General features: G+C 41.3%; 93 protein-coding genes, 2 rRNA genes, 1 pseudogene and 4 other annotated features (1 of these 100 only partly in view). Of the genes and pseudogenes, 10 read left to right on the top strand and 86 right to left on the bottom strand.

Going from position 1 to position 87,500, the window contains the following annotated elements; translation table 11 throughout:
- Together BN1765_RS02390 and BN1765_RS02385 are read right to left on the bottom strand one after the other, a co-directional pair.
- Positions 1 to 710 (bottom strand): 16S ribosomal RNA (locus tag BN1765_RS02390) (it extends 840 nt beyond the left edge of the window).
- A gap of 341 nt (positions 711 to 1,051) precedes the next feature.
- Positions 1,052 to 1,270 (bottom strand): hypothetical protein, encoded by a 219-nt coding sequence (locus BN1765_RS02385; protein ID WP_050613683.1) that lies wholly within the window; start codon positions 1,268 to 1,270, stop codon positions 1,052 to 1,054.
- A 136-nt stretch (positions 1,271 to 1,406) separates the two neighbouring features.
- Between BN1765_RS02385 and pdaB (BN1765_RS02380) the strand changes: the two genes are divergently transcribed.
- Complete coding sequence (pdaB, locus tag BN1765_RS02380) at positions 1,407 to 2,159, top strand: polysaccharide deacetylase family sporulation protein PdaB (protein WP_050613681.1); 753 nt, start codon at positions 1,407 to 1,409, stop codon at positions 2,157 to 2,159.
- Positions 2,160 to 2,189: 30 nt separating this feature from the next.
- Here pdaB (BN1765_RS02380) and BN1765_RS02375 read toward each other — a convergent pair whose 3' ends face one another.
- Positions 2,190 to 2,846: a KinB-signaling pathway activation protein gene (locus BN1765_RS02375; RefSeq protein ID WP_050613680.1), complete on the bottom strand. Its 657-nt coding sequence runs from the start codon at positions 2,844 to 2,846 to the stop codon at positions 2,190 to 2,192.
- A 137-nt stretch (positions 2,847 to 2,983) separates the two neighbouring features.
- On the opposite strand from BN1765_RS02375, the gene gerD (BN1765_RS02370) reads away from it, so the two are divergent.
- Both gerD (BN1765_RS02370) and pdaB (BN1765_RS02365) read left to right on the top strand, forming a co-directional pair.
- Complete coding sequence (gerD, locus tag BN1765_RS02370; protein ID WP_452082108.1) at positions 2,984 to 3,643, top strand: spore germination lipoprotein GerD; 660 nt, start codon at positions 2,984 to 2,986, stop codon at positions 3,641 to 3,643.
- Between the two features lie 58 nt (positions 3,644 to 3,701).
- Positions 3,702 to 4,454, top strand: coding sequence for a polysaccharide deacetylase family sporulation protein PdaB (pdaB, locus tag BN1765_RS02365; protein WP_050613681.1), 753 nt, complete (start codon positions 3,702 to 3,704; stop codon positions 4,452 to 4,454).
- A 30-nt stretch (positions 4,455 to 4,484) separates the two neighbouring features.
- Here the strand turns inward: pdaB (BN1765_RS02365) and BN1765_RS02360 are convergent, their stop codons facing one another.
- On the bottom strand, positions 4,485 to 5,141 hold the full coding sequence (locus tag BN1765_RS02360) for a KinB-signaling pathway activation protein (protein ID WP_050613680.1): 657 nt from the start codon (positions 5,139 to 5,141) through the stop codon (positions 4,485 to 4,487).
- A gap of 143 nt (positions 5,142 to 5,284) precedes the next feature.
- Between BN1765_RS02360 and gerD (BN1765_RS02355) the strand changes: the two genes are divergently transcribed.
- A complete protein-coding gene (gene gerD / locus BN1765_RS02355; protein WP_050613679.1) occupies positions 5,285 to 5,920 on the top strand; it encodes a spore germination lipoprotein GerD in 636 nt (211 codons plus the stop codon).
- Between the two features lie 1,706 nt (positions 5,921 to 7,626).
- Here the strand turns inward: gerD (BN1765_RS02355) and BN1765_RS02350 are convergent.
- From BN1765_RS02350 to BN1765_RS02300, 11 genes and pseudogenes are all read right to left on the bottom strand, one after another.
- The gene (locus BN1765_RS02350; protein ID WP_050613678.1) at positions 7,627 to 8,682 is read right to left on the bottom strand and encodes an Mrp/NBP35 family ATP-binding protein; all 1,056 of its coding nucleotides are present in this window, start codon (positions 8,680 to 8,682) and stop codon (positions 7,627 to 7,629) included.
- Positions 8,683 to 8,780: 98 nt separating this feature from the next.
- The gene (gene cwlD / locus BN1765_RS02345) at positions 8,781 to 9,494 is read right to left on the bottom strand and encodes an N-acetylmuramoyl-L-alanine amidase CwlD (RefSeq protein WP_050613677.1); all 714 of its coding nucleotides are present in this window, start codon (positions 9,492 to 9,494) and stop codon (positions 8,781 to 8,783) included.
- A 62-nt stretch (positions 9,495 to 9,556) separates the two neighbouring features.
- A complete protein-coding gene (locus BN1765_RS02340) occupies positions 9,557 to 10,003 on the bottom strand; it encodes a DUF2521 family protein (RefSeq protein WP_050613676.1) in 447 nt (148 codons plus the stop codon).
- A gap of 230 nt (positions 10,004 to 10,233) precedes the next feature.
- Positions 10,234 to 10,311 (bottom strand): annotated as a pseudogene (rpsI, locus tag BN1765_RS19420) (30S ribosomal protein S9); the annotation flags it as partial.
- A gap of 313 nt (positions 10,312 to 10,624) precedes the next feature.
- A complete protein-coding gene (locus BN1765_RS02335; protein WP_050613675.1) occupies positions 10,625 to 12,604 on the bottom strand; it encodes an AAA-like domain-containing protein in 1,980 nt (659 codons plus the stop codon).
- Positions 12,605 to 12,834: 230 nt separating this feature from the next.
- Positions 12,835 to 13,958, bottom strand: a protein-coding gene (locus BN1765_RS02330; protein ID WP_147554130.1) for an IS3 family transposase whose coding sequence is annotated in 2 segments (ribosomal slippage) — positions 12,835 to 13,712 and positions 13,712 to 13,958 — 1,125 coding nt in all. Because the reading frame shifts where the segments join, the coding sequence is not laid out codon by codon here.
- Positions 13,959 to 14,354: 396 nt separating this feature from the next.
- Positions 14,355 to 15,446 carry an AAA family ATPase gene (locus tag BN1765_RS02320; protein ID WP_050613674.1) on the bottom strand — a complete coding sequence of 364 codons (1,092 nt, stop codon included), beginning with the start codon at positions 15,444 to 15,446 and terminating at the stop codon, positions 14,355 to 14,357.
- Entirely contained in the window at positions 15,447 to 16,235 is a 789-nt protein-coding gene (locus tag BN1765_RS02315; protein ID WP_050613673.1) for a DUF6414 family protein, read from the bottom strand.
- A 10-nt stretch (positions 16,236 to 16,245) separates the two neighbouring features.
- On the bottom strand, positions 16,246 to 16,782 hold the full coding sequence (locus BN1765_RS02310; RefSeq protein WP_452082110.1) for an ATP-binding protein: 537 nt from the start codon (positions 16,780 to 16,782) through the stop codon (positions 16,246 to 16,248).
- Between the two features lie 275 nt (positions 16,783 to 17,057).
- On the bottom strand, positions 17,058 to 17,921 hold the full coding sequence (locus BN1765_RS20345; RefSeq protein WP_222705389.1) for a hypothetical protein: 864 nt from the start codon (positions 17,919 to 17,921) through the stop codon (positions 17,058 to 17,060).
- Between the two features lie 66 nt (positions 17,922 to 17,987).
- Positions 17,988 to 18,173, bottom strand: a complete 186-nt coding sequence (locus tag BN1765_RS02300) for a helix-turn-helix domain-containing protein (RefSeq protein WP_050613375.1) — start codon at positions 18,171 to 18,173, stop codon at positions 17,988 to 17,990.
- A gap of 396 nt (positions 18,174 to 18,569) precedes the next feature.
- Between BN1765_RS02300 and istA (BN1765_RS02295) the strand changes: the two genes are divergently transcribed.
- From istA (BN1765_RS02295) to istB, 4 genes are all read left to right on the top strand, one after another.
- Complete coding sequence (istA, locus tag BN1765_RS02295; protein ID WP_050613671.1) at positions 18,570 to 19,997, top strand: IS21 family transposase; 1,428 nt, start codon at positions 18,570 to 18,572, stop codon at positions 19,995 to 19,997.
- A gap of 178 nt (positions 19,998 to 20,175) precedes the next feature.
- On the top strand, positions 20,176 to 20,520 hold the full coding sequence (locus tag BN1765_RS19900) for an ATP-binding protein (protein WP_452082109.1): 345 nt from the start codon (positions 20,176 to 20,178) through the stop codon (positions 20,518 to 20,520).
- Between the two features lie 31 nt (positions 20,521 to 20,551).
- On the top strand, positions 20,552 to 21,610 hold the full coding sequence (gene istA / locus BN1765_RS02285; RefSeq protein ID WP_050613669.1) for an IS21 family transposase: 1,059 nt from the start codon (positions 20,552 to 20,554) through the stop codon (positions 21,608 to 21,610).
- On the top strand, positions 21,607 to 22,332 hold the full coding sequence (istB, locus tag BN1765_RS02280; RefSeq protein ID WP_147554134.1) for an IS21-like element helper ATPase IstB: 726 nt from the start codon (positions 21,607 to 21,609) through the stop codon (positions 22,330 to 22,332). The genes istA (BN1765_RS02285) and istB overlap by 4 nt, the downstream gene beginning before the upstream one ends.
- 3,385 nt (positions 22,333 to 25,717) lie before the next feature.
- Here the strand turns inward: istB and BN1765_RS02265 are convergent.
- Genes BN1765_RS02265 through BN1765_RS02255 form a run of 3 tightly spaced genes read right to left on the bottom strand, consistent with a single transcriptional unit; the run spans position 25,718 to position 29,176 of the window.
- Complete coding sequence (locus BN1765_RS02265; protein WP_050613666.1) at positions 25,718 to 27,025, bottom strand: MFS transporter; 1,308 nt, start codon at positions 27,023 to 27,025, stop codon at positions 25,718 to 25,720.
- Positions 27,022 to 28,053, bottom strand: a complete 1,032-nt coding sequence (locus tag BN1765_RS02260; RefSeq protein ID WP_050613665.1) for a hypothetical protein — start codon at positions 28,051 to 28,053, stop codon at positions 27,022 to 27,024. The genes BN1765_RS02265 and BN1765_RS02260 overlap by 4 nt, the downstream gene beginning before the upstream one ends.
- The gene (locus BN1765_RS02255) at positions 28,031 to 29,176 is read right to left on the bottom strand and encodes a HesA/MoeB/ThiF family protein (RefSeq protein WP_050613664.1); all 1,146 of its coding nucleotides are present in this window, start codon (positions 29,174 to 29,176) and stop codon (positions 28,031 to 28,033) included. The genes BN1765_RS02260 and BN1765_RS02255 overlap by 23 nt, the downstream gene beginning before the upstream one ends.
- Positions 29,177 to 30,753: 1,577 nt before the next feature.
- Here BN1765_RS02255 and BN1765_RS20340 point away from each other — a divergent pair.
- Entirely contained in the window at positions 30,754 to 30,999 is a 246-nt protein-coding gene (locus tag BN1765_RS20340; RefSeq protein WP_230199492.1) for a tyrosine-type recombinase/integrase, read from the top strand.
- 100 nt (positions 31,000 to 31,099) lie between these two features.
- On the opposite strand, the gene rpsI (BN1765_RS02245) is transcribed toward BN1765_RS20340, so the two are convergent.
- The 67 genes from rpsI (BN1765_RS02245) to BN1765_RS01915 all read right to left on the bottom strand — a co-directional run bounded on the left by rpsI (BN1765_RS02245) (position 31,100) and on the right by BN1765_RS01915 (position 85,345).
- Positions 31,100 to 31,492, bottom strand: a complete 393-nt coding sequence (rpsI, locus tag BN1765_RS02245) for a 30S ribosomal protein S9 (protein ID WP_050613663.1) — start codon at positions 31,490 to 31,492, stop codon at positions 31,100 to 31,102.
- Positions 31,493 to 31,513: 21 nt separating this feature from the next.
- Positions 31,514 to 31,951: a 50S ribosomal protein L13 gene (rplM, locus tag BN1765_RS02240; protein WP_050613662.1), complete on the bottom strand. Its 438-nt coding sequence runs from the start codon at positions 31,949 to 31,951 to the stop codon at positions 31,514 to 31,516.
- A 192-nt stretch (positions 31,952 to 32,143) separates the two neighbouring features.
- A complete protein-coding gene (gene truA, locus BN1765_RS02235; protein WP_050613661.1) occupies positions 32,144 to 32,878 on the bottom strand; it encodes a tRNA pseudouridine(38-40) synthase TruA in 735 nt (244 codons plus the stop codon).
- 12 nt (positions 32,879 to 32,890) lie between these two features.
- Entirely contained in the window at positions 32,891 to 33,688 is a 798-nt protein-coding gene (locus BN1765_RS02230) for an energy-coupling factor transporter transmembrane component T family protein (RefSeq protein WP_050613660.1), read from the bottom strand.
- Positions 33,685 to 34,554, bottom strand: coding sequence for an energy-coupling factor ABC transporter ATP-binding protein (locus BN1765_RS02225; protein WP_050613659.1), 870 nt, complete (start codon positions 34,552 to 34,554; stop codon positions 33,685 to 33,687). Before BN1765_RS02225 ends, BN1765_RS02230 begins: the two co-directional genes overlap by 4 nt.
- Positions 34,530 to 35,369 (bottom strand): energy-coupling factor ABC transporter ATP-binding protein, encoded by an 840-nt coding sequence (locus BN1765_RS02220; RefSeq protein WP_050613658.1) that lies wholly within the window; start codon positions 35,367 to 35,369, stop codon positions 34,530 to 34,532. The genes BN1765_RS02225 and BN1765_RS02220 overlap by 25 nt, the downstream gene beginning before the upstream one ends.
- A 388-nt stretch (positions 35,370 to 35,757) precedes the next feature.
- Positions 35,758 to 36,123 carry a 50S ribosomal protein L17 gene (gene rplQ, locus BN1765_RS02215; protein WP_050613657.1) on the bottom strand — a complete coding sequence of 122 codons (366 nt, stop codon included), beginning with the start codon at positions 36,121 to 36,123 and terminating at the stop codon, positions 35,758 to 35,760.
- Between the two features lie 60 nt (positions 36,124 to 36,183).
- Positions 36,184 to 37,128: a DNA-directed RNA polymerase subunit alpha gene (locus BN1765_RS02210; RefSeq protein WP_050613656.1), complete on the bottom strand. Its 945-nt coding sequence runs from the start codon at positions 37,126 to 37,128 to the stop codon at positions 36,184 to 36,186.
- Between the two features lie 182 nt (positions 37,129 to 37,310).
- The gene (rpsK, locus tag BN1765_RS02205) at positions 37,311 to 37,700 is read right to left on the bottom strand and encodes a 30S ribosomal protein S11 (RefSeq protein ID WP_050613655.1); all 390 of its coding nucleotides are present in this window, start codon (positions 37,698 to 37,700) and stop codon (positions 37,311 to 37,313) included.
- Positions 37,701 to 37,726: 26 nt separating this feature from the next.
- A complete protein-coding gene (gene rpsM / locus BN1765_RS02200) occupies positions 37,727 to 38,092 on the bottom strand; it encodes a 30S ribosomal protein S13 (RefSeq protein ID WP_050613654.1) in 366 nt (121 codons plus the stop codon).
- Between the two features lie 22 nt (positions 38,093 to 38,114).
- Positions 38,115 to 38,228, bottom strand: a complete 114-nt coding sequence (gene rpmJ, locus BN1765_RS02195) for a 50S ribosomal protein L36 (protein WP_003156543.1) — start codon at positions 38,226 to 38,228, stop codon at positions 38,115 to 38,117.
- 41 nt (positions 38,229 to 38,269) lie between these two features.
- Positions 38,270 to 38,488: a translation initiation factor IF-1 gene (gene infA, locus BN1765_RS02190; RefSeq protein WP_050613653.1), complete on the bottom strand. Its 219-nt coding sequence runs from the start codon at positions 38,486 to 38,488 to the stop codon at positions 38,270 to 38,272.
- A gap of 81 nt (positions 38,489 to 38,569) precedes the next feature.
- Positions 38,570 to 39,316 (bottom strand): type I methionyl aminopeptidase, encoded by a 747-nt coding sequence (map, locus tag BN1765_RS02185; RefSeq protein ID WP_050613652.1) that lies wholly within the window; start codon positions 39,314 to 39,316, stop codon positions 38,570 to 38,572.
- A 3-nt stretch (positions 39,317 to 39,319) separates the two neighbouring features.
- Complete coding sequence (locus BN1765_RS02180) at positions 39,320 to 39,967, bottom strand: adenylate kinase (RefSeq protein ID WP_050613651.1); 648 nt, start codon at positions 39,965 to 39,967, stop codon at positions 39,320 to 39,322.
- Positions 39,968 to 40,025: 58 nt separating this feature from the next.
- Positions 40,026 to 41,318, bottom strand: a complete 1,293-nt coding sequence (secY, locus tag BN1765_RS02175; protein ID WP_050613650.1) for a preprotein translocase subunit SecY — start codon at positions 41,316 to 41,318, stop codon at positions 40,026 to 40,028.
- Positions 41,318 to 41,758, bottom strand: a complete 441-nt coding sequence (gene rplO, locus BN1765_RS02170) for a 50S ribosomal protein L15 (protein WP_050613649.1) — start codon at positions 41,756 to 41,758, stop codon at positions 41,318 to 41,320. Before rplO ends, secY begins: the two co-directional genes overlap by 1 nt.
- Before the next feature lie 31 nt (positions 41,759 to 41,789).
- Entirely contained in the window at positions 41,790 to 41,972 is a 183-nt protein-coding gene (gene rpmD / locus BN1765_RS02165; protein ID WP_050613648.1) for a 50S ribosomal protein L30, read from the bottom strand.
- Positions 41,973 to 41,985: 13 nt separating this feature from the next.
- Positions 41,986 to 42,486, bottom strand: a complete 501-nt coding sequence (gene rpsE, locus BN1765_RS02160; RefSeq protein WP_050613647.1) for a 30S ribosomal protein S5 — start codon at positions 42,484 to 42,486, stop codon at positions 41,986 to 41,988.
- Between the two features lie 24 nt (positions 42,487 to 42,510).
- Entirely contained in the window at positions 42,511 to 42,873 is a 363-nt protein-coding gene (rplR, locus tag BN1765_RS02155) for a 50S ribosomal protein L18 (protein ID WP_050613646.1), read from the bottom strand.
- 32 nt (positions 42,874 to 42,905) lie between these two features.
- Positions 42,906 to 43,445, bottom strand: a complete 540-nt coding sequence (rplF, locus tag BN1765_RS02150; RefSeq protein ID WP_050613645.1) for a 50S ribosomal protein L6 — start codon at positions 43,443 to 43,445, stop codon at positions 42,906 to 42,908.
- A gap of 30 nt (positions 43,446 to 43,475) precedes the next feature.
- Entirely contained in the window at positions 43,476 to 43,874 is a 399-nt protein-coding gene (rpsH, locus tag BN1765_RS02145; protein ID WP_050613644.1) for a 30S ribosomal protein S8, read from the bottom strand.
- Between the two features lie 30 nt (positions 43,875 to 43,904).
- Positions 43,905 to 44,090 (bottom strand): type Z 30S ribosomal protein S14, encoded by a 186-nt coding sequence (locus BN1765_RS02140; protein WP_050613643.1) that lies wholly within the window; start codon positions 44,088 to 44,090, stop codon positions 43,905 to 43,907.
- Positions 44,091 to 44,115: 25 nt separating this feature from the next.
- Entirely contained in the window at positions 44,116 to 44,655 is a 540-nt protein-coding gene (rplE, locus tag BN1765_RS02135) for a 50S ribosomal protein L5 (RefSeq protein ID WP_050613642.1), read from the bottom strand.
- A gap of 26 nt (positions 44,656 to 44,681) precedes the next feature.
- Positions 44,682 to 44,993 carry a 50S ribosomal protein L24 gene (gene rplX / locus BN1765_RS02130; protein WP_050613641.1) on the bottom strand — a complete coding sequence of 104 codons (312 nt, stop codon included), beginning with the start codon at positions 44,991 to 44,993 and terminating at the stop codon, positions 44,682 to 44,684.
- 39 nt (positions 44,994 to 45,032) lie between these two features.
- The gene (gene rplN / locus BN1765_RS02125; protein ID WP_050613640.1) at positions 45,033 to 45,401 is read right to left on the bottom strand and encodes a 50S ribosomal protein L14; all 369 of its coding nucleotides are present in this window, start codon (positions 45,399 to 45,401) and stop codon (positions 45,033 to 45,035) included.
- A 46-nt stretch (positions 45,402 to 45,447) separates the two neighbouring features.
- The gene (gene rpsQ, locus BN1765_RS02120) at positions 45,448 to 45,711 is read right to left on the bottom strand and encodes a 30S ribosomal protein S17 (protein WP_050613639.1); all 264 of its coding nucleotides are present in this window, start codon (positions 45,709 to 45,711) and stop codon (positions 45,448 to 45,450) included.
- A 23-nt stretch (positions 45,712 to 45,734) separates the two neighbouring features.
- A complete protein-coding gene (rpmC, locus tag BN1765_RS02115; RefSeq protein WP_042353171.1) occupies positions 45,735 to 45,935 on the bottom strand; it encodes a 50S ribosomal protein L29 in 201 nt (66 codons plus the stop codon).
- A complete protein-coding gene (rplP, locus tag BN1765_RS02110) occupies positions 45,925 to 46,359 on the bottom strand; it encodes a 50S ribosomal protein L16 (protein WP_050613638.1) in 435 nt (144 codons plus the stop codon). The genes rpmC and rplP overlap by 11 nt, the downstream gene beginning before the upstream one ends.
- Before the next feature lie 2 nt (positions 46,360 to 46,361).
- Positions 46,362 to 47,021 (bottom strand): 30S ribosomal protein S3, encoded by a 660-nt coding sequence (gene rpsC / locus BN1765_RS02105; protein ID WP_050613637.1) that lies wholly within the window; start codon positions 47,019 to 47,021, stop codon positions 46,362 to 46,364.
- 3 nt (positions 47,022 to 47,024) lie between these two features.
- Positions 47,025 to 47,366 carry a 50S ribosomal protein L22 gene (gene rplV, locus BN1765_RS02100; protein ID WP_050613636.1) on the bottom strand — a complete coding sequence of 114 codons (342 nt, stop codon included), beginning with the start codon at positions 47,364 to 47,366 and terminating at the stop codon, positions 47,025 to 47,027.
- 17 nt (positions 47,367 to 47,383) lie between these two features.
- Positions 47,384 to 47,662 (bottom strand): 30S ribosomal protein S19, encoded by a 279-nt coding sequence (gene rpsS, locus BN1765_RS02095; RefSeq protein WP_050613635.1) that lies wholly within the window; start codon positions 47,660 to 47,662, stop codon positions 47,384 to 47,386.
- Positions 47,663 to 47,722: 60 nt separating this feature from the next.
- Positions 47,723 to 48,553 carry a 50S ribosomal protein L2 gene (rplB, locus tag BN1765_RS02090; RefSeq protein WP_050613634.1) on the bottom strand — a complete coding sequence of 277 codons (831 nt, stop codon included), beginning with the start codon at positions 48,551 to 48,553 and terminating at the stop codon, positions 47,723 to 47,725.
- A 32-nt stretch (positions 48,554 to 48,585) separates the two neighbouring features.
- Positions 48,586 to 48,873, bottom strand: a complete 288-nt coding sequence (rplW, locus tag BN1765_RS02085; RefSeq protein WP_187119473.1) for a 50S ribosomal protein L23 — start codon at positions 48,871 to 48,873, stop codon at positions 48,586 to 48,588.
- The gene (gene rplD, locus BN1765_RS02080) at positions 48,870 to 49,493 is read right to left on the bottom strand and encodes a 50S ribosomal protein L4 (protein WP_050613632.1); all 624 of its coding nucleotides are present in this window, start codon (positions 49,491 to 49,493) and stop codon (positions 48,870 to 48,872) included. Before rplD ends, rplW begins: the two co-directional genes overlap by 4 nt.
- Before the next feature lie 29 nt (positions 49,494 to 49,522).
- Positions 49,523 to 50,152: a 50S ribosomal protein L3 gene (gene rplC, locus BN1765_RS02075; RefSeq protein WP_050613631.1), complete on the bottom strand. Its 630-nt coding sequence runs from the start codon at positions 50,150 to 50,152 to the stop codon at positions 49,523 to 49,525.
- A gap of 33 nt (positions 50,153 to 50,185) precedes the next feature.
- Positions 50,186 to 50,494, bottom strand: coding sequence for a 30S ribosomal protein S10 (gene rpsJ, locus BN1765_RS02070; RefSeq protein WP_019244375.1), 309 nt, complete (start codon positions 50,492 to 50,494; stop codon positions 50,186 to 50,188).
- A 432-nt stretch (positions 50,495 to 50,926) separates the two neighbouring features.
- Complete coding sequence (gene tuf / locus BN1765_RS02065; protein WP_050613630.1) at positions 50,927 to 52,114, bottom strand: elongation factor Tu; 1,188 nt, start codon at positions 52,112 to 52,114, stop codon at positions 50,927 to 50,929.
- A 125-nt stretch (positions 52,115 to 52,239) separates the two neighbouring features.
- Positions 52,240 to 54,318: an elongation factor G gene (gene fusA / locus BN1765_RS02060; protein ID WP_050613629.1), complete on the bottom strand. Its 2,079-nt coding sequence runs from the start codon at positions 54,316 to 54,318 to the stop codon at positions 52,240 to 52,242.
- 50 nt (positions 54,319 to 54,368) lie between these two features.
- A complete protein-coding gene (gene rpsG, locus BN1765_RS02055) occupies positions 54,369 to 54,839 on the bottom strand; it encodes a 30S ribosomal protein S7 (protein ID WP_050613628.1) in 471 nt (156 codons plus the stop codon).
- A 46-nt stretch (positions 54,840 to 54,885) separates the two neighbouring features.
- A complete protein-coding gene (gene rpsL / locus BN1765_RS02050) occupies positions 54,886 to 55,308 on the bottom strand; it encodes a 30S ribosomal protein S12 (RefSeq protein ID WP_050613627.1) in 423 nt (140 codons plus the stop codon).
- Positions 55,309 to 55,692: 384 nt separating this feature from the next.
- On the bottom strand, positions 55,693 to 59,292 hold the full coding sequence (gene rpoC / locus BN1765_RS02045; protein WP_050613626.1) for a DNA-directed RNA polymerase subunit beta': 3,600 nt from the start codon (positions 59,290 to 59,292) through the stop codon (positions 55,693 to 55,695).
- Between the two features lie 64 nt (positions 59,293 to 59,356).
- On the bottom strand, positions 59,357 to 62,926 hold the full coding sequence (gene rpoB, locus BN1765_RS02040; protein WP_050613625.1) for a DNA-directed RNA polymerase subunit beta: 3,570 nt from the start codon (positions 62,924 to 62,926) through the stop codon (positions 59,357 to 59,359).
- A gap of 235 nt (positions 62,927 to 63,161) precedes the next feature.
- Positions 63,162 to 63,764, bottom strand: coding sequence for a class I SAM-dependent methyltransferase (locus tag BN1765_RS02035; RefSeq protein ID WP_050613624.1), 603 nt, complete (start codon positions 63,762 to 63,764; stop codon positions 63,162 to 63,164).
- 148 nt (positions 63,765 to 63,912) lie between these two features.
- Positions 63,913 to 64,278, bottom strand: a complete 366-nt coding sequence (gene rplL / locus BN1765_RS02030; protein WP_050613623.1) for a 50S ribosomal protein L7/L12 — start codon at positions 64,276 to 64,278, stop codon at positions 63,913 to 63,915.
- Positions 64,279 to 64,344: 66 nt separating this feature from the next.
- Entirely contained in the window at positions 64,345 to 64,845 is a 501-nt protein-coding gene (gene rplJ / locus BN1765_RS02025) for a 50S ribosomal protein L10 (protein WP_050613622.1), read from the bottom strand.
- 41 nt (positions 64,846 to 64,886) lie between these two features.
- Positions 64,887 to 65,033, bottom strand: a sequence feature (ribosomal protein L10 leader region).
- A 55-nt stretch (positions 65,034 to 65,088) separates the two neighbouring features.
- Complete coding sequence (rplA, locus tag BN1765_RS02020) at positions 65,089 to 65,793, bottom strand: 50S ribosomal protein L1 (RefSeq protein WP_050613621.1); 705 nt, start codon at positions 65,791 to 65,793, stop codon at positions 65,089 to 65,091.
- A gap of 115 nt (positions 65,794 to 65,908) precedes the next feature.
- On the bottom strand, positions 65,909 to 66,334 hold the full coding sequence (rplK, locus tag BN1765_RS02015; RefSeq protein ID WP_050613620.1) for a 50S ribosomal protein L11: 426 nt from the start codon (positions 66,332 to 66,334) through the stop codon (positions 65,909 to 65,911).
- Between the two features lie 177 nt (positions 66,335 to 66,511).
- Positions 66,512 to 67,045: a transcription termination/antitermination protein NusG gene (nusG, locus tag BN1765_RS02010; protein ID WP_050613619.1), complete on the bottom strand. Its 534-nt coding sequence runs from the start codon at positions 67,043 to 67,045 to the stop codon at positions 66,512 to 66,514.
- Between the two features lie 257 nt (positions 67,046 to 67,302).
- Positions 67,303 to 67,485: a preprotein translocase subunit SecE gene (gene secE, locus BN1765_RS02005; RefSeq protein ID WP_050613618.1), complete on the bottom strand. Its 183-nt coding sequence runs from the start codon at positions 67,483 to 67,485 to the stop codon at positions 67,303 to 67,305.
- Between the two features lie 40 nt (positions 67,486 to 67,525).
- Positions 67,526 to 67,675 carry a 50S ribosomal protein L33 gene (gene rpmG, locus BN1765_RS02000; protein WP_050613617.1) on the bottom strand — a complete coding sequence of 50 codons (150 nt, stop codon included), beginning with the start codon at positions 67,673 to 67,675 and terminating at the stop codon, positions 67,526 to 67,528.
- 129 nt (positions 67,676 to 67,804) lie between these two features.
- Positions 67,805 to 68,455 (bottom strand): RNA polymerase sporulation sigma factor SigH, encoded by a 651-nt coding sequence (sigH, locus tag BN1765_RS01995; protein WP_050613616.1) that lies wholly within the window; start codon positions 68,453 to 68,455, stop codon positions 67,805 to 67,807.
- Between the two features lie 68 nt (positions 68,456 to 68,523).
- A complete protein-coding gene (locus tag BN1765_RS01990; protein ID WP_050613615.1) occupies positions 68,524 to 69,036 on the bottom strand; it encodes an NYN domain-containing protein in 513 nt (170 codons plus the stop codon).
- A 3-nt stretch (positions 69,037 to 69,039) separates the two neighbouring features.
- Positions 69,040 to 69,783 (bottom strand): 23S rRNA (guanosine(2251)-2'-O)-methyltransferase RlmB, encoded by a 744-nt coding sequence (gene rlmB, locus BN1765_RS01985; protein WP_050613614.1) that lies wholly within the window; start codon positions 69,781 to 69,783, stop codon positions 69,040 to 69,042.
- Between the two features lie 9 nt (positions 69,784 to 69,792).
- The gene (locus BN1765_RS01980; RefSeq protein ID WP_050613613.1) at positions 69,793 to 70,206 is read right to left on the bottom strand and encodes a Mini-ribonuclease 3; all 414 of its coding nucleotides are present in this window, start codon (positions 70,204 to 70,206) and stop codon (positions 69,793 to 69,795) included.
- Between the two features lie 2 nt (positions 70,207 to 70,208).
- Positions 70,209 to 71,609 carry a cysteine--tRNA ligase gene (cysS, locus tag BN1765_RS01975; protein ID WP_050613612.1) on the bottom strand — a complete coding sequence of 467 codons (1,401 nt, stop codon included), beginning with the start codon at positions 71,607 to 71,609 and terminating at the stop codon, positions 70,209 to 70,211.
- Positions 71,590 to 72,258, bottom strand: coding sequence for a serine O-acetyltransferase (gene cysE / locus BN1765_RS01970; protein ID WP_050613611.1), 669 nt, complete (start codon positions 72,256 to 72,258; stop codon positions 71,590 to 71,592). The genes cysS and cysE overlap by 20 nt, the downstream gene beginning before the upstream one ends.
- Positions 72,259 to 72,399: 141 nt before the next feature.
- Positions 72,400 to 72,633, bottom strand: a binding site (T-box leader).
- Between the two features lie 40 nt (positions 72,634 to 72,673).
- On the bottom strand, positions 72,674 to 74,131 hold the full coding sequence (gene gltX, locus BN1765_RS01965) for a glutamate--tRNA ligase (protein WP_050613610.1): 1,458 nt from the start codon (positions 74,129 to 74,131) through the stop codon (positions 72,674 to 72,676).
- Positions 74,132 to 74,239: 108 nt separating this feature from the next.
- Positions 74,240 to 74,716, bottom strand: a complete 477-nt coding sequence (ispF, locus tag BN1765_RS01960; protein WP_050613609.1) for a 2-C-methyl-D-erythritol 2,4-cyclodiphosphate synthase — start codon at positions 74,714 to 74,716, stop codon at positions 74,240 to 74,242.
- The gene (gene ispD, locus BN1765_RS01955; RefSeq protein ID WP_261797547.1) at positions 74,716 to 75,435 is read right to left on the bottom strand and encodes a 2-C-methyl-D-erythritol 4-phosphate cytidylyltransferase; all 720 of its coding nucleotides are present in this window, start codon (positions 75,433 to 75,435) and stop codon (positions 74,716 to 74,718) included. The genes ispF and ispD overlap by 1 nt, the downstream gene beginning before the upstream one ends.
- A gap of 106 nt (positions 75,436 to 75,541) precedes the next feature.
- A complete protein-coding gene (locus BN1765_RS01950; RefSeq protein ID WP_050613608.1) occupies positions 75,542 to 76,639 on the bottom strand; it encodes a PIN/TRAM domain-containing protein in 1,098 nt (365 codons plus the stop codon).
- A gap of 108 nt (positions 76,640 to 76,747) precedes the next feature.
- Positions 76,748 to 77,821, bottom strand: coding sequence for a DNA integrity scanning diadenylate cyclase DisA (gene disA / locus BN1765_RS01945; RefSeq protein ID WP_050613607.1), 1,074 nt, complete (start codon positions 77,819 to 77,821; stop codon positions 76,748 to 76,750).
- Positions 77,822 to 77,823: 2 nt separating this feature from the next.
- Positions 77,824 to 79,209, bottom strand: coding sequence for a DNA repair protein RadA (gene radA / locus BN1765_RS01940; RefSeq protein ID WP_050613606.1), 1,386 nt, complete (start codon positions 79,207 to 79,209; stop codon positions 77,824 to 77,826).
- A 223-nt stretch (positions 79,210 to 79,432) separates the two neighbouring features.
- Positions 79,433 to 81,880 (bottom strand): ATP-dependent protease ATP-binding subunit ClpC, encoded by a 2,448-nt coding sequence (clpC, locus tag BN1765_RS01935; RefSeq protein ID WP_050613605.1) that lies wholly within the window; start codon positions 81,878 to 81,880, stop codon positions 79,433 to 79,435.
- 13 nt (positions 81,881 to 81,893) lie between these two features.
- A complete protein-coding gene (locus BN1765_RS01930) occupies positions 81,894 to 82,961 on the bottom strand; it encodes a protein-arginine kinase McsB (RefSeq protein ID WP_050613604.1) in 1,068 nt (355 codons plus the stop codon).
- Entirely contained in the window at positions 82,958 to 83,515 is a 558-nt protein-coding gene (locus BN1765_RS01925) for a protein-arginine kinase activator protein McsA (RefSeq protein ID WP_050613603.1), read from the bottom strand. The genes BN1765_RS01930 and BN1765_RS01925 overlap by 4 nt, the downstream gene beginning before the upstream one ends.
- Positions 83,516 to 83,537: 22 nt before the next feature.
- Complete coding sequence (locus BN1765_RS01920) at positions 83,538 to 83,999, bottom strand: CtsR family transcriptional regulator (protein WP_050613602.1); 462 nt, start codon at positions 83,997 to 83,999, stop codon at positions 83,538 to 83,540.
- Positions 84,000 to 84,223: 224 nt separating this feature from the next.
- Positions 84,224 to 85,345 carry an aminotransferase class I/II-fold pyridoxal phosphate-dependent enzyme gene (locus tag BN1765_RS01915; RefSeq protein WP_050613601.1) on the bottom strand — a complete coding sequence of 374 codons (1,122 nt, stop codon included), beginning with the start codon at positions 85,343 to 85,345 and terminating at the stop codon, positions 84,224 to 84,226.
- 177 nt (positions 85,346 to 85,522) lie between these two features.
- Here BN1765_RS01915 and BN1765_RS01910 point away from each other — a divergent pair, with 177 nt between their 5' ends.
- Positions 85,523 to 85,720: a sigma factor G inhibitor Gin gene (locus tag BN1765_RS01910; RefSeq protein WP_315969822.1), complete on the top strand. Its 198-nt coding sequence runs from the start codon at positions 85,523 to 85,525 to the stop codon at positions 85,718 to 85,720.
- A 109-nt stretch (positions 85,721 to 85,829) separates the two neighbouring features.
- Here the strand turns inward: BN1765_RS01910 and rrf are convergent.
- Positions 85,830 to 85,945: ribosomal RNA gene (rrf, locus tag BN1765_RS01905) — 5S ribosomal RNA — on the bottom strand.
- A gap of 207 nt (positions 85,946 to 86,152) precedes the next feature.
- Positions 86,153 to 87,023: a sequence feature (23S ribosomal RNA rRNA prediction is too short), on the bottom strand.
- A 9-nt stretch (positions 87,024 to 87,032) separates the two neighbouring features.
- Positions 87,033 to 87,378, bottom strand: a sequence feature (23S ribosomal RNA rRNA prediction is too short).
- Positions 87,379 to 87,500: the final 122 nt, after the last annotated feature.

The following is an 87,500-nucleotide window of genomic DNA, read 5'->3' as shown; positions in this document are numbered from 1 at the left end:
TCTACGCATTTCACCGCTACACTTGGAATTCCACTTTCCTCTTCTGCACTCAAGTCCCCCAGTTTCCAATGACCCTCCACGGTTGAGCCGTGGGCTTTCACATCAGACTTAAAGGACCACCTGCGCGCGCTTTACGCCCAATAATTCCGGACAACGCTTGCCACCTACGTATTACCGCGGCTGCTGGCACGTAGTTAGCCGTGGCTTTCTGGTTAGGTACCGTCAAGGTACCAGCAGTTACTCTGGTACTTGTTCTTCCCTAACAACAGAACTTTACGACCCGAAGGCCTTCTTCGTTCACGCGGCGTTGCTCCGTCAGACTTTCGTCCATTGCGGAAGATTCCCTACTGCTGCCTCCCGTAGGAGTCTGGGCCGTGTCTCAGTCCCAGTGTGGCCGATCACCCTCTCAGGTCGGCTATGCATCGTTGCCTTGGTAAGCCGTTACCTTACCAACTAGCTAATGCACCGCGGGCCCATCTATAAGTGATAGCCGAAACCATCTTTCCTTCTTCCTCCATGTGGAGGAAGAACCTATCCGGTATTAGCCCCGGTTTCCCGGAGTTATCCCAGTCTTATAGGCAGGTTGCCCACGTGTTACTCACCCGTCCGCCGCTGACTTCCGGGAGCAAGCTCCCTTCTGTCCGCTCGACTTGCATGTATTAGGCACGCCGCCAGCGTTCGTCCTGAGCCAGGATCAAACTCTCCAATAAGTGTTTGACTTGCTCATAAAATAAAACTTGTGTGTTCCAACTCTGTTGAAACGTTTAGTTAGAATTAACGTTGACGTGTTGTCTTGTTTAGTTTTCAAAGAACATTTTCGCTCACAAGAAGCTTTTTTATTTTATCATATCTTCTTTAGCGAGTCAACAACTTTTTTCGAAAGTTGTTTTTCATTCGCTTAGCAGCGACTTGATTAATATATCATCTTATCAAGTTGGCTGTCAACAACTTTTTTTCAACTCTCTAAAAGTCTTTCGCAGTTGTTTCAGCGACGCTTATAAATATACCAAGTTAATATCGTGAAGTCAACTACTTTTTTAAAAAAAGTTTACTAGTCCTTACTGGGCCGTCTGATATATTTCATGCAAATAGGAGGAGGCGTAATCTTAGAGAATAGGATGAATAAAATCTGATACCTTTCTTCAATTGCCCGTTTTACGATGCCATCAATTTGCTCATCCTTGATTTCGTATAGCATTTCATCCAGTTCCCTTTTCAAAAGATATTCCAATTCTTCTCTTTCTTTCTGGCTGATCAAAAGACCCATCATAATCTCTCTGCCCCTTTGCTTACCACATTTTTTTCTAATCTGCCCACCTAAAGGCCGAAATATGTATTACTAGGATAGTCATATAGGGTAGGTACAAGCATACTCTGTTACAAAGAGTTTTTTTGGGGGGATGAGGTTGAATTTCTTTATAACACTTCAGGCTAAAAAGGTGAAAAAGTATGTATTCATACTCACACTTGCCTTTGTAACCGCTTGGTTCCTTTTTGTCCAATACGGGCCCGGTAATCCTGTCTTCTCTACTAGCAACGGTCCAAAAGCAGTGTATAAAGGCGAAAAGAATGTTGCACTTACCTTCAACATTGGTTGGGGTGATGAAAAAGCGCCGCTCATTCTGGATGAATTAGAAAATAGCCACGTCAAGAATGCCACCTTTTTCCTTTCCGGCTCTTGGGCTGAAAGACATCCACACATCGTGAAAAGAATCCAGGACCAAGGGTATGAGATCGGAATGCTGGGATATAATTATCTGGATTATTCACAAGCCGAAGACCAGGAAGTAACAAAAGATATGCTGAAGGGGAAAGAATCGTTCCGGAAGCTGGGGATTGTAGATATTGAATATGTACGGGCCCCTACCGGCCACTTCGATAAGCGGTTTCTTTCTATCGCAGAAAAATTCGGCTATACGGTCGTTCATTGGAGTGTAGACTCAAAAGATTGGACGAACCCGGGCGTTACTCGGATACTCAAAAATATAAACGATACAAAACAAGGCGATATTCTTCTATTCCATGCCTCCGATTCCGCTAAACAGACAGCGAAAGCATTGCCTGCTGTTTTGTCCGTCATTCAAGAGAAAGGCCTAAAAATGGTTACAGTATCCGAAATGATTTCCAATTCATCCGTTAAAACGAAAGAAATCAAATAAAAGAGACAGCGGCGGCTGTCTCTTTTGGTATTATGCTTTTTGTACTTTCCCCTTAATTGTGTTCTTGTTATTCTTCCTCTTTTCCTCCAACTCTTTTTCGGATCGCTGGTTGATTTTATGCAAAGCCAACATTTGATACGCATTGCAAATCACTAAAGGAATGGACATAAAGAACAACCAATCGTCCTCTTTCACCCGCAAAACGGGAACCATTTCAATAACAGTAACCACAGTCATAAAGAATAATGCCGGGATGAACGCATGCCTATTTGTCTGCTTCATTTTTATATAAGCCACTATTAATCCTGCTATAAATAAGAGGATCCCCAACACCACATATGGCGCTACACTATTGTTTTTGCCAAAAGAAAGAAAACGGAAATAAATTAAATCAAATAGGACGAGCAGTATTAAAATCACTTGGACAGGACTCCACAAGCTCCTGAACATACCAAGCCCAAAACGATGGACAGTGAGATAGGCAAAAAAACCCATTTGGCTAATCACACTGAATATCATACCCACGCCAATAAACCAGATAAAAGCGGCTATTATCTCAGGGATTTTTCCAGATACAAATATATCGTGGTATTCCCCCCACTTAACAATGAAACCAACAACTCCAGTAGACAGCCCACCCAGCAACAAAGTCGATAAAAATAAACGTACTAGATTACGACTACTCACTCTAGAATCCCCCAATATTTTGCTATATTGAATAATTGTACCAATTAGCTTTTTAAAATGCTACAACTTCCCGCTTTTGTGCATAATTTTCTACCGATATCTCAATATTATCAGTAGAAATTTGTTATAAGGAGCCTATGATCATGACCTATAAAGCAGCATTTATCCCATTCTTCCTATTGGCGCTACTCCTAACGGGATGCTCTAAGAACAGTGCAGACTACGAAAAGGTGGATTACGAGGAAACCAAAAAAATGGTCGTCGATATCTTGAAGACAGACGATGGAAAAAAAGCCATCCAAGAAGTTTTGTCTAGTGATCAAGTAAAGAACGAAATGGTTATGGACCAAAAAACAGTCAAAGATGCAATCGAGCAAAATCTGACCAGCGACAAGGCAAAACAATTTTGGGAAAAACTATTCAAAGATCCGAAGTTCGTAAGCAAGTATGCCAAGAGCCTAGAAACAGAGCACAAAAAAGTATTAAAAGACCTAATGAAAGACCCCGATTACCAAAAGTTAATTTTGCAAGCCTTAAAGGATCCCGAGATGCAAAAAGAAATATTAAATCAGTTAAAAAGCAAATCAATGCGGGAAGAAATAAAGAAAGTCCTGCTCGAGACCATGGACAGCCCCTTAGTAAAAGTAAAATTGGAAGAACTGCTCATCAAAGCAGCAGAAGAACTTCCTGCTGAAAAGAAGAAAAAAGAAGGAACAACAAGCGGAAATAAATCCCAGAGCCAAAACAGCACCCAAAAACAAACAGGAGGCGGGNCGAAATATGTATTACTAGGATAGTCATATAGGGTAGGTACAAGCATACTCTGTTACAAAGAGTTTTTTTGGGGGGATGAGGTTGAATTTCTTTATAACACTTCAGGCTAAAAAGGTGAAAAAGTATGTATTCATACTCACACTTGCCTTTGTAACCGCTTGGTTCCTTTTTGTCCAATACGGGCCCGGTAATCCTGTCTTCTCTACTAGCAACGGTCCAAAAGCAGTGTATAAAGGCGAAAAGAATGTTGCACTTACCTTCAACATTGGTTGGGGTGATGAAAAAGCGCCGCTCATTCTGGATGAATTAGAAAATAGCCACGTCAAGAATGCCACCTTTTTCCTTTCCGGCTCTTGGGCTGAAAGACATCCACACATCGTGAAAAGAATCCAGGACCAAGGGTATGAGATCGGAATGCTGGGATATAATTATCTGGATTATTCACAAGCCGAAGACCAGGAAGTAACAAAAGATATGCTGAAGGGGAAAGAATCGTTCCGGAAGCTGGGGATTGTAGATATTGAATATGTACGGGCCCCTACCGGCCACTTCGATAAGCGGTTTCTTTCTATCGCAGAAAAATTCGGCTATACGGTCGTTCATTGGAGTGTAGACTCAAAAGATTGGACGAACCCGGGCGTTACTCGGATACTCAAAAATATAAACGATACAAAACAAGGCGATATTCTTCTATTCCATGCCTCCGATTCCGCTAAACAGACAGCGAAAGCATTGCCTGCTGTTTTGTCCGTCATTCAAGAGAAAGGCCTAAAAATGGTTACAGTATCCGAAATGATTTCCAATTCATCCGTTAAAACGAAAGAAATCAAATAAAAGAGACAGCGGCGGCTGTCTCTTTTGGTATTATGCTTTTTGTACTTTCCCCTTAATTGTGTTCTTGTTATTCTTCCTCTTTTCCTCCAACTCTTTTTCGGATCGCTGGTTGATTTTATGCAAAGCCAACATTTGATACGCATTGCAAATCACTAAAGGAATGGACATAAAGAACAACCAATCGTCCTCTTTCACCCGCAAAACGGGAACCATTTCAATAACAGTAACCACAGTCATAAAGAATAATGCCGGGATGAACGCATGCCTATTTGTCTGCTTCATTTTTATATAAGCCACTATTAATCCTGCTATAAATAAGAGGATCCCCAACACCACATATGGCGCTACACTATTGTTTTTGCCAAAAGAAAGAAAACGGAAATAAATTAAATCAAATAGGACGAGCAGTATTAAAATCACTTGGACAGGACTCCACAAGCTCCTGAACATACCAAGCCCAAAACGATGGACAGTGAGATAGGCAAAAAAACCCATTTGGCTAATCACACTGAATATCATACCCACGCCAATAAACCAGATAAAAGCGGCTATTATCTCAGGGATTTTTCCAGATACAAATATATCGTGGTATTCCCCCCACTTAACAATGAAACCAACAACTCCAGTAGACAGCCCACCCAGCAACAAAGTCGATAAAAATAAACGTACTAGATTACGACTACTCACTCTAGAATCCCCCAATATTTTGCTATATTGAATAATTGTACCAATTAGCTTTTTAAAATGCTACAACTTCCCGCTTTTGTGCATAATTTTCTACCGATATCTCAATATTATCAGTAGAAATTTGTTATAAGGAGCCTATGATCATGACCTATAAAGCAGCATTTATCCCATTCTTCCTATTGGCGCTACTCCTAACGGGATGCTCTAAGAACAGTGCAGACTACGAAAAGGTGGATTACGAGGAAACCAAAAAAATGGTCGTCGATATCTTGAAGACAGACGATGGAAAAAAAGCCATCCAAGAAGTTTTGTCTAGTGATCAAGTAAAGAACGAAATGGTTATGGACCAAAAAACAGTCAAAGATGCAATCGAGCAAAATCTGACCAGCGACAAGGCAAAACAATTTTGGGAAAAACTATTCAAAGATCCGAAGTTCGTAAGCAAGTATGCCAAGAGCCTAGAAACAGAGCACAAAAAAGTATTAAAAGACCTAATGAAAGACCCCGATTACCAAAAGTTAATTTTGCAAGCCTTAAAGGATCCCGAGATGCAAAAAGAAATATTAAATCAGTTAAAAAGCAAATCAATGCGGGAAGAAATAAAGAAAGTCCTGCTCGAGACCATGGACAGCCCCTTAGTAAAAGTAAAATTGGAAGAACTGCTCATCAAAGCAGCAGAAGAACTTCCTGCTGAAAAGAAGAAAAAAGAAGGAACAACAAGCGGAAATAAATCCCAGAGCCAAAACAGCACCCAAAAACAAACAGGAGGCGGGCAATAAGAAAAGCGGAAGACCTCCGTTTAGCTCCGTACAAACTGGAGTACCTTTCTTTGAGATAAAGGAAACACAGCGAACGTAGGGAGCTGATGTTGACTTATCGTAGAAGAAATGTGCGAAGTTTGCTAGGAGCTGGAGGTCTGCAGCTAGACACAGAGAAAAGCGGAAGCGACCGTTTAGGGACGTACAAACTGGAGGGATTTTCTTGAGATAAAGGAATCACAGAGAGCAAAGCGAGCTGATGATGACTTATCGTAGAGAAAAGCCCGAAGTTTGCTAGTCCCTGGTCGCTGCAGCTGGATCAAGAAAAGCGGAGAACACCCGTTTAGAGGCGTATGGACTGGAGCATTTTTCTTGAGATAAAGGAATCACAGAGAGCAAAGCGAGCTGATGATGACTTATCGTAGAGAAAAATGTGAAGTCCACTAGCCTCTGGGTGTTCGGAGCTAGACAATAAGAAAAGCGGAAGACCTCCGTTTAGCTCCGTACAAACTGGAGTACCTTTCTTTGAGATAAAGGAAACACAGCGAACGTAGGGAGCTGATGTTGACTTATCGTAGAAGAAATGTGCGAAGTTTGCTAGGAGCTGGAGGTCTGCAGCTAGACACAGAGAAAAGCGGAAGCGACCGTTTAGGGACGTACAAACTGGAGGGATTTTCTTGAGATAAAGGAATCACAGAGAGCAAAGCGAGCTGATGATGACTTATCGTAGAGAAAAGCCCGAAGTTTGCTAGTCCCTGGTCGCTGCAGCTGGATCAAGAAAAGCGGAGAACACCCGTTTAGAGGCGTATGGACTGGAGCATTTTTCTTGAGATAAAGGAATCACAGAGAGCAAAGCGAGCTGATGATGACTTATCGTAGAGAAAAATGTGAAGTCCACTAGCCTCTGGGTGTTCGGAGCTAGACAATAAGAAAAGCGGAAGACCTCCGTTTAGCTCCGTACAAACTGGAGTACCTTTCTTTGAGATAAAGGAAACACAGCGAACGTAGGGAGCTGATGTTGACTTATCGTAGAAGAAATGTGCGAAGTTTGCTAGGAGCTGGAGGTCTGCAGCTAGACACAGAGAAAAGCGGAAGCGACCGTTTAGGGACGTACAAACTGGAGGGATTTTCTTGAGATAAAGGAATCACAGAGAGCAAAGCGAGCTGATGATGACTTATCGTAGAGAAAAGCCCGAAGTTTGCTAGTCCCTGGTCGCTGCAGCTGGATCAAGAAAAGCGGAGAACACCCGTTTAGAGGCGTATGGACTGGAGCATTTTTCTTGAGATAAAGGAATCACAGAGAGCAAAGCGAGCTGATGATGACTTATCGTAGAGAAAAATGTGAAGTCCACTAGCCTCTGGGTGTTCGGAGCTAGACAATAAGAAAAGCGGAAGACCTCCGTTTAGCTCCGTACAAACTGGAGTACCTTTCTTTGAGATAAAGGAAACACAGCGAACGTAGGGAGCTGATGTTGACTTATCGTAGAAGAAATGTGCGAAGTTTGCTAGGAGCTGGAGGTCTGCAGCTAGACACAGAGAAAAGCGGAAGCGACCGTTTAGGGTCATACAAACTGGAGGGATTTTCTTGAGATAAAGGAATCACAGAGAGCAAAGCGAGCTGATGATGACTTATCGTAGAGAAAAACGGCTGGAACAAGGTAAAGCAGCAGACCTCCGTTCAGCCACAAAAAAGCACTTCGCCAAATGCGAAGTGCTTCTCTTATATATTATTTATCAAGAATAGAGATCACTTTTTCAGCGATATCCATGTACACGCGCCCTACTTTGTGGTCGGGCTCATAGATGGACGGCGCAAAGTCTTCTTCATTCCAATCCGGCTGCTGTAAAGGCAGCTTGCCTAATACTTCCGTGCGAAGTTCATCTGCCAGCTTTTCGCCGCCGCCTGTGCCGAATACATATTCTTTTTCTTTTGTCACTTTACTTTCAAAGTATGACATATTCTCGATGACGCCGATTACTTCGTGGTCTGTCTGGATCGCCATGGCACCGGCACGCGCAGCAACAAACGCTGCAGTAGGATGTGGAGTTGTCACAATGATTTCTTTGCAAGACGGCAGTTTACTGTGAACATCCAAAGCCACGTCGCCTGTGCCCGGAGGAAGATCCAGCAGCAAGTAATCCAGGTCGCCCCACTCAACTTCCGTAAAGAAGCTTGTCAGCATCTTGCCAAGCATCGGCCCTCTCCAGATAATTGGCGCATTGTCTTCGACGAAGAAGCCCATGGAAATGACTTTGACACCCATGCGTTCTACCGGGATGATTTTTTCGGAGCGGACTACCGGGCGTTTAATTATGCCCATCATATCCGGCACACTGAAACCATAGATATCGGCATCGATTAATCCGACTTTCTTTCCAAGGCGCGCTAATGACACAGCAAGATTCACGGATACTGTCGATTTCCCTACTCCGCCTTTCCCGCTTGCGATAGCAAGGAACTTCGTTTTGCAATTGGGGGAAAGAAGACCAAGCCCGTCATCATTCGGGTTTACTCTGTGTTTTCGCAGTTCTTCTTCCGAAAGTTCTCCAAAACGGATGCCGACTGACTCAGCCCCTGCTTCCTTCAACATGTTGACAACCTGCATTTGCAACTGCAACTGCTCAGGCGTTCCTGTCTTTGCAAGCAACAGTTTAACGCTTACATGGTTCTTCTCTTCTTTGATCTTAACTTCATCAATACCATTGCTTTCCGCTAAGCTTATATGTAGAATAGGATCTTTCAATTTCCCTACTAATTCTCTCACTTGTTGTTCAGTAACCATTCTCGCACCCCTTTTATGATTTCGTTTTCATCAACAGTATACCACAATTGTTTTCGGTAACTATAAACGGGGTCCTGCCATTTTAACACCATTCATTCCTATTCTGCTTTCTCCATTGGTTCTTCGGTAAAATAGCGGAGAATTCCCTTATAAATAGAGGCAGCGACCATATCCTGATAGGAGGATTGCGTCAGTCTTTCTCTCTCTTTATCATTCGAGAGAAATCCGACTTCCACTAAGGCTCCAGGTTTTAAGGCATGTTTCATAACATATACATGGTCGATTGCTTTCGCTTCGCGGTTGGTATTTTCCAAATTCGTTTTCAATTCTGATTGGATAAAGTCAGCTGCATATTTATTTTCTTTGTAACGCATCGTATAAAACGTTTGGGCGCCGCTGTATTTGCTTGAAGGAAAAGCATTCAGGTGGATACTGAGGTACAGATCAGCTTCCGAATCATTAATGAGCTTCACACGCTGTTTTAAGTCTTCTCTTTTCCTGGCCCTGTATCCGCTCGTGTCTCCCGCCAGATCAGTGTCATTCTCTCTGGTCATGATGACAAGTGCACCTTGTTCCTGCAAATAATCCCTAACCATTTTTGTGATTGGCAAAGAAATATCCTTTTCAACCACTCCTTTTACCGCAGCTCCTCCATCCGGCCCTCCATGCCCCGCATCAAGAACGATAACCTTTCCCGACAAAGGAAGATTCCATGAATTCCACGAATATTCACCAACGAATTGAAAAGTCACCAATAAAAACACCATTACGATGGTAATTGCTAAACCTGTATATTTTAGTCGGCTCCACATGTTTGTATCCCTCCCGCTCATCCTCCATATACGATATGGGACGAGCAAGAGATTTAGAACTGTCAATGAAGGCGCAGGCGATATCGTTTAGCGCCTTTTTGGAAGCCTTCCGCCCACCATGAATTGACGTACTGCTCACATTCATAATAGAGGGACTCATTATAGAGATCATAGTCACTGACCTTTCCCCAATAAAGGATAAAATTAAAGAGTGTATCCGTCAGATGCTTTTCTTCCTCCTGGCATCGTTCCTTTACTTCTTCATATGACTCGCCAAAGAAGCCAAATTTACTATAGTTGGCGCCTAGCAGAAAAGCTTCAATCGCTACATCATAACAGCCTTCCTCCAAGACCTGAGAGAGGACAAGTCCCAATCCCTTTTGGGCGTTCACAAACGCCTGAAATCGCTCTTTCAGCATTTTAGGTGTAATCTCTTTTAACACCTTTCTTTCATATCCTAGCTGTCTTTCCTTGCGTTTTTCAGTAAACGAATGAATTACAGTTCCCACTTAAAGTCACCTCTGATATTGCTGCAGGCTATTGCACCTACAATCTTCAATATACGCGATACTGACGGCCGCGTCTTATCTCCTATTGTTTGATGACGCCGCTCAATCAATCCTGCCTTTTTATGTGAGTACTGTAATCAATAATTGTGTATGGGAATCGTTATAATAAGCATAGAATACAAAAAAACCTTGATCCGAAAAAGGACCAAGGTTGGTTTTGAAAACGAAAATTAACGTTTTGAGAACTGAGGCGCACGACGAGCACCTTTAAGACCGTATTTCTTACGCTCTTTCAGAGAAGAGTTTCTTCCTTATTATAAGGAAGTTCACAAACCGCTTTAAATCAACGGTTTTCCCTTTCAGTGTTTCGTATGATTTCAACCGTTTTTTCGCAAAGGGTATTCAAGGGGTATTCAAGAGGCTATTTAAAATAAATACGCTGGCAGGCTATATACAGGGAACCTATTTAATTTCTCATATTTGACGGCTGAAAACCAGTTATCGGTTCATGCATTCAAAACATTGATTTTATAGAGTTTTGCAAATTCCCACATAAACTTTAAAGGAAAATACACATCATGATACATAATACGATTCACCATAACCAATATAAGCGTGGTTTTAAAATATACATTTTTCAATCCAATTTAAAGCCATATGAGTCATTAAATATTCTTCTTCTGTAATACTTTTTGCATGAGCATCAACTCTATATGCATTAATTATATCCATATTGATTTTAAATTTAGACTTATCTTCAAAAGCTTTATTGAAATCGTCCCAATTCTTATTAACTAAAACTTTTAGTTCTGGGAAATAATATTCCTCTTCCATTAATTCATTGGTTGGTATTCCGTCAAATTTTTTCCTTTCTTCTGTCTTTTTAGCTGTTAAAATTTTTTCCCTTGCTTCGGCTCTACCATATTTAGTAATGAAAACCGTATAGATCATTTCCCTTAATTTTAATTCCACCTTATTTCGCCTTTTACTAATTGCTGTTCTTTTTGCTTCCAAAGAATCATCAATTAATAAATTACTATTATTTTTTAAATAAATTGATAGAGCTTCTATGGTGATAAAATGAGTATCTTTATATTTTTTCAAGACACCATAACCAATTAAATGTTGTATTGTTGAAAAATCACCCTTTCCTAATTTAGAAAGGAATGCTTCATTTCCTTGAACAGCTAAAGTTTCTAATAAGTTATATTCATTAGGATATGAAATTTTCAGTACTTGTATTATCTGTTCAATATATTTTGAAATAGCTATATCATAATTTTGCTTTTCTCTGCTATAGTCAAACTTATTAACCTTAATCGGTCTCGCTAACGATACTGACCTATTTATTAAGCTACAGATATGTCTAATTAAAAATGGATGTCCACCATAATCATCTACTAACTTTGTATATATTTCTTCATCGAAATCTAACCCCATGTATCTACCAATACTGCTTACCATGTTTTTAACATCTTCAATACCAAACAGTTCCAAATAAACAGGATTAATCATAGAAAATATAGGATTATCAATTTTTTGAATAGATGCAACTTCCACACAATGAGGATTCACCCCAGCAACTAAAAAGCATATTTCATTTTGATGTTCTTGATAAAACGCTCTAATTGTTTGCCAAAAATGAACAAAGTCTAAATCATTTCTCCAGTGTTCAGCACTAGCAGTATCTATAGAAATCATTTCAATTTCATCAAAAATTAATAAAATCCTTTTTTTGTTTAATTTCCGATAAATTTGTATCATTAATTTTTCAAAGCTTGCAGCAGCATATTTTTCATCAAAAGTATAATCATTAACATCTAATTGAATATCATATTTTTCTATTAGTTTATTTATTAAGCTTTGTAATAATTCAAACCATCTTAATGCATGCACAGATGGATTTTGACAATCCACAAATATATATACACCATCTTTTGAATCTATAGTTCTCATTAAAGCATATAATACCGAGGTCTTACCTATTTTCCTTAACCCGAATAATCCTCCCTGTTCACCACTTATATACTTGGAATAAAACTCTTGTACTATTTTCTTTCTACCAAAAAAGTAACTATCATTTCTAATAGGAGATTCTATTGCAAATAAATCTCGACTATAAAAGTACTCCCTTAACTTGTTTTCTACATTCTCTTTAGTAATCTTACTTTTTATAAATTCATCATATGTAAATGGCACAATTAACTTTGAATCTTTATTTTCGTTATTCAATGCAGCGATTTTGTGTGTAATATTTAAATCCTTACTTACAAGGAAGATACAAACCTTGTCTAATCGATTATCATAATCTGACAATGTTTTATCCACAAAATCTAGAGCTCTTCTATCAAAATCTTGGAAAGGAGAAAATAATAACAGAAACTCATTATACATATTAAATTTTTCCCTATATTCATCACCCGGTTGTAAAAAACTAAAAGTATAATCAGTATTTTTAAATTTCTCAATTCTCGAAAAGGTTACTCCGAAAAATTCCGATAAATTTTTTACTATTTTTCTCTCAATTTCATTTCCCTTTATATTTAATCTATATTTAACTCCTTTTATAACGCGACCATTTGCCACTACGGACTTTACCATTATACCCCTCCTCAGGAATATTATATCACATGGGCAAAGAAACCTAATTACACCCATGGTACGATTCACTGTGGTTATTTAAGGAACAAAAGAGACGAGGATTGAATTCCCAATTCTCGCCTATAAATTCCTTTTATAGAATAGTCCTCGAGCCAATTTGAATCATACTTATGAGTATTCATCTAAATCACAATAAATAATTTCATCTGCTGTGGAATGGTAACACTAAACTAGACACTTTTTTTAAGGTGTGTTTCTTTAAATTGAACGGGACTTAAATATCCCAATGTTTCGTGAATTCTGAAATGGTTAAACCAATGGACATAATCATATAGTTCAGAACGTAACTGTTCGAGTGTTTCAAATGTTCGTCCTCTCACAAACTCTGTTTTTAAGATTTTGTAAGTCGCTTCTGCCACTGCGTTATCATAGGGACATCCTTTCATACTTAATGACCGCTTAATTTCAAAAGTTTCAAGCGTTTCATCCAAATGCTTATTTTTAAATTCGCTGCCTCGGTCTGTATGAAATAAGGTGATCAATCGCAGATCATGTTGCACAGTAGACAGTGCTTTACTCACCAGTTTGGCATCTTTTTTCGGTCCTACACTGTGTCCAATCAACTCACGGTTATATAAATCAATCAATAAGCAGATATAGTTCCAGGAATCCTTGACACGTACATACGTCAGGTCACTGACAACGACAGCCAGCTCTTCTTGTTGGTGAAAGCTCCGATCTAACTCGTTACCCACTTTTTCTTCGTTACATTGGGCTTTATGGGGTTTGAACTGGGCTAATGTATAAGACGATATCAATCCTTCTTCCTTCATAATCCGTCCGATTCGGCGGCGGGACACACGATGGTCTTGCTTTTTCAATTCAATCTTAATCTTGCGCGCTCCATAGTTCTGGCGGCTTTTCTGAAAGATTTCAATGATCAGTGACCGAATACGCTCTTCCTGCTGATTATCCTGTATTTTCGCTTCATAATAATAAGAAGAACGGGAAATGTTGAGGACGATGCACATTGCTGATACCGAGTATTTGTGACGGTTATTTCGAATCACTTTTACTTTCGTCCCATGATCAGCGCGGCTTGCTTTAAAATGTCATTTTCCATTTGTAGCTGTTTCAGTTCTTTGCGTATCTTCATTAATTCAGTTTGTTCAGGTGTACGATTGTCTGCTTCCTTAAAGGAACCAGCCGTTCTGCTTTGCTTCACCCACTTATCTAGGGCAGACGGGGTCAGCTCATATTCAGCGATAATCTCTTTTCGTGGTTTTCCATTCTCATATAGTAATACAATTTGTTTCTTGAAATCTTCGGTAAATGTTCGTCTCGATCTGGTCATATACAACGCTCCTTAACTGAATAGGTAATGGCAGACTTGTTAAATAGAGTGTTCACACCGTCACTTGACATGGAGCCTCTACTGGCATGGCTGAAAAGCCAGACTGCCAGTTTATCAAACTGGCAAGCCACGTCAGGCTACCATGCCAGAACCTCCATATAAAGTGACTAGTACAGCTTTTTCCATCTTATAAGGAAGCTATACTCAAAATGAGGATTTTGTCCGCCACACCTTAATTTTTTTGTCCAGTTAAGTGTTGCCTATCCAGCTGTTCCATAATATATGGATGATGGTAATCGAACTATCCTTTTGGCAGGACACCTAGAATTATACTTGACCATTTTCAGATCAAAGCTATAGCCACAAAAAGATAGATTGTATACACTTTTGTTCAACCTATTTTTTTAACTTTCGCAAAACTTCATCTGCAACAGCTTCTTCTATTATCCCCTTTATATGTCTCATATTTGTTAATCCTTTTACATTATAAATAAGAAAACACTGTAGTTTCTCCCAATCAACCATGGAAGCATATTTCTCTGATATTGTTTTTTTAATTCCATTAATAGACAGTTTTATAATCAGTTCCTTTTCATCATCATTAAAGTCTTCATACTTTATTAATGCATCAAACCGGCTTAGTAAAGCATTATCTATATTTTTTTTCATGTCGTCTTCGGTCAAGAAATTAGAGGTACAAATGATAACGGACTTTCTTATATCTACGCTATAGTTATTATCTTCATATACTCCTTCATCAAACATCTGAAGAAAACTATCTTGTATATATGATGGTGAACGGGCAAATTCATCTAACAAAATTATATTAGAAGTTCTATTTAGCAACTTTTTTGAAAATGAATGTTCTGAGTGATGTGTAGACTTAAAGTATTTTAAACTTTCTTCACCATGTACCATAGACATTTGCTCTCTAACTATCTCCCCCTCATTTAACTGTTTAGCTAAAAACTTTGCCGTCTCAGTTTTTCCAATTCCAGGATTTCCATATAACATAAGTACAAGTGGTTTATTATTTGTTCTTATTAATAATTTTAAAAGGTTTCTTATAATTTTTTTCTTTGCAGTGATTTGACCTATTAAGAAATCATCAAATTCACTTTCAATCTTAACTAATTTTTCTTCAGATACACTGTGTAATATATAGGGTTCACTTATTTCTAATTTAAAGGTACTTTTTAATGTTTTTAGCGTTGTTTTTGTTGGATTATTAATATAAATGTGCCTAAAACTATAAATAACCTGAATACGCTCAATCAATCTACCTATATTTTCCATGACATGATTGTTAACTCCAGACAATTCATTGGAACTTATAACAAATAATTCATAATGATCTTCAAGATTAATAGTATCTATTTGATCCTTATCATTAGCCCTTATATAGTCCCCAAAATATAGAACATTCTTAAAGCTATTTAATCTCTCTATAAACACATTTTCAGGTTCAAAAAACACTGTTATTTCCACTTATATCCCCGCCACTATAACATCTATGATTTTATATCTTTTTTCCTTAGAATCTAGGTCTGGTAACTTATTATTATCATATGAGTTTTGTCTTTGCATCTCTTCATAGCTTAATTCTTTTTGTTCGTTTCTTTCCTCTTGTAACATTTCATTCATCTCATTAATAAAATCCAAGTCTATACTCTTTGCTTCGCCTACTTCAATACCGTATATACTTAAATTCATTTTAGTTAAATCATACAAACTATAATTATTCCTCATACCATTAATATTGAAACGTATTATTACTGTTTCAGATTCTTTATCATCGGATACTATCTCCCCTAAATATTCGTAATACCCTCTAGCATCGTCAAAGATAGCGTCCAACTCTTGGTGATTGAGCCCCTTTAGATCTTCTGCATTTTCAAATTCTCCTGTGTCGTCAATCATCTTGATAAACGGCATAAGATTTCTAAAATAAGTTGCTGAATTCTTTACGATTTTAAGGTTTATATGTTTATACTTTTTTATTTCTTTTGCCTTTTTACTAAGTTCAATAAATTTATTATAAATAGTTCTTGTTACTTGCGTTTCAACTATGCTATTGTTTTTTTTGTTCATATTTCCTGATAAACCAAATTTCAAAAAACTAAAAAAACCCTTTCCAGCTTCCCCGCTAAAACCCATTTCCTTATTTTTCTCTGTTACTACTTTCATTATTTCTGAAGAGCTTCCTGATTCCTTTATTTCAAGAAAATCGACTGCTGCTTGCTCATCAAAATATGCTAATTTTAAAATATCCTTCATATCTTTGCCCTCACAATTTTTGTAATTCAAGATTTATGAAAATAAATATTATCCAGAAACCTCGATGTGTAATGCAAAATAAAAGTGCAGACTTGTGCAACGTTTTTGTACAGAGTCTAGCACNAGAGACTGACCAACTGATTTCATTCGTGGTCTTCACCGTCTCAACTCCCACGTCATCTATAACCAAAACATCTAATGCTCTCATATCTTCAAAAAGCCTTTTTTCTATTCCTGGCGTATTAAATGATTCTTTAATTTTGTTGAATAATTCCGCCGCTGAAATAAAGCCAACAACCATCCCTTTTTCATCTAGAGTCCTAGCAATAGCAGTAGCCAGATGAGATTTCCCTGTGCCTGTCGACCCCATACAGAGTAAAGAAATCTTCTCTCCAGCTAATATTTTTTTTGTATAATCTTTTGCTACCTGCAAGGATTTTCTTGTACAATCGTTATATGCATTGAAATTTTTGAATCCTGCTGAAATATGTGTAGGATGGGGGAGATACCAGTTCGCCCTGATATTTTCCCTTCTTTTTTGACTCATTTCTAAAGTGATTTCTCGAGAAAAGATTTTATCTCTACATCTGCTACAATACTGATCACATAATTCTTCTCTGGGCTCATCCTCGTCCTTAAGGTAGTAAACCCAACAAAACATAGTATCTTCTCCGCACTTTCCGCATTTGCATCTTTCTATGCTTACCTCACGCGTCTTATCAATTAAGTCTGGTCTTATTTTAAATAAGTGATCCTTTGCCTTATCCAATCCGATTAGCTCAACAAATCCTCTATTCCTTTTAGAATTTCTGGCTGAATTGATCAAAATGGAAATTCCTCCAATTCATTTAAAGTTTCTTGCCATTTTTCGTCCGTAACCGTTGCAGCAGATGCCGCCTGTCTCCGCTTGCTTTCCTCAGATTGAGTAAAGAGGGAATCTTTTTTTCTGAAAGGTGTAACATTGCTGTACTGGTTTGCATTAAGCTTGCTTGCAGCTTCTTCCGCTGAAGTATTGCGAATGATTCCTAGAGTGTAATTTTCCTTTTTACTGTGCAGTGCCGGGTTTTCAGCATGTGTTTTCAACCCGTATTCAACACATATTGCAGGATGTTTATCCCATGTCTCATACATCTTCAAGATAACCGAATCAGATATTTTCCCGCTGGTCCTTGTATGAACGATAATGGCCAAGTAATCATCAATAACCTTTAATTGATTTTCAGAGTACCTAACACGCAGATTTTCAATCTGTGAAGGTATATGTTCTTTATTTATTTCATTCTTACTTTCTTGCTTTCTTTCTTTCTTGTTAGGTGTTAGTTCCTTGTTAATTGCTTGTTGATTGCTTGTTAACTGCTTGGTGGGTTGCTTGTTAGCTTCTGCATCCAATGATTGATAAATTCCCCAGTTAACAATGGTTATTAGCCTGCTTTTGTTTGTTGATTGATTTGTTAGAAAGCCGTATTTCTCGAATCTTTTTAAAGCTGTTCTTACGTTCTGAATCGTGATGCCTTTCCCGCAATTTTTCACAATTGAATCTAAGCTAGTGATGAATTGCCCTGGATCAGCAGTATATTTTTCCCCTTGCCACTCCCACTCCTTCCCCTGATGATTGGCCATCATGAGAAGTGTGATAAAAATCGTTTTTTGTTCAGGTGTAGATTCAAACCAAATCGGCTTATCCATAAGGCATCTATGCAACTTAATCCATCCGTTCATTCAACCACCTCTCCGCTCCTACCCTTTGCATGATTAAGCATGTAACAATTGATTCTTTTTGCATTCTTCAATCGCAGCAGCAATCTTTTCCTTTTGATTAGAAGAAAGATTAGATCTCAACCAACGATATAAAGTCGACTCACTTACCCCTAAATAAGCAGCGATTTCATGGTTATATAAACGAGAATTACGAATTTCGTTTTTTAGTGCCTGGTTCATACAGTTCCCTCCCTTTTTTTGATAACATATTCTTCTATCACTTACATCTAAAAAGAAAACATATGTTCGGTCAAGAAGACAAACATATCCTATGAAACAACCCTCATGGCTTGCATCACCTACCTAGTTTATCCAATTGGAAAATTTCTGAAGCTATTGAAAAAGCTTATACTTATATTATAACAATAAACATCTGCTGGTATTGCGGTCTGTCTAAAAGGTGTCTTCATAAAAGGCACCACTTTGACTGTGTAATGCAAAATAAAAGTGCAGACTTGTGCAACGTTTTTGTACAGAGTCTAGCACTTTTTTTAGTGCCATAAAAAAAAGACTTGCCAGTCACCCCAAGTCCCTCTACTGTATAGGTGTCTAATCAAACAGTGGAGGTAAGAAAGGATGCTAGCAATGTCTGAGGTTCATTGTATCAAATTAATGAGAAATCAAAAAGGGTTATCTATTTCCAAAATCGCAAAAACCATGAATATCAATTGGCGGACCGCAAAAAAATATGCGGATAAAGATCAGGTACCCACTTCTAAAATTCAATCTAAAAAAGGAATGATGTATGAAGAACGTTGGGGAGAGATGGTATGTGATTGGTTGGAAGAAGATGCTCGCTTAAAAAAGAAACTTCGTAGAACAAATAAACAACTTTTTCAAGAATTATTGAAGTATGGCTTTCCCGGTTCTTATCGAACCGTTTGCCAATTTATTTCGGATTGGAGGGCGACTGAAGAGAGTCAAAAGGATAAAGGATATGAGCGATTGAATCATCCAATTGGAGAAGCTCAGGTTGATTTTGGAATCATGGAGGCTGTGCTGGAGGGGGAAATAGTCGATATACATGCATTAATTATGTCTTTCCCCTATAGTAATGTGGCTTTCTCTGTCCCACTTCCTTCAGAAAATCAAGAATGCTTTTTAAGTGGATTAAAGCAATTGTTTGAACAAGCAGGTGGCGTACCAAAAAGTATACGAATTGATAATCTAACGCCAGCTGTCAAAAAAGTAAGGGATTCAAATGGAGAAGCTCAATTAACAGATGAATTGATGGCTTTTCAAAACCATTATGGATTTGACGTACAAGTATGTAATCCCCGAAGTGGACATGAAAAAGGAAGCGTGGAAAGAAAGGTTGGTTATATACGATACAACTTTTTTAGCGTCCCTCCAGTAATAAAGGATTTTGATGACTTGACTGAACAATTAAAAGAAGTATTACAGAAAGATCGACAAAGAGAACATTATAAGAAACAAGAATCAATAGAGTATCTGTGGGAAGAAGAACAAAAGAAGTTATATAAGCTGCCAGAAGAAGATTATCCTGTGTTTAAGGAAACATTGATTAAAGTAAATAAATACAATGAATTCAAATTGGATCAACATCTTATTCATATTCCTAAAGCCAAAAATTATTATCCTTTATACTGTATTCTATATTGGGATCAATATCGGATTGTGACCGGTAATGGAGAAATATTACTAACGGACTTCCGTCCGTACATGAAGAAGAGAAGATTAATCCCATGGAGTGACATATTGAAAGATTGGATGCATAAACCGCGTGTTATTGGACATTCACGATATAAGGAATACTTACCGGCTAGGATTCGTGAGTATCTTTTGGTTCCCTCATTAGCTATTCGTAAACAACGAATCAATGAAATAATTAGTCTGTTATTACAGCATGATATGAAAGAAATTGAAGAACATTTTTATGAGTATATTGGCCAACGGGATAACGAAATCAATCATCCTTATGAAGTGGAGTGGTCCAGCTATGATGCCTTACAACCTACTCCGGAAGGAGTGCAACAAGAATGAATGAGGCTNAAATTGAAGAACATTTTTATGAGTATATTGGCCAACGGGATAACGAAATCAATCATCCTTATGAAGTGGAGTGGTCTAGCTATGATGCTTTACAACCTACTCCGGAAGGAGTGCAACAAGAGTGAATGAGGCCATTTTAAAGTTATGTAGGCAATTAAAATTGCCTTATATGGCAGAAGGATATGAAGACATTCCTTTTACGACTCGGGAAGAATTCATTTATCACCTTTTATTAAAAGAACAAGTCGGAAGAGAACAAGCAAAAGCGATAAGAAATATAAAAAAAGCTCGTTTTATTGATCATAAAATATTAGAGACCTATCAATGGCACAAGGATATCCATTTACCGGCCCATCTGACAAAAGAGGAACTAATGGATCTATCATTTGTTTCGAGGAAAGAAAATGTCATTCTAGTAGGAGCTCCTGGAACAGGGAAAACCCACTTAGCTTTCGCCTTAGGTAGACGTGCGTGCGAAAAAGGCNCAATTTATTTCGGATTGGAGGGCGACTGAAGAGAGTCAAAAGGATAAAGGATATGAGCGATTGAATCATCCAATTGGAGAAGCTCAGGTTGATTTTGGAATCATGGAGGCTGTGCTGGAGGGGGAAATAGTCGATATACATGCATTAATTATGTCTTTCCCCTATAGTAATGTGGCTTTCTCTGTCCCACTTCCTTCAGAAAATCAAGAATGCTTTTTAAGTGGATTAAAGCAATTGTTTGAACAAGCAGGTGGCGTACCAAAAAGTATACGAATTGATAATCTAACGCCAGCTGTCAAAAAAGTAAGGGATTCAAATGGAGAAGCTCAATTAACAGATGAATTGATGGCTTTTCAAAACCATTATGGATTTGACGTACAAGTATGTAATCCCCGAAGTGGACATGAAAAAGGAAGCGTGGAAAGAAAGGTTGGTTATATACGATACAACTTTTTTAGCGTCCCTCCAGTAATAAAGGATTTTGATGACTTGACTGAACAATTAAAAGAAGTATTACAGAAAGATCGACAAAGAGAACATTATAAGAAACAAGAATCAATAGAGTATCTGTGGGAAGAAGAACAAAAGAAGTTATATAAGCTGCCAGAAGAAGATTATCCTGTGTTTAAGGAAACATTGATTAAAGTAAATAAATACAATGAATTCAAATTGGATCAACATCTTATTCATATTCCTAAAGCCAAAAATTATTATCCTTTATACTGTATTCTATATTGGGATCAATATCGGATTGTGACCGGTAATGGAGAAATATTACTAACGGACTTCCGTCCGTACATGAAGAAGAGAAGATTAATCCCATGGAGTGACATATTGAAAGATTGGATGCATAAACCGCGTGTTATTGGACATTCACGATATAAGGAATACTTACCGGCTAGGATTCGTGAGTATCTTTTGGTTCCCTCATTAGCTATTCGTAAACAACGAATCAATGAAATAATTAGTCTGTTATTACAGCATGATATGAAAGAAATTGAAGAACATTTTTATGAGTATATTGGCCAACGGGATAACGAAATCAATCATCCTTATGAAGTGGAGTGGTCTAGCTATGATGCTTTACAACCTACTCCGGAAGGAGTGCAACAAGAGTGAATGAGGCCATTTTAAAGTTATGTAGGCAATTAAAATTGCCTTATATGGCAGAAGGATATGAAGACATTCCTTTTACGACTCGGGAAGAATTCATTTATCACCTTTTATTAAAAGAACAAGTCGGAAGAGAACAAGCAAAAGCGATAAGAAATATAAAAAAAGCTCGTTTTATTGATCATAAAGTATTAGAGACCTATCAATGGCACAAGGATATCCATTTACCGGCCCATCTGACAAAAGAGGAACTAATGGATCTATCATTTGTTTCGAGGAAAGAAAATGTGATTCTAGTAGGAGCTCCTGGAACAGGGAAAACCCACTTAGCTTCCGCCTTAGGTAGACGTGCGTGCGAAAAAGGATATGATGTGAGATTTTATAGGGTATCTCATTTAGTAGAGGAATTAGAGAAAACGTTAGCAAATGGTCGATTTGCTTCTTTCCGACGAAAATTAGAGAAAGTAGATGTATTGATATTAGATGAAATGGGCTATGTCCCTTTTGGCACAGAAGGTGCCGAATTACTGTTTCAACTCATTTCAGAGTGCTATGAACAAAAAAGTTTAATTATTACTTCTAACTTGGAGTTTAGCCAATGGAATCGAATCTTTTCCGATTCCCGATTAACAGCAGCTTTAGTAGATCGTTTAATTCATCACGCTCATATTGTTTCATATACCGGAAGTAGTTTCCGTTTGGCTAATGCCTTATCAAAAAAAGCATAAAAAATACTGGGTGGCAATACTCTGTATTTTCCGCTGCAATACTCTGCACTTTTTTCTTGCAAAATACAAACCTCGAGTTATCTACACTATCTTAAAAATATATAATATTTAAACCCCAAAGTGCCAAGTGTATAAGGATGGTCATTTTTTATGGACTCTAATTCAGATAATGTAACCTAATAATAACTGTATATGTTTCATTCCTCGTTTCTATTTCTCTACGATAACAAGAAATCGGGGGGGCGTTACTCATATAGTTGATGGACCACTGGATCGTCCGCCACCAAAACCTCTAGTTTTATACCTATTCATCACCCAAAAACCTTCATAATATTATATTTTTAACTAATTTTACCACACAAAACTTGTTATAGGGGATTCTTACCACTTGGAAGAAGAAGTGAAAAATAGTCTTGACTAATTATTAAGTGGAACCTAATTTGTCAGCTAAACAATAAGAAGTAAACAACTTTCATAAAAGGTACTTATCTTACAACAAACAATATCTTCTCTTTTTGTTGATATTCATCTTCACCCGTAATGACGCAAGAAACCCTGCACTGGATGTCCCACCAACTTCGGCACGAGGTGAGAAATAAATGCCTGACTGCGTGTGCGTTTGATTGCGTATTTCGTGTCGAATAGCATGTGAGATACTGTGCGAAATCCCATGTTCGTTTGGTGCGACGCGCATGCAATCATCACGGCATCTCATATGGCATGCGTATGCGGTGTGAAATACGGTGATGGATAATTTGAACATAAAGGCTGTGCGTATGGCATGCGTATCTCATGCGACATGATGTGTGGTATGACGTGATAAGTGATGGTGAGTGCATGGTGTTTGATATACCTTTCGTATGGCGTGCATACGGTATATGACATGCCGTAATAATGTCCGGGCCTCCCTTACATAGAATGTGTCATCGCATGCGAACTGAATATGGTATGCTGCACGGTGTGCGATACAGAAAATTGCTTTTTGTGAACGAACAACAGGCCGTAACTGCCTAACTCCTGAACGACAGCCTTTTGGCTTGTCGGTTCTTTTTTCGCCAACAGATGTTAGATTGGTTGACAACAGAACGTCAAACCCCTCTCTGGACAGCGTTTAAAAGCCAACTCGTGACATCTGCGCGAGTCCCGCGCCCGTCGGTGGTTCTTCCTGACTCGCTCGCTTCGCTCGTATAACCATAACCGCTCCGGGCTTCCCACCCAGATGTCACGGAAAATCGTTGATCCAAACAGCGCGGAGCCTCCCTCCGCTCCGGTGGTTTTTCTTACCTTTTTTGCTCGCACATTCGTGCGTACAAGAGAGTTTGTTTTGACATACAACCGCCTCGCGTCGTCCACGCTGTTTGGACGAACGATTGATTTATCGAAGGTCTTTTTAGACGATCCGCTCCCCGTTCGGTCCGCTTCTCTATCTTCTTTTTTAGTAACTTCCCCTACCAGAGATTTTGGGTAGCTCCCTCCCCGCTCACACACGAATACCGCCCCGTAGCTCGCCCCGAAATTCCATCCCTTAACTGTCGTTGGCGGGATGGATTCGGGCCGGAAACGGACGACTATGCCGTCATACGCCTGCCCCGGTAACCGAGGGGGTGACGTATTTGGCGATTCGCTTAACGGTACGGTTTTATCGTGATCGGAATACGCGGCGTATTTGGTACGATGTCCGCCCCGTAGTACCGCCGAGGTAGTCGCACCGGTAGTTTGAGGGGGTGCTCGGATATACGGTGCAGTGTTTGCGGTACGGTAGGGGAAAAGAGCATAAGGGGGACGTATGTCAAGCTGCGCTTGCCAGTCAGCATAGCTGACCGTCCCCCTTACTGCGTCGTTGAATGCTCGCGCATTCAATCTCCTTGGTCCTGCGCGTTGCTCGGACTGCTCATTCGTCACTTACCGATTCTTCCGAATCGGACGTTCCTAATTCAAGCCCATCCAAAACTCCCTATTCGGTCGCTTCGTCTGTGCAACCCCTACACAAAATAATGACCAATCGTGGTCATTATTTCGCTTCGGTAAAACCAATGGGCTTCGCCCCCCATGCACTCCCAGAAACATATATGTTTCTGTACGCACATGAAAAACAAATTCTACGCACACCGGTCCGAAATACCGGACCTGTGTGCGAATGCTCACATGATTATGGTGCTAGAGAAGTGCCACCCTTCCCATTTTTCAGAGCCACTAGGAAAGATACAAGAGCCTCGTTTGACTGCCATCCAGATAGCTAAGTCTAGTTGTTTGTACTGTGATCTCTTACTTTTCAATACAATTTTAAACTATTAAAATTAAATAATAAAAATAAAATTACTTTCACTAACAATGAGAAATAGAAAACATTTGAACCTTTCACTTTTTTATTTACTAATTTCATTATAATTAGCGGGCCAAGACTCGGCCATTCAGCCCAGGAAGATGCCCTTGATTGAAAGGCCATCGAGGGGAAAATTAGACTAGGGCAAGAGGGTTCGGGCTTGGCCTTATTCAAGCACACCTTCAGAAAAACAACGAAACCGTCGTAGCCCTTCAATTCCTCATTATAATTCTGGAGCATACAATCTGGATTCCTTTTTTGAATTTTTGCGTCATTTTTTTATATGCTCTTAAAACATCAATTAGCTCTTGATTCGTTAAGCAAGCCCCAATTGTATCGAAAAGAAACTCAGATTAAAATCAATTATGAGAAGAGTGCAGTAGTTTTACCTCCAAGGTGAAGGAACCTAAGGACTCCTTGTGGAAACTACGAAAGGAGATTCAAGGTAATGATAAGGGATCTTACTTTACGAATACATGAAAATAAATTACAGGATTATGAAGCTGAATGAATACCTAACGAATGGGGGCTAATACCAACTCATCGACACACCCTCCAAATTAAAGGAACTTGAGAGCTGGTTCGACGCAGGTTGAGGATGATCCTTAGAAGTGGAAGAACCTAGGGAGCAGACTCCACAACCTTGAGAGTCTGGGAGCAGGTATCCAAGCCTACGAATAGGGAAGTTCCTGAAAAGGATACTGGCGAGTTGCCAAAACTCTAATACTACACAAAACCCTTGGCAACTCCTATAGAGAAACCAAGGGTTTAAGAGCCTAACGGCAAGATATGAAATACTGCGTTCGACATAACTGGAACAGCCGTATAAGGAACCGGAGGTACGGTTGTGTGAGGGGGGCGGAGGTAAATCACTTTCCCTATCTTATTTGATGGCTGTACCGATCATGTCTCCCAAGCTCAATACTGCTACATAATATTTTCCATATAAGAAAATTTGATAACACAATTATATTCAATTGTTCTATCGTTTTTTTAGGCATTGGGTATATCGGAGAATGTTGCTTACATCCCCCTGATCCAAGGTTTATAGTCATGTAATCCTTATAATTCGACACTTCGATTTTCAAAATCTCTTAGGTAAATATCAGTATCTATTGGTGAAATTTTTTCAACCACCGGAATTTCTCTTACAGGCTTAGAAATTAAATAATAGATACCCATTAATGAAATCGTTATTCCATTTAACATCATAACTATTGTAGGTCCTTGAGCCTCTGCGAGGATGCCCCCTAGAAATGCTCCTATAGGCATTCCAAGCGTTAATAAAGTTCCAATTGCACTTGAAAGTCTCCCTAACATTTGGGGAGGCACAATACATTGAGTAATTAATGAACTTGCATTATTCCCTATGCCTTGTGGAATTCCGGATAACGAAAATAGTACTAAAGTAAGAATTATCAATTCATTGGACGCTGCTATTACGGAAGCTAACCATAATAGTCCACTCAATATGTAAGTTGGATAAAGAATAGACCCAATGGGTATATTCTTAAAAAGTGATGTTAAAAAGGATCCTATAAGACTACCAATTGAATAACAAGCTAGAAGCAGGCCGAAAAATTCTGGACCTCCAATTTTGTCGCTATATACAGGCATGACAGCGAAAGCAGCTGCAAAAAAGAAATTAGAAATAACAGCAGGCATTTTAGAATGAAATATTACTGGGTTCTTTATTAACTTTAAACCTTGTAATAATTCTTGTTTATAAGTATTAAAAGAAAACTTGGAATCTATATTACTTGGGCTCAGATTTACAGTAGCCTTTGGTTTAGTTTCATTTGTATTCTTTAGTGATAAAAAACTAAAACACATTATAGCTAGTAAAAAAGTTAATGCATCCATAACAAATAATGTGGAAATATCCCAAATTACTATTAGAAAACCTGCTAAACCACTAAAAATCATGTCTGTTCCTTGGTAAGAGAATGTCATCAATGCATTTGCTCTTGGAAGGGACCTTTTAGGAACTATAGTTGGGATAACAGCACTTTCAGCTGGGTATGTAAACTGAACAGCAAAGGCCGCAAAAAATATTATAATTAATAACAAATAGATATTATCAAATTTGTTAAACATCATGATTGCAACAATGCTTATAAGGGCGAACTGGAAAACTTCAGCAACAATTATTATTTTTTTCTTGTTGTATCTATCAACAAGAGGTCCAATTAGAAAGGCTATAACTTCTGGGATATATGATACTGCTGCAGCAATTCCCGTGTAAAGAGCACTGCCAGTTAGGCTATATATTAGCCAGGCAATAGCAACTCTATAAAGACTATCCCCGCCATTAGTAATCAGTCTTCCTAAGAACAAGAAAAAAAGATTTTTGTTTACAAACAACCTCATATTTTTTTCTCTCTCCTTACTCTTAGAGCAGTTTTAATTGATTGTATATTAGTTATTTTAAATTGAAAGAAAATCACTAATATAGCAGATAAAAGTGTAATTGGGTTAAATTCTCTTATTGAGTTTAGTAACTCGTAAATTGAAATACCAAAAATCATACTTAGCATAGTTAATGAAAGTGGTATGTTCACCCAATCAATAAACCTTTCTACTCTAGTAGGTCTACGCTTAGTTTCTTTATTTAATAAACTTAAATCAGTGTTATAACTTTGTCTAAATTGGCCTATGAGATTAACTAAGTAGGTTAAAATAAAGATCTTAGTAATAGCTATTGTAATGGCCGTATTAAAAAATAATGTAAAGATTACAAGAAACAAAATAATAACAGCTTCTGATAAAATGCCTGCCAAGAGTACAGATTTTCTAAAATCTGATTTGAGGGCATACATACCTGTAACGTCAGTAAATAGGCCGAAGTTTCCTTTGCTTTTCCCGGCTCTGAACGATGATGTAATTCCAAATTGTCTTAGTGCTAATAAATGTCCGATTTCATGAATATATGCAAGTATCCAGAATGCACTAACATTCAATATAAACGAAAGTAGGATATTGGATGTAGAAAAGTACCACATTAGCGTAACAGGACTTTTTATGTAAATAGAAAAAACTAATATACTTATAAGTGATAGGATAAACACTGTTAAAATATTTCCAACTGAAATAAAGAAGGATTTCTTAGTTTTATTGATATTATTACTCTTAATTTCATTACAAGGTTCTGCTATTCCCATTGTGAGGCACTGATTCGCAAACGCAAGAATATCTGTCTTAATTCCTTTTTTTAAAAGTTTAGATTCTAACTCTTGAATCGTATGATTTTCGTGAAACATATCAATTATTTCATTACATACTTTAGGTAACTGATAAAGTTTCTTATTTTTATTTGACCAAATATATACCCAGTCATCATTTGCGTATTTTACATTTTTTAGGAAACATATCCTACTATGATAATTGATATTCTTCATCAGATATACTCACTTGTTTAGTTATGTTCTCAAAACAATAAGGGCACATGCTGTTTGATTTAATAGGGATATCTTCAACCTCTAAAGAGAATAAGTCCAACTGAAATATTTTCTTGCGGTCAGCTTTTGCTAATTTGGTTAGATGTAAAGTTGCTTCATTTGCAACTAAATTTCCTGTTAAGTTAGCAATGGGAGCTGTAACAGCATTCCTTGATCCAAAAGTTTTGGCAGACATTGGAGTGTCTCTGTATATACTACTGTTACTTTGATTTAAATGAATACATTCAAAACAAGGAGATTCGTCTGGTAGAAAGAGAGAGAAATTAATAACTGTACTTGCATAGCCACCTGAAATCCAAGGAATATTTTGTTTTTTTGCAACTCTGTTAACCAAACGGTCAATTATATACTTGGGTTCATCTGCACAGAGTATAAGTAAGTCTAAACCTTGAACAAATTGTTCTATATCTTCAGCAATTTCCACTTTCTTGTTTAAAGCCTCTACTTGAACAAAAGGATTTATTTTTAAAAGTTTTTCTTTTGCTACCTCTACTTTAGTACGGCCAACATCATCTTTTTCGTATAGTACTTGTCTATTTAAATTGCTTTCTTCAACTATATCAAAATCTAATATTCTTAAGAAACCGATTCCACTTCGAACCAAGGAGGCAGCACATGATGCTCCCACTCCCCCTAAACCAATAATACCTACTTTTGATTCCGCAAGTCTTTTTTGGTGTTTCCACGGATCGGTGTTATTACTTATATCTATCCAAGAAAATAGGTTAACATTTCTTTGGTACCTAGATATTTCTTCTTTTGAAAAATATAATTCACTAGTGGTAAATGATTCTTCTATTGTTCCTAGATTAATTAAATTCTTGATAATAAGATTAGCATTCTCTATAGAAAATTCTTTTCTTCCATTTTGAATATGAAAATCGTAAAGTTCGGTTAGTGTGCATCCTTTTGAAAGTGCAATAATTGAATCCCAAATGACTTCTATATAATTTGACCTTAGTTCTCTCGCAATGCCCTTCTGTATTCCACCAAATCTTATAGTGTCTTCAGATACTTTTACCGGATATAGATTTAACTTGAATTGGTATCTTTTCTCTCTCACTTTATTTTCCTCCTTAATTAAATCTCCTTTATGCAAACGAGCAACGGAAAATATCCGTTGCTCGTTCCCGTTTTATGTATTGCGCAATACATTTTTAAAAAATTAGCGGTCAGCAGTACGTTGAATTGGAGCTTCTTGTACTTCAACTTCTTTGATTTCGATAACTAAATTTTCCATATTATTTATCCACCTCCTAAATTGTGTTGATTTTAGTATATTCTAATAATTGTGATATTTCAATAAATTTTAAAAATATTTTTTTATAATGTTAATGACGGCTTCCAATGTCCAGAAATTGACGGCGTTAATTGTCCTAAACTGACAGTTTTACTTTCCAAAAGATGGGGAAGCAGCCCATTTCTTCCCATCGATTTTACAAACCAACCTGGTACGTCTCAATTTTCTTAATGTAGAATTTCACGTCATTCCGACCGGAAGGAGTCTTTCCATTTCCTAAATGAAGGCTAAACCATTCTCCCTATGCATTTTATAACCTGAATTGTCTCCCCAAAACACAACCCAACAATTCAACTCTTCAATGTAGGACATATATCTTCAGCGGCTTATCATGATATTTCACAATGGATGACTTGGTTGATCATGTGGTCATCAATGATTCTCTGGCCGTTTTGTGAGCCCTATAGAAGACTATGCGTACACAGGATATTTATTAGCCTTGCGACTCCTCCGGAGAACCGGTGAATTTCGTCAATCGTCCCATCGCTGTTCCATCCCCGCATAGGGACCTGTCGGAGCGAAAGATTGTTAACAAATACGCAATAAAAAAGGGGGAGTTCCCCCTGAAAAGACTCTATTTTGTTCCTGGTTTGTCCCTCTTTTGATTAAAATATTCCTTTTTTCGTTCATATTGCATGTGCGCAAGTATTTTTCAAGAAAAAACGGAGGTCACAGTCCTGGAATGCAACCATCCATTTGGCGCAAATAGGGAGATTTTACTGATTTGTTCCTTTTTTCCGCAAACGTCATATCCCGTCCCATTGTCAAAAAGCTATTAACGCTTGGACCCAGGAGCTTAAAACCTTCAATAATTATAAGATACAAGCAAACCTGGTCTCCGATATGCCATGAAAATGGATATTATTAAGCGCAATACGATGGATTATGTCACATTGCCGAACCTAAAACATGAAATGGAATATAATGCGGAATTGGAGAAAAAGTATTACTACACGCGAGAAGAGCTCAGAAGCTTCCTGGAGACGATTCAAGACGATGATATGGCTTATCCGCGTTTCGGTTGCTCGCCTTCACAGGGGGCACGTAAGAGGGACTATATGCCTTGCATTGGTCGGACGTGGACTTCCAACATAAGTAAATCACCTTTAAAGAGACATTGATTCACATGAGCGAAAAAAACAGCTACAGACATCAAAAACAAAGGCCGCTAGGCGTGTTGTTAGCGTGGATGATAAAACCCTAGCGATTTAAAAAAATGGCGTAGCAAGCAAATACAGCGTTATCTCACGTTACAACTTGCTACACCTATTCAACCTGATGATAAACAACCCATCTTTACAGTCTATAATCAGTTAAAACATGAAATGGATTATTGTCGATTGGCTTGCTTAAATGAAAAGCTAGAGCGGATTTATATAAAGAACCCAGGGCTGCCACAAATTAATGTTCATGCCTTTCGGCATACACATGCCAGTTTGTTGTTTGCCGCCGGTGCTTCTATCAAAGATGTACAAGCCCGCCTCGGCCATACAGATATACAAACCACGATGGATATTTACACTCATGTGACTGATGAAGCGAAGGAGAAAACAGCCGAGATGTTCCAGAAGTACATGAAATTTTAGCCAGGGGTATTCAAGGGGTATTCAATTCCAAATTTGGACATGAAAAAACCCTCCTTGCTCCATAAGAGCAAAGAGGGTAAACATTGATATACCAAGTATATTAACGTTTTGAGAACTGAGGCGCACGACGAGCACCTTTAAGACCGTATTTCTTACGCTCTTTCATACGTGCATCACGAGTCAATAGACCTGCAGATTTAAGTGCTGGACGGAATTCTGGGTCAGCTTGTAGCAATGCACGAGCGATACCGTGACGTACTGCACCAGCTTGGCCAGTGAATCCACCGCCAGAAACGTTAACAAGCACATCGTAGCTTCCTGTAGTTTCAGTAGCTACTAGTGGTTGTTTAACAACTAGAATTAATGTTTCAAATGGGAAATATTCGCTGATTTCACGACCGTTGATAACGATGCGTCCTTCACCCGGTACTAGACGTACGCGAGCAACAGAGCTTTTACGACGACCTGTGCCATAATATTGAACCTGTGCCAAGATAATAACCTCCTCTAAAAATTATCCGCGTAATTCGTATACTTCTGGTTTTTGAGCTTGATGTTGGTGCTCAGCGCCAGCATATACGTGTAATTTTTTAAACATTTGACGTCCAAGAGAATTCTTAGGAAGCATACCTTTAATAGCAAGCTCTAACATTTTCTCAGAGTAGTTTGTTCTCATTTCAAGAGCAGTTCTTTCTTTCAATCCGCCTGGGTGCATAGTGTGACGACGGTAGATTTTGTCATTCAACTTTTTACCTGTAAGGTGGATTTCAGAAGCGTTGATGATAATAACGTGATCACCAGTATCAACATGTGGTGTGTAAGTTGGTTTATGTTTACCACGCAAGATGGATGCTACTTCGCTTGCAAGACGTCCAAGAGTTTGGCCTTGCGCGTCGATCACATACCATTTACGCTCGATTTCATTTGCTTTCGCCATGAATGTCGTACGCATTATTTGACCTCCTAATACTAAAGAAAATTTTTCAGTTTATTTATTTACAATCACGAGAAACTTTCCGGGGCTCATCGTGGGATTAAATAAAATACATACCATATTATATTAGCCGCAACCGCTATGAATGTCAAGAGCATATACCTTAAATTTGCAATTGTTTACATAGCATTAAGAGTAAACCTGCAGCGGTTAATAGGAAACCTCCCACAGATAGAGCCCTTGTGCCGGCGCTGTTTTACCAGCTGCTCCGCGATCCCGTCTGGCCAGGATTTCTTCCATATCACCCGGTTCCTTTTTTCCTGTTCCGACTTCCAGCAATGTCCCCGTAAGGATCCTCACCATATTATATAAAAATCCGTTTCCTCGGTAAATAAACGTTAATTCATTCCCATACAACACACACTCAGCCTTTTCAATCGTCCTCACCTTATCTTTCACATCGGTATTAGACGCGCAGAAAGAGGAAAAGTCATGGGTCCCGATAATATAAGGAATGGCTTCCTTAATCCGTTCAACATTGATCGGATACGGATGGTGATAGCGGTAGTTCCTTGTCAATGGATTGCGTATCGGGCTTAAATCAACGATATAGCGGTATTCCTTGCCTTTGGGATTGAACCGGGCATGAAAATCGCTCTCGACAAGCTCAACTTGATGTACAGCAATATCTTCAGGCAGCATGGCATTCATTGCCTTGATCCATCTTTCAGGCGGGATATCCAAGTGGCTGTCAAAGTGAATGACTTGTCCATATGCATGCACCCCGGTATCAGTCCTTCCCGAGGCAACGACTTTTACATCGCGCTTGTGCATGGTTGAAAGTACTCTCTCCAATTCCAGCTGGACCGTCCTTTTTTCTGGCTGTACCTGATACCCATTGAAGCCGCAACCATCATATGAAATAGTGCATTTAATTCTTTGCATGTAACCAGACTCCTACGCTCTAAAATAAATAAGAATGACTGTCAGCAGAGCAAGTGATAAAAGCAGGGTCGTATCCCAGGCGCCCCAGTGCAGCATACGATACTTCGTCCGGCCTTCGCCGCCTCGGTATCCCCTTGCCTCCATGGCCACGGCCAATTCTTCGGCCCGTTTAAACGATGAAACGAACAATGGGACAAGCAATGGCACGATGGCACTTACCCTTTCTTTAATCGGACCCGAACTGAAGTCGACTCCCCTGGCCGCCTGCGCTTTCATAATCTTTCCTGTCTCTTCCATTAACGTCGGGATGAAACGGAGAGAAATGGACATCATCAATGCCAGCTCATGAACCGGGAACTTCCATTTTTTAAAAGGACCCAGCAGCTGCTCCAATCCATCCGTTAACGAAATCGGCGTTGTGGAAAGCGTCAGCAGCGTGGTGATGATAATTAGGTACGTAAAGCGAAGTGATATATAAATACCCTGCCTTAAACCTTCCTCATAAATCTTAAGCCACCCCAGGCTGAAGACTACCGGCCCCTCTTTCGTAAAGAAAATATGCAGCAGGAACGTAAAAACAATCAAAAACAGGATCGGCTTTAACCCGCTTAATAAGTAACGGACTTTAATTTTGGACAATAAAACAAGAAGCAACGTATACAAGCCAAGAATGGTGTACGTCGCTGTATTGTTGGCCAAAAAAACAATACAGACAAAGAAAAAGACGAGCATCAGCTTTGAACGGGGGTCCATCCGGTGAAGAACAGAATCAGATGGGACGTATCGGCCGATCAACATATTATCCATTATTGATCCGCTCCCCCTTTCACAATGGCTGCAATCTGCTCAGCCAAGGAATCAATAGAAAGGCTGGGCTCATAAAAATACATGCCGGATTTCTGCTGAAGCAGCAATTGGAAGCGAACCGTCTCTGGAACATCCAAGCCCAATTCTATTAGCTCTTCCGGTTGCGAAAAGATATCCATGGGTGTTCCTTTTTTCCGGACGGTACCTTTATGCATGACGATGATTTCATCCGCATACTTGGCTGCATCCTCCATACTGTGGGTCACCAGAATGGTTGACAGATTTCTTTTTTTATGAAGATCTGCAAACATATCCATGATCTCTTTCCGGCCTCTAGGGTCCAGTCCGGCAGTCGGTTCATCGAGCACAATCACTTCCGGTTCCATGGCCAATACACCTGCTATTGCGACACGGCGCATTTGGCCCCCGGAAAGGTCAAAAGGTGATTTATCAAGGATATCTGGAGAAAGGCCCACATGCTTGATCGCTTCCCTGGCTTTTTTCTTTGCTTCTTCTTCTGGTACACCGAAATTCATCGGACCAAAGCAAATATCTTTTTCCACCGTTTCCTCAAACAATTGGTGTTCCGGAAATTGAAAGACAATGCCCACTTTTTTGCGGACCGCTTTTATATCCTTATCCTTCTTTTGCGGTGTAATCAAGTGATCGCCGATCCGGACCTCGCCTTTACTCGGGCGCACCAAACCGTTCAGATGCTGAAGCAATGTGGATTTTCCTGAACCTGTGTGGCCAATGATGGCCGTGTAACTGCCCGAGGCAAAATCCAGATTGATATCATAAATGGCAAGTCGTTCGAATGGCGTCTTGATTTGGTATCTGTATTCTACATTTTTGAGTTCAATACACATAATTCGTTCACCAACTGTTCATGTGATAAATATCGATCGCTTAAAGGCACTCCTAGGTTTGCTAATGCCTGGGACAGCTTAATAGAAAACGGGGAGTCCAAACCAATCGCTGTCAGCTCCTGATCGAGTCTGAAAATCTCTTGTGGGGAGCCTTCACGGTATACCTGTCCGCCATTCATAACAATGATCCGGTCCGCCCTTGCTGCTTCATCCAAATCATGCGTAATGGAGATAACCGTTAAGTCTTGGTCTTGTTTCAACTCTCTGACTGTCTCCAGCACCTCTTCTCTGCCCTTTGGATCTAGCATAGAGGTTGCTTCATCAAGTATGATGATGCTCGGCTGCAACGCCAGCACAGACGCAATAGCAACCCTTTGCTTTTGTCCACCCGATAGATGGTGTGGCTCTTGATCGAGAAATGCTTGCATATTTACCTTCTCCAAAGCCCAATGTACTCGCTTCACCATTATGTCTCTTGGAATACCGTAGTTTTCTAAACCAAAAGCCACATCATCCTGAACAGTCGACCCAACGAACTGATTATCAGGATTCTGGAAGACCATTCCTATCTCTTTCCGCACATCCCAAATCGTCTCTTCCGAAAGGATATGTTCTTTTACTTGTATTTGACCGGTTCCTGGGAATTGCAGGCCATTCAACAGCTTGGCTAATGTCGACTTTCCAGAACCATTATGCCCTACTATCGCAAGCCACTCTCCCTTTTGGATAGAAAAGGATACATTATTGAGCGCCGGATGATCCTGGCCCTCATATGTAAACGAGACTTGATTTACACTTACTAATTTCTCGCTCATGCGGTTTCCCCCTAATCTCTGCTTTTCTCAGCTCATCTCAGCTATTTTTCAATATAGTATAGTATATCATTCTGGCACGGTGATTCTGTACCCACATGAACCTATAAAAAAACGCTGCACCCCTCCTGAAGGAAATTTCTTTCCTTAGTCGAATAGCAGCGTATTACATGTAGACCTAATAACTCCTGTATGGAGCCAGGAAGGGTGCGAGAGCTAGACGCGTAGTATGGAGATCCATACAACCATCATAACGCTCTATGTGCGATTTCTCAGTTAAAACTTTGTACAAGTAAATCAATCTGTTAGAATCTTTTTACTATGTACGATTGTAAAAAAAGGGCGAGAACTAGTTAGTTCTCAACTGTCCCCACCCTTTCTTAAGTAATTATTATACTAATTCGATCACTACAACTGGTGCTCCGTCTCCGCGACGAGGGCCCATTTTCATGATACGAGTGTAACCGCCTTGACGCTCTTCATAGCGAGGTGCGATATCACTGAATAGTTTTTGAAGTGCAGTTTGGCCATTTTCGCTGTCAGCAACAACTTCATTGCGGATGAATGCAGCAGCTTGACGACGAGCATGTAAATCACCGCGCTTACCAAGCGTGATCATTTTTTCTACTACAGAGCGTAGCTCCTTAGCTTTTGCTTCAGTCGTTTCGATGCGTTCAAAGATGATCAGGTCAGTCGCCAAATCACGAAGTAGTGCTTTACGTTGAGAACTAGTGCGTCCTAACTTTCTGTAACCCATTGAGAGATTCCCTCCTTTGTTGAAATGTTAATCTATTTAGCCGGTCTATTGTTTCTCTAATCAGTCGTCTTTACGAAGACCTAAACCTAGCTCATCCAGTTTCGCTTTCACTTCTTCAAGTGATTTGCGTCCTAGATTTCGAACTTTCATCATATCTTCTTCTGTCTTATGAGCAAGCTCTTGGACAGTGTTGATGCCAGCACGCTTCAAGCAGTTGTAAGAACGAACAGAAAGATCCAATTCTTCAATAGTCATTTCAAGAACTTTTTCTTTTTGGTCTTCTTCTTTTTCAACCATGATTTCAGCATTCTGAGCTTCATCTGTAAGTCCAACGAAGATATTCAGATGTTCTGTTAAAATCTTTGATCCAAGTGCAATTGCTTCTTTAGGACCAGTGCTTCCATCAGTCCAAACATCAAGTGTTAGCTTATCGTAGTTAGTCATTTGTCCTACACGTGTGTTTTCTACTTGATAAGAAACCCGTGCAACAGGAGTGTAGATAGAGTCGATCGGGATCACACCGATTGGTTGATCGTCTCTTTTATTTTGGTCAGCAGGAGTATAACCACGTCCACGACGTGCTGTTAGTCTCATACGCATGTGACCGCCTTTGCCTACAGTCGCAATATGAAGATCCGGGTTAAGGATTTCAACATCGCTATCATGCGTAATGTCAGCTGCCGTAATAGCTCCTTCACTCTGAACATCAATTTCCAGCGTCTTCTCTTCATCAGAGTAGATCTTAAGCGCCAGTTTTTTCACATTAAGAATAATAGAAGTAACATCTTCTACCACGCCTTCAATTGTTGAGAACTCATGCATTACTCCATCTATTTGAATAGATGTGACAGCGGCACCTGGTAGTGAGGATAGTAATATACGACGCAAGGAGTTACCCAAAGTTGTACCATATCCACGCTCAAGTGGCTCGACGACGAATTTTCCATACTTGGTGTCATCGCTGATTTCAACCGTTTCGATTTTTGGTTTTTCTATTTCAATCATTAATAAACCCTCCTTCAAAACGTCAAAACCTCGGCTAGATGTAACACTTATTTGCGTCCTAACCGAAATTCCCCATGTAATTGTTCCCGACTGCGCGCAACAACTGAGTTAATCTGTCTGTAAATCCTCATGATTGTATCATATCCCATTATGGACATGTATACAATTTCTATACAGAAAAATTAAACACGGCGACGTTTTGGTGGGCGACATCCGTTATGTGGAACTGGAGTTACGTCCTTGATAGCCGTAACTTCTAAACCAGCAGCTTGAAGTGCACGAATAGCAGCTTCACGGCCTGAACCTGGTCCTTTAACTGTTACTTCAAGAGTTTTTAAACCATGTTCCATAGAAGCTTTAGCTGCAGTTTCTGCTGCCATTTGAGCTGCGAATGGAGTAGATTTACGTGATCCTCTGAATCCTAGTGATCCAGCGCTTGACCAAGAAATTGCGTTTCCGTGTGCATCAGTGATTGTAACGATTGTGTTGTTGAAAGTTGAACGGATATGTGCAATTCCGTTTTCAATATTCTTTTTCACACGACGTTTACGAGTGTTTGTCTTACGTGCCATGAATAGTAACCTCCTTTACAAATTAATTATTTTTTCTTGTTCGCTACTGTACGTTTTGGACCTTTACGAGTACGAGCGTTGTTCTTAGTATTTTGACCACGAACAGGTAAACCACGACGGTGACGTAGGCCACGGTAGCAGCCGATTTCCATCAAACGTTTGATGTTCAATGAAACTTCACGACGAAGGTCTCCTTCTACTTTTAGCTTATCGATCGCTTCACGGATTTTGTTTTCTTCTTCCTCCGTAAGGTCACGAACGCGAGTATCTTCAGAGATACCAGTATCTTTCAAGATTTGTTGTGCAGTTGGTTTACCAATACCGTAAATGTATGTTAATGAAATGACAATACGCTTGTCACGTGGAATATCAACACCAGCAATACGTGCCATATGGTGCGCACCTCCTTCTTAATTAGCCTTGTTTTTGTTTATGCTTAGGGTTTTCACAAATAACCATTACTTTGCCTTTTCTGCGAATAACTTTACACTTTTCGCAAATAGGTTTTACTGATGGTCTCACTTTCATTAGTACCTAACCTCCTTATATAGATCGGAGTGTAACTTAGATTATTTGAATCTGTAAGTGATTCGTCCGCGAGTTAAGTCATACGGTGAAAGCTCGACTGTTACTTTGTCACCAGGCAGAATACGAATAAAGTGCATGCGGATTTTACCTGATACATGAGCTAATATAGTATGACCATTTTCTAATTCTACCTTGAACATTGCATTTGGCAAAGTCTCAATGACTGTACCTTCAATTTCAATTACATCATCTTTAGCCATCGAAGTTTAATCTCCCTTCTCTTAAGGCGGATGCCTTATTCGTTATATTCATCCATCACTGCTTCTTGCACACAATAACCATTATAACCTTGTTAGTATTTCATAACCAGAATCAGTGATTGCTATTGTATGTTCGAAATGAGCACACATTTTTCCATCTTGAGTAACAACTGTCCAGTCATCCTCTAAAGTCTTCACATATCTGCTGCCTGCGTTCACCATCGGCTCAACAGCCAGCACCATACCAGGCTTTAAACGAGGACCTTTGTCGGGTGGACCGAAATGAGGGATTTGTGGATCCTCATGTAAGTCTTGACCAACTCCGTGACCAACATACTCTCGGACAATGGAGAACTTGTTTGCCTCAGCATATGTTTGAATAGCATGGGAGATGTTGGATAGACGTACGCCTGGCTTAGCTTCTTCCAACCCTCTATATAAAGACTCTTCCGTTACATCTAAGAGTCTCTGTGTTTCATCATCAATTTCACCTACAGCATATGTCCAAGCTGAATCTCCATGATAGCCATTATATTTAGCACCGATGTCGATACTAATAATATCACCATTTTGCAGAATTCGCTTGCCTGGAATACCGTGAACGAGTTCTTCGTTTACGGAAGCGCATATACTGCCGCGAAAACCATTATACCCTTTAAAGGAAGGGATTGCACCATGTTTACGAATGATGCCTTCAGCAATTGTATCCAGCTCTTTCGTAGTGATGCCCGGTTCGATATGCTTTTTCAGCTCTTGATGAGTGATAGCAACAATCTGCCCGGCATGACGCATGATTTCAATTTCGCGTGGGGTTTTGCAAATGATCATAGATTATAAGCCCCCAAGGAGTTGATCAATGTCTTCAAAGACTACATCAATATCTTGCTGTCCGTTCACGTTGCGAAGGGTTCCTTTATCTTCGTAGAAAGATAGAAGAGGCTTTGTCTGCTTGAGGTTAACGTCCAAACGGTTTTGTACCGTCTCAGCGTTATCATCAGCGCGTTGATAAAGCTCACCGCCACATCGATCACAAACGCCCTCTTTTGCAGGAGGATTGAAAACAAGGTGATAAGTAGCTCCGCATTCCTTACAAATTCGTCTTCCTGTCAATCTTTCCATTAGAATCTCTTTGTCTACGTCTACGTTAATCACATAGTCGATAGGACGGTTAAGATCGGAAAGGATATTTTCCAATGCCTCAGCTTGCGCTACTGTACGTGGAAAACCATCTAAAAGGAAGCCTTGTTTGCAATCATCTTGGCTAAGTCTTTCGCGGACAATGCCGATTGTCACTTCATCAGGGACCAATTCGCCTTTGTCCATGAAGGATTTAGCTTTCAAGCCTAGTTCCGTTTGATCTTTAATGGCCGCGCGGAACATATCTCCAGTAGAGATATGAGGGATGTTATACTTTTCTACAATTTTCTCGGCCTGAGTACCTTTACCAGCACCCGGAAGCCCCATAAGAACAAGATTCATCTATACTCCCCCTCAAACTCTATAATAGGTATTGGGAACGGTATAGTTCCCAAACCAATTATTTAATAAAGCCTTTGTAATGTCGCTTAACCAGTTGTGTTTCAAGTGTCTTCATGGAGTCAAGAGCAACCGAGACTACAATCAGAAGGCTTGTTCCTCCAATCTGGACTGATTGAGGCAATCCAGCGAACTTAACGAAGAACACCGGCAACACTGCAATAACAGCCAGGAAGAGGGCTCCCACAAGCGTCAAACGGGACAATACGCGTTTTAAATAATCCTCTGTATTTTTACCTGGACGAATTCCAGGTACGTAGCCGCCCTGCTTCTTCAAATTCTCAGCAACCTGCTCAGGGTTAACCTGAACGAACGCATAAAAATAAGAGAAAGCGATGATCAAAGCTACATACAGAATCATACCAACAGGCTTTGTATAGTCAAAAGTATTGATAATCCATTGCGTAACATCATTTTGCTTAAAGAATCCGGCAATAGTCTGCGGAGTCACAATGAATGATACAGCAAAGATTACAGGAATAACACCGGCAGAATTCACTTTCAATGGTAGATGTGTTGATTGTCCGCCAACCATTGCGCGCCCATTTGTACGCTTAGCGTATTGGATAGGAATCTTGCGCAGCGCTTGTTGGATAAAGATAACACCTACAATGATTGCGATGATTGCGACGACGATCAATACCATCGTTACGATGCGAAGGAATAAGGCATCACCAGCATCTTCAAATTGTTGGGCGTAGATCTGATTAAACATATTAGGAAAATTAGCTACGATCCCTGCGAAGATGATGATGGAAATCCCGTTTCCAACGCCTTTTGCTGTGATTTGTTCACCAAGCCACATCAAAAATGCAGTACCGGCAGTCAGAACGACTGCAATCAACAAGTAAGTGGACATGCCCGGTTCAATGATCAGATTACCGCCAGCAAGATTGTTGAACCCGAAAGACATTCCAAGTGCCTGGATGAATCCGAGAACAATCGTACCATAACGAGTAAACTGAGTTAATTTACGGCGGCCAACTTCCCCTTGCTTAGACCATTCAGTGAACTTAGGCACAACATCCATTTGCAAGAGAGAAATAATAATGGATGCTGTGATATAAGGCATGATGCCCATAGCAAAGATGGAGAAGTTTTGAAGTGCCCCGCCGCCGAATGTGTTCAATACTCCAAACACACCTAGCTGATCCTGAGCTTTCAGAAAGTCAGCGTTAACGTGAGGTACTGGAATAAATGTACCGATTCGGAAAACAATCAGCATCAACAGAGTGAATAGAATTTTGTTTCTTATCTCACTCACGCGCATAAAGTTGGAGATTGTTCGAAACATTAGATCACCTCGGTTTGACCGCCAGCAGCTTCAATCGCTTCTTTTGCGGCAGAAGAGAATTTATGAGCTTTTACAGTCAATTTCTTCTCAATCTTACCATTCGCAAGAATTTTGATTCCTGCTTTTTCGTTTTTCACAACACCAGTTTCCATTAATAGAGCTGGAGTTACTTCAGTTCCGTCTTCGAAGCGATTTAGAGTTTCTAGGTTTACAACAGCGAAGTCTTTACGGTTGATGTTCGTGAATCCGCGTTTAGGCAAACGTCTGAACAATGGTGTTTGACCACCTTCGAAACCAAGACGTACACCGCCGCCAGAACGAGCATTTTGACCTTTATGACCTTTACCAGCTGTTTTACCGTTACCAGATCCGATACCACGTCCTTTACGCTTAGGTTCTTGACGTGATCCTTCTGCAGGTTTTAATTCATGAAGTTTCATTTTGGCACCTCCTTGTTAAGTAAAAATAAGATTATTGTTCTTTGACAGTAACAAGATGAGAAACCTTATTAACCATACCGCGGATAGCAGCATTATCATCTAGAACAACTGTTTGATGCATTTTACGTAGACCTAGCGTTCTTACAGTCACGCGTTGGTCTTCAGGACGACCAATTAAGCTACGAGTGAGGGTAATTTCTAATTTTTTTGCCATTGATTTTCCCTCCTTATCCTAACAGTTCTTCTACTGATTTACCACGTAATTTAGCTACGTCTTCAGCACGTTTTAATTGATTTAATCCGTCTACAGTAGCGCGAACCATGTTAATAGGTGTGTTTGAACCAAGTGATTTAGAAAGGATATCGCTAACGCCAGCAAGTTCTAGTACCGCACGAACTGGACCTCCAGCGATAACTCCAGTACCTTCTGCAGCTGGTTTCAATAGGATGTTTCCTGCACCGAATCTACCGATTACTTGGTGAGGGATACTTGTATTAACCATAGGTACTTCAATTAAGTTTTTCTTAGCATCATCAATAGCCTTACGGATCGCATCTGGTACTTCTTGTGCTTTACCAGTACCGAAACCTACATGACCATTTTTGTCACCAACCACTACTAAAGCAGTAAAACGGAAACGACGTCCACCTTTTACAACCTTAGCTACACGGTTAACGGTAACTACGCGTTCTTCAAGTTCTAATTTATTAGGATCAATACGACGCATGTTTATATGTCCCTCCTTTTTACATTAAAATTCTAAGCCGTTTTCGCGTGCAGCATCTGCTAATGCTTTTACACGGCCATGGTATAGATATCCTCCGCGGTCAAATACCACTGAGCTGTATCCTTTTTCAGCAGCGCGTTTTGCGATAGTTTCGCCAACTTTTTGAGCTGCTTCGATGTTGCCAGTGCTTTCAAGACCTAGATCTTTGTCGAGTGTTGAAGCACTTGCTAGCGTTACACCGTTCACATCGTCAATTAGTTGTGCATAAATGTGTTTGTTAGAACGGTACACATTTAAACGAGGACGACTTTCAGTACCTGAAAGTTTCGCACGAACACGTCCGTGTCTTTTCAAACGAACTGAATTCTTGTCAAGCTTCGTGATCATTTACGTCACTCCTTTCGTTCTACCTATGTGGCTTACTTACCTGTTTTACCTTCTTTGCGGCGTACATATTCGCCTTCGTAACGAATACCTTTACCTTTGTATGGCTCTGGCGGACGAACGTCACGGATGTTAGCAGCTAATGCACCAACACGTTCCTTGCTCGCACCTTTTACGATGACTTTTGTATTAGAAGGAACTTCGATTTCAAGTCCTTTTTCTGGTTCGATTTCAACTGGGTGAGAGTACCCAACGTTAAGAACTAATTTAGTTCCTTGTTTTTGGGCACGGTAACCTACACCGATTAGTTCAAGAGATTTTTCGAAACCTTTTGAAACTCCCTCAACCATGTTAGAAAGTACAGCACGAGTAGTACCATGCAATGCACGGTGAGCTTTCTCATCAGAAGGACGCGTGATTGTAATCACGTTCTCTTCTTGGCTGATTTTCATATCTGTGTTAAAAGAACGAGACAATTCGCCTTTAGGTCCTTTAACAGTTACATTGTTTGCTGCATCAATTGTTACAGTAACACCTGATGGCAACTCAATTGGTTTTTTACCTATACGAGACATTTAGTGCACCTCCATTCGCTTTAAAAATGATTACCAAACGTAAGCTAGTACTTCTCCGCCAATTTTCTTAGCGCGCGCTTCTTTATCAGTGATTACGCCTTGAGAAGTTGAAACGATAGCAATCCCAAGTCCGTTAAGTACGCGTGGAACCTCTCCAGCTTTCGCGTAAACACGTAGACCAGGTTTGCTAATACGTTTAAGACCAGTAATTACACGTTCATTATTTGAACCGTATTTCAAGAAGATACGGATGATTCCTTGCTTGTTATCTTCGATAAGTTCTACATCACGGATGAAGCCCTCACGTTTTAAGATTTCAGCAACGTCTGTTTTAATCTTTGAAGCAGGAAGCTCTAGCTTCTCGTGACGCACCATGTTAGCGTTACGAATACGTGTCAGCATATCTGCAATTGGATCTGTCATGACCATTTATATTTACCTCCTTCCCAAAATCGGGTTTTACCAGCTAGCTTTCTTAACGCCAGGAATTTGTCCTTTATATGCAAGTTCACGGAAACAAATACGGCAAAGCTTAAATTTACGGTATACAGAGTGTGGACGACCACAGCGTTCACAACGTGTATACTCTTGTACTTTAAACTTAGGTCCGCGCTTTTGTTTAACGACCATAGATTTTTTAGCCACGTTTACGCCTCCCTCTTATTTTTGATTACTTTTGGAACGGCATTCCTAATTGAGTAAGTAGTTCACGAGCTTCTTCATCAGTGTTTGCCGTAGTAACGATTACGATATCCATTCCACGAACTTTGCTTACTTTATCGTAATCAATTTCAGGGAAGATTAGTTGTTCTTTTACACCAAGAGTGTAGTTACCGCGACCGTCGAATGATTTCTTAGAAACCCCACGGAAGTCACGTACACGAGGTAGAGAAACAGAAACTAATTTGTCTAGGAATTCGTACATGCGCTCTCCACGAAGAGTTACCTTCGCACCGATAGGCATACCTTCACGTAGACGGAAACCAGCGATTGATTTCTTAGCTCGTGTAATTACTGGTTTTTGACCAGTGATTTGGCTTAATTCTTCCACTGCATTGTCAAGCGCCTTAGCGTTTGCAACAGCATCACCAACACCCATGTTAATTACGATCTTATCAACTTTAGGAGTTTGCATTACAGATTTATAATTAAACTTGCTCACAAGAGCAGGAACGATTTCTTTTGTATACTTTTCCTTTAGGCGGTTCATGTATAGTACCTCCCTTCATTAATGACTTATTTATCTAAGGATTCACCAGATTTTACAGAAACACGGACTTTTTTGCCGTCTACCATTTTGTAGCCAACACGAGTTGGGTTTCCTGTTTTAGGATCAATCACCATTACATTTGAAACATGGATAGCAGCTTCTTGTGAAATGATTCCACCTTGTGGGTTCACTTGAGAAGGCTTGGAATGCTTCTTAACGATGTTAACACCTTCAACCAATACACGGTCCTTCTTCGGGTAAGCTTCAAGGATAACGCCTTGTTTACCTTTATCCTTACCTGAGATGACTACGACTTTGTCACCTTTTTTAACATGCATGCGTTTCGCACCTCCTTGAAAGGCCTTTACGAGTTTTTCTTATAATACTTCTGGAGCTAATGAAACGATCTTCATGAAATTGTTGTCACGAAGTTCACGGGCAACCGGTCCGAAGATACGAGTCCCACGAGGACCTTTATCGTCACGGATAATTACACATGCGTTCTCGTCAAATTTGATGTATGAACCATCGTTGCGGCGTACGCCTGACTTAGTTCTTACAACTACTGCTTTAACAACTTCACCTTTTTTAACAACGCCACCTGGTGTTGCTTGTTTTACAGTACAAACGATAACATCACCAATGTTAGCTGTTTTGCGGCCTGAACCACCAAGGACTTTAATTGTCAAAACTTCACGAGCACCTGAATTGTCAGCAACTTTTAGACGTGATTCTTGTTGAATCATGTACTAGACCTCCTTTCGGAATTAAAATGATCCGAACAGAATATAATTAAATGATAACAGCTTTTTCGACTACTTCTACCAGACGGAAGCGTTTAGTAGCAGATAGAGGGCGAGTTTCCATGATCTTAACGATGTCGCCTACTTTTGCTTCATTCTTCTCATCATGAGCCTTGAATTTTTTAGAGTATTTCACGCGTTTACCGTAAAGAGAATGTGTCTTGTACGTTTCTACTTGAACAGTGATAGTTTTATCCATCTTATCAGATACTACGCGTCCTGTGTAGACTTTGCGTTGGTTACGTTCACTCATTCAGCAAACCTCCTCTCGAATTATTAATTGTTGGCACTGATCTCTCTTTGACGAACAACAGTTTTCATACGAGCGATCGATTTGCGCACTTCACGAATACGTGCAGTGTTTTCAAGTTGTCCAGTAGCTAACTGGAAACGAAGGTTAAATAACTCTTCTTTAAGCGATTTTACTTTTTGTTCTATTTCAGCAGTGGTTAGGTCTTTAATTTCATTAACTTTCATTTGATTCACCACCAATTTCTTCTCGTTTCACAAACTTACATTTGATTGGAAGTTTGTGCATTGCAAGACGTAATGCTTCACGAGCGACCTCTTCAGATACGCCGGAGATTTCGAACATTACTTTTCCTGGTTTAACTACAGCAACCCATCCTTCAGGAGCCCCTTTACCAGAACCCATTCGGACTTCAAGAGGTTTAGCAGTGTAAGGTTTGCTTGGGAAAATTTTAATCCAAACTTTACCGCCACGTTTCATGTAACGAGTCATTGCAATACGAGCAGCTTCGATTTGACGGTTAGTGATCCAAGATGCTTCAAGAGCTTGCAAGCCGTATTCACCGAAGTGAACTTCTTGACCGCCCTTAGCACGGCCTCTCATCTTACCGCGGTGTTCGCGACGATATTTAACGCGTTTTGGCATTAACATGATTATTTTCCTCCTTCCTCGGATTTCTTCTTAGTAGGAAGAACCTCTCCACGATAGATCCATACTTTAACGCCAAGCTTACCGTAAGTAGTATCAGCTTCTGCGTGTGCATAGTCTATATCAGCGCGAAGTGTGTGAAGTGGAACTGTTCCTTCGCTATAGTGTTCTGAACGAGCGATGTCGGCACCGCCAAGACGACCAGAAACCATTGTTTTGATACCTTGAGCACCAGCACGCATTGTGCGTTGGATTGCTTGTTTTTGTGCACGACGGAAAGATACACGATTTTCTAATTGACGAGCGATATTCTCTGCAACTAGTTTAGCATCTAGGTCTGCACGTTTAATTTCGATGATGTTGATGTGTACGCGTTTGCCAGTAAGTTGGTTTAACGCTTTGCGAAGAGCTTCAACTTCTGTACCACCTTTACCGATAACCATACCTGGTTTAGCAGTGTGTACAGAGATGTTGATACGGTTAGCAGCACGTTCGATTTCTACTTTAGAAACTGAAGCATCGTTCAAACGTTTTGCGATATATTCACGAACTCTTAAGTCTTCATGTAAAAGAGTTGCGTAATCTTTGTCGTTAGCGAACCATTTTGATTCCCAGTCACGGATGACGCCGATACGCAAACCAATTGGATTTACCTTTTGACCCACAGATTATCCCTCCTTCTTTTCTGATAAAACGATCGTAATATGTGAAGTGCGTTTGTTGATTGCACTAGCACGGCCCATTGCACGAGGACGGAAACGTTTAAGTGTTGGTCCTTCGTTTACATATGCTTGGCTTACTACTAGATTGTTTACATCCATATCGTAGTTGTGCTCAGCGTTCGCCATAGCAGATTTCAATAATTTCTCTACTACTGGAGATGATGTTTTTGGCGTATGACGAAGAATTGCGATTGCTTCGCCTACTTGCTTTCCTCGAATTAGATCAATTACTAAACGAACTTTACGAGGAGCGATACGAACTGTATTAGCAACAGCTTTAGCTTGCATGAGATGCCCTCCTCTCGTTAACGTCTTGTTTTCTTATCGTCACTTGCGTGACCTTTGTAAGAACGCGTTGGTGCGAACTCACCTAGTTTGTGGCCTACCATATCTTCAGTTACATATACAGGAACGTGTTTACGTCCATCATATACCGCGATAGTGTGACCGATGAATTGTGGGAAGATTGTAGAACGACGAGACCAAGTTTTGATTACTTGCTTCTTATCAGTTTCATTTAACTTCTCTACTTTTACCATTAAATGATCATCAACAAAAGGTCCTTTTTTTAGGCTGCGACCCATGAGTGTACCTCCCTTCGTGATTGTCCTACGGTTCGGTAATTGAACCGTAGCCCAACCCCGTTATTTTTTGCGACGACGTACGATAAACTTGTCGGATTTATTTTTCTTCTTGCGTGTTTTAGCACCAAGAGTTGGTTTACCCCAAGGTGACATTGGTGATTTGCGTCCGATAGGAGCTTTACCTTCACCACCACCATGTGGGTGATCAACTGGGTTCATTACAGATCCACGTACAGTTGGGCGTTTGCCTAACCAGCGGCTGCGACCAGCTTTACCGATGTTGATAAGTTCGTGTTGCTCGTTACCAACTTGACCGATTGTTGCGCGGCAAGTAGAAAGAACCATGCGAACTTCACCAGAGTTAAGACGTACTAATACGTAGCGTCCTTCTTTACCAAGTAATTGTGCAGATGTACCAGCAGAGCGAACTAGCTGACCACCTTTACCAGGCTTCAATTCGATATTGTGGATAACTGTACCCACTGGAATGTTTTGTAGTGGAAGAGCGTTACCCACTTTGATGTCAGCGTCAGCGCCAGACATAATCTCCATACCTACTTCTAGGTTTTTAGGAGCTAAGATGTAACGTTTTTCTCCATCAACATAATTAATTAATGCAATATTTGCGGAACGGTTTGGATCGTATTCAATAGTAGCAACGCGTCCTGGTATACCATCTTTGTTACGTTTAAAGTCGATGATACGGTATTGACGCTTGTGGCCGCCACCTTGATGACGAACTGTTAACTTACCTTGGTTGTTACGGCCGCCTTTTTTGCTCAATGGAGCAAGCAATGATTTTTCTGGTTTGCTAGTAGTGATCTCAGCAAAATCAGAAGCTGTCATATTACGTCGACCATTAGAGGTAGGTTTATACTTTTTAATCGCCATGTGTAGTTCCCTCCTTCTCTAATATTCTAAGCTTACGCTTCAAAAATTTCGATTTCTTTGCTATCGGCAGTCAATTTAACAATTGCTTTACGGCGCTTGTTAGTGTAACCTGCATGTCTGCCCATGCGTTTGAATTTACCTTTATAGTTCATGATGTTCACTTTTTCAACTTTAACGCCGAAAATTTCTTGAACAGCATCTTTGACTTGAGTTTTGTTAGCTCTCACGTCAACTTCAAATGTGTACTTCTTCTCAGCCATAGCGTCAGCAGAAGCTTCTGTAATTACGGGGCGCTTAATGATATCGCGTGCATCCATTATGCAAGCACCTCCTCTACTTTTTCAACAGCTGCTTTAGTCATGATTAGTTTGTTGTGTCCAACTAGGTCAAGAACATTCAAACCAGCTGCGTCAAGTACTGTAACACCAGGGATGTTACGTGCAGACAATGCAACATTTTCATCAAGAGCATCTGTTACGATAAGTGCTTTAGTGTCTACTGAAAGACCTTTTAAGAATGATACGAATTCTTTAGTTTTTGGAGCTTCGAAAGATAAGCTTTCAAGAACTAGAAGGTTTTCGTCTTGTACTTTTGAAGCAAGAGCTGACTTAAGTGCTAGACGACGTACTTTCTTAGGAAGTTTGTAGCTGTATGATCTTGGTTGTGGTCCGAATACAGTACCACCACCACGCCATTGTGGAGAGCGGATAGAACCTTGACGTGCACGTCCAGTTCCTTTTTGACGCCATGGTTTGCGTCCACCGCCTGCTACTTCAGAACGATTTTTTACTTTATGAGTTCCTTGGCGTAAAGAAGCGCGTTGCATAACGATAGCTTCGAATAATACGCTTTGGTTCGGTTCAATACCAAAGATAGATTCGTTTAGTTCGATTTCTCCAACGTTAGAACCTGCTTGGTTAAATAATGTAACTTTAGGCATATTCCAATGCTCCTCCTTTCTTATAAAACTTATTTAGCTTTGATCGCTGATTTCACTTTAATCAAGGATTTTTTCGCACCAGGTACGTTACCTTTGATTAGAAGAAGATTACGTTCAACGTCAACCTTAACGATTGTTAGGTTTTGAACAGTGATTTGGTCTCCACCCATGCGTCCAGGTAGCAATTTACCTTTAAATACACGGTTTGGAGCAACAGGTCCCATTGAACCAGGGCGACGGTGATAACGAGAACCGTGAGACATTGGTCCGCGAGATTGTCCGTGGCGCTTGATTGAGCCTTGGAATCCTTTACCTTTTGATGTTCCTGTTACGTCTACTGTATCGCCTTCAGCGAAAATGCTAACTTTGACTTCTTGACCAACCTCGTATTCATCAAGGTTTACCCCGCGGAATTCGCGGATGAAGCGCTTAGGTGCAGTGTTTGCTTTAGCTACATGCCCTTGTTCTGGTTTGTTTGAAAGCTTTTCGCGCTTGTCAGAGAAACCGATTTGAATTGCTTCATATCCGTCATTTTCAATGGTTTTCTTTTGAAGAACAACGTTTGATGCAGCTTCAATTACTGTTACAGGGATAAGCTCGCCGTTTTCAGCAAATACTTGCGTCATACCGATTTTCTTTCCTAAGATTCCTTTGGTCATGAGTCACACCTCCTGAGAAATTATATTTATAAATTATAGTTTGATTTCGATATCAACACCAGATGGAAGATCCAAACGCATTAATGAATCAACTGTTTGTGGAGTTGGGTTCACAATGTCGATTAGACGTTTATGTGTACGCATCTCGAATTGTTCACGAGAATCTTTGTACTTATGAACTGCACGAAGGATTGTATATACAGATCTTTCTGTTGGTAATGGAATCGGACCGGAAACAGCCGCACCAGAACGTTTTGCAGTTTCAACGATTTTTTCAGCAGATTGATCAAGAATTCTGTGATCATATGCTTTTAAACGAATACGAATCTTTTGTTTTGCCATTATTTTCCCTCCTTTTCGCCTATTTTCAGAAATAGACATTTACTCCGTGGAAATTTCCCATACACGCGCCATGGCAAAGCGGCCGGGTGTATCAGCAACCTCCCACATCATCGCGGCCAAAGACCAACATTGTCTATTATACCTAACTTCTGGGCAAAATGCAATATTTTATCGAGAAGTTAAATCTGTAACACACTTTGTCTATTATACATAGTATTTCTCCATTTATCAAGTTCTAGTTTGAAATGAGATATGAAGAAATACGGACTGCAATATCTATAGAAGAAACTCGGATGAAACGGATCTCCAAAGCTTCATCCTGCTTGTTCATTCTAGTACATCCCAGCGCTATTTCCTATAGTGAATTACTGGAATAGAAAAAAGGCAGACGGTCGAAAACCGTCTGCCTTTTTTTATTAGAAACTGTTGTAATTATTCTTGGATAGAAGCAACTACGCCAGCGCCTACAGTACGTCCGCCTTCACGGATAGAGAACTTAGTACCTTCTTCGATAGCTACTGGAGCGATAAGCTCAACAGACATTTCGATGTTATCTCCAGGCATAACCATTTCTACGCCTTCAGGAAGATTACAGATACCAGTTACGTCAGTTGTACGGAAGTAGAACTGAGGACGGTAGTTAGAGAAGAATGGAGTGTGACGTCCACCTTCTTCTTTTGAAAGAACATAAACTTCAGCTTTGAATTTTTTGTGTGGGTTGATTGAACCTGGTTTAGCCAATACTTGACCACGTTGGATTTCGTCACGGGATACACCACGAAGAAGTGCACCAATGTTGTCACCAGCTTCTGCATAGTCAAGAAGTTTACGGAACATTTCTACACCTGTTACAGTTGTAGATTTAGCTTCGTCTGCGATACCAACGATTTCAACAACGTCGCCGACTTTAACTTGTCCACGCTCAACACGACCTGTAGCAACAGTACCACGACCTGTGATTGAGAATACGTCCTCAACTGGCATCATGAATGGTTTGTCAGTGTCACGAGTTGGAGTTGGGATGTACTCGTCAACTGCAGCCATTAGTTCAACGATTTTTTCTTCCCATTGAGCGTCTCCTTCAAGAGCTTTAAGGGCAGAACCTTTAATTACAGGAATATCGTCACCAGGGAATTCATATTCAGTAAGAAGGTCACGGATTTCCATTTCTACTAGTTCAAGTAGTTCTTCGTCGTCAACCATGTCACATTTGTTCATGAATACAACTAGGTAAGGAACACCTACTTGACGAGAAAGAAGGATGTGCTCACGAGTTTGTGGCATTGGGCCGTCAGCAGCAGATACTACTAGGATACCGCCGTCCATTTGAGCAGCACCAGTGATCATGTTTTTAACATAGTCAGCGTGTCCTGGGCAGTCAACGTGTGCATAGTGACGGTTGTCAGTTTCGTATTCAACGTGTGCAGTAGAGATTGTGATACCACGTTCTCTTTCTTCTGGAGCACCGTCGATTTGATCGTAAGCGCGAGCTTCTGCTTGACCTTTTTTAGCAAGTACAGAAGTGATAGCAGCAGTTAGAGTTGTTTTACCGTGGTCAACGTGACCGATTGTTCCGATATTAACGTGTGGTTTAGAGCGATCGAATTTAGCTTTAGCCATTAGGAATTTCCTCCTTAAGATTATAGGTTTATTTTGGTTTAACGTAAGTATTATGCAGTGGAGGCAGTTCTCACCACCTCCAAGCTTACATTAGTAGTTATACTTCAACAAAGAGTGAAAAGCAATTATTCACCTTTATTTTTTTTGATGATCTCTTCAGAGATTGCTTTAGGTACTTCTTCGTAGTGGTCGAAATGCATTGAGAACGTACCGCGTCCTTGAGTTGCAGAACGAAGTGTTGTTGCATATCCGAACATTTCAGATAGTGGAACGAACGCTTTAACGACTTGTGCGTTACCGCGAGCTTCCATACCTTCAACGCGTCCACGGCGAGAAGTGATGTTACCCATAATATCTCCAAGATATTCTTCAGGCATTACAACTTCAACTTTCATGACTGGCTCAAGGATAACAGGTTTACATTTAGAAGCGGCATTCTTAAGAGCAAGAGATGCAGCGACTTTAAACGCCATTTCAGATGAGTCGACATCATGGTAAGATCCATCGTAAAGTTTTGCTTTTACGTCTACTAGCGGGAAGCCAGCAAGTACACCGCGTTCTAGAGCATCTTCTAGACCAGCTTGTACAGCAGGGATGTATTCACGAGGAACAACACCACCGACGATCGCATTTTCAAACTCGAATCCTTTACCTTCTTCGTTTGGAGAGAATTCAATCCAAACGTGTCCGTATTGACCACGTCCACCAGATTGGCGAGCGAATTTACCTTCAACCTGTGCAGATTGACGGAACGTTTCACGGTAAGCAACCTGAGGTGCACCAACGTTAGCTTCAACTTTAAATTCACGACGCATACGGTCAACTAGGATATCCAAGTGAAGTTCACCCATACCAGCGATGATTACTTGGCCAGTTTCTTGGTCAGTATGCGCACGGAATGTTGGATCTTCTTCTTGAAGTTTTTGTAGAGCAGTTGTCATCTTATCTTGGTCAGCTTTAGATTTAGGCTCGATAGATAGAGAGATAACTGGCTCTGGGAATTCCATAGACTCAAGAATAACAAGATTCTTTTCGTCACATAGAGTATCACCAGTTGTAGTATCTTTAAGACCTACAGCAGCAGCGATATCCCCTGCGTATACCATGTCGATCTCTTGACGAGAGTTTGCGTGCATTTGCAGGATACGTCCTACACGTTCACGTTTACCCTTAGTAGAGTTCTGTACATAAGAACCTGAGCTCAATGTACCAGAGTATACACGGAAGAAAGTTAGTTTACCAACATAAGGGTCAGTCATAACTTTAAATGCAAGCGCTGAGAATGGTTCTTCATCGCTTGAATGACGCACTAGCTCTTCATCTGTGTCAGGTGAAGTACCTTTGATTGAAGGTACATCAAGTGGAGATGGAAGGTAGTCGATTACAGCGTCTAGCATTGGCTGAACACCTTTGTTTTTGAATGCAGAACCACAGATTACTGGGTAGAATTCTACGTTAACAGTACCTTTACGAATTGCTGCTTTTAGCTCTTCAACAGTGATCTCTTCACCGCCAAGGTATTTTTCCATTAACTCTTCATCAAGTTCAGCAACAGCTTCAAGTAGCTTTTCACGGTACTCATCAGCTTGATCTTGATATTCAGAAGGAATTTCTGTAACTGTGATATCAGTTCCTAGGTCATTACCGTACATAATAGCTTTCATTTCTACTAAGTCGATAATACCGCTGAACTCATCTTCCGCACCAATTGGTAATTGGATTGGATGTGCATTCGCTTGTAGACGATCGTGAAGAGTTCCTACTGAGTATAGGAAGTCAGCACCGATTTTGTCCATTTTATTTACGAATACAACACGTGGTACACCGTAAGTTGTAGCTTGGCGCCAAACTGTTTCAGTTTGAGGCTCAACGCCTGATTGAGCATCAAGCACTGCAACTGCACCATCAAGTACACGAAGTGAACGTTCTACTTCAACTGTGAAGTCTACGTGTCCCGGTGTGTCGATGATGTTTACGCGGTGTTCTTTCCACTGTGCTGTTGTAGCAGCAGAAGTGATTGTGATACCACGTTCTTGTTCTTGTTCCATCCAGTCCATTTGTGAAGCACCTTCGTGCGTTTCACCAATTTTGTGGATACGACCTGTGTAGTAAAGAACACGTTCAGTAGTGGTAGTTTTACCGGCATCGATATGTGCCATGATACCAATATTACGAGTCTTTGCTAAGGAGAACTCTCTTGCCATTGGGTCTTTCTCCTTCCTTATTGTACATTTTTATGAATATAGTTCGAATCTTACCAGCGATAATGAGCGAATGCTTTGTTAGCTTCAGCCATTTTATGAGTGTCTTCACGTTTCTTAACAGATGCACCAGTGTTGTTAGCAGCATCTAAGATTTCGTTAGCCAAACGCTCTTCCATCGTTTTTTCACCACGAAGGCGAGTGTAGTTAACTAACCAACGAAGACCTAGAGTAGAACGTCGTTCTGGACGCACCTCAACTGGTACTTGGTAGTTAGAACCACCTACACGACGTGCTTTTACTTCCAATACAGGCATGATGTTTTTAAGAGCTTGGTCGAAAACTTCCATTGGCTCCTTACCTGTACGTTCTTTGATAATATCAAATGAGGAGTATAAAATTTGTTGAGCTGTACCTTTTTTACCGTCGATCATCAATTTATTGATAAGACGTGTAATTAGTTTTGAATTATAGATTGGATCTGGTAATACATCTCTTTTTGCAACAGGACCTTTACGAGGCATGTTTTTTTCCTCCTTTCAACGAGAAATTATTTTAGTTTTGTTAGAATTATTTCTTAGCTGCTTTCGGACGCTTAGTACCGTATTTAGAACGGCTTTGCATACGATTGTTTACGCCAGCTGTATCAAGAGCACCACGTACGATATGATAACGTACCCCTGGTAAGTCTTTTACACGGCCGCCACGGATCAGAACAACACTGTGTTCTTGTAGGTTATGACCGATACCAGGAATATAAGCAGTTACCTCGATTCCGTTAGTTAAACGTACACGGGCATACTTACGTAACGCTGAGTTCGGTTTTTTCGGTGTCATCGTACCAACACGAGTACATACACCGCGTTTTTGTGGAGATGATACGTTTGTTTGAGCTTTCTTAAAGCTGTTATAGCCTTTGTTAAGTGCTGGTGACTTAGAGTTAGTTTCTTTTGACTCACGGCCTTTACGCACTAATTGATTAATAGTAGGCATTAATATTTCCTCCTTTCACTTCTTGATTCTAGTCCCACACATCCAGGTGGTTCATAAATGAGCAAAAACAAAGTTCTTGCAGAAAATCTACAAAAACAGTTTTACTTTAAAAAATAATAATACCAGTACTTCATCACAATACAGATCGTATTGATGGCATGTGCATGGCCAGTCTCTTATATACCGTTTATCTCAACCGTATTGGCTGGATGCAATCAATAGAAGCACCTTTGCTATAATAGCATTTTTATTGATCGCGTGTCAACAATCCATTCAAAATAAATTCGAAGGAATCTTCTGACGGACGTCTGCCCGTTCACGCGAAACGTATAATGTATATAAATGGCCAGAAAATCTTCTTTACTGGCCATTTATTATTACTTCTTACTCTACAGGTTGTGTTTCTTGTTCAGCTTGCTCTGTGAATACAGGTACAGCTTTTCTGTAACGAGGCATACCAGTACCAGCAGGAACCAGCTTACCAATGATAACATTTTCCTTAAGTCCTAGAAGTTCATCACGCTTACCTTTAATAGCTGCATCTGTAAGGACTCTTGTTGTTTCCTGGAAGGATGCTGCAGATAAGAATGAATCTGTTTCAAGTGAAGCTTTTGTGATACCAAGCAAGACCGGACGGCCAGTTGCAGGCTTTCTTCCGCTAAGAAGAGCAGCTGTATTGGCGTCAGTGAATTGGTGAATATCAAGCAATGTGCCAGGCAATACATCCGTATCTCCAGCGTCAATCACGCGGATTTTGCGAAGCATTTGTCGAACCATTACTTCAATATGCTTATCACCGATTTCTACACCTTGCATACGGTATACTTTTTGCACTTCTTTAAGAAGATATTCTTGCACTGCAAGCGTATCTTTTACTTTAAGCAATTCTTTAGGATCAATGGATCCTTCAGTCAATTCATGTCCGCGCTCTACTTTAGAGTTAACGCCGACTTTCAATCGAGCTGTATATGGAACCGTGTAAGAGCGAGTTTCAACAGCGCCTTGTACAACGATTTCTTGTTGTTTATCTTTAGCTTCATTGATGGCAACGACTACCCCGTCAATTTCTGAGATATGCGATAGACCTTTCGGATTACGCGCCTCAAAAATTTCCTGGATACGTGGAAGACCTTGTGTGATGTCGTCTCCGGCAACCCCACCTGTATGGAAGGTACGCATTGTTAACTGAGTACCCGGTTCACCGATTGATTGTGCAGCGATAATTCCGACCGCTTCACCGACTTCAACTTCTTGGCCAGTTGCCAAGTTACGGCCATAACATTTCTTACATACACCATGACGTGTGTTACATGTGAATGCAGAACGGATCCATACTTCTTTAATACCGACACTTTCGATATAGTGGGCAAGATCTTCCGTTATTAGACCGTTTTCTGGAACAATCACTTCACCAGTTTCAGGGTGTTTGATTGTTTTTCTTGCATGGCGTCCAACTAGGCGCTCTTCCAGGCTTTCGATGATTTCTGTACCATCTTTAAGCGCTGTGATAAGCAATCCTCGGTCAGTACCACAGTCATCATCACGGACGATAACATCTTGTGCAACGTCAACCAGACGACGAGTCAGGTAACCTGAGTCGGCAGTCTTAAGGGCTGTATCGGCAAGACCTTTACGCGCACCGTGAGTGGAGATGAAGTACTCGAGTACTGTCAGACCTTCACGGAAACTAGATTTGATCGGCAATTCAATGATACGACCAGCCGGGTTGGCCATCAGACCGCGCATACCGGCAAGCTGTGTAAAGTTAGATGCGTTACCACGGGCACCGGAATCACTCATCATGAAGATTGGGTTTCGGCGATCCAAGGATTTCATCAACTTACCTTGAATTTCATCTTTAGCGGCACTCCAGATGGAAATGACGCGTTCATATCTTTCGTCTTCCGTGATTAAACCACGTCTAAATTGTTTAAGGACGTTATCCACTTTGTGCTGTGCTTCATGGATGATATCCGTTTTTTCTTCAAGTACCACGATATCCGCCACACCTACTGTGATACCAGCTTTAGTGGAATACTTGAATCCTAGGTCTTTCATCCGGTCAAGCATTTTAGATGTTTCAGTAATCTTGAATCTCTTAAATACTTCCGAAATGATGTTTCCAAGGATTTTCTTCTTGAATGGATCAATGATCGGTTGTGCTTTAATGGCTTCAAGCACATTTGCCCCTTTTTCAATGAAGAAGCGTTCTGGTGTTTTTACTTCTAAGTTTTCTTTAGTCGGTTCGTTGATATACGGGAAAGTCTTAGGAAGAATTTCGTTGAATACCAATTTACCCACTGTCGTAATTAGAAGTTGATTGTTCTGTTCTTCAGTGAATGTTTCGTTATTCAATGAAGAAGCGGCAACTGCCACACGTGTATGCAAGTGGCAATATCCATTTTGGTAAGCCAATAATGCTTCGCTTGTATCATTGAATACCATACCTTCACCGACTGCTCCTTCTCTTTCAAGTGTCAAGTAGTAGTTACCTAGTACCATATCCTGTGAAGGAGTAACAACCGGTTTACCATCTTTAGGGTTCAGAATGTTTTGAGCCGCAAGCATCAGCATTCTTGCTTCAGCCTGCGCTTCAGCAGATAGAGGTACGTGAACCGCCATTTGGTCACCGTCGAAGTCAGCGTTGTAAGCTGTACATACAAGCGGGTGAAGACGAATTGCGCGACCTTCAACTAAAGTTGGTTCAAACGCCTGGATCCCTAATCTATGAAGAGTCGGTGCACGGTTCAATAGTACCGGATGCTCCTTAATGACTTCTTCTAATACATCCCAGACTTCAGGCTGCATACGTTCGATTTTACGTTTAGCGGATTTAATATTATGTGCTAATCCTTTGCCGACCAATTCTTTCATAACGAATGGCTTGAACAATTCAATCGCCATTTCTTTAGGAAGTCCGCATTGGTACATTTTAAGGTTAGGACCTACGACGATAACGGAACGTCCTGAATAGTCAACACGCTTACCAAGAAGGTTTTGACGGAAACGGCCTTGTTTCCCTTTCAACATATGCGATAGGGATTTCAATGGACGGTTACCTGGTCCAGTGACTGGTCTGCCGCGGCGTCCGTTATCGATCAATGCATCTACTGCTTCCTGCAACATACGTTTTTCGTTTTGAACAATGATGCTTGGTGCGCCAAGGTCCAACAAGCGTTTTAAACGATTGTTACGGTTGATTACACGACGATATAGATCGTTTAGATCGGAAGTGGCGAATCTGCCGCCATCCAATTGGACCATTGGACGGAGTTCAGGCGGGATAACCGGAAGAACTTCGAGAATCATCCAAGATGGCTCATTGCCTGAATTACGGAATGCTTCCAGTACTTCAAGGCGTTTGATTGCACGTGTACGGCGTTGGCCTTGTGCAGTCTTAAGCTCTTCTTTCAGCATATCCACTTCTTTTTCCGTATTGATGTCTTGCAGAAGCTTACGGATTGCTTCAGCACCCATAGATGCCTGGAATTTGTTTCCATATTTTTCACGGTAACTGCGGTACTCTTTCTCAGATAAAAGTTGTTTTTTCTCCAAAGAAGTTGCGCCTGTATCCGTTACTACATATGAAGCAAAATAGATGACTTCTTCAAGAGCACGTGGGGACATGTCCAAGACAAGTCCCATACGGCTCGGGATTCCTTTAAAGTACCATATATGAGAGACAGGTGCTGCCAACTCGATATGGCCCATACGTTCACGGCGAACTTTTGCTCTCGTTACTTCAACTCCGCAACGATCACAGACAACGCCTTTATAACGAACTCGTTTATATTTACCGCAGTGACATTCCCAATCCTTTGTTGGACCGAAAATACGTTCACAGAACAAACCATCTTTTTCAGGTTTCAGCGTACGGTAGTTAATCGTTTCTGGTTTTTTCACTTCACCGAATGACCAAGATCGAATCTTGTCAGGTGATGCTAGACCTATTTTCATATACTCAAAATTATTTACATCCAGCAAGGGGCCGACCTCCCTTTTAGATTCCAGGTTTTACCCTTTTAGCTCAGGCTCTTGGAAGAATAGATTACTTTGTAGTATTGACTTCTGTTTCTTCAACAGTGTCTACTTGTGTATCTGACTCAAGTGATAGCGCTTCGGATTGATTGGCTTCTTCGTCATCTTCCATATCGCGCATTTCGATTTCTTTATCTTCACTAGACATGATCTTAACATCCAAGCCTAGACTTTGTAGTTCTTTGATTAGTACCTTGAATGATTCAGGAACACCCGGTTCTGGAACATTCTCACCTTTGACAATTGCTTCATACGTTTTCACACGGCCAACAACGTCATCTGATTTAACTGTAAGGATTTCTTGAAGAGTGTAAGCAGCACCGTATGCTTCCAGTGCCCAAACCTCCATCTCACCAAAACGTTGTCCACCGAACTGAGCTTTACCTCCAAGAGGCTGCTGAGTTACAAGTGAGTATGGACCAGTAGAACGTGCATGCAATTTATCGTCAACCATGTGGGCCAGTTTGATCATGTACATGATCCCTACTGATACACGGTTATCGAATGGTTCACCGGTTCTTCCATCATAGAGCACGGTTTTAGCGTCTCTTGCCATTCCGGCTTCTTCAATTGTGCTCCACACATCTTCCTCAGTCGCTCCATCGAATACAGGAGAGGCCACGTGGATTCCAAGTTGGCGTGCAGCCATTCCCAAGTGGAGTTCAAGCACCTGTCCGATATTCATACGGGAAGGTACGCCCAGTGGGTTCAACATGATGTCGATCGGTGTTCCATCTGGAAGATAAGGCATATCTTCTTCCGGCAAGATTCTTGAAATAACACCCTTGTTACCATGTCGTCCGGCCATCTTATCGCCTTCATGGATTTTACGTTTTTGAACGATGTATGCACGTACAAGTTGATTTACACCCGGTGGAAGTTCATCGCCGTCTTCACGGTTAAAGACTTTCACGTCAAGGACGATACCGCCGCCGCCGTGAGGCACACGTAAAGATGTATCGCGGACTTCACGCGCTTTTTCACCAAAGATGGCATGAAGCAAACGCTCTTCAGCAGTCAATTCAGTAACCCCTTTAGGTGTCACTTTACCGACAAGCAAGTCTCCGTCTTTTACTTCTGCACCGATGCGGATGATTCCACGTTCGTCAAGATTGCGAAGTGCATCTTCTCCGACGTTCGGTATATCGCGAGTAATTTCTTCAGGTCCAAGCTTTGTATCGCGTGATTCTGATTCATACTCTTCGATATGGATGGATGTATATACATCATCTTTGACAAGGCGTTCACTCATGATGATGGCATCTTCATAGTTATAACCATCCCATGTCATGAAGCCTACTAATACGTTGCGTCCAAGTGCCAATTCACCAAGTTCCATAGAAGGTCCATCTGCAAGGATTTCACCTTTTGTTACGCGGTTGCCCACTGCAACGATTGGTCTTTGGTTGTAGCACATTCCTTGGTTTGAACGTTTGAATTTCAATAGACGGTATTTATCAAGGTCGCCTTTTACTTCTTGGCCGTCGATTGTAGTGATGCGGCGCACCCATACTTCACGGGCTTCAACATGTTCAACAATTCCTTCGTGCTTACAAATGATTGCAGCACCGGAGTCCTTAGCTGATACATATTCCATACCTGTTCCGACAAGAGGCGCTTGCGGCTGAATTAAAGGCACAGCTTGACGTTGCATGTTCGCTCCCATTAGGGCACGGTTCGAGTCATCGTTTTCCAAGAATGGGATACATGCTGTCGCAGCTGATACAACCTGTTTTGGCGAAACATCCATATAGTCTACACGGTCGTGAGGAACTACAGTGTTTTCACCGCGGAAACGTGCAACAACCTCATCATCGAGGAAGTCACCTTCATCAGAAAGAGAAACATTCGCTTGTGCAACCACGTAGTTATCTTCTTCATCAGCAGTTAAGTAATCAATATGATCGGTTACTCTTCCTGTTTCCGGATCTACTTTTCTATATGGCGTCTCTATGAAGCCAAAGCGGTTTACTTTCGCAAAGCTTGATAGAGAGTTGATCAATCCAATGTTCGGTCCCTCTGGCGTTTCAATCGGACACATACGGCCATAGTGGGAATAGTGAACGTCACGCACTTCCATTCCGGCGCGTTCACGCGTTAAACCACCAGGTCCCAATGCTGATAGACGACGCTTATGCGTCAACTCTGCCAACGGGTTGGTTTGGTCCATGAATTGCGATAATTGAGAGCTTCCGAAGAACTCTTTAATCGACGCGATTACAGGACGGATATTGATTAGTTGTTGAGGAGTGATTGTGTTCGTATCCTGAATGGACATTCTTTCACGAACAACACGTTCCATACGGGAAAGCCCGATACGGAATTGGTTTTGCAATAACTCACCAACAGAGCGCAGACGACGGTTTCCAAGATGATCGATATCATCTGTATCGCCTACTTGATGCAATAGGTCAAAGAAATAAGAGATGGATGCCACTATATCGGCAGGGGTGATATGTTTCATCTCCTCTGTCACATTGGCATTGCCGATCACGTTGATTTCTTTGTCGCCTTCTGTTTCAGTAGCAGAGTAAATTTTGATGGATTGTACGATTACATCTTCATCCACAACTCCGCCAAAAGGTCTTAACGTCTTGAAGCCGATGCCTTCTTCTAAGTATGGAAGAATGCGGTCAAGAGTACGTCTATCTAGCAATGTACCTTTTTCAACAAGGATTTCCCCAGTTTCAGGGTCTACCAATGTCTCTGCGATACGTTGGTTGAATAAACGGTTTTTAATGTGAAGCTTTTTATTTATTTTATAGCGCCCTACGTTCGCTAAGTCATAACGTTTTGGATCAAAGAAACGTGAAATCAAGAGACTTTTTGCGTTTTCAACTGTTGGCGGCTCGCCTGGTCTTAAACGTTCGTAAATCTCGATTAGCGCCTTATCTGTTCCTTCGGTATTGTCCTTTTCAAGCGTATTGCGAAGATACTCATTATCACCGATGATATCGATGATTTCTTGATCGGAACCAAAACCTAGTGCGCGAAGAAGTACCGTAACTGGAAGTTTTCTAGTACGATCGATTCTTACGTACACAACATCTTTGGCGTCTGTTTCATATTCTAACCATGCACCCCGGTTAGGAATGACAGTGGCTGTGAAGCCTCGTTTGCCATTTTTGTCAAACTTTTTGCTGAAGTACACACTTGGAGAACGCACTAACTGGGAAACGATAACACGTTCCGCCCCGTTCACAACAAATGTACCTGTTTCAGTCATAAGTGGGAAATCGCCCATGAATACATCTTGGTCTTTTACTTCCCCTGTCTCTTTGTTAACGAGACGCACTTTTACTCGTAGCGGCGCTGAATAAGTTACATCGCGCTCTTTGGATTCTTCTACTGAGTATTTTGGATCTCCTAAACTGTAATCAATAAATTCCAGCGAAAGGTTTCCGGTGAAATCCTCGATTGGAGAAATATCTCTAAACATTTCCCTTAATCCTTCATCCAAGAAATTCTGGTAAGAAGCTGTTTGGATTTCAATTAGATTTGGTAATTCTAGCACCTCGCTAATGCGTGCATAACTTCTGCGCTGGCGGTGTCGTCCATACTGAACAAGTTGACCTGTCAACAGATTCACCCCTCAAATCAAGCGTTATAAGGATCTATCATCCAACGGCCCGGGAACGGTTCGTTGGACAAAAAGAAAATGGTTTTATATTAAATTAAAACCACGATTCACAAAAACGAACTATTATTTTATATATCTTTCCCGCATAATCCGTATTTATACGTGGTTTGTAAAAGAAAACCTGCGGAAATCATATATATGCATTTTATAATATTAACATAGCAGTATTTTAGAGTCAAACTTTTTTGGCTACAAGAATATAGTAACCTTTTTTCTTGGCTGCTACATCCACGTTTCCAAAAACAGTTTCCATCTTATCCATTGCGGATGGAGCTCCCTGCTTCTTTTGGATGACTACCCATAACTCTCCGCCCGAAGCCAAGCGGTCATAGCTTTTTTCTAAAATTTCATGCACGACTTTTTTGCCTGCACGAATCGGAGGGTTTGTGAGAATAGCCGCATAGGCCGTCTCCTTCACCTGCGAAAAAACATCACTTTCATACACATCAACATTTGTAATCCGGTTAGCTTCCGCATTTTCCCGAGATAGCTGGATCGCTCTTTCATTGACATCAACCATTTCGATAGCCCGTTCCGGGAATGAAAAGGCCATGCTCAATCCGATCGGCCCATAACCGCAGCCAACATCAAGGATTGGTCCATCTACTTCTGGCTCTGTAACAGTATCAATCAACAAGCGCGAACCGAAATCCACTTCTTTTTTTGAAAAAACACCGTTATCCGTTTTGAACCTGAATGCTTTGCCTCTCAATGTAAACTCCCAGTAGCTTGGATTGCTTTCTACGTCGGGATTCTTGGAATAGTAATGATTTGTCAAAGGACACCCTCCTTATGAAAGGAATATATTCGAAGTCTATATATAGAAGATGTATCCATAGAGGATAACTGTTATACATTTTAACAGTTACGTACAGATTAAGGCAAAAAAAGCCCGCTGTTTTCAGCGAGCTTTTTTTCAAACGGCATTACTTAACTTCAACGCTAGCTCCAACTTCTTCAAGTTTAGCTTTGATTTCTTCAGCTTCTTCTTTAGAAGCACCTTCTTTAAGTGCTTTAGGAGCGTTATCAACGATTTCTTTTGCTTCTTTAAGACCAAGGCCAGTGATTTCACGAACTACCTTGATAACTTTGATTTTTTGATCTCCAGCAGAAGCTAGAACTACGTCAAATTCAGTTTTTTCAGCAGCAGCGTCTCCGCCAGCAGCTCCGCCTACCATTGCTACAGGAGCAGCAGCAGTTACACCAAACTCTTCTTCGATTGCTTTTACAAGGTCATTTAGTTCTAAAACAGTCATATTTTTAACTGCTTCAATGATTTGTTCTTTAGTCATTATATTGTTCCTCCTTGAATTGGTTTAATTCGTATTATAATCAGTTAAGCTACTAAAACGCAGCAATTAAGCGCCTTGTTCTTCCTTTTGATCTGCAACTGCTTTAGTTGCAAGGGCAAGGTTACGGATTGGAGCTTGAAGTACGCTAAGCAACATAGAAAGAAGACCTTCGCGTGATGGAAGTTCAGCAAGAGCTTTAACTTCTTCCACAGTAGATACGTTACCTTCAATAACACCAGCCTTAATTTCCAACGCTTCGTGTTTCTTAGCGAAATCATTAAGGATTTTAGCAGGAGCGACTACATCTTCGTTAGAGAATGCAATTGCGTTCGGACCAGTTAAAGCTTCGTTCAATGCGCTAAGCTCAAGTGAGTCCGCTGCCAGACGAGAAAGTGAGTTTTTGTAAACTTTGAATTCTACACCCGCTTCACGAAGTTGCTTACGAAGTTCAGTAACCTCAGCAACGTTAAGTCCACGGTAGTCAACAACGATTGTTGATTTGCTAGATTTCATTTTATCGGCAATTTCTTGCACGATTTGTTTTTTTGCTTCAATAGCACTACTCATGTTTTACACCTCCTGTATATTTGCTCGAAACACATTTATACCGGTCAAAAAGAAAACCCTCAAATCTTGCAGACGTGAGGGCAGTAAATTCCAAGTCATAGTCATCGACTATATATATCGAAATTACCTCGGCAGGAATATTAAGCTTTTGGAGCCCCTGCTGTCTATGGTACAAATGGTATTCATTTTTCAACAAAAAGAATTATATAACATTCCATACAGGAAAGTCAACTCTTTTTAAAATTAGTTTTTAGTAGCTGTGAAAGTAGCTGTATCAACTTTTACACCAGGTCCCATTGTAGAAGTTACAGTTAGGTTTTGGATGTAAGTTCCTTTAGCAGCAGATGGCTTCACTTTCATCATTGTTTCAAAGATAGCAGTGAAGTTTTCAACTAGCTTGCTGTCTTCGAAAGATACTTTACCGATCGGCACATGTACGTTACCAGTTTTATCAACACGGTATTCTACTTTACCAGCTTTGATTTCATTAACAGCTTTTGTTACATCGAATGTAACTGTACCTGTTTTAGGGTTTGGCATTAAACCTTTAGGTCCCAATACGCGACCAAGCTTACCAACTTCACCCATCATGTCAGGTGTAGCTACGATTACATCAAAGTCGAACCAACCTTGTTGGATTTTGTTGATGTAGTCAGTATCGCCTACGAAGTCAGCTCCAGCAGCTTCTGCTTCTTTTGCTTTTTCGCCTTTAGCGAATACCAACACGCGTTGAGTTTTACCAGTTCCGTTTGGAAGAACAACTGCTCCACGGATTTGTTGGTCAGCTTTCTTAGGGTCTACTCCTAAACGGAAAGCAACTTCAACTGTTGCATCGAATTTAGTGAAATTCGTTTTTTTAACTAGTTCAATCGCCTCTGTTACAGAGTAAGCTTTTGAACGATCCACAAGCTTGATAGCTTCTGCATATTTTTTGCTTTTCTTAGCCATTTTATAAATCCTCCTAATAATGTGGTTTTAACGGTATAAGCCTCCCACGAAAAAGGTTGCGAATAACTTATGAAATCCGCAACCCCGTAGAAACGTCTAACTTTATTTGCTAGGATTAGTCTTCAATGACAATACCCATGCTACGTGCAGTACCTTCAACCATACGCATTGCAGACTCAACGTTTGCAGCGTTTAGATCAGGCATTTTTGATTCAGCAATCTCACGCACTTTGTCGCGTTTAACTGTTGCAACCTTCGTACGATTTGGTTCACCAGAACCAGACTCGATACCAGCCGCTTTCTTAAGCAATACAGCAGCAGGTGGAGTTTTCGTAATGAATGTAAATGAACGGTCTTCGAACACCGTAATTTCAACAGGAATGATAAGACCAGCTTGTTCTGCAGTACGAGCGTTGAACTCTTTACAGAAACCCATGATATTAACACCTGCTTGACCTAGTGCCGGTCCAACTGGTGGAGCTGGATTAGCTTTAGCTGCAGGGATCTGAAGTTTTACAATCTTGATAACTTTTTTAGCCACGAGACACACCTCCTTAAAGTCCGTGATGTGGTAATAGGGGCTCGTTCCCCTCCCACTCATATGAATTCTTTATATAGTGAATAAAGAACTAAACAACTGTTCAGGTCTCTAAACATTGAGACATACTGACCTAGGAAATTTTATCATTTATTAGGCCGCATTTCAAGTTTTTTTGGATTATAATTTTTCTACCTGTGTGAAATCCAACTCAACCTTTGTATCTCTTCCGAACATATTAACAAGGACTTTCACCTTCGCTTTATCTGGATCAAGTTCTTCGATTGTACCTGAATGGGAAGCGAATGGCCCTTCTTTAATCGTCACGGTTTCACCCAATTCGAATTCCACATCGAAGCGTTTTTCTTCCATGCCCATCTGTTTCAGCAGATTCACTACTTCCTCAGGAAGAAGCGGAGTCGGCTTAGAGCCGCCGCCAGATGAACCAACAAAGCCCGTTACGCCCGGTGTATTACGGACAACATACCATGAATCATCCGTCATGATGATTTCTACAAGCACATAGCCAGGATACACTTTCTTTTTGACTACTTTTTTCTTGCCGTTCTTAATCTCTGTTTCTTCTTCTTCAGGAACAACTACACGGAAAATTTTGTCTTGCATCCCCATTGATTCAACACGTTTTTCCAAGTTGGCTTTTACTTTGTTTTCATATCCGGAGTAAGTGTGTACCACATACCAGTTCTTTTCCATTTGTTAGGACGTTGTGTCCTTCCCTCCCTGTTTTCAATCATCTACTTATTCATACTGCCCTGAAGGCACCCGTCAAAGCTTAACAAGCGGGTTGAGAAAACCTCCCGTAAACAGGAGTTTGCCGCCTCGGACAGTTCCGTTATTTTTTTCCAAATTAAAAAAGCCGCTGACCGGGCTTTTTTATAATTCCTATTCTATCACTATTATGTCATTTTTACGACTAACTTATTCACCAGAAAGTGCGAATGTTAATAGAATTATTTATTCACCCATCGGATTAACTCTGATATTCCAAGGTCAATCACCGTAAAGAATAAGCTCATGAGTATAACAGTAGTCAGTACTATGATTGTGTAACTAGTAAGCTCTTTTTTCTTTGGCCAGCTTACTTTCTTCATTTCGCGGACTACACCACGAAAAAAATCAGCTATGCGTTGCATGTGCCTAACCTCCACCTTATATAAGCATCTGATCTATCGTTTATTTTGTTTCTTTATGAAGAGTATGGGTATTGCATATTTTGCAAAATTTCTTGATTTCCAGGCGTTCTTTTTTGGATGCCGTATTGGTTACGGTCGAATAATTTCTGGAACCGCAATCTTTACAGGCTAGAACCACTTTGCTCGTCATGTCAGTCACCTGCTTATCATTGTAAATATGTCCATAAAACCTTATCATGCAAATTTAGTAATGTCAACGGGACAATGTGGTCCTGTAAACGGAACGGAAGGCGTAACGGAGGTAAAGGAAGTGGGATCGCTACAGTGTAATCTCTCTTATTTCCAAGTAGCGTTCAAGCTTTCGCTTAACTCTCTGCAGAGCATTATCGATGGATTTCACATGGCGGTTCAATTCTTCAGAAATCTCTTGATAGGATTGCCCGTCCAGATAAAGAGCCAACACTTTCCGTTCCAGATCGCTGAGCAATTCGGCCATCTTCAGTTCAATATCATCAAATTCTTCCTGGTTGATAATCAATTCTTCTGGATTCATCACTTTAGCTCCGATGATCACGTCCAGCAATGTACGGTCTGACTCTTCATCATAGATCGGTTTATCCAAAGATACATATGAATTTAACGGAATATGTTTCTGTCTTGTAGCTGTCTTTATAGCAGTAATGATTTGTCTCGTAATGCACAACTCGGCAAATGCTTTAAACGAAGTGAGCTTGTCCTCTCTAAAATCCCTGATAGCCTTATACAGGCCAATCATCCCTTCTTGGACAATGTCTTCCTTGTCAGCACCGATCAAAAAATAGGTTCGGGCTTTGGCGCGCACAAAGTTTCTGTATTTATGGATGAGAAAATCCAGCGCTTCGCTTTCTCCCTTATGAACCAGTTCTACTATCGCGTCATCTTCAAGCAGCAAGTACTTCTCGCTCACCCTGTGTCCATAATCTGCAGCCATTTTCTACCCCCTGACCGAAACAAAAGATAACATTATTATACAGCAGGAAAATTTTTGTAGTCAATATGTCAAAATTGCCCTCTTCGCCATTTTTCGAATTTTTCATACACTTCATCACTTAAAGGGATGCGTGAAGTTGGCTTTTTCTCCGTCTGGACCTTCACTTTTTTGTCTACCTCTTTCTCCATGTGCCTGCATTCATTCAATAGTTCCCGGGCAGATTTCCGGAGCGCACCCTGGCCGAATATGGCCCATTGCTCCGTAAAATCCGACGTAGCAACATGTATTTGCGTCTTGATATTATTCAATTCAATAGCCATGCGCTCTATCCGCTCATCTGCCGTTTCATTTTCCCGGGTATAAATAATGTCAATTTGGTGGTTCTTAAATTTCCGTTCCAGCCCTTGAACATAATAGGCATCAAAAACCACAATGACCTGAAAGCCAGTAAATGCTTTGTATTCCGCCATAATTTCTATTAGTCGATCTCGTGCAGCCGATAAATCCCGTTCTTTGAGACGCTTCAATTCCGGCCAAGCTCCGATAATGTTATAACCATCTACTAATAGGATATTTTTCATGTCTCATCGACCTAATGGGTGCCGCTTCCGATACACTTCATACATCAGAAGGCTTGCAGCCACAGATGCGTTTAATGAAGTGACTTTTCCCACCATCGGCATATGGACGAGAAAATCGCACTTATCCTTAAGCAGTCGGCCCATCCCCTTGCCTTCACTGCCGATAATAATGCCGATTGACATATTGCCATCAAGACTCCGGTAATCGTCGCTTCCTTTGGCATCTGTCCCTACGATCCATAAACCGCGTTCCTTCAGTTTCTCAATAGTCTGCCCTAAGTTAGTCACGCGGGCAACCGGGATATATTCAATAGCCCCGGTAGACGCTTTTGCTACTGTGGCTGTCAGCCCGACCGACCTGCGTTTCGGGATGATGATGCCGTGTGCGCCAGTAGCATCAGCTGTTCTCATGATCGACCCCAGATTATGCGGATCCTCAAGCTCGTCCAAAATCAAAAAGAATGGCGCTTCGTTACGTTTTTCAGCAACTGCGAATAAGTCGTCCAGCTCAGCATATCGATAAGCCGCAACCGCCGCTACTACTCCCTGATGGATGCCATCCACCATGCCATCGATTTTTTTCTTGGGCACAATCTGCGTCATCACTTTCTTTTCTTTGGCAAGATTGATGACCTGGCTCATTGATCCTTTCTGTGATCCTTCGGCAATCCAAATTTTATTTATATCCCGTTCTGATTTTAATGCCTCAATAACAGGATTTCTTCCAATAATGAACTCTTCACTCATGAAGCGTTCTCACCTCTTCTCATTCATCTCTTCTATAAATTCAATGCTTCTCTTAATGAGATTTTCCATCCGTTCTACTCTGCCGCTCAGAAACAAATAACCAATCAATGCTTCGAACGCCGTTGAATAGTTATACGTTTGCACATCTGTATTCTTTGGCACGGAGCCTGACTTGGCATTCCTTCCCCTCCGGACAACTCCCTGCTCTTCTTCAGACAGCGACTCCTCTTCTAGGAAAAAGTGAATGACTTTGCTCTGGGCCTTCGCGGAAACAAAACGCGTAGATTCTCTGTGCAACTGATTAGGCTTTACTCCCCCTTTTAAAAGGAGATGATGCCGTATATATGTTTCATATACAGCATCTCCCATGTAAGCCAAAGCCAAACTGTTCAGTTCCATCGGCTTGATTTCTTTATATTCCATGTTCATCCTCTTTTCCAGCGAGTGCCTTGAGGTGTATCTTCAAGGATGATGTTTTTGGCTTTTAATTCATCGCGGATTTCATCAGAACGGGCAAAATTGCGTTCTTTCCTTGCCTGAATCCGCTCTTCAATCAACTTTTCAATTTCTTCATCTAGCATTTCCTCTTCTTCCTCAAGGGAAAGGCCCAGCACATTGAACAACACGCGGAACTCATTGATGAATGCATTCAAGACATCCTCATGCGTATGCTGTTCCATCAAATAATAGTTCGCTTGTTTTGATAGCTCGAAAAGCAGTGAAATGGCGTTGGCTGTGTTAAAGTCATCATCCATATCCTCAATGAACTGAGCATGGATTTTCTTGATTTTCTCCATCCATTCCGCATTGTTCTCCGTCAAGTCCGTAGCCGTTTCAAGGCGGTGTTGAAGATTTTGATAGGACGTTTTCAAACGATCAAGTGCCGTAGCCGCATTTTCCAACAGTTCCTCACTGTAGTTGATTGGATGTCTGTAATGGACAGATAACATGAAGAAGCGCAGCACTTGAGGGTCATGGTGCTTGATAATGTCATGGACAAGCACAAAATTCCCCAGTGATTTAGACATTTTTTCATTATCAATGTTGATATAGCCATTATGCATCCAATACTTCGCGAATGGCTTGCCGGTGTAAGCTTCCGACTGGGCAATCTCATTCTCATGGTGTGGGAATGATAAATCCTGGCCGCCGGCATGGATATCGATGCTGTCGCCCAGATACTTCTTCGCCATGGCTGAGCATTCAATATGCCAGCCCGGGCGTCCTTTGCCCCATGGGCTTTCCCAGAAGATTTCTCCTTCTTTCGCACTCTTCCAAAGCACAAAATCAAGTGGGTCTTGCTTCTTCTCCCCCACTTCAATGCGGGCGCCAGCGCGAAGCTCGTCGATGGATTGATGGGAGAGTTTTCCGTAGCCATCGAATTTCCGGGTGTGGTAATACACATCTCCATTTGATTCATATGCATACCCTTTATCAATCAATGTTTCGATAAATTCGATGATGATATCCATGTTTTCTGTTACACGAGGATGCTCATCAGCCGAATGGCAGCCAAGCGCATGGACATCTTCAAAGAAGGCATGGATGAAGCGTTGAGCGACAGTCGGAACATCCGTTCCAAGCTCTTTAGCCACACGGATCAACTTATCGTCCACATCTGTAAAATTGGATACATACTTGACGTCATAGCCACGGAATTTCAAGTAATTGCGGACTGTATCAAATACAATCGGCGGACGGGCGTTGCCGATATGAATGAAGTTATAGACGGTCGGCCCGCACACATACATTTTTACTTTCCCTTCTTCTAAAGGTTGAAACTCTTCCTTTTGGCGAGTCAATGTATTATAAATTTTGATAGTCATTTCGTTGACTCCTTTCTTCCTTCAAACTCTCTAATTCTGCTTTTACAAGCTCCAGTTCTTTTTCAAGCTTTTTAAAACGATCGCCTGTTGGATCAGGCAAATCACTGTGGTTTAAGTCTTTTTTTAGCTTAATACCATCGCGGATAACGACTTTGCCCGGTATACCGACAACTGTCGAGTTAGGCGGCACTTCCTTCAAAACGACCGAACCGGCGCCGATTTTTGAATTTTCGCCGACCACGATGGAACCGAGCACTTTGGCGCCAGTGGCAATCAATACATTATTTTCGATCGTCGGATGGCGTTTGCCTTTTTCTTTCCCCGTTCCCCCCAGTGTCACTCCTTGATAGACCGTCACGTTGTCGCCAATTTCACAGGTTTCCCCGATTACTACCCCCATGCCATGATCGATAAAAAATTTGCGGCCGATCTTTGCACCCGGATGAATTTCAATCCCTGTAAAGAAACGGCTGATTTGCGAAATGGAACGCGCAATAAAAAACATTTTTTTTGTATAGAAAAAATGCGCCAAGCGATGAGACCAAACCGCATGCAATCCGGCATATGTGAGAATGACTTCGATATAGCTTCTAGCAGCAGGATCTTGGTCGAAAATCACATCGATATCTTCTTTTAACACTTTAAACATCTGAATCCCCCCATCTCCTATGCACGAGCTTCGGCAAAGAACTGAACAGACTGCACCACTTTGAACCAAACAATCTCTAATCAGGCAAAAACCTATATTGAGATACTTAAAGTTGAATGCAAAAAAGCGTCTCTGTCACATGACAGAGACGCTTTAACCGCGCGGTTCCACTCTGTTTGGAAACATCCGCCTTGCTTAGCAGGCATCATTTCCCAACTCATCATTATAACGGTATGATACCGCTCATGCCTACTGACTTCGGCATGAGACTCCAGAGTGCATTTCGGGAAACGAGAAAGCTTAAACCACTTTCAGCCTGTGGTGGTTCTCTCTAAAAAGCATCATTTCCGTACTTCTCTCCATCAACGCTGCATATCATAATTAATTATTACTATATTACATTTTAGACTTTTTGTTAATCTAAAATACTCGCTAAACGACTATTTATTTTTTCTCTGCCGATTAGAGCAATAGCCTGCGGAAGATCCGGACCGTGCATCTGGCCGGTTACAGCCACACGAATTGGCATGAAAAGTTTCTTCCCTTTATGGCCTGTTTTCTTTTGGACAGCCTTCATAGCTGCTTTAATGCCGTCTGCTTCGAAATGTTCCAAAGCATCCAGCTCTTCGCGGAAGGCGGCAAGTACTTCTGGAACTTGTTCTTCAGCAAGTATTTCTTTGCTTTCTTCATCATATTGTACGTCATCTTTAAAAATAACTTCAGATAGCGGAACAATTTCTGCACCGAAGCTCATTTTTTCCTGATAAAGAGACAACAGATTATGAACCCATTCCATGCGTTCCGGAGATACCGGTTCGGATACCAGACCCGCTTTCACCAAATGTGGAAGAGACAATTCAGTCAAGCGATCAATATCGATCTTCTTCATATATTGGTTATTCATCCATGTAAGCTTCTGAGTATCGAATAAAGCCGGAGATTTAGACAGGCGTTTTTCATCGAACAACTCAATGAATTGTTCTTTAGTGAACAGTTCTTCTTCTCCACCCGGAGCCCATCCTAATAAAGCGATGAAATTGAAGATCGCCTCAGGAAGATAGCCAAGGTCAGCGTATTGTTCAATGAATTGGATGATGGACTCATCGCGTTTGCTCAATTTCTTGCGGCTTTCATTGACGATCAGCGTCATGTGGCCAAATATAGGTGGTTCCCATCCTAATGCTTCATAAATCATCAATTGTTTTGGCGTATTAGAAATATGGTCATCCCCGCGTAGTACATGCGAGATTTTCATCAAATAATCATCAATCGTTACTGCGAAGTTATAAGTAGGGATTCCATCTTTCTTCACGATCACATGGTCGCCAATGCCATCGGATTCAAAGGAAACTTCTCCTTTAACCATGTCGTCGAACGTATAGGTCTTGCCGGCAGGAACAGCAAAACGGATGCTTGGCTTGCGGCCTTCGCTTTCAAGCTTTTCGCGTTGTTCCGCTGTCAGATGGCGACATTTGCCTGAATACTTCGGTGTTTCACCGCGTGCCATTTGCTCTTCACGTTCTGCTTCCAGTTCTTCTTCCGTACAATAACATTTATAGGCAAGCCCTTTTTCCAAAAGCTCATTGTAGTACTTGCTGTAAATCTCATTGCGCTCTGATTGGCGGTATGGGCCATATTCTCCCGGACAATCCACACTTTCATCCCAATCCATCCCTAGCCATTTCAAATATTTCAATTGGCTTTCTTCACCATCGGCTATGTTTCGTTTTTGGTCAGTATCCTCAATACGGATAATGAATGTACCGCCTTTATGGCGTGCGAATAAATAATTGAATAATGCCGTACGAGCATTTCCAATATGCAGATGTCCCGTTGGGCTTGGTGCATAGCGGACCCTTACTTGATTGCTCATTATAAATGCCTCCTAAGCAAAATGAATACTATTTAAAGATTTTATCATGCATATCTTTTCATTCTACCACTTCATCGGGGCGGAAAAAAGAGAGCAGCACCTTGCTTCCTATTTTTTCTTGAGCAATACAGCTACTTGAGCGGCTATCCCTTCTTCTCTCCCTGTAAAACCAAGTTTTTCCGTAGTAGTGGCCTTTACATTGACAACTTCTTGGTCAGCCTCCAATAGCTCGGCAATCCGGGCTCTGATTTGCGGGATATACGGCAGCATTTTCGGTCTTTGGGCAATGATTGTGCAATCAATATTCCCCAACTCATACCCTTTGCTTTTGACAATTTCCCAAACATGCGTCATCAGTTTGGCTGAATCAGCGTCTTTAAACGCCGGGTCTGTATCCGGAAAATGCTTGCCGATGTCCCCTTCGCCAATCGCGCCAAGGCAAGCATCAGCTACTGTATGGAGCAAAACATCAGCATCGGAATGGCCAAGCAATCCCTTTTCAAATGGAATGGAGATCCCCCCCATGATCAGCGGTCTGCCCTCTACTAATTGGTGTACGTCAAAACCTTGTCCAATTCGATACATTATATTAACTCTCCTTTTAGATTGCCATCATTCCTTCTTTTCAATATGGCTTCTGCCACATCCAGATCTTCAGGCGTGGTTATTTTTATATTCGTATATTCATCTTCAACCATATAGACAGCTTCCCCCAGGCGTTCCACCAGACTGGCGTCATCTGTCCCCAAATAAGCAGCCGCTTCCGCTTCATCATGCGCTTTCTTTAAGATATCGAAGCGAAAAGCCTGGGGCGTATGTACGGCCCATAGATTTGCCCGTTCGACTGTTTGTTCAACGCGCCCTTCCGCTACTTTTTTAATGGTGTCTTTGACGCGGACCCCGGGAATAGCGCTTCCCGATCTAGCTGCTGTTTCAAGCAAGGCATCAATCGTCTTTTTGGAAACAAAGGGGCGGGCTCCATCATGTACGAGGACCAGGCGTTCACGGTCCGCCTTCACTAGCTGCAGCCCGTTATACACACTATTTTGCCGTTCTTTTCCCCCTTCTGCCATCTGTATTTTTTCCTCTAGGCTGAAGGAAGCGATTAATTTATTAAACAAAGGACGCTCTGCGGGGTTGATCGGAAGGATGATGCGTTCGCATCGCTTATCTTCCGCAAATACCTGAAGCGTATGGATAATCAAAGGAACGCCTGAAAGCTCCAGGAATACCTTATTTTTACCCGCTTTCATTCTTTTCCCCTGCCCAGCTGCAAGGACAATCACATCATACGAACTGTTCAACTGATACCCATCTTTCTGTATGCCCAGACCATAAACAGAGAAAGGACGGACTACATAGTGTCTTAGAGTCCGCCTTTTTCTTGGATACATGCCAGGACATGTATTTTTATAATGCTTTCTCAAGCAATTTTGGTTTGGCAAAAATCATGCGCCCCGCAGAGGTCTGCAGCACACTCGTTACGATGACATCGATTTGCTTGCCGATATAATCCCTGCCGTCTTCAACAACAATCATGGTGCCATCGTCTAGATAAGCGACACCTTGGTTTTGCTCTTTACCGTCTTTGATGACAAGGACATTCATTTCCTCCCCAGGTATGACAACCGGCTTGATCGCATTAGCCAAGTCGTTGATGTTCAGAACGGGGACATTTTGGAATTCGCACACTTTATTTAAGTTGAAGTCATTCGTTACCAGAACACCATGCATGACTTTTGATAACTTAATCAGCTTGCTGTCCACTTCTTGTATATCTTCGAAATCGCCTTCATAGAATTGGACCTTCACCGCTAATTCTTTTTGGATCCGATTCAGGACATCTAGGCCCCTGCGGCCTCTGTTCCGCTTGAGCGCATCTGAAGAATCAGCGATATGCTGCAGTTCTTCGAGCACGAATTGAGGTATGACAAGCGTTCCTTCAATGAACCCAGTCTGGCAGATATCCGCAATCCTTCCATCGATAATGACACTAGTATCCAATATTTTATAGGTTGAATGATCTTGCTGTTGTTCCTCTTCAGCCATTTCTTCATCAACAGGGTTTTTCTTTTTGGAATTCCGTATCAGCCCAAGCAGTTCATCCCGCTTCTTAAAACCTACCTGGAATCCTAAATAGCCGAACAGCAAAGTAATCAAAATAGGTGCGATTGTGTTAACAATCGGCACTTCAATGGCAGATATCGCAAAGCTGATTAAAAAAGCCACAAAGAGACCGACGATCAGTCCTAAGCTCCCGAAAATCAAATCGGTTATAGGAGCTTTCACCAATCCTTCTTCAATCCATTTTACAAAATTAACCACATAATCGATTGTCCAAAAAGTAAAAATATAAAATATGATTGCACCTAAAATAGCTGTTACATAAGGATTGTTAATATAGTTAATATCATCAGCATTTATTAAGATTAATAATTTAGGAATAAGAAACATCCCCAGTGTTCCACCAAAAATAATGAAACATGCTTGTATAATACGCTTTAACATCCCTTCACCTCCCTTTATTTTCATTATATACGTATTAATGTGTTTAAAAACTGATTGATAGGCAGTTTTATAAATTGTCACAGAATAGCAACGATTGAAATAATAGCATTACATCATTCGTTCTGCATCATGGAGTTGATTTCTAAGCGTCCGTAATCCTTCTCTTATCTTTTTCGCCCTTACTTCACCGATTCCTTCCACGTCATCTAATTCTTCTACCGAAGCGTTCATAATTTCTTTAAAGTTATCGAAGGATTGCACCAAGTTGTCGATGATCAAAGCCGGAAGCCTTGGTATTTTATGGAGCAAGCGATAACCTCTCGGCACAATAATTTCGTCCAATTGGACATAGCCGTTGTATCCCAGTGCCTTCAAGATTGTATTATCTTCAATCAATGGTTGCTGCGAAAGCTCATGCAGGCGGGCAACAATCTCCTTGACATCAAGGTCATCTGAGCACATATAGTCCTCGATAATCAACTCGCCTTCCTCTTCCAGCGATGAAATGACTTCATTCATCTGCAACCGGATGAGCCTTCCTTCCACTCCCAATTCAGTCAAGTAAGAGAGCAATTCATTTTTGATCCGGATGAACATGATATAGCGATGAAGCACCCGAGTGACATCCGCATAGGTAACCGCGTCCTCGAACTCCATTAGTCCAAGCCCGCTGATGCTTTGATGCAAAACGATTTTATATTTTTCCAGCGTCTGGACCGCCTGATTAGCTTTGGTCAGAATCACACCCATATCTTTCAGCGAATAGCGGAAGTTCCCTTGATAAACAGTGATGATATTTCGCCGCTGTGAAATGGCAATGACCAATGCCTTTGTTTCTTTTGCCACACGCTCGGCTGTTCGGTGGCGCATTCCTGTCTCGCTTGATGAAAAAGAAGTGTCAGGCAACAATTGGGCATTGGCAAGTAGAATTTTGTCGGCTGCCTCATTCAGGATGATGGCCCCATCCATCTTGGCCAATTCATACAAGGAACTTGGCGAATAAGGGCAACCGATCTTAAAGCCGCCTTCTACGATTGTTTTCATTTTATCATTGAAGCCTACGACGATTAGTCCGCCTGTGTTGGCTCTTAGAACATTATCTATCCCTGCGCGCAAAGGAGTCCCGGGAGACACTAGTTGTAATATTTCCGATTTTGTTTTATCAGCCCTTTTTTCACTCATAATTACCCTCCTAAGGCTTCACGGAGCGCATCCGCTACGGTAGATACGCCAATAATCTCTACGCCATTTGGCACTTTCCATCCACCAATATTGTTCTCTGGCAAGATGATTCGTGTAAATCCCAGTTTTGCCGCTTCCTGGACGCGCTGTTCAATTCTTGACACCCTGCGTACTTCACCTGTTAAGCCGACCTCGCCGATAATGCAATCCGTTTGCCTTGTAGGCTGGTCCCGAAAACTTGAAGCTATGGACACAGCAATTGCCAGATCGATAGCGGGCTCATCCAACTTAACGCCGCCAGCCACTTTTAGGTAAGCATCCTGGTTCTGAAGCAGCAGCCCAACACGTTTTTCAAGCACTGCCATCAGTAAAGGCACGCGATTATAGTCGATGCCGGTAGCCATCCGCCGCGGGTTACCGAAACTGGTAGGGGCAATCAATGCTTGGATTTCTACCAAGACCGGCCGTGTACCTTCCATCGAGGCGACAACCGTACTGCCTGCCGCTCCCTGAGAACGTTCCTCAAGGAAAATTTCAGATGGATTTTCCACTTCTTCAAGGCCATGTTCTTTCATTTCAAAGATACCCATTTCATTCGTGCTGCCGAACCGATTTTTGACCGCTCTGACTATTCGGTACGTATGATGCCTTTCGCCTTCAAAATAAAGCACGGTATCCACCATATGCTCAAGAAGCCTTGGCCCGGCGATATTGCCTTCTTTTGTAACGTGACCTACTATAAAAATGGCTATACCCTTCGTTTTAGCGATCCTCATAAGCATGGCAGTACATTCCCTAACCTGCGATACGCTTCCCGGTGCGGATGTGACCTCTGGATGGAACACAGTCTGTATACTGTCGATGACCACTAGATTAGGCTGTACTTCCTCTATGGCCTGCTCGATAAACTCCATATCCGTCTCAGAAAAAACAAATAAATCTTCAGATACCGTCCCTAACCGATCTGCTCGCAGCTTAGTCTGCTTGACGGACTCTTCCCCGGACACATATAAAACTTTTTGCTGCTTTTGGGCCAACTGTGCGGAAACCTGCAGCAACAATGTCGACTTGCCGATTCCCGGATCGCCGCCTATCAGCACAAGCGAACCATTGACAATGCCGCCTCCGAGTGCCCGATTGAGCTCATTTAAATTGGTTTTCATCCGTGATTCATGGGAAGTCTGTATAGACGTGATGGGAGCGGCCTTGGCCCGGACACCTGAACCTGTACCATCGCTGTGGGTGAAGGCTCCTTTTCTGGCAGGCTTAACAAATTCAACTTCTTCAATCATTTTGTTCCATTCCCCGCACCCTGGACATTTTCCCATCCATTTAGCCGATTCGTATCCGCATGATTGGCAAATGAATTTTGTTTTCTTTTTTGCCAATGACGTTCCTCCTTTTTCTCCGTATAAGTGTATATTCTATCTAGTACAGTTATAACATTAATATGGTAACAGGCAAAATAACTGCCATTATTTACTTTCTAGTCTAGTATAAGAAAGTTTTCTTAAAATAAGATTAAATTAACTGCCCTATCTCAAGGGTTTAGCTGGCTTATTTAAGCCAAAAAGGCACAGAGTCAGTATAGCTCTGTGCCAGCATTCAAGCTTATTTACTCAAGGAAGCAACAACTTCGGCAGGCTTTACTTGGAAATCGCCATCAGCAAAATCAATGACTATATGATTACCTTTTTGGATACTGCCTTTAAGCAGTTCTTCTGATAATTTATCTTCTACATGCTTTTGGAGAGAACGACGCAACGGACGGGCTCCGTATTCAGGGTCATATCCTTCCTCTGCAATTTTGGCAATGGCTGCTTCAGTTAATTCACAATAGATTTCTTGCTCTTCCAAACGTGTAAGAAGCTGTTTTGCCATAAGGTGAACAATTTCTTGAAGATGTTTCTTCTCCAAGGAATGGAATACGATCATTTCGTCTATTCTGTTCAGGAATTCAGGACGGAACGCCTTTTTCAATTCTTCCATCACTTTAGACTTCATATCTTTGTAATCCGCTTCTGTATCTTCCTGGACATTAAACCCTACATATTTATTGTTCTTTAATGCGGAAGCGCCCACGTTAGAAGTCATGATCAAAATTGTGTTGCGGAAATCCACTGTACGGCCTTTTGAATCTGTTAAACGGCCATCTTCAAGTACTTGCAATAAGATATTAAAGACATCCGGGTGCGCTTTTTCAATTTCATCAAGCAGGACGACTGAATAAGGCTTTCTCCGGACTTTTTCCGTTAATTGCCCGCCTTCATCATACCCTACGTATCCTGGAGGGGAACCAACCAAACGGGATGTCGAGTGTTTCTCCATATATTCGGACATATCTACCCGGATCATCGCATCTTCATCGCCGAAAATAGATTCTGCCAACGCTCTGGCAAGCTCTGTTTTTCCGACACCAGTAGGACCGAGGAAAATGAACGAACCAACCGGGCGCTTAGGATCTTTTAGACCCGCTCTCGCACGCCGGACAGCCTTGGCCACAGCTTTTACGGCTTCATCTTGGCCAATCACACGTTCATGAAGGATGTTTTCCATATTCAGAAGCTTATCAGATTCAGTCTGGGCCAGCTTCGTCACAGGAACCCCCGTCCAATTGGATACAACTGTTGCGATATCATCCACTGTCACTTCACTGTTTTCTTTGCCTTGCTGCTCTTTCCACGTTTTCTTCGTATCTTCTAATTTTTCGCGCAAGCGCTGTTCAGAATCGCGAAGAGAAGCGGCCTTTTCAAACTCTTGGCTCTGCACGGCAGCGTCTTTTTCTTTGCGCACTTCTTCCAGCTTCACTTCAAGCTCTTTTAAGTTAGGCGGTGTAGTATATGAACGCAAGCGTACTTTTGAGCCTGCTTCATCAATCAAATCGATCGCTTTATCCGGCAAAAAGCGGTCAGAGATATAACGGTCAGACATTTTTACGGCTGCTTCAATCGCTTCATCCGTAATGGACACACGGTGGTGGGCTTCATAACGGTCACGCAGCCCTTTAAGGATTTGGATAGATTCCTCTACTGTCGGCTCATCTACTTGGATTGGCTGGAAGCGGCGTTCCAACGCTGCATCTTTTTCGATGTATTTGCGATATTCATCCAATGTAGTAGCACCTATGCATTGAAGCTCTCCGCGCGCCAAGGAAGGTTTCAGGATATTGGAAGCGTCGATTGCTCCTTCTGCTCCGCCTGCTCCAATCAGCGTGTGTAGTTCGTCGATGAATAAGATGATATTGCCGGCAGCCCGGATTTCATCCATGACTTTCTTTAAACGGTCTTCAAATTCGCCACGATATTTTGTGCCGGCTACGACGGTTCCCATATCAAGGGTCATGACACGTTTATCCCGTAGAATCTCCGGTACTTCATTATTGACAATCTGCTGTGCCAATCCCTCGGCAATGGCTGTTTTACCCACACCAGGCTCCCCGATCAAGACAGGGTTGTTTTTTGTCCGTCTGCTCAGCACTTCGATGACGCGCTGTATCTCTTTGCTTCTGCCGATAACAGGGTCAAGGCTTCCTTCGCGGGCAGTAACAGTCAAATCACGTGCCAAGCTATCCAAAGTAGGCGTGCTTGCGGCAGATGTTGTATTGCCTTGGTGGCCGGCAGATTCATTGCTTCCTAATAGCTGCAATACTTGCTGGCGAGCTTTATTCAAACTTACGCCCAAATTATTGAGGACTCTTGCCGCTACTCCTTCCCCTTCACGGATTAAGCCGAGGAGGATATGTTCTGTGCCCACGTATGAATGGCCTAATTTGCGGGCTTCGTCCATTGAAAGCTCGATTACTTTCTTGGCCCGTGGTGTATAATGAATCGTTTGGGCCGTTTCTTGGCCCTTGCCGATGAGGTTTTCTACTTCTTTTTGGATTTTATCCGCACCCAATCCTAAAGCGTATAAGGCTTTGGCAGCAATGCCGTCTCCTTCACGTACAAGTCCTAATAAAATATGTTCTGTACCAATATTGTTATGGCCTAAACGGATTGCTTCTTCCTGCGCCAATGCCAGTACCTTTTGGGCTCTTTCAGTAAATCTTCCGAACATCATATATATAGCCTCCTTACGCTTTGTCTTTTTCCATATTCAGCCGGTCTCTGATAAATGAAGCGCGGCGCTGGTCTCTTTCCTCCGCTCTCATTTCTCCTCCCGCATACTGTTGGAGGAATCCAGGCTGTGTCAATATCATTAATTCATTCAGGATTGTGGTCGATATATTTTTGATATACCCCAAATCTATGCCCAGTCTAACATCTGACAGGCATCTCGCAGCTTCCTTCAATTCAATAATCCGGGCGTTTTCCAGCACACCCAAGGATCTGAACACTCTATCTTCTAATTGTATGTTTGACGCCTTGACTAATGCTTCCCTTGCCAATCTTTCTTGGGTGATTATTTGTTCCACTACACTTTTTAAATCTTCTACAATATCAACTTCCGATTTTCCAAGCGTGATTTGGTTGGAAATTTGAAAAATATCGCCCAGCGCTTCACTGCCTTCGCCATATATCCCGCGCACCACAAGACCCAGCTGGTTGATGGCAGGTACTATATTTTTCATTTGCTGAGTGAGGACCAATCCAGGCAGATGCATCATAACAGATGCTCTCAGTCCAGTACCTGTATTGGTCGGACAACTTGTTAAATACCCTTTCTTTTCATCAAAGGCATAATCCAGTTGCTGTTCAATATAATCGTCCAGCTTATTGGCCATATTCAAAGCTTCCGCCAATTGCAATCCGGAAAGCATGCATTGAATCCGGATATGGTCTTCTTCATTAATCATAATGCTCAATTTCTCATCTTGTGACAACAAACAGGCTCCAAAAGGAGAGTCTTCAGCCAAAAGAGGCGAAATGGCATGCTTCTCAACCAAAACTCTTTTTTCAAGAGGCTGCAACTCAGACATCTTAATGAACTCGTATCCTTCTTCATCTCTTAAGCGGGACAAATGCTGTTCCACTTCTTCTATAATCTCATTTGCCTCTTCCTGCTTAAGAATCGTTGGGAACAGATGATCATTTAAGTTTCTGGCCAAACGGATCCGGCTGCTTAAAACAATATCTGTTTCAGGTCCGGTTTCATCCATCCAGGAACTTAAAGCACGATCAATGAAATGTTTTAAACTCATGAATGGTTCTCCCCCTTTGGCGAATTGCTATTCTCTTTTTCAAGGGCACGGATTTCATCCCGCAGCTCAGCTGCTCGTTCAAATTCTTCCCGTTGGATACTTTCCTGCAGTTCGGCCTTTAAATCATTGATTCGCTTCCGCAAAGAAATACCTCCGCCGATCCGTTCAGGAATCTTTCCGACATGAGTGGAATTTCCTCCATGCAATCTTTTTAAAATAGGCTCCAACTGCTTCTCAAAAGAGGTGTAGCAATGGGCACAGCCAAATCTGCCAATCCGGGCAAATTCTTTATAGCTCATATGGCAATGGTCACAACGTACATCTTCCAGGCTGTTTGCGAATGTATTCTGCTGTGCTTTTTTATAGTTGGGTTCTATATTTAATAAGCCGGCTAAAAGGCTATTCAAGGAAAAGTAGGGATTGCCATTCAACATAAACATCTCGCCTTTTTCCTGAGAACATTTATCGCATAAATAAACTTCTACTTTTTCCCCATTGACGATTTTTCTGAAATGATGGGTCGCCGGATTTTGTTTGCATTCCTGACAAAGCATTCCGAGTCACCTCTGACTTAATTTATTGATATTTCAAACTCGTGAGCATGGCCTTCATGACTCTTGCCCGCAATTCATCCCTGTGTGGAAGATCAATCATAATCACCGAACGGTCAATCGCGCTAAGCATGATTTTGGCTTCCCTTTTGGTGATTATTTCCTCATCAACGAGTCTATAGATCATATTTTCCGCCATTTGCTGCGGCAATTTTTCTTCAATTAGCTCAATGAGCTGGTCTATTACGTGGGCATGGTCATATAAATGGACCTTAGTGATCCGGATATAACCGCCGCCTCCACGCTTGCTTTCTACAACATATCCTTTTTCTGTGGTAAACCGAGTATTAATAACATAATTGATTTGAGAAGGAACGCATTGGAATTTATCCGCAATCTCACTACGCTTAATTAGGGCAATTTCTTTATCGCTCTGATCAAGTACATGCTTTAAGTAATTCTCAATTATATCAGATATGTTTTTCATCTTCCCTCCTCCAATCTGACTTAAAGTAAAGAAAGCTTTTTATTGACTTTGACTATATTTGACTATAATTATATGAGAAAAAAAACCGTTTTGCAACTCAGGTGCTCTTATCTATTTCTATATTCGCCAAAATATGGATCATATAAAACATTCAAGATGACTTTATTTTTTGATTTTGTCCAGTACCTAGATGAACAGGATGGCGAAATAATAAAACAATACCCTTATAACGTCAATTCAAACCACCGTCTTATTCTTACATATNGTCCTGCTTTTAAAATCGGCAATACAAGCAACACATTGCGGATATCCGCCAATTCCGTATAAATATGTTCTTTTCTAAGCTCTTCTTGCAATGTGAAACCACTATAGGTCCCATCACTTTGAAGGACTGCCTTTAACAAATCAGCGCTGCCTCGTGCCGGTTGGAGCAATTTTATTCCTTCCAATGCGCTAAGTTCTTTTTTGAATGCCTCTATACATGATTTTGTATAATCCAAGTCCTCTTTAGTGAGCGTCCCGAGAAACGAACGTGCAAGGTCCAGTGATGCCATGATTGGATAAGATGGGCTGCTGCTTTGCAGAATCTGAAGATATTCCTTTATATTGTGGGGGAAGCGGCAATTTTGGCCAATATGCAGATAAGACCCCATTGTCATGGCCGGCAATGTTTTATGCGCTGACTGCACCACATAATCTGCTCCCATCGCTAAACTGCTTTTCATAAACGGCTCACCTGCAATAAAATGTGCACCATGTGCCTCATCAACCAACACTTGGACACCATGTTCATGCGCAAGGTGAATCGTTTCAGTCAAGTCCTCCCCGATCCCATAATACGTCGGATAAGTTAGAATCAATGCCTTTGCATCCACATAGGTGTCTAAGGCAGATTGTACGGTTGTGAACTCTACCTCTTCAGCCGTCCCCCACTCGTCATTGTAGCGGGGCGATAGGAATACAGGCTTCACTCTCGCCAATTCAAGCGCGTTCATAATGGACTTATGGCAATTCCTTTGAACAAGTACTGTATCTCCCGCTTTACAGGTTCCAAGTACCATCGCCAAGTTTCCCACAGTCGAGCCATTCACCAAAAAGAAGCTTTGCTGTGAATCGTAGAGAGCAGACAACAGCTCCTCGGCTTCTTTAATCACGCCTTCCGGTTCATGTAAATCATCAAGGCCTTCCAACTCAGTGCCGTCTAGCTTTAATATCTGTCCGAAATAATCATTTCCTTTATCTAAAAAAACCTGTCCGTTCTTATGGCCTGGCACGTGGAAAGAGACGGGTTTCTCGTCCGCGAACCTTTTTAGAGCGTCATATAAGGGTGTATGTTCTTGCTTCATTTACCTTGATCATCCTTTTCATTTCGTCTGTATCCACAGTTTAGCAAATATAAGTTCTTTGTAGACATACACGAAAATCTTTCTTCTTACATATACTTAGAAAACCTGTTGAAACTTATTATTCAGAAATATGTATGTGTTTTGTCAAAGTGGACAGAATGGATTTATGGAGGTGTCATGATGAAAAACAGTGAGAGCATGTTTCAGTCCTGCATCATATGCGAAGAAGAGAAAAAACAAGGGATTTTCCTTTATACTTCATTCATTTGCCAAGAATGTGAAACGGGTATTCTTCAGACAGAAACCTCAGATCCCATTTATCATTACTACTTGGATAAATTAAAGATGATCACACTTCCTCAAAGTTTTTTATAGTCCTCCTTCTTCACAAAATGCCTTCAAAAGCACAAGGCATTTTTTATTTTGCCCAATCCCCCTTTTTTACTGCAAAAAAAAAGACCAGCACTCGGCTGATCTTTCGTTTGCCTGGCAACGTCCTACTCTCGCAGGGGGAAACCCCCAACTACCATCGGCGCTGAAGAGCTTAACTTCCGTGTTCGGAATGGGAACGGGTGTGGCCTCTTCGCCATCATTACCAGACATGTATTTTTTTAAAAGGTTTATTCCTTCAAAACTAGATAACGGAAGGAGTAAGATTTTTATTCAAACACGTAATCCAGCTACGGCTCCTAGCTTTTCGGTCGTTTCGGTTCGCCACTTCAAATCCAAAATTGGGATTTGTAGTGTCAACCCTCCAACGCCGTCAAAGCTGGACAGTCGCCTTCGCTTTATATTTAGGTTAAGTCCTCGACCGATTAGTATTCGTCAACTCCATGTGTCGCCACACTTCCATCTCGAACCTATCAACCTGATCATCTCTCAGGGGTCTTACTAGCTTGACGCTATGGGAAATCTCATCTTGAGGGGGGCTTCATGCTTAGATGCTTTCAGCACTTATCCCGTCCGCACATAGCTACCCAGCGATGCCTTTGGCAAGACAACTGGTACACCAGAGGTGCGTCCATCCCGGTCCTCTCGTACTAAGGACAGCTCCTCTCAAATTTCCTACGCCCGCGACGGATAGGGACCGAACTGTCTCACGACGTTCTGAACCCAGCTCGCGTACCGCTTTAATGGGCGAACAGCCCAACCCTTGGGACCGACTACAGCCCCAGGATGCGATGAGCCGACATCGAGGTGCCAAACCTCCCCGTCGATGTGGACTCTTGGGGGAGATAAGCCTGTTATCCCCGGGGTAGCTTTTATCCGTTGAGCGATGGCCCTTCCATGCGGAACCACCGGATCACTAAGCCCGACTTTCGTCCCTGCTCGACTTGTAGGTCTCGCAGTCAAGCTCCCTTATGCCTTTGCACTCTACGAATGATTTCCAACCATTCTGAGGGAACCTTTGGGCGCCTCCGTTACATTTTAGGAGGCGACCGCCCCAGTCAAACTGCCCGCCTGACACTGTCTCCCACCCCGATTGAGGGGTGCGGGTTAGAATTTCAATACAACCAGGGTAGTATCCCACCGACGCCTCCACCGAAGCTGGCGCTCCGGCTTCAAAGGCTCCTACCTATCCTGTACAAGCTGTACCAAAATTCAATATCAGGCTGCAGTAAAGCTCCACGGGGTCTTTCCGTCCTGTCGCGGGTAACCTGCATCTTCACAGGTACTATAATTTCACCGAGTCTCTCGTTGAGACAGTGCCCAGATCGTTACGCCTTTCGTGCGGGTCGGAACTTACCCGACAAGGAATTTCGCTACCTTAGGACCGTTATAGTTACGGCCGCCGTTTACTGGGGCTTCGATTCAAAGCTTCGCTTGCGCTAACCTCTCCTCTTAACCTTCCAGCACCGGGCAGGCGTCAGCCCCTATACTTCGCCTTGCGGCTTCGCAGAGACCTGTGTTTTTGCTAAACAGTCGCCTGGGCCTATTCACTGCGGCTCTCTCGGGCTTGCACCCTACCAGAGCACCCCTTCTCCCGAAGTTACGGGGTCATTTTGCCGAGTTCCTTAACGAGAGTTCTCTCGCACACCTTAGGATTCTCTCCTCGCCTACCTGTGTCGGTTTGCGGTACGGGCACCTTTTATCTCGCTAGAAGCTTTTCTTGGCAGTGTAGAATCAAGAACTTCGGTACTAAATTTCCCTCGCT

The sequence above is a fragment of the Bacillus testis genome, assembly GCF_001243895.1.
In the GTDB taxonomy this organism is placed as follows: Bacteria; Bacillota; Bacilli; order Bacillales; family DSM-1321; genus Bacillus_AD; species Bacillus_AD testis.
Note: the sequence above shows the minus strand (reverse complement) of the source record. Positions and strands in the feature narration are given on the sequence as shown.

Excerpts from the sequence above, each read along its gene's own strand:
- BN1765_RS02385 (WP_050613683.1), bottom strand. The coding sequence starts at position 1,270 with ATGATGGGTCTTTTGATCAGCCAGAAAGAAAGAGAAGAATTGGAATAT.
- gerD (WP_050613679.1), top strand. The coding sequence starts at position 5,285 with ATGACCTATAAAGCAGCATTTATCCCATTCTTCCTATTGGCGCTACTC.
- BN1765_RS02350 (WP_050613678.1), bottom strand. The coding sequence starts at position 8,682 with ATGGTTACTGAACAACAAGTGAGAGAATTAGTAGGGAAATTGAAAGAT.
- cwlD (WP_050613677.1), bottom strand. The coding sequence starts at position 9,494 with ATGTGGAGCCGACTAAAATATACAGGTTTAGCAATTACCATCGTAATG.
- BN1765_RS02335 (WP_050613675.1), bottom strand. The coding sequence starts at position 12,604 with ATGGTAAAGTCCGTAGTGGCAAATGGTCGCGTTATAAAAGGAGTTAAA.
- BN1765_RS02315 (WP_050613673.1), bottom strand. The coding sequence starts at position 16,235 with ATGAAGGATATTTTAAAATTAGCATATTTTGATGAGCAAGCAGCAGTC.
- BN1765_RS20345 (WP_222705389.1), bottom strand. The coding sequence starts at position 17,921 with ATGGATAAGCCGATTTGGTTTGAATCTACACCTGAACAAAAAACGATT.
- BN1765_RS02300 (WP_050613375.1), bottom strand. The coding sequence starts at position 18,173 with ATGAACCAGGCACTAAAAAACGAAATTCGTAATTCTCGTTTATATAAC.
- istA (WP_050613671.1), top strand. The coding sequence starts at position 18,570 with ATGCTAGCAATGTCTGAGGTTCATTGTATCAAATTAATGAGAAATCAA.
- BN1765_RS02265 (WP_050613666.1), bottom strand. The coding sequence starts at position 27,025 with ATGAGGTTGTTTGTAAACAAAAATCTTTTTTTCTTGTTCTTAGGAAGA.
- BN1765_RS02260 (WP_050613665.1), bottom strand. The coding sequence starts at position 28,053 with ATGAAGAATATCAATTATCATAGTAGGATATGTTTCCTAAAAAATGTA.
- rplM (WP_050613662.1), bottom strand. The coding sequence starts at position 31,951 with ATGCGTACGACATTCATGGCGAAAGCAAATGAAATCGAGCGTAAATGG.
- truA (WP_050613661.1), bottom strand. The coding sequence starts at position 32,878 with ATGCAAAGAATTAAATGCACTATTTCATATGATGGTTGCGGCTTCAAT.
- BN1765_RS02225 (WP_050613659.1), bottom strand. The coding sequence starts at position 34,554 with ATGTGTATTGAACTCAAAAATGTAGAATACAGATACCAAATCAAGACG.
- BN1765_RS02220 (WP_050613658.1), bottom strand. The coding sequence starts at position 35,369 with ATGAGCGAGAAATTAGTAAGTGTAAATCAAGTCTCGTTTACATATGAG.
- rplQ (WP_050613657.1), bottom strand. The coding sequence starts at position 36,123 with ATGGGTTACAGAAAGTTAGGACGCACTAGTTCTCAACGTAAAGCACTA.
- BN1765_RS02210 (WP_050613656.1), bottom strand. The coding sequence starts at position 37,128 with ATGATTGAAATAGAAAAACCAAAAATCGAAACGGTTGAAATCAGCGAT.
- rpsK (WP_050613655.1), bottom strand. The coding sequence starts at position 37,700 with ATGGCACGTAAGACAAACACTCGTAAACGTCGTGTGAAAAAGAATATT.
- rpsM (WP_050613654.1), bottom strand. The coding sequence starts at position 38,092 with ATGGCACGTATTGCTGGTGTTGATATTCCACGTGACAAGCGTATTGTC.
- rpmJ (WP_003156543.1), bottom strand. The coding sequence starts at position 38,228 with ATGAAAGTGAGACCATCAGTAAAACCTATTTGCGAAAAGTGTAAAGTT.
- infA (WP_050613653.1), bottom strand. The coding sequence starts at position 38,488 with ATGGCTAAAGATGATGTAATTGAAATTGAAGGTACAGTCATTGAGACT.
- map (WP_050613652.1), bottom strand. The coding sequence starts at position 39,316 with ATGATCATTTGCAAAACCCCACGCGAAATTGAAATCATGCGTCATGCC.
- BN1765_RS02180 (WP_050613651.1), bottom strand. The coding sequence starts at position 39,967 with ATGAATCTTGTTCTTATGGGGCTTCCGGGTGCTGGTAAAGGTACTCAG.
- secY (WP_050613650.1), bottom strand. The coding sequence starts at position 41,318 with ATGTTTCGAACAATCTCCAACTTTATGCGCGTGAGTGAGATAAGAAAC.
- rplO (WP_050613649.1), bottom strand. The coding sequence starts at position 41,758 with ATGAAACTTCATGAATTAAAACCTGCAGAAGGATCACGTCAAGAACCT.
- rpmD (WP_050613648.1), bottom strand. The coding sequence starts at position 41,972 with ATGGCAAAAAAATTAGAAATTACCCTCACTCGTAGCTTAATTGGTCGT.
- rpsE (WP_050613647.1), bottom strand. The coding sequence starts at position 42,486 with ATGCGTCGTATTGATCCTAATAAATTAGAACTTGAAGAACGCGTAGTT.
- rplR (WP_050613646.1), bottom strand. The coding sequence starts at position 42,873 with ATGATCACGAAGCTTGACAAGAATTCAGTTCGTTTGAAAAGACACGGA.
- rplF (WP_050613645.1), bottom strand. The coding sequence starts at position 43,445 with ATGTCTCGTATAGGTAAAAAACCAATTGAGTTGCCATCAGGTGTTACT.
- rpsH (WP_050613644.1), bottom strand. The coding sequence starts at position 43,874 with ATGGTCATGACAGATCCAATTGCAGATATGCTGACACGTATTCGTAAC.
- rplE (WP_050613642.1), bottom strand. The coding sequence starts at position 44,655 with ATGAACCGCCTAAAGGAAAAGTATACAAAAGAAATCGTTCCTGCTCTT.
- rplX (WP_050613641.1), bottom strand. The coding sequence starts at position 44,993 with ATGCATGTTAAAAAAGGTGACAAAGTCGTAGTCATCTCAGGTAAGGAT.
- rplN (WP_050613640.1), bottom strand. The coding sequence starts at position 45,401 with ATGATTCAACAAGAATCACGTCTAAAAGTTGCTGACAATTCAGGTGCT.
- rpsQ (WP_050613639.1), bottom strand. The coding sequence starts at position 45,711 with ATGAGTGAACGTAACCAACGCAAAGTCTACACAGGACGCGTAGTATCT.
- rpmC (WP_042353171.1), bottom strand. The coding sequence starts at position 45,935 with ATGAAAGTTAATGAAATTAAAGACCTAACCACTGCTGAAATAGAACAA.
- rplP (WP_050613638.1), bottom strand. The coding sequence starts at position 46,359 with ATGTTAATGCCAAAACGCGTTAAATATCGTCGCGAACACCGCGGTAAG.
- rplV (WP_050613636.1), bottom strand. The coding sequence starts at position 47,366 with ATGCAAGCTAAAGCTGTTGCTAATACAGTTCGTATCGCTCCTCGTAAA.
- rpsS (WP_050613635.1), bottom strand. The coding sequence starts at position 47,662 with ATGGGTCGCAGCCTAAAAAAAGGACCTTTTGTTGATGATCATTTAATG.
- rplB (WP_050613634.1), bottom strand. The coding sequence starts at position 48,553 with ATGGCGATTAAAAAGTATAAACCTACCTCTAATGGTCGACGTAATATG.
- rplD (WP_050613632.1), bottom strand. The coding sequence starts at position 49,493 with ATGCCTAAAGTTACATTATTTAACCAAGCAGGTTCTAACGTTGGAGAA.
- rplC (WP_050613631.1), bottom strand. The coding sequence starts at position 50,152 with ATGACCAAAGGAATCTTAGGAAAGAAAATCGGTATGACGCAAGTATTT.
- rpsJ (WP_019244375.1), bottom strand. The coding sequence starts at position 50,494 with ATGGCAAAACAAAAGATTCGTATTCGTTTAAAAGCATATGATCACAGA.
- tuf (WP_050613630.1), bottom strand. The coding sequence starts at position 52,114 with ATGGCTAAAGCTAAATTCGATCGCTCTAAACCACACGTTAATATCGGA.
- fusA (WP_050613629.1), bottom strand. The coding sequence starts at position 54,318 with ATGGCAAGAGAGTTCTCCTTAGCAAAGACTCGTAATATTGGTATCATG.
- rpsG (WP_050613628.1), bottom strand. The coding sequence starts at position 54,839 with ATGCCTCGTAAAGGTCCTGTTGCAAAAAGAGATGTATTACCAGATCCA.
- rpsL (WP_050613627.1), bottom strand. The coding sequence starts at position 55,308 with ATGCCTACTATTAATCAATTAGTGCGTAAAGGCCGTGAGTCAAAAGAA.
- rplL (WP_050613623.1), bottom strand. The coding sequence starts at position 64,278 with ATGACTAAAGAACAAATCATTGAAGCAGTTAAAAATATGACTGTTTTA.
- rplJ (WP_050613622.1), bottom strand. The coding sequence starts at position 64,845 with ATGAGTAGTGCTATTGAAGCAAAAAAACAAATCGTGCAAGAAATTGCC.
- rplA (WP_050613621.1), bottom strand. The coding sequence starts at position 65,793 with ATGGCTAAGAAAAGCAAAAAATATGCAGAAGCTATCAAGCTTGTGGAT.
- nusG (WP_050613619.1), bottom strand. The coding sequence starts at position 67,045 with ATGGAAAAGAACTGGTATGTGGTACACACTTACTCCGGATATGAAAAC.
- secE (WP_050613618.1), bottom strand. The coding sequence starts at position 67,485 with ATGCAACGCATAGCTGATTTTTTTCGTGGTGTAGTCCGCGAAATGAAG.
- rpmG (WP_050613617.1), bottom strand. The coding sequence starts at position 67,675 with ATGACGAGCAAAGTGGTTCTAGCCTGTAAAGATTGCGGTTCCAGAAAT.
- sigH (WP_050613616.1), bottom strand. The coding sequence starts at position 68,455 with ATGGCTGCAGATTATGGACACAGGGTGAGCGAGAAGTACTTGCTGCTT.
- BN1765_RS01990 (WP_050613615.1), bottom strand. The coding sequence starts at position 69,036 with ATGAAAAATATCCTATTAGTAGATGGTTATAACATTATCGGAGCTTGG.
- rlmB (WP_050613614.1), bottom strand. The coding sequence starts at position 69,783 with ATGAGTGAAGAGTTCATTATTGGAAGAAATCCTGTTATTGAGGCATTA.
- BN1765_RS01980 (WP_050613613.1), bottom strand. The coding sequence starts at position 70,206 with ATGGAATATAAAGAAATCAAGCCGATGGAACTGAACAGTTTGGCTTTG.
- cysS (WP_050613612.1), bottom strand. The coding sequence starts at position 71,609 with ATGACTATCAAAATTTATAATACATTGACTCGCCAAAAGGAAGAGTTT.
- cysE (WP_050613611.1), bottom strand. The coding sequence starts at position 72,258 with ATGTTTAAAGTGTTAAAAGAAGATATCGATGTGATTTTCGACCAAGAT.
- gltX (WP_050613610.1), bottom strand. The coding sequence starts at position 74,131 with ATGAGCAATCAAGTAAGGGTCCGCTATGCACCAAGCCCAACGGGACAT.
- ispF (WP_050613609.1), bottom strand. The coding sequence starts at position 74,716 with ATGTATCGAATTGGACAAGGTTTTGACGTACACCAATTAGTAGAGGGC.
- BN1765_RS01950 (WP_050613608.1), bottom strand. The coding sequence starts at position 76,639 with ATGTTAAAGCGTATTATACAAGCATGTTTCATTATTTTTGGTGGAACA.
- disA (WP_050613607.1), bottom strand. The coding sequence starts at position 77,821 with ATGAGTGAAAAAAGGGCTGATAAAACAAAATCGGAAATATTACAACTA.
- clpC (WP_050613605.1), bottom strand. The coding sequence starts at position 81,880 with ATGATGTTCGGAAGATTTACTGAAAGAGCCCAAAAGGTACTGGCATTG.
- BN1765_RS01930 (WP_050613604.1), bottom strand. The coding sequence starts at position 82,961 with ATGAGTTTAAAACATTTCATTGATCGTGCTTTAAGTTCCTGGATGGAT.
- BN1765_RS01925 (WP_050613603.1), bottom strand. The coding sequence starts at position 83,515 with ATGCTTTGTCAGGAATGCAAACAAAATCCGGCGACCCATCATTTCAGA.
- BN1765_RS01920 (WP_050613602.1), bottom strand. The coding sequence starts at position 83,999 with ATGAAAAACATATCTGATATAATTGAGAATTACTTAAAGCATGTACTT.
- BN1765_RS01910 (WP_315969822.1), top strand. The coding sequence starts at position 85,523 with ATGATGAAAAACAGTGAGAGCATGTTTCAGTCCTGCATCATATGCGAA.